The 112,307-nt window shown below is 73.7% G+C and carries 101 protein-coding genes, 4 pseudogenes and 1 riboswitch (1 of these 106 running past the window's edge); of the genes and pseudogenes, 53 read left to right on the top strand and 52 right to left on the bottom strand.

Annotated features, from left to right (window positions below):
• Positions 1–213 carry the start of a response regulator transcription factor gene (locus AB0C17_RS08235; RefSeq protein WP_357388929.1) on the bottom strand. 444 nt of this gene lie to the left of the window's left edge, so only the first 213 of its 657 coding nucleotides appear in the window; its start codon is at positions 211–213; the stop codon falls past the left edge of the window.
• 84 nt (positions 214–297) lie between these two features.
• Between AB0C17_RS08235 and AB0C17_RS08230 the strand changes: the two genes are divergently transcribed.
• Positions 298–636: a DUF952 domain-containing protein gene (locus tag AB0C17_RS08230; protein WP_357388927.1), complete on the top strand. Its 339-nt coding sequence runs from the start codon at positions 298–300 to the stop codon at positions 634–636.
• 64 nt (positions 637–700) lie between these two features.
• Positions 701–1,243, top strand: a complete 543-nt coding sequence (locus tag AB0C17_RS08225) for an acyltransferase (RefSeq protein ID WP_357388925.1) — start codon at positions 701–703, stop codon at positions 1,241–1,243.
• 52 nt (positions 1,244–1,295) lie between these two features.
• On the opposite strand, the gene AB0C17_RS08220 is transcribed toward AB0C17_RS08225, so the two are convergent.
• The 4 genes from AB0C17_RS08220 to AB0C17_RS08205 form a co-directional block, all read right to left on the bottom strand.
• Positions 1,296–3,044: a CDP-glycerol glycerophosphotransferase family protein gene (locus AB0C17_RS08220; protein WP_357477400.1), complete on the bottom strand. Its 1,749-nt coding sequence runs from the start codon at positions 3,042–3,044 to the stop codon at positions 1,296–1,298.
• 189 nt (positions 3,045–3,233) lie between these two features.
• The gene (locus AB0C17_RS08215; protein ID WP_357477398.1) at positions 3,234–4,517 is read right to left on the bottom strand and encodes a nucleotide sugar dehydrogenase; all 1,284 of its coding nucleotides are present in this window, start codon (positions 4,515–4,517) and stop codon (positions 3,234–3,236) included.
• A 3-nt stretch (positions 4,518–4,520) separates the two neighbouring features.
• Positions 4,521–6,089: a glycosyltransferase gene (locus AB0C17_RS08210; protein WP_357477395.1), complete on the bottom strand. Its 1,569-nt coding sequence runs from the start codon at positions 6,087–6,089 to the stop codon at positions 4,521–4,523.
• Complete coding sequence (locus AB0C17_RS08205; RefSeq protein WP_357472257.1) at positions 6,086–7,654, bottom strand: glycosyltransferase family 4 protein; 1,569 nt, start codon at positions 7,652–7,654, stop codon at positions 6,086–6,088. Before AB0C17_RS08205 ends, AB0C17_RS08210 begins: the two co-directional genes overlap by 4 nt.
• 280 nt (positions 7,655–7,934) lie before the next feature.
• Here AB0C17_RS08205 and AB0C17_RS08200 point away from each other — a divergent pair, with 280 nt between their 5' ends.
• On the top strand, positions 7,935–9,125 hold the full coding sequence (locus tag AB0C17_RS08200) for a hypothetical protein (RefSeq protein ID WP_357472207.1): 1,191 nt from the start codon (positions 7,935–7,937) through the stop codon (positions 9,123–9,125).
• A 4-nt stretch (positions 9,126–9,129) separates the two neighbouring features.
• Here AB0C17_RS08200 and AB0C17_RS08195 read toward each other — a convergent pair whose 3' ends face one another.
• Entirely contained in the window at positions 9,130–11,031 is a 1,902-nt protein-coding gene (locus tag AB0C17_RS08195; RefSeq protein ID WP_357477394.1) for a hypothetical protein, read from the bottom strand.
• 277 nt (positions 11,032–11,308) lie between these two features.
• Here AB0C17_RS08195 and AB0C17_RS08190 point away from each other — a divergent pair, with 277 nt between their 5' ends.
• Both AB0C17_RS08190 and AB0C17_RS08185 read left to right on the top strand, forming a co-directional pair.
• A complete protein-coding gene (locus AB0C17_RS08190; RefSeq protein WP_357472201.1) occupies positions 11,309–12,751 on the top strand; it encodes a glycosyl transferase in 1,443 nt (480 codons plus the stop codon).
• Positions 12,748–14,898: a glycosyltransferase family 1 protein gene (locus AB0C17_RS08185; protein ID WP_357477392.1), complete on the top strand. Its 2,151-nt coding sequence runs from the start codon at positions 12,748–12,750 to the stop codon at positions 14,896–14,898. Before AB0C17_RS08190 ends, AB0C17_RS08185 begins: the two co-directional genes overlap by 4 nt.
• A gap of 69 nt (positions 14,899–14,967) precedes the next feature.
• Here the strand turns inward: AB0C17_RS08185 and AB0C17_RS08180 are convergent, their stop codons facing one another.
• From AB0C17_RS08180 to AB0C17_RS08160, 5 genes are all read right to left on the bottom strand, one after another.
• Complete coding sequence (locus tag AB0C17_RS08180) at positions 14,968–16,584, bottom strand: glycosyltransferase family 4 protein (protein ID WP_357477390.1); 1,617 nt, start codon at positions 16,582–16,584, stop codon at positions 14,968–14,970.
• Positions 16,585–16,634: 50 nt separating this feature from the next.
• Complete coding sequence (locus tag AB0C17_RS08175; RefSeq protein WP_357388907.1) at positions 16,635–18,308, bottom strand: glycosyltransferase; 1,674 nt, start codon at positions 18,306–18,308, stop codon at positions 16,635–16,637.
• Positions 18,305–19,339 (bottom strand): Gfo/Idh/MocA family oxidoreductase, encoded by a 1,035-nt coding sequence (locus tag AB0C17_RS08170; protein WP_357388905.1) that lies wholly within the window; start codon positions 19,337–19,339, stop codon positions 18,305–18,307. The genes AB0C17_RS08175 and AB0C17_RS08170 overlap by 4 nt, the downstream gene beginning before the upstream one ends.
• Entirely contained in the window at positions 19,336–20,445 is a 1,110-nt protein-coding gene (locus AB0C17_RS08165) for a DegT/DnrJ/EryC1/StrS family aminotransferase (RefSeq protein ID WP_357477387.1), read from the bottom strand. The genes AB0C17_RS08170 and AB0C17_RS08165 overlap by 4 nt, the downstream gene beginning before the upstream one ends.
• A 151-nt stretch (positions 20,446–20,596) precedes the next feature.
• Positions 20,597–21,229 (bottom strand): TetR/AcrR family transcriptional regulator, encoded by a 633-nt coding sequence (locus AB0C17_RS08160; RefSeq protein WP_357388901.1) that lies wholly within the window; start codon positions 21,227–21,229, stop codon positions 20,597–20,599.
• Positions 21,230–21,383: 154 nt separating this feature from the next.
• Here AB0C17_RS08160 and AB0C17_RS08155 point away from each other — a divergent pair, with 154 nt between their 5' ends.
• From AB0C17_RS08155 to AB0C17_RS08140, 4 genes are all read left to right on the top strand, one after another.
• Positions 21,384–22,286, top strand: a complete 903-nt coding sequence (locus AB0C17_RS08155; protein WP_357388899.1) for an ABC transporter permease — start codon at positions 21,384–21,386, stop codon at positions 22,284–22,286.
• Positions 22,279–23,079 (top strand): ABC transporter ATP-binding protein, encoded by an 801-nt coding sequence (locus tag AB0C17_RS08150; protein ID WP_013285259.1) that lies wholly within the window; start codon positions 22,279–22,281, stop codon positions 23,077–23,079. The genes AB0C17_RS08155 and AB0C17_RS08150 overlap by 8 nt, the downstream gene beginning before the upstream one ends.
• 104 nt (positions 23,080–23,183) lie before the next feature.
• Positions 23,184–24,686 (top strand): bifunctional cytidylyltransferase/SDR family oxidoreductase, encoded by a 1,503-nt coding sequence (locus AB0C17_RS08145; RefSeq protein ID WP_357477385.1) that lies wholly within the window; start codon positions 23,184–23,186, stop codon positions 24,684–24,686.
• Positions 24,687–24,705: 19 nt separating this feature from the next.
• Positions 24,706–26,382 (top strand): CDP-glycerol glycerophosphotransferase family protein, encoded by a 1,677-nt coding sequence (locus AB0C17_RS08140; protein ID WP_357477381.1) that lies wholly within the window; start codon positions 24,706–24,708, stop codon positions 26,380–26,382.
• Positions 26,383–26,388: 6 nt separating this feature from the next.
• On the opposite strand, the gene AB0C17_RS08135 is transcribed toward AB0C17_RS08140, so the two are convergent.
• The 5 genes from AB0C17_RS08135 to AB0C17_RS08115 form a co-directional block, all read right to left on the bottom strand.
• Positions 26,389–27,135 (bottom strand): alpha/beta hydrolase, encoded by a 747-nt coding sequence (locus AB0C17_RS08135; RefSeq protein WP_357388893.1) that lies wholly within the window; start codon positions 27,133–27,135, stop codon positions 26,389–26,391.
• Positions 27,136–27,361: 226 nt separating this feature from the next.
• A complete protein-coding gene (locus AB0C17_RS08130; RefSeq protein WP_357472189.1) occupies positions 27,362–28,219 on the bottom strand; it encodes a C39 family peptidase in 858 nt (285 codons plus the stop codon).
• 194 nt (positions 28,220–28,413) lie between these two features.
• A riboswitch (cyclic di-AMP (ydaO/yuaA leader) is annotated at positions 28,414–28,556 on the bottom strand.
• A 309-nt stretch (positions 28,557–28,865) separates the two neighbouring features.
• Positions 28,866–29,624, bottom strand: a complete 759-nt coding sequence (locus AB0C17_RS08125; protein ID WP_357390856.1) for a hypothetical protein — start codon at positions 29,622–29,624, stop codon at positions 28,866–28,868.
• 129 nt (positions 29,625–29,753) lie between these two features.
• Positions 29,754–30,095 carry a hypothetical protein gene (locus AB0C17_RS08120; RefSeq protein ID WP_357390854.1) on the bottom strand — a complete coding sequence of 114 codons (342 nt, stop codon included), beginning with the start codon at positions 30,093–30,095 and terminating at the stop codon, positions 29,754–29,756.
• Positions 30,096–30,175: 80 nt separating this feature from the next.
• Complete coding sequence (locus AB0C17_RS08115; protein WP_357390852.1) at positions 30,176–31,384, bottom strand: acyltransferase; 1,209 nt, start codon at positions 31,382–31,384, stop codon at positions 30,176–30,178.
• A gap of 154 nt (positions 31,385–31,538) precedes the next feature.
• Here AB0C17_RS08115 and AB0C17_RS08110 point away from each other — a divergent pair, with 154 nt between their 5' ends.
• From AB0C17_RS08110 to AB0C17_RS08100, 3 genes are all read left to right on the top strand, one after another.
• A complete protein-coding gene (locus tag AB0C17_RS08110; protein WP_357390850.1) occupies positions 31,539–32,864 on the top strand; it encodes a polysaccharide pyruvyl transferase family protein in 1,326 nt (441 codons plus the stop codon).
• A 40-nt stretch (positions 32,865–32,904) separates the two neighbouring features.
• The gene (locus AB0C17_RS08105; protein ID WP_357472183.1) at positions 32,905–33,540 is read left to right on the top strand and encodes an alpha-ketoglutarate-dependent dioxygenase AlkB; all 636 of its coding nucleotides are present in this window, start codon (positions 32,905–32,907) and stop codon (positions 33,538–33,540) included.
• Between the two features lie 95 nt (positions 33,541–33,635).
• Complete coding sequence (locus AB0C17_RS08100) at positions 33,636–34,973, top strand: solute carrier family 23 protein (protein ID WP_357390846.1); 1,338 nt, start codon at positions 33,636–33,638, stop codon at positions 34,971–34,973.
• A 376-nt stretch (positions 34,974–35,349) separates the two neighbouring features.
• On the opposite strand, the gene AB0C17_RS08095 is transcribed toward AB0C17_RS08100, so the two are convergent.
• The 4 genes and pseudogenes from AB0C17_RS08095 to AB0C17_RS08080 all read right to left on the bottom strand — a co-directional run bounded on the left by AB0C17_RS08095 (position 35,350) and on the right by AB0C17_RS08080 (position 41,286).
• Positions 35,350–37,674 (bottom strand): DNA topoisomerase (ATP-hydrolyzing), encoded by a 2,325-nt coding sequence (locus tag AB0C17_RS08095; RefSeq protein WP_357390861.1) that lies wholly within the window; start codon positions 37,672–37,674, stop codon positions 35,350–35,352.
• 441 nt (positions 37,675–38,115) lie between these two features.
• Positions 38,116–38,889: pseudogene (locus AB0C17_RS08090) on the bottom strand (LAGLIDADG family homing endonuclease); the annotation flags it as partial.
• Positions 38,878–39,138: pseudogene (locus AB0C17_RS08085) on the bottom strand (DNA gyrase subunit A); the annotation flags it as partial. The pseudogenes AB0C17_RS08085 and AB0C17_RS08090, both read right to left, overlap by 12 nt.
• Positions 39,139–39,171: 33 nt before the next feature.
• Positions 39,172–41,286 carry a DNA topoisomerase IV subunit B gene (locus AB0C17_RS08080; protein WP_357390844.1) on the bottom strand — a complete coding sequence of 705 codons (2,115 nt, stop codon included), beginning with the start codon at positions 41,284–41,286 and terminating at the stop codon, positions 39,172–39,174.
• Between the two features lie 290 nt (positions 41,287–41,576).
• Here AB0C17_RS08080 and AB0C17_RS08075 point away from each other — a divergent pair, with 290 nt between their 5' ends.
• Positions 41,577–42,848 carry a hypothetical protein gene (locus AB0C17_RS08075; protein WP_357477378.1) on the top strand — a complete coding sequence of 424 codons (1,272 nt, stop codon included), beginning with the start codon at positions 41,577–41,579 and terminating at the stop codon, positions 42,846–42,848.
• 43 nt (positions 42,849–42,891) lie between these two features.
• Here the strand turns inward: AB0C17_RS08075 and AB0C17_RS08070 are convergent, their stop codons facing one another.
• Both AB0C17_RS08070 and AB0C17_RS08065 read right to left on the bottom strand, forming a co-directional pair.
• A complete protein-coding gene (locus AB0C17_RS08070) occupies positions 42,892–43,524 on the bottom strand; it encodes a methyltransferase domain-containing protein (protein WP_357390840.1) in 633 nt (210 codons plus the stop codon).
• A complete protein-coding gene (locus AB0C17_RS08065; RefSeq protein ID WP_357477376.1) occupies positions 43,524–43,961 on the bottom strand; it encodes an Rrf2 family transcriptional regulator in 438 nt (145 codons plus the stop codon). Before AB0C17_RS08065 ends, AB0C17_RS08070 begins: the two co-directional genes overlap by 1 nt.
• 154 nt (positions 43,962–44,115) lie before the next feature.
• Here AB0C17_RS08065 and AB0C17_RS08060 point away from each other — a divergent pair, with 154 nt between their 5' ends.
• The 5 genes and pseudogenes from AB0C17_RS08060 to AB0C17_RS08040 all read left to right on the top strand — a co-directional run bounded on the left by AB0C17_RS08060 (position 44,116) and on the right by AB0C17_RS08040 (position 47,819).
• Positions 44,116–45,327, top strand: a complete 1,212-nt coding sequence (locus AB0C17_RS08060) for a globin domain-containing protein (protein WP_357477373.1) — start codon at positions 44,116–44,118, stop codon at positions 45,325–45,327.
• A 132-nt stretch (positions 45,328–45,459) separates the two neighbouring features.
• A pseudogene (locus AB0C17_RS08055) lies at positions 45,460–45,669 on the top strand (carbamoyltransferase N-terminal domain-containing protein); the annotation flags it as partial.
• Between the two features lie 62 nt (positions 45,670–45,731).
• Positions 45,732–46,589: an alpha/beta fold hydrolase gene (locus tag AB0C17_RS08050; protein WP_357390834.1), complete on the top strand. Its 858-nt coding sequence runs from the start codon at positions 45,732–45,734 to the stop codon at positions 46,587–46,589.
• Positions 46,590–46,688: 99 nt separating this feature from the next.
• Positions 46,689–47,318 carry a hypothetical protein gene (locus AB0C17_RS08045; RefSeq protein ID WP_357390832.1) on the top strand — a complete coding sequence of 210 codons (630 nt, stop codon included), beginning with the start codon at positions 46,689–46,691 and terminating at the stop codon, positions 47,316–47,318.
• A gap of 117 nt (positions 47,319–47,435) precedes the next feature.
• Positions 47,436–47,819: a hypothetical protein gene (locus AB0C17_RS08040; RefSeq protein WP_357477370.1), complete on the top strand. Its 384-nt coding sequence runs from the start codon at positions 47,436–47,438 to the stop codon at positions 47,817–47,819.
• Between the two features lie 4 nt (positions 47,820–47,823).
• Here the strand turns inward: AB0C17_RS08040 and AB0C17_RS08035 are convergent, their stop codons facing one another.
• Positions 47,824–48,033: a GTPase activator gene (locus tag AB0C17_RS08035; RefSeq protein ID WP_357390828.1), complete on the bottom strand. Its 210-nt coding sequence runs from the start codon at positions 48,031–48,033 to the stop codon at positions 47,824–47,826.
• 36 nt (positions 48,034–48,069) lie between these two features.
• Complete coding sequence (locus tag AB0C17_RS08030; RefSeq protein ID WP_357477844.1) at positions 48,070–48,960, bottom strand: DUF72 domain-containing protein; 891 nt, start codon at positions 48,958–48,960, stop codon at positions 48,070–48,072.
• Positions 48,961–49,103: 143 nt separating this feature from the next.
• On the opposite strand from AB0C17_RS08030, the gene AB0C17_RS08025 reads away from it, so the two are divergent.
• Both AB0C17_RS08025 and AB0C17_RS08020 read left to right on the top strand, forming a co-directional pair.
• On the top strand, positions 49,104–49,784 hold the full coding sequence (locus tag AB0C17_RS08025) for a hypothetical protein (protein WP_357477367.1): 681 nt from the start codon (positions 49,104–49,106) through the stop codon (positions 49,782–49,784).
• 23 nt (positions 49,785–49,807) lie between these two features.
• Positions 49,808–50,497, top strand: a complete 690-nt coding sequence (locus AB0C17_RS08020; protein WP_357477364.1) for a Pr6Pr family membrane protein — start codon at positions 49,808–49,810, stop codon at positions 50,495–50,497.
• 12 nt (positions 50,498–50,509) lie between these two features.
• On the opposite strand, the gene AB0C17_RS08015 is transcribed toward AB0C17_RS08020, so the two are convergent.
• The 3 genes from AB0C17_RS08015 to AB0C17_RS08005 all read right to left on the bottom strand — a co-directional run bounded on the left by AB0C17_RS08015 (position 50,510) and on the right by AB0C17_RS08005 (position 53,569).
• Positions 50,510–52,579 carry a glycogen debranching N-terminal domain-containing protein gene (locus tag AB0C17_RS08015; RefSeq protein ID WP_357477361.1) on the bottom strand — a complete coding sequence of 690 codons (2,070 nt, stop codon included), beginning with the start codon at positions 52,577–52,579 and terminating at the stop codon, positions 50,510–50,512.
• Complete coding sequence (locus AB0C17_RS08010; RefSeq protein WP_357390451.1) at positions 52,576–52,953, bottom strand: SCP2 sterol-binding domain-containing protein; 378 nt, start codon at positions 52,951–52,953, stop codon at positions 52,576–52,578. Before AB0C17_RS08010 ends, AB0C17_RS08015 begins: the two co-directional genes overlap by 4 nt.
• Positions 52,954–53,062: 109 nt before the next feature.
• The gene (locus AB0C17_RS08005; RefSeq protein ID WP_357390449.1) at positions 53,063–53,569 is read right to left on the bottom strand and encodes a DinB family protein; all 507 of its coding nucleotides are present in this window, start codon (positions 53,567–53,569) and stop codon (positions 53,063–53,065) included.
• 99 nt (positions 53,570–53,668) lie between these two features.
• On the opposite strand from AB0C17_RS08005, the gene AB0C17_RS08000 reads away from it, so the two are divergent.
• The 9 genes from AB0C17_RS08000 to AB0C17_RS07960 all read left to right on the top strand — a co-directional run bounded on the left by AB0C17_RS08000 (position 53,669) and on the right by AB0C17_RS07960 (position 63,042).
• The gene (locus AB0C17_RS08000; protein WP_357390447.1) at positions 53,669–54,184 is read left to right on the top strand and encodes a 2'-5' RNA ligase family protein; all 516 of its coding nucleotides are present in this window, start codon (positions 53,669–53,671) and stop codon (positions 54,182–54,184) included.
• An 80-nt stretch (positions 54,185–54,264) separates the two neighbouring features.
• Complete coding sequence (locus AB0C17_RS07995; protein WP_357390445.1) at positions 54,265–55,092, top strand: MEDS domain-containing protein; 828 nt, start codon at positions 54,265–54,267, stop codon at positions 55,090–55,092.
• Positions 55,089–56,051 carry an anti-sigma factor RsbA family regulatory protein gene (locus tag AB0C17_RS07990; RefSeq protein WP_357477358.1) on the top strand — a complete coding sequence of 321 codons (963 nt, stop codon included), beginning with the start codon at positions 55,089–55,091 and terminating at the stop codon, positions 56,049–56,051. The genes AB0C17_RS07995 and AB0C17_RS07990 overlap by 4 nt, the downstream gene beginning before the upstream one ends.
• A gap of 135 nt (positions 56,052–56,186) precedes the next feature.
• On the top strand, positions 56,187–57,656 hold the full coding sequence (locus AB0C17_RS07985; RefSeq protein ID WP_357390441.1) for a hypothetical protein: 1,470 nt from the start codon (positions 56,187–56,189) through the stop codon (positions 57,654–57,656).
• A 125-nt stretch (positions 57,657–57,781) separates the two neighbouring features.
• On the top strand, positions 57,782–58,156 hold the full coding sequence (locus AB0C17_RS07980) for a hypothetical protein (protein ID WP_357390439.1): 375 nt from the start codon (positions 57,782–57,784) through the stop codon (positions 58,154–58,156).
• 43 nt (positions 58,157–58,199) lie between these two features.
• Positions 58,200–59,150 carry a prolyl aminopeptidase gene (gene pip, locus AB0C17_RS07975; protein ID WP_357477355.1) on the top strand — a complete coding sequence of 317 codons (951 nt, stop codon included), beginning with the start codon at positions 58,200–58,202 and terminating at the stop codon, positions 59,148–59,150.
• Between the two features lie 54 nt (positions 59,151–59,204).
• Positions 59,205–60,029 (top strand): metallophosphoesterase, encoded by an 825-nt coding sequence (locus AB0C17_RS07970; RefSeq protein WP_357390435.1) that lies wholly within the window; start codon positions 59,205–59,207, stop codon positions 60,027–60,029.
• Positions 60,026–60,688 (top strand): 4'-phosphopantetheinyl transferase superfamily protein, encoded by a 663-nt coding sequence (locus AB0C17_RS07965; RefSeq protein ID WP_357390433.1) that lies wholly within the window; start codon positions 60,026–60,028, stop codon positions 60,686–60,688. Before AB0C17_RS07970 ends, AB0C17_RS07965 begins: the two co-directional genes overlap by 4 nt.
• Before the next feature lie 92 nt (positions 60,689–60,780).
• Positions 60,781–63,042: a catalase gene (locus AB0C17_RS07960; RefSeq protein ID WP_357390431.1), complete on the top strand. Its 2,262-nt coding sequence runs from the start codon at positions 60,781–60,783 to the stop codon at positions 63,040–63,042.
• Positions 63,043–63,108: 66 nt separating this feature from the next.
• Here the strand turns inward: AB0C17_RS07960 and AB0C17_RS07955 are convergent, their stop codons facing one another.
• Together AB0C17_RS07955 and AB0C17_RS07950 are read right to left on the bottom strand one after the other, a co-directional pair.
• Positions 63,109–64,086, bottom strand: a complete 978-nt coding sequence (locus AB0C17_RS07955; RefSeq protein WP_357390429.1) for a DUF2804 domain-containing protein — start codon at positions 64,084–64,086, stop codon at positions 63,109–63,111.
• A gap of 70 nt (positions 64,087–64,156) precedes the next feature.
• Positions 64,157–64,915 carry a peptidylprolyl isomerase gene (locus AB0C17_RS07950; RefSeq protein WP_194800849.1) on the bottom strand — a complete coding sequence of 253 codons (759 nt, stop codon included), beginning with the start codon at positions 64,913–64,915 and terminating at the stop codon, positions 64,157–64,159.
• Between the two features lie 216 nt (positions 64,916–65,131).
• On the opposite strand from AB0C17_RS07950, the gene AB0C17_RS07945 reads away from it, so the two are divergent.
• The 5 genes from AB0C17_RS07945 to AB0C17_RS07925 all read left to right on the top strand — a co-directional run bounded on the left by AB0C17_RS07945 (position 65,132) and on the right by AB0C17_RS07925 (position 68,807).
• Positions 65,132–66,286 carry an RNA ligase RtcB family protein gene (locus tag AB0C17_RS07945; protein ID WP_357390426.1) on the top strand — a complete coding sequence of 385 codons (1,155 nt, stop codon included), beginning with the start codon at positions 65,132–65,134 and terminating at the stop codon, positions 66,284–66,286.
• Positions 66,283–66,888 (top strand): peptide chain release factor H, encoded by a 606-nt coding sequence (gene prfH, locus AB0C17_RS07940; protein WP_357477352.1) that lies wholly within the window; start codon positions 66,283–66,285, stop codon positions 66,886–66,888. The genes AB0C17_RS07945 and prfH overlap by 4 nt, the downstream gene beginning before the upstream one ends.
• 97 nt (positions 66,889–66,985) lie before the next feature.
• The gene (locus tag AB0C17_RS07935; protein ID WP_357390422.1) at positions 66,986–67,324 is read left to right on the top strand and encodes a hypothetical protein; all 339 of its coding nucleotides are present in this window, start codon (positions 66,986–66,988) and stop codon (positions 67,322–67,324) included.
• On the top strand, positions 67,321–67,950 hold the full coding sequence (locus AB0C17_RS07930) for a hypothetical protein (RefSeq protein ID WP_357477350.1): 630 nt from the start codon (positions 67,321–67,323) through the stop codon (positions 67,948–67,950). The genes AB0C17_RS07935 and AB0C17_RS07930 overlap by 4 nt, the downstream gene beginning before the upstream one ends.
• A gap of 29 nt (positions 67,951–67,979) precedes the next feature.
• Entirely contained in the window at positions 67,980–68,807 is an 828-nt protein-coding gene (locus tag AB0C17_RS07925) for a DUF72 domain-containing protein (RefSeq protein ID WP_357477841.1), read from the top strand.
• 77 nt (positions 68,808–68,884) lie between these two features.
• Here AB0C17_RS07925 and AB0C17_RS07920 read toward each other — a convergent pair whose 3' ends face one another.
• Positions 68,885–69,673, bottom strand: coding sequence for a DUF3152 domain-containing protein (locus tag AB0C17_RS07920; protein WP_357477348.1), 789 nt, complete (start codon positions 69,671–69,673; stop codon positions 68,885–68,887).
• A gap of 136 nt (positions 69,674–69,809) precedes the next feature.
• Here AB0C17_RS07920 and AB0C17_RS07915 point away from each other — a divergent pair, with 136 nt between their 5' ends.
• The 3 genes from AB0C17_RS07915 (at position 69,810) to AB0C17_RS07905 (ending at position 72,554) form a co-directional block, all read left to right on the top strand.
• Complete coding sequence (locus tag AB0C17_RS07915; RefSeq protein WP_357390416.1) at positions 69,810–70,313, top strand: SigE family RNA polymerase sigma factor; 504 nt, start codon at positions 69,810–69,812, stop codon at positions 70,311–70,313.
• 5 nt (positions 70,314–70,318) lie between these two features.
• Positions 70,319–71,038, top strand: a complete 720-nt coding sequence (locus tag AB0C17_RS07910; RefSeq protein WP_357390457.1) for a hypothetical protein — start codon at positions 70,319–70,321, stop codon at positions 71,036–71,038.
• Positions 71,039–71,507: 469 nt separating this feature from the next.
• Complete coding sequence (locus AB0C17_RS07905) at positions 71,508–72,554, top strand: zinc-dependent alcohol dehydrogenase family protein (protein ID WP_357477346.1); 1,047 nt, start codon at positions 71,508–71,510, stop codon at positions 72,552–72,554.
• Positions 72,555–72,616: 62 nt separating this feature from the next.
• On the opposite strand, the gene AB0C17_RS07900 is transcribed toward AB0C17_RS07905, so the two are convergent.
• Positions 72,617–75,847 carry an Ig-like domain-containing protein gene (locus AB0C17_RS07900; RefSeq protein ID WP_357477343.1) on the bottom strand — a complete coding sequence of 1,077 codons (3,231 nt, stop codon included), beginning with the start codon at positions 75,845–75,847 and terminating at the stop codon, positions 72,617–72,619.
• A gap of 265 nt (positions 75,848–76,112) precedes the next feature.
• Entirely contained in the window at positions 76,113–76,667 is a 555-nt protein-coding gene (locus AB0C17_RS07895) for a winged helix-turn-helix domain-containing protein (RefSeq protein ID WP_357472118.1), read from the bottom strand.
• A gap of 260 nt (positions 76,668–76,927) precedes the next feature.
• Here AB0C17_RS07895 and AB0C17_RS07890 point away from each other — a divergent pair, with 260 nt between their 5' ends.
• Positions 76,928–81,325 carry a S8 family serine peptidase gene (locus AB0C17_RS07890; RefSeq protein WP_357477340.1) on the top strand — a complete coding sequence of 1,466 codons (4,398 nt, stop codon included), beginning with the start codon at positions 76,928–76,930 and terminating at the stop codon, positions 81,323–81,325.
• A 153-nt stretch (positions 81,326–81,478) separates the two neighbouring features.
• Here the strand turns inward: AB0C17_RS07890 and AB0C17_RS07885 are convergent, their stop codons facing one another.
• Entirely contained in the window at positions 81,479–81,970 is a 492-nt protein-coding gene (locus AB0C17_RS07885; protein WP_357390519.1) for a winged helix-turn-helix domain-containing protein, read from the bottom strand.
• Here AB0C17_RS07885 and AB0C17_RS07880 point away from each other — a divergent pair.
• Positions 81,857–82,444 (top strand): annotated as a pseudogene (locus AB0C17_RS07880) (hypothetical protein); the annotation flags it as partial. The gene AB0C17_RS07885 and the pseudogene AB0C17_RS07880 overlap by 114 nt on opposite strands.
• A 30-nt stretch (positions 82,445–82,474) precedes the next feature.
• On the opposite strand, the gene AB0C17_RS07875 reads toward AB0C17_RS07880, so the two are convergent.
• Positions 82,475–83,509, bottom strand: coding sequence for a sigma-70 family RNA polymerase sigma factor (locus tag AB0C17_RS07875; protein ID WP_357472112.1), 1,035 nt, complete (start codon positions 83,507–83,509; stop codon positions 82,475–82,477).
• Positions 83,510–83,605: 96 nt separating this feature from the next.
• Here AB0C17_RS07875 and AB0C17_RS07870 point away from each other — a divergent pair, with 96 nt between their 5' ends.
• Positions 83,606–84,433 carry an alpha/beta fold hydrolase gene (locus AB0C17_RS07870; RefSeq protein WP_357472109.1) on the top strand — a complete coding sequence of 276 codons (828 nt, stop codon included), beginning with the start codon at positions 83,606–83,608 and terminating at the stop codon, positions 84,431–84,433.
• Between the two features lie 67 nt (positions 84,434–84,500).
• The gene (locus tag AB0C17_RS07865; protein WP_357390513.1) at positions 84,501–84,728 is read left to right on the top strand and encodes a hypothetical protein; all 228 of its coding nucleotides are present in this window, start codon (positions 84,501–84,503) and stop codon (positions 84,726–84,728) included.
• A 48-nt stretch (positions 84,729–84,776) separates the two neighbouring features.
• Here the strand turns inward: AB0C17_RS07865 and AB0C17_RS07860 are convergent, their stop codons facing one another.
• The 4 genes from AB0C17_RS07860 to AB0C17_RS07845 form a co-directional block, all read right to left on the bottom strand.
• Complete coding sequence (locus AB0C17_RS07860; RefSeq protein ID WP_357477337.1) at positions 84,777–85,607, bottom strand: 5'/3'-nucleotidase SurE; 831 nt, start codon at positions 85,605–85,607, stop codon at positions 84,777–84,779.
• A complete protein-coding gene (locus AB0C17_RS07855) occupies positions 85,597–86,538 on the bottom strand; it encodes a PfkB family carbohydrate kinase (protein WP_357472100.1) in 942 nt (313 codons plus the stop codon). Before AB0C17_RS07855 ends, AB0C17_RS07860 begins: the two co-directional genes overlap by 11 nt.
• Positions 86,539–86,580: 42 nt before the next feature.
• On the bottom strand, positions 86,581–86,793 hold the full coding sequence (locus AB0C17_RS07850; protein WP_357477334.1) for a hypothetical protein: 213 nt from the start codon (positions 86,791–86,793) through the stop codon (positions 86,581–86,583).
• Between the two features lie 149 nt (positions 86,794–86,942).
• Positions 86,943–87,890 (bottom strand): FAD-dependent oxidoreductase, encoded by a 948-nt coding sequence (locus tag AB0C17_RS07845; protein ID WP_357477331.1) that lies wholly within the window; start codon positions 87,888–87,890, stop codon positions 86,943–86,945.
• A gap of 106 nt (positions 87,891–87,996) precedes the next feature.
• On the opposite strand from AB0C17_RS07845, the gene AB0C17_RS07840 reads away from it, so the two are divergent.
• Positions 87,997–88,590: an SUKH-4 family immunity protein gene (locus AB0C17_RS07840; protein ID WP_357477838.1), complete on the top strand. Its 594-nt coding sequence runs from the start codon at positions 87,997–87,999 to the stop codon at positions 88,588–88,590.
• A gap of 40 nt (positions 88,591–88,630) precedes the next feature.
• Here AB0C17_RS07840 and AB0C17_RS07835 read toward each other — a convergent pair whose 3' ends face one another.
• A complete protein-coding gene (locus AB0C17_RS07835) occupies positions 88,631–89,515 on the bottom strand; it encodes a hypothetical protein (protein ID WP_357477328.1) in 885 nt (294 codons plus the stop codon).
• A 47-nt stretch (positions 89,516–89,562) separates the two neighbouring features.
• Entirely contained in the window at positions 89,563–90,177 is a 615-nt protein-coding gene (locus AB0C17_RS07830; RefSeq protein ID WP_357477326.1) for a dihydrofolate reductase family protein, read from the bottom strand.
• A 159-nt stretch (positions 90,178–90,336) separates the two neighbouring features.
• Here AB0C17_RS07830 and AB0C17_RS07825 point away from each other — a divergent pair, with 159 nt between their 5' ends.
• Positions 90,337–90,696 carry an ADP-ribosylation/crystallin J1 gene (locus AB0C17_RS07825; RefSeq protein WP_357477323.1) on the top strand — a complete coding sequence of 120 codons (360 nt, stop codon included), beginning with the start codon at positions 90,337–90,339 and terminating at the stop codon, positions 90,694–90,696.
• Between the two features lie 49 nt (positions 90,697–90,745).
• Here the strand turns inward: AB0C17_RS07825 and AB0C17_RS07820 are convergent, their stop codons facing one another.
• Entirely contained in the window at positions 90,746–91,483 is a 738-nt protein-coding gene (locus AB0C17_RS07820) for a VOC family protein (protein WP_357477321.1), read from the bottom strand.
• Between the two features lie 144 nt (positions 91,484–91,627).
• Here AB0C17_RS07820 and AB0C17_RS07815 point away from each other — a divergent pair, with 144 nt between their 5' ends.
• A complete protein-coding gene (locus AB0C17_RS07815) occupies positions 91,628–92,053 on the top strand; it encodes a hypothetical protein (protein WP_357477319.1) in 426 nt (141 codons plus the stop codon).
• A gap of 93 nt (positions 92,054–92,146) precedes the next feature.
• On the opposite strand, the gene AB0C17_RS07810 is transcribed toward AB0C17_RS07815, so the two are convergent.
• Positions 92,147–92,863 carry a hypothetical protein gene (locus tag AB0C17_RS07810; protein ID WP_357477317.1) on the bottom strand — a complete coding sequence of 239 codons (717 nt, stop codon included), beginning with the start codon at positions 92,861–92,863 and terminating at the stop codon, positions 92,147–92,149.
• Positions 92,864–93,116: 253 nt separating this feature from the next.
• Between AB0C17_RS07810 and AB0C17_RS07805 the strand changes: the two genes are divergently transcribed.
• Genes AB0C17_RS07805 through AB0C17_RS07795 form a run of 3 tightly spaced genes read left to right on the top strand, consistent with a single transcriptional unit; the run spans position 93,117 to position 94,262 of the window.
• Complete coding sequence (locus AB0C17_RS07805; protein ID WP_357477314.1) at positions 93,117–93,449, top strand: metalloregulator ArsR/SmtB family transcription factor; 333 nt, start codon at positions 93,117–93,119, stop codon at positions 93,447–93,449.
• The gene (locus AB0C17_RS07800) at positions 93,446–93,922 is read left to right on the top strand and encodes an SRPBCC domain-containing protein (RefSeq protein WP_357390495.1); all 477 of its coding nucleotides are present in this window, start codon (positions 93,446–93,448) and stop codon (positions 93,920–93,922) included. Before AB0C17_RS07805 ends, AB0C17_RS07800 begins: the two co-directional genes overlap by 4 nt.
• The gene (locus AB0C17_RS07795; RefSeq protein ID WP_357390493.1) at positions 93,900–94,262 is read left to right on the top strand and encodes a nuclear transport factor 2 family protein; all 363 of its coding nucleotides are present in this window, start codon (positions 93,900–93,902) and stop codon (positions 94,260–94,262) included. Before AB0C17_RS07800 ends, AB0C17_RS07795 begins: the two co-directional genes overlap by 23 nt.
• Here the strand turns inward: AB0C17_RS07795 and ftrA are convergent.
• Positions 94,235–95,224 carry a transcriptional regulator FtrA gene (ftrA, locus tag AB0C17_RS07790; RefSeq protein ID WP_357477312.1) on the bottom strand — a complete coding sequence of 330 codons (990 nt, stop codon included), beginning with the start codon at positions 95,222–95,224 and terminating at the stop codon, positions 94,235–94,237. The two genes, AB0C17_RS07795 and ftrA, sit on opposite strands and share 28 nt — an antisense overlap.
• Positions 95,225–95,286: 62 nt before the next feature.
• On the opposite strand from ftrA, the gene AB0C17_RS07785 reads away from it, so the two are divergent.
• Positions 95,287–95,751 (top strand): rhodanese-like domain-containing protein, encoded by a 465-nt coding sequence (locus tag AB0C17_RS07785; RefSeq protein WP_357477309.1) that lies wholly within the window; start codon positions 95,287–95,289, stop codon positions 95,749–95,751.
• Between the two features lie 54 nt (positions 95,752–95,805).
• Entirely contained in the window at positions 95,806–96,384 is a 579-nt protein-coding gene (locus AB0C17_RS07780; RefSeq protein ID WP_357390487.1) for a dihydrofolate reductase family protein, read from the top strand.
• Here AB0C17_RS07780 and AB0C17_RS07775 read toward each other — a convergent pair.
• Both AB0C17_RS07775 and AB0C17_RS07770 read right to left on the bottom strand, forming a co-directional pair.
• Positions 96,366–97,076, bottom strand: coding sequence for a helix-turn-helix domain-containing protein (locus AB0C17_RS07775; RefSeq protein WP_357477306.1), 711 nt, complete (start codon positions 97,074–97,076; stop codon positions 96,366–96,368). The genes AB0C17_RS07780 and AB0C17_RS07775 overlap by 19 nt on opposite strands.
• A 21-nt stretch (positions 97,077–97,097) precedes the next feature.
• Complete coding sequence (locus AB0C17_RS07770) at positions 97,098–97,973, bottom strand: sulfotransferase domain-containing protein (protein ID WP_357477304.1); 876 nt, start codon at positions 97,971–97,973, stop codon at positions 97,098–97,100.
• Between the two features lie 242 nt (positions 97,974–98,215).
• Between AB0C17_RS07770 and AB0C17_RS07765 the strand changes: the two genes are divergently transcribed.
• The gene (locus tag AB0C17_RS07765; protein ID WP_357390481.1) at positions 98,216–101,488 is read left to right on the top strand and encodes a hypothetical protein; all 3,273 of its coding nucleotides are present in this window, start codon (positions 98,216–98,218) and stop codon (positions 101,486–101,488) included.
• 3 nt (positions 101,489–101,491) lie between these two features.
• Here the strand turns inward: AB0C17_RS07765 and AB0C17_RS07760 are convergent, their stop codons facing one another.
• From AB0C17_RS07760 to AB0C17_RS07750, 3 genes are all read right to left on the bottom strand, one after another.
• Complete coding sequence (locus tag AB0C17_RS07760; protein WP_357390479.1) at positions 101,492–102,481, bottom strand: BtrH N-terminal domain-containing protein; 990 nt, start codon at positions 102,479–102,481, stop codon at positions 101,492–101,494.
• Entirely contained in the window at positions 102,478–103,512 is a 1,035-nt protein-coding gene (locus tag AB0C17_RS07755; RefSeq protein WP_357390477.1) for a DUF3800 domain-containing protein, read from the bottom strand. The genes AB0C17_RS07760 and AB0C17_RS07755 overlap by 4 nt, the downstream gene beginning before the upstream one ends.
• A gap of 76 nt (positions 103,513–103,588) precedes the next feature.
• Positions 103,589–104,158 carry a DUF4240 domain-containing protein gene (locus tag AB0C17_RS07750; protein WP_357390475.1) on the bottom strand — a complete coding sequence of 190 codons (570 nt, stop codon included), beginning with the start codon at positions 104,156–104,158 and terminating at the stop codon, positions 103,589–103,591.
• A 93-nt stretch (positions 104,159–104,251) separates the two neighbouring features.
• On the opposite strand from AB0C17_RS07750, the gene AB0C17_RS07745 reads away from it, so the two are divergent.
• Together AB0C17_RS07745 and AB0C17_RS07740 are read left to right on the top strand one after the other, a co-directional pair.
• On the top strand, positions 104,252–105,193 hold the full coding sequence (locus AB0C17_RS07745) for an ATP-binding cassette domain-containing protein (protein ID WP_357390473.1): 942 nt from the start codon (positions 104,252–104,254) through the stop codon (positions 105,191–105,193).
• Positions 105,190–105,936 carry an ABC transporter permease gene (locus AB0C17_RS07740; protein WP_357390471.1) on the top strand — a complete coding sequence of 249 codons (747 nt, stop codon included), beginning with the start codon at positions 105,190–105,192 and terminating at the stop codon, positions 105,934–105,936. The genes AB0C17_RS07745 and AB0C17_RS07740 overlap by 4 nt, the downstream gene beginning before the upstream one ends.
• On the opposite strand, the gene AB0C17_RS07735 is transcribed toward AB0C17_RS07740, so the two are convergent.
• The 4 genes from AB0C17_RS07735 to AB0C17_RS07720 are packed head-to-tail and all read right to left on the bottom strand — an operon-like array spanning position 105,920 to position 110,952.
• Positions 105,920–109,060: a BTAD domain-containing putative transcriptional regulator gene (locus AB0C17_RS07735; protein ID WP_357390469.1), complete on the bottom strand. Its 3,141-nt coding sequence runs from the start codon at positions 109,058–109,060 to the stop codon at positions 105,920–105,922. The genes AB0C17_RS07740 and AB0C17_RS07735 overlap by 17 nt on opposite strands.
• A 52-nt stretch (positions 109,061–109,112) precedes the next feature.
• Positions 109,113–109,799, bottom strand: a complete 687-nt coding sequence (locus AB0C17_RS07730) for a hypothetical protein (RefSeq protein WP_357390467.1) — start codon at positions 109,797–109,799, stop codon at positions 109,113–109,115.
• Positions 109,796–110,617 (bottom strand): ATP-binding cassette domain-containing protein, encoded by an 822-nt coding sequence (locus tag AB0C17_RS07725; RefSeq protein ID WP_357390465.1) that lies wholly within the window; start codon positions 110,615–110,617, stop codon positions 109,796–109,798. The genes AB0C17_RS07730 and AB0C17_RS07725 overlap by 4 nt, the downstream gene beginning before the upstream one ends.
• Positions 110,614–110,952, bottom strand: coding sequence for a PadR family transcriptional regulator (locus AB0C17_RS07720; RefSeq protein ID WP_357390463.1), 339 nt, complete (start codon positions 110,950–110,952; stop codon positions 110,614–110,616). Before AB0C17_RS07720 ends, AB0C17_RS07725 begins: the two co-directional genes overlap by 4 nt.
• Positions 110,953–111,300: 348 nt before the next feature.
• On the opposite strand from AB0C17_RS07720, the gene AB0C17_RS07715 reads away from it, so the two are divergent.
• Entirely contained in the window at positions 111,301–112,098 is a 798-nt protein-coding gene (locus AB0C17_RS07715) for a hypothetical protein (RefSeq protein ID WP_357390461.1), read from the top strand.
• Positions 112,099–112,307: the final 209 nt, after the last annotated feature.

The raw sequence follows: 112,307 nt of genomic DNA, 5'->3' as shown, positions 1-112,307 counted from the left end.
GCCGAGCCGGCTGCTGCGCCGCCGCAGCTCGCGGCACAGTTCGGTGCCGTCGCCGTCGGGCAGACCCAGGTCGAGCAGCACCAGGTCGCAGGGGGCGGCGGAGAGCGCGGCGGCCACCGTGGCGGCGTGTTCCACCTGGTAGCCGCGCCGGGTCAGCGCCGACGACAACGCCGCGGCGACCCGGCGGTCGTCCTCGACCAGGAGGATCCGCACCCGTGCCTCCCTCCGCTCGACGTGTTGCCCTGCGAATGGTGGCAGACGCGCCGCCGGGACGCGAGGCCGCTCTAGGCTGCGGTGGTGATCTACAAGATTCTCACCGACGACGAGTGGGCGCGGGCACGGGCCGACGGGCGGTTCGCCGGCACCGCGATGGACCGGCAGGACGGCTACGTGCACCTGTCCGCCGCCGACCAGGTGGTGGAGACCGCGCGGAGGTTCTTCGCCGGGGTCACCGGCCTGACCGTGCTCGCGGTGGACGAGTCCCGGCTCGGCGACGCGCTGCGCTGGGAGGTGTCCCGAGGCGGCGCGCGGTTCCCGCACCTGTACGCCGCGCTGCCGGTGGACGCGGTGGTCGCCGCGCACCCGCTGCCGGCCGACCGGCCGGCCGCCGACGCGGTGGCCGAACTGCTCGGGTGAGCGCTCGTTATGCTGCGTCGAGCCCGCCCGTCGGCGCGACGCGCCCTGCATGATGCGAGTTGAGATGACTGACAGCAACGACCGGTCCGCCTCCGTCTTCGTCCACCCGACGGCCGACGTGGAGGACGGCGCCCAGGTCGGCGACGGCACGAAGGTCTGGCACCTGGCGCACATCCGATCCAGCGCCCAGGTCGGCGCCGGCTGCGTGATCGGCCGCAACGTCTACGTCGACGCGGGCGTCACCGTCGGCGACCTGGTGAAGATCCAGAACAACGTCTCGGTCTACCAGGGCGTGACCATCGAGGACGAGGTGTTCGTGGGCCCGTGCGCGGTGTTCACGAACGACTTCCGCCCCCGCGCGCAGAACCCGGACTGGACGATCACCCCGACGCTGGTCCGCCGGGGCGCGTCGATCGGCGCGAACGCCACGCTCGTGTGCGGCATCGAGGTCGGCGAGTACGCGATGATCGCCGCCGGCTCGGTGGTGACCCGCGACGTCAAGCCGTACCAGCTGGTGGCCGGCAACCCGGCCCGCCCGAAGGGCTGGGTCGACGCCAAGGGCGAGGTCGTCTCCCGCGACGTCGACAACCCGCCGCACCAGGGCTGAACGCGGTACGGGGCGGCGACCGCGCCGGTCGTCGCCCCGTAGCCGGTACGCCTCAGCCGCAGAGCCGGCCGATCTCGTCCCGGAACCGGTCCATCGGGTTCGACCCGGCCGGGCCGAGCAGGTACTCCTTCAGCTCCCGCCGCGCCCCGGTCATCGGGTCGTCGCCGGCCCGGGTCACGTCGAGGATCTTCGTCAGCTCGCCGCAGTCCGCCGAGAGCAGGTACGCCGCCCGCGCGGTCGGGAACTGCCGCCGGAACTCGTCCTCGGGCAGGCCGGCCGGGTTGGCCACCACGTACGGCCGCTCGCTCTGCACGAAGTCGGAGACCACGCTGGACACGTCACTGACCAGCAGGTCGGTGACGTTGAAGCAGTCGAACAGCCCCGGCGTGCGGCCGGTGACCACCAGGTGCGCGGCGCCGTCCAGTGCGGACGGCTCGGTCTCGCCGCCGGCCGCGCTGATCCGGGACACGATCCGCTCGTGCGCGGCGCGGGCCTTCGGCGAGCGCGTCCCGGTCAGCGGGTGCGGCTTGTAGATCACCCGCACGTCCCCGGCGGCGAGCAGGCCGGACACGATCCGCTCCCCCATCAGCACCAGCGAGGTGTGGTACGGGTCGTCGTCGAGCCAGCCCTCCCAGGTCGGCGCGTACAGCACAGTGAAACGGTGGTCGGCGGCGCCGGAGCCGAACGTGTGCACCCCGGCCAGCTGCGGCCGGCCGATCTCCACGATGTCGCGGTCCAGCACGCCGATGTCGGCCCGCGCGTACCGTTCCCGCCCGGCCGGACCGGCCACCCAGACCTCGTCGTACACCTTGCTGTACGGGTTCACACTGGCCTGCTTGTCGCTGTCGCCGTGGCCGACGAAGACGTGCTTCACGCCCGGCTCCCGCAGCAGGTGGATGTTGGCGCCGACGTTCGCGGCGTACAGCGCCACGCGCAGCGAGCTCAGGTCCAGGTTCATGAAGTCGACGCCGGCCGGCACGCAGATCACCGGCAGCCGGGTGTCGGCGAGCTGCCCGAACGCGTCCGCGGCGCGCAGCAGCACGACCGCGCGGCGGCCGGTCGCCTCCACCGGCGCGAGCCACATGTTGGCCTGGTAGACGTCCTTGGCCGGGCCGGCGAAGTAGAGCGCCACCTCGGGCCGTTCCCGGGCCATCCAGTCGTGCACGGCGGGCAGCACACCCGGGGCCTTGCCCCGGCCGCGCAGCGCGGTGAGCGCCAGCACCGCGGCGGTGACCAGGCCGGCGGCGAGCGTGACCAGGCCGGTGACCACGACCGGGGCGACCCGGTCCAGCGCGGCGGCGAGCACCGCGGCCGGCACCAGCAGCACGTTCAGCAGCGGCATCTGCAACCCGGCCAGCCGCCGCGCCCAGGCCGGCGGCACCGGGACCCGCCGCAGCGCGCCGAGGTCGATGTTGCGGGTGTACGCCGGCGGGTCGACCCGGCCGTCGATCACCTTGGTCACCGCGCCGGTGGCGACCGCGACCGTCCACAGCGCGGCGGGCAGCAGCAGGACGGCGACGGTGCCGGCCACGCCGGGGCGCACCGCGGCGACCACCAGCAGGACCACCGACAGATCCCGGACCAGCCGCCGGAAGGTGGTGCCGAGACCGGCCTTGTCGAGCAGCGTGGCGGTCCCGGTGTGCCGCCCGGCCAGGGCCAGCTCACCGGCGACGGCGACCACCGCGGCCACCGCGTACGGGACCACCAGGCCGAGGACTCCGGCGAGGACCATGACCGCGTAGCCGAGAAGCGTCGCGCCGACCGCGGCGAGACCCTGCTGGCTGCGTACTCTGCTGAACAACGACGCTCCCTGTCTGCCCCACCGATGTCGGTCCGGGTCGATTTCCGACGGCTGCGACCCTAAACGGATCACATGACACAAGTATTGCCGGGGTGTCCGGCAGATGAACTCCGCACGGCGTGATTGCGACGGCGGCACGCGACGGGCCCCGGCCGTCCGCGACGGCCGGGGCCCGTGGAGCCTCTGGGGTCAGCCCCCGATGACCACCCGGCGCACGCCGGTCCAGCGCGCCGGGTCGGTGACCCGGCGGCCGTCGACGAGCACCGTCACGCCCGGCAGGTCGGCCGGGGCGAGGGTGCGGTACTCCGCGTGGTCGGCCTGGATGACGGCGGCGCCGAGCGGCTCGCCGTCGTAGCCGGGCAGGCCGTGCGCGACCAGTTCCTCGTTCGTGTACATCGGGTCGGAGACGTACGGCACCGCACCCCGGCGGCGCAGCGCCTCCACGGTCGGGAAGACACCGGAGAACGCGGTCTCCTTCACGCCACCCCGGTAGGCGGCGCCCAGCACCAGCACGCCCACCTCGGTCAGGTCGCCGTACGCGGCGGCGAGCAGGTCGACCGCGTACTCCGGCATGGCCGCGTTTGCCTCGCGGGCCGAGCGGACCACTGTCGCGGCCGGGTCGTTCCACAGGTACATCCGCGGGTAGATCGGGATGCAGTGGCCACCGACCGCGATGCCGGGCGAGTGGATGTGGCTGTACGGCTGCGTGTTGCACGCCTCGATGACCTTGGTGACGTCCACGCCGACGGTGTCGGCGAAGCGGGCGAACTGGTTCGCCAGGCCGATGTTCACGTCCCGGTAGGTCGTCTCGGCGAGCTTGGCCAGCTCGGACGCCTCGGCCGAGCCGAGGTCCCAGACGCCGTTGGGGCGGTCCAGGTCGGGCCGCTCGTCGAAGTCGAGCACCGCCTCGTAGAACCGGACGCCGTGCGCGGCCGACGCCTCGTCGATGCCGCCGACCAGCTTCGGGTAGCGGCGCAGGTCGGCGAAGACCCGGCCGGTGAGCACCCGCTCCGGGCTGAACACCAGGTGGAAGTCGGCGCCGGGGGTCAGGCCGGAGCCCTCGGCGAGCATCGACGCCCACCGGTTACGGGTGGTGCCGACCGGCAGCGTGGTCTCGTAGCTGACCAGCGTGCCCGGCTTCAGCCCACGGGCGATGGCCCGGGTGGCGTCGTCCATCCAGCCGAAGTCCGGCACGCCCTCGGCGTCCACGAACAGCGGCACGACCACGACGACCGCCTCCGACTCGGCGACCGCGGCGGCGGTGTCGGTGGTGGCCGACAGCAGGCCGGCGGCCACCGTCTCCTTGAGCTTGACGTCCAGGTCGGCCTCGCCCGGGAAGGGCACGGCACCGTCGTTGACCAGCTGGACGACCCGCTCGGAGACGTCGGCGCCGATCACCCGGTGCCCCTTCGACGCGAACTGCACGGCCAGCGGCAGACCGATCTTGCCGAGCGCGACGACGCAGATGTTCATGAACTACTTTCCTCCAGAGGGCCAGATTCGGCGCAGGCGGGCAAGGAACCGACCGGGGGTCACCGGCGTGATCGCGACGATCACCTGGCCCTTGTGGTTCGTGGTGGGTGTGACGAGGTGCCAGCGGACACCGCGCCGGGCCACCAGCCGGGGTGCGGCGACGGGGCGGTCGGTGCGCAACGGCGCCGAGCCCGTCCCGCCCAGGGCGGAGACCTCGGCGCGTACGATACGACGCTCGCCGGCCGCCGCGACGACCGCCAGCAACCGGTCCACCGCGAAATCCGTCCGTACGACGGTACCGGGCCCGGCGGACTCCACCGACGTGACACCCGTCAGATCGCCCACACTGACGCGCAGCGCGTCTGCGCTCAGCTCGGCCAGCTCGGCCCGGCGGCTGCGCGCGGTGATCACCAGGGCCCGAGCACCGGCGGCGTCGCGCCCCCAGGCCAGCCCGGTCGCGGTCAGCCTGGCCAGCAGCGCGGCGACCCGGCCGGTCACGTCGTACCAGTCGTCCGGATAGCCGAACGCCGGGTCGCGGAAGCCGACGTGGTCCGCGTACCAGCTGTCACCCTCGACGACGACATCGGGCAGGGACCGGTCCGACTGCTGCTCGATCAACGTGCGCAGGGCGTCGAGGTCGCCGTCGCGCGCCACCGCCACCCGCAGCCGCTCCTCCGGCGCCATCCGGGCGGTCACGCCGTCGGTCAGGTACGCCTCGGCGAGCTTGCGTACCCGGTCGTGGACGTGCCGCTGCTCCTGCGGGTCGAGGGTGAGGAACTCCTCGCGCAGCAGCTTCGCCACCTCCCAGGTGAAGTGGCGCACCAGCACCGCGTCGCGCCGCGCGCCGGGCTCGACCAGGCCGGCGACGAAACCGACGAGCTCCTCGGCGCAGCGCAGCCGCTCGGAGAACCGGCTGGCGTAGGTGATGTTCTGGGCGTTGTCCCGCTTGACCGCGTAGTAGTACTCGTAGTCGCCGAGAACCGACACCTTCTTCGCCCGGAAGCACGCCTCCAGCGTGAACGGCTGGTCGCTGCCCATCGGCATGTCCGTGCGGAACCGCAGGCCGTACCGCTCGACCAGCTCCCGCCGGAACAGCTTGGTGTTCGACAGCGACCACGGCAGGTCGCTGTCGAACAGGTCGAGCCGCTCCTGGGTGGTGGCGTAGACGGCCTGGTGCACGTACCGCTTGTTGGTGCCGACCATCCGGCCCAGCACCACGTCGGAGTCCCACCGGTCGGCGGCGTCGACGAGGCGCTCCAGCGCCTCCGGGCCGAGGTGGTCGTCCGAGCCGATGAAGAAGACGTACCGGCCGCGGGCGTGGTCGAGCGCCAGGTTGCTCGGCGCCGCCGGACCGCCGGAGTTGGCCTGGTGCAGCACCCGGACCGTGCCCGGGTACCGCTCGGCGTAGCGGTCCAGTTCCGCGCCGCTGCCGTCGGTGGAGCCGTCGTCGACGGCGACGACCTCCAGCCGGTCCAGGCCGATGGTCTGCCCGACGAGCGAGTCGAGGCAGGCGGTCAGGTAGGGCATGGTGTTGTAGACCGCCACCACCACTGTCACGTCCGGCCCGCTCACGCCCCCACCTCCACCTGTGCCGGTCGCACCGGGGCGGGCGACGGTGACGCCGGACGGGGTGGCGCCCCGGGCAGCAGCCGGGCGTAGACCTCGTCGAGCACCCGCGCCTGCGCCTCCCAGGTCCAGCCGGCCAGCAGGCCCGGCCGGTCGTACGCGGCACGGTAGCGCTGCGGGTCGGCGAGCACCGCGGTGACCGCGCGGACGAAGTCGGCCACGTCCTCGGCGCGGAACACCTCGCCCTGACCGGTCTCCCGGACAGTCTCGGCCATGGTGCGCACGTCGGAGACGACAAGCGGCAGGCGGGCGTGTGAATACTCGAAGAACTTGGTGATCAGCGCGATCTCGTGGTTCGGCCAGTGCTGGATCGGGATGACGCCGACCTGGGCGCCGCTGAGGTAGCGGACCACCTGGTGGTGCGGCACGTAGGGCAGCACGTGCAGCCGGTCCGCCGCGTCCAGCTCGCCGGCCCGGGTGACCAGGCCCCGGACGTACGCCGAGTCGGGCTTGTTCACCACGAGCGCGACGTGCGCTCCGGGCAGCCGGGGCAGCGCCTCGACCATCACCCCGAGGCCGCGCTTGGCGGCGGCCACCCCGCTGTAGACCAGTAGCGGGGTGTCCGGGCCGAGCCCGCAGCGGGCGCGGATGTCCGGCGCCGGCTCGGCCGCGTCGGCGGGCAGCTCGTCCACCGCCGGGGCGTTCAGCACGACCGCCGGCCGTTCGGCCAGCCCGTGCTCGGTGCGCAGCAGGTCGGCCAGGCCGCCGGAGACGGTCATGGTGGCGTCTGCGTACGGCACGTACTCCCGCTCGTGCGCCACGTTGCCGGGCAGCCAGCGGGCGTTGTCGCGCCACGGCTGCACGCCGGGCAGGTACTCGTGGGCGTCCCAGAGCAGCGCGATCCGCCGGCCCTTCGCGGCGGCCCGGACCTTCGCGCGGGCGCCGACGCCGAGCATCCGGAAGTCGTTGGCGTGGATCAGGTCCGGTGCCAGCTCGTCGACGACCGGGCCGTAGGCCAGCTCGTAGTCCCACAGGCCCGGCTCCAGGCGCCGCCACGCGCCGTCGCCGCGCAGCCTCCGCCAGAACAGCGTGTACGCGCGGTCCCAGGGACCGTCCAGCTTGCGGCCCTTGCGGGCCCGGGTCAGCTGACGGTTGCGGAACCCGACCCACTTGCGGGTCAGCCCGGACAGCTTCTCCTCGGCGCGCAACGCGGCCCAGGGCAGCCCGCCGGGCCGGCCCGCGCCGGACTCGCGGGCCGCGACGGTGAGCGCCGCCCGGCGTACCGCCAGGTCCGCGCGCCAGGCCTTGACCGCCTGGGTACGGTGCGCCGCGATGCCGCTGGGCGGATAGGCGAGCGGGTGCCGCAGCCAGGCCCGGCGGAACTCGTGCCGGCGGCGGGCCAGCGGCTCGGGCATCGGCACGAGGCGTACCTCGGCGGCGCCGAGCCGCCAGCTCTGCGGCTGACCGGCCGGCGCCCGGCCGAGCAGCACGACGTCCCAGCCCGCGTCGGCGGCGGAGCGGGCCGCCTTCTGCACCCGGGAGTCCCCGATGACCCCGTTGTCCACCAGCATCACGACCCGTCCCCGGGTGCCCGCCGCTGCGGTCGTGCCGTCAGATCCCATTCCTGCTCGTTTCGTCGTCGCCAGCACCGCGCCCGCGGACCCGAGCGAGTCTACGACAGCGGTCGCGACGCGAACGCCCACCGCCGCCGGTACCCCACGATCTGCCGGACCGGTTGCTACCCTCCATCCTGTTCAACGGCCGGCGCCCGCTGCGGGTCGTTCGCCGGGTCGCCGGCCGCGCCACGCGGGCCCTCGGACAACCCCAGCTCAGCGCGAACGGGACCGCACAATGGACGTGGTGACCACCGAGGAACCCAGCCGGCCCGCGCCAGCCCCGCCGACCGGGCCGGCCACAGCCGAACGCGTCCGGCCCGGCCCCGTCCGGCGGCTGCGTGACGCCGCCCGGGACGCGGCACCCGCGCTGGCGGTGTTCGCGGTGATCCGGCTGATCGGCCTGCTCGTCGTCTACCTGTGGGCCCGCAACCTGGGCGAGTCCCCGGTCGAGCGGCTCACCCGGGCCGACGGCAACTGGTACGCGGGGATCGTCCAGCACGGCTACGACGCGTACGAGAAGACCCAGAGCAACATGGCGTTCTTCCCGCTCTACCCGGGCCTGACCGCGGCCCTGGAGCGGGTCTCCCCGTTCAGCCCGCGCGAGTCGGCCCTGATCGTGGCGTGGCTGGCCGCGCTGGCCGCCGCCTGGGGGCTGTACGCGATCGGCGCGCACCTGCACGACCGGCGTACCGGCATCCTGCTCGCCGCGCTCTGGGGCGCCGTGCCGCACGCCGTCGTGGAGTCGATGGGCTACAGCGAGAGCCTGTTCACCGCGCTGGCCGCGTGGACGCTGTACGCGCTGCTGCGCCGGCACTGGGTCACCGCCGGGGTGGTGTGCCTGTTCGCCGGCCTGACCCGGCCCACCGCCTCGTCGCTGATCCCGGTGGTGGGGCTGGCCGCGCTGCTGGCGATCGTCAGGCGGCGCGACGGCTGGCGGCCGTGGGCGGCGCTGCTGCTCGCCCCGGCCGGCTGGCTGGGCTACCTGGCCTGGGTGGGCGACCGGACCGGCCGGCTGGACGGCTGGTTCCACATCCAGTCCGCCGGCTGGGGCACCACGTTCGACTTCGGCGTCTACACGGTCGACCGCGGGCAGCAGGCGCTGGTCCAGGTGGCGGCGCTGCCGCTGCTGGTGGTCACCGTGGTGGCGCTGCTGTCGATCATGTTCTTCGTGCTGAGCGCGATCGACCGGCAGCCGTGGCACCTGCTGCTCTACAGCGGCCTGATGCTCGTCACCACGCTCGGCGCGGCCGGCTACTACCACTCCAAGGCGCGGTTCCTGCTGCCGGCGTTCCCGTTGCTGCTGCCCGCCGCCGCGGGCCTGGCCCGGGCCGGATGGGCCCGGGCCGCCACGGTGCTGGCGACACTCGTCGCGTTCTCCGCCTACTTCGGCGGCTACCTGCTGATGATCTGGACGAAGTCGCCCTGACCGGTCAGCGGGTGAACGGCCGGACGTCCCACACCCAGACGTCCGCGACCCGCTCCCCCGGTCCGTACAGCGCGTCCAGCACGGTCTTCAGGTTGTCGTGGCGGCGGGCGCCCCGGTCCGGCAGCACCACCGCGTCGGCCTTCCAGTAGCGGACGTCGGCGCGCGCCTGGTCGACGTCGGCCGGGCCGACTGTGGTGTCCCGCTCGCCGAGCGAGACGGCGGTGAGCAGCTTCGCCGTGGGCTGCGGGTCCACGCCCCAGCGGCCGGTGTTGTCGGTGGCGGAGACCGGGGCGAGGAAGTAGCCCTCGGGGACGGCGAAGCCGGCCACCGCCGCGGAACTCCAGTACAGCGACGTCATGCCGTTCACCGGCACGGGGACCAGCGTGCGGCCGGGGGCCACATGGTCCCGCCAGGTGCCGGCGGTGACGAAGTCCGGCACCGGAGTGCGGCCCTTGGCATCGAGCGGCATCGGCATGATCGGCAGCAGCGCGGCGGCCACCGCGACGGCCCCGACGCGGGCGGCCAGCCGGCCGGCGGGTTCGGTGCGGCGGGCGGCGAGCCGGTCACCGGCGACCGCGAGCAGCACGCCGAGCGCCACCGTGGTGATCAGCGCGAACCGGGACACCACCACGGAGTCGAACACGGGCAGGTCCTGCACCAGGGCGAACGGTGCGGGGACGTCGGTGCGGCGGGTGCCGACGGTCCAGGTGGTGCCGACGGAGAACAGCGCCGAGACCACTGCGACGGCGCCGAGCACCCGGACCGTGGTCTCCCGGCGCAGCCACCAGAGCACACCGGCCGCGAGCACCACCAGGGACCAGCCGTAGAAGCTGGCCTGCTCGGTGGTGTTCGGCGCCCAGCCGATCGCGCTGGTCGGGCCACCGGCGAGCGACTTGGTGGCGAACTGGACGAACGAGCCGAGCTTCAGGGCGTAGATGTCCGGGGTGCCGGGGTGGCCCACCCGGTGCTGCGGACCGGCGAACTGCATCCACAGCGGGTACGCCGCCGCGGCCGACACCAGCACGCCGGTGATCGCCAGGCCGGACAGCAGCGGGCGCAGCCGGCGCACCGCGTCGCGGGGCCGGAACGCGAGGTAGGCCAGGACCAGCATCAGGCAGCCGAGCGCGGTCAGGAAGAGGATCTCCAGGCTGATGAAGAACTGGGCGACCACCAGCCCGCCCAGGATCAGGCCGTCGCGGATCACCCGCTCGCCCCGCGACAGCGCGACCACCCGCCAGACGATGAACGGCACCAGCCACTGCGCGGTGATGTGCGGGTGGCCGTTGCTGTGCGAGATCAGCGCGGGCGCGAAGGCGCAGAACAGCCCGCCGACGAACGCGGCCGCCCGGGAGCCGACGACGTGCCGGGACAACACGTGGTACCAGGCGTACCCGGTGCCGGCCAGGTTCAGCGTGATGAACAGCAGATAGGAGAAGGACGCGCCGAACAGCAGGGTGAACGGGGTGAGCACCAGGCCGGGCAGTTGCATCCCGACGTTCGTCATCAGGTTCACGCCGGCCGGGGCGTTCTGCAGCGTGGTGAAGAACGGGTTCTCCAGGTTGGTGACAGCGTGCGCCGCGTACGCCAGCATCCACTCGTTGAAGCCCTGGTCGTTCGGGCGGCTGCCGAGCAGCCGGCCGTCGTAGTCGCGCCAGCCCCGGGCGGTGACCCAGAACGCCCCGGCGAGGTAGACCAGCGCCACGAGCGCGTCGGCCCGCCGCCACCGGCCGCCGCGCCGCTTTTCGGCCGTCGCGTCCGGCTCCGGCTGCTCCGGCTGCTCCGGGGCCGTGGTCGTCGTCGGGCGCGGGGTGGACGACCCCGGATCGGACGAGTCGTCGGCCGCGGACCCGTCGCCGCCGGTGGGGGCGGGCTCACGGTCACGGGTGTCGGGCGCAGGCGCGGTCATGGCTGAGGAGTCTACGAAAGCGGAGGCCGCGGTCGAGGACCGGCCGAGACGGCGTGTCCGGCCGGCCGGGCCACCCGGCGGAGGTGCGGTGATCCGGGGCACGGCGCCCGGGGTGGCGGCCGAGCGGCGGCGGGCCCGGCGCACGCGACGGCGTTATTGTAGTGTCCGCAGGCGCTCCGGCGGTCGTTACCGGCCACCGGGCACAGCAGGCGCCGCGTCCGGCCGAACCGTCCAGGCCGTGACACGGCATCTCCCCACCTCCCCAGGATCGGAATCGATGAACAACGGGCGAACTCTCTGGGACTCGTTGAAACTCCCCCGGCCGCGACGGTCCGGGTCCCGGCCGCACATGGTCTACCTCGCGATCGGCTTCCCACCGGCGGCCAAGAGCTGCGCCTACCGGATGCGGGAGACCGCCAACCAGTTCGCCGCCGCGGGCTGGGACGTGACCGCGGTCACCATCGCCGACGAGGCCTGGGAACGGGAGTACGGACTCGACCACACCCTCTCCCAGGGCGTGGACCCCAACGTGCGCGTGGTGAAGCTGCCGCTGTTCCGCGACGACCTCGAGACCGACATCCGCTCGTTCACCGAGCAGCGTGCCCTGGCGCACCTGGACTACCTGGCCGAGCTGCGCAAGCAGAACCTGAAGATCTTCCCCGAGCCGGTCTTCGGCGGCTGGCGTCCGGCGCTGGAGAAGGCCCTGCTCCGCATCCACAAGGAGCGGCACGTCGACCTGCTGGTGACCACCTGCGCGCCGTACGTCAACCTCTCCGCGACCTGGAAGCTGTGGGAGACGCACCGGGTGCCGTACGTCGTGGACTTCCGCGACGGCTGGTCGGTCGACGTGATCAACAACGGTGAGGCGTTCACCCGCGAGTCGGTCTCCGGGCAGTGGGAGATCAAGCTGCTCACCAACGCCGTCGCCATCTGGAACGTCAACGAGCCGATCTCCCGCTGGTACCGCGAGCGCTATCCGGAGCTGGCGCACAAGATGCGCGTCGTGCGCAACGGCTACGACGCGGCGAGCATCCCGGCCCAGGTCCGCCCCGCCCCGCCGGACCGGCCGCTGACCTTCGGCTACCTCGGCGCGCTGAACCTTCCCGTACCGCTGCTGAGCGCCGTGCTGGAGGGCTGGCGCACGGCGCGCGCGGAGGACCCGGCGCTGGCCGACGCCCGCTTCGAGGTACGGGGCCACATCGGCGCCGCCTGGGCGCGCGGCGACAACGCGCACGCGGAGCTGCTCAGGGCCGCCGCCGTCGACGGCGTGCTGGTCGGCGGCTCGGTGCCCAAGGCCGAGGTGGTCGACCTCTACTCCCGCTGGGACGCGGTGGTGCTGATGGTGACCGGCGGCCGGTACATGACGTCCGGCAAGGTGTACGAGTACATGGCCACCGGCCTGCCGGTGGTCTCCGCCCACGAGGCCGACCACGACGCCTCCACCGTGCTGTCCACCTACCCGCTGTGGACCGGCGCGGTCGGGCTGGACCCGGCCGAGCTGGCCGGCGCCTTCCGGCGGGCCGCCGCGATGGCCCGTACCGCGGACGGGGCCGAACGGGAGAAGGCCCGCGCCGAGGCGCGGCAGTACGCCCGCGAGGAGCAGCTCATCCCCGCCGTCCGGGAGGTGACCGACCTGGTGCTGGGCGCCGGCGGTCCGGCCGGCGCCGCACAGCCCGCCCCCGCCGGCGCGCGCGTCCTGGCCCGAGAAGGTAGGTCATGATCGAGGTCCTGATGGTTATGGGCACCGTCCCCGGACGGGTGGCGGTCCTGACCGACGCGCTCCAGCAGTTCCGCGACAAGGGCGTCACCGTACGGGTGGCCACCACCTTCGACCCGGTGGAGAAGATCCCGGCGGCCACCGAGCTGGCCGAGGTGCACCTGCTGCCCACCGCCAAGGAGCTGGGCCCCCGGTTCGGCCGGATGGTCAAGCGGGCGGCCCCGGCCCGGCGCCCGTGGCTGCGCGCCCAGCGCGACCCGTGGGTACGCCGGCACGCCAAGCGGGCCGACGTCCTGGTCGCGCTGGACGCGCAGGCACTGCACACCGTCTGGCAGCTCGCGCAGCGGTACCGGCGGGCCGACGCCGTCTACGGCATCGCGCCGGCGCTGCGCGCGGTGGAGAAGCGGTCCGCCGACCCGGCCCGCTACCGCCGTCCTCGGCTGAACACCGTCGGCCCGGCCCCGAGCGTGCTGGCGAGCGCCACCCGCAGCCAGACCGTCGACCTGGCGAAGCGGGTGTTCGAGATCAGCACCGGCAAGCGGGCCATGAAGCTCGGCCCGGTGCGCTGGTTCTGGCAGGGCGCCGTCACCGCGCCCGGCCTGCCGGAACGGCACCGTGGCAAGATCGCCCGGCGGGTCACCGGCACCATGCTCAAGACCGGGCACGGCGCCAGCGCCAAGCGGCTGGCGCTGGCGGCGCAGGGCCGGCTCACGAGCCCGGCGACGAAGGGCCAGCTCCTCGGCCCGATCGTGGACGCGGAACTGAGCCAGGGCAAGGTGCCCGAGCACCTGATGACAGTGGTGCGGGGGCAGCTCAAGCTGGCCGACGGCTTCCTCAAGAAGCGCAACCCGGGCAAGGCCGCACCGCACGTGCTGCGCGCGTTCAACCTGATGTTCCACCGGATCGTGCAGTTCGACGGCACCACCTCGCCGCTGGCCGAGGATCCGGAGAAGTTCCTCGCGCCGCTGCACAACAGCGAGGCCGGGAAGGCGATGGCGACGCCGCGCGGCCGGCAGAGCCCGGCGGCGTTCCCGCCGGCCGGCCGGCCGCACCGGATGCTCTTCTTCACCGGGCTGAACGACAACTTCCTCGGGCCGATCCTGGAGCGCTACGAGGCGATGCCCGGGGTGGAGGTCCGCCGGCTGAACCTGATGGAGGAGTCCATCCTCCCGGTGCTCAGCAACGGCCGCACCAACGTGACGCTCCACATGCTCGCCGGGGCCTCGAAGCGGGCCGGCGAGGTCCAGGAGGCGTGGGGCCCTCACCTGGAGTGGGCGGACACGGTCTTCGTGGACTGGTGCAACCTCGGCGCCGCCATGCTGACGATGATCGACCCGGGCACCACCCGGGTGATCGTCCGGCTGCACAGCTTCGAGGCGTTCAGCTGGTGGCCGCACCTGACCGACTGGTCGCGTGTGGACGACGTGGTGTTCGTCTCCGAGCACCTGCGCGACCTGGCACTGGCCGCCGTGCCTCGGCTGCGCGCCCCGCAGGGGCCCCGGACGCACATGATCAGCAACGCGATGGACCTGCACCGGTACGTGGCGCCGAAGGTCTCCGCGGACAGCCGGTTCACCCTCGGGCTGGTCGGGCTCAGCTCGCTGGCGAAGGACCCGCGCTGGGCCCTGGCGGTGCTGCGCGAGCTGCGCCGCCGCGACGAGCGGTACCGCCTCAAGCTGGTCGGCGACGACCTCAACCCGGAACTCAGCCCGGCGATCGCCGACTACGTGCGGGAACTCGACGCCGAACTGGCCGAGCTGGAGCCGTCCGGCGCGGTGGTGCGGACCGGCCGCACCTCGGACGTGCCGGGCGCGCTCACCGACGTCGGGGTCATCCTCAGCACCTCGCTGCGGGAGAGTTTCCACTGTGCGCTCGTCGAGGGCGCGGCCAGCGGCGCGGTGCCGGTGGTGCGGGACTGGCCGTTCTTCGCCGGCCGTCCGCACAGCGCCCGGAGCCTGTTCCCCAGCGACTGGGTGGTGGGCACGCCGCAGGAGGCCGCCGAGCGGATCCTGGCCCTCACCGCCACCGAGGAGGTCTGGCGGGAGGCGGGCCGGGCCGCGGCGTCGCACGTGCTGAGCACCTGGGACTGGTCGGTGACGCAGAAGGACTTCGACCGGCTGCTGCTGGAGCCGCCGGCCACCGCCGGCTGAACCGGCTTACGACGGAGATCGGCCGGCTCCCCCACCGTGGGGGGCCGGCCGAACCGTTTGTGCCGGGGGTCAGCGCGTCGTGGCGGCGTACTCCCGCTCGTCCTCGGGGCGCCGGGACGACGGCGGACGCGTCCCGCCCGTCGACGCGCCCAGCAGCGAGGCGTACACCTCGTCGAGGATCCGGGCCTGCGCCTCCCACGTCCAGCCCTCCAGCAGGCCGGGCTTGTCGTAGGCGGCCCGGTAGCGCTCCGGGTCGTCGAGCACGGCCCGGACCGCGCGGACGTAGTCGGCCCGGTCCTCGGCGGTGAACACCTCACCCTGCCCGGTGGCCCGCGCGGTCTGCGCCATGGTCTTCACGTCACTGACCACGATCGGCAGCCGGGCGTGCGAGTACTCCAGGAACTTGGTGATCAGCGCCAGCTCGTGGTTGGGCTTGTGGTGGATCGGGATGACACCGGCGTCCGCGCCGGACAGGAACGGCACCACCTGCCAGTGCGCCACGTACGGCAGCAGGTGCACGCGGTCCGCGACGCCGAGTTCGGCGGCACGCTCCCGCAGCGCCTCGGAGAACTGGTTGTCGCCGTTCGGGTTCATGGTCACGAACGCGACGTGCACGCCGGGCAGCTCCGGCAGCGCCTCCACCATGATCTGGCAGCCCCGGCTCGGGTTCACCGCACCGGAGTAGACGAGCACCGGCGTACGGGCGTCCACGCCGCACAGGGCCCGCAGGTCCGGCACGTCGCCGTCGGCCTCGGCCGGCGGCGCCATCGGCGCGTTGAGCACCACGGCCGGCCGGTCGGGCAGGCGGTGGGTCTCCTGGAGCAGGTCGGCAAGCGTGTCGGAGACGGTCACCACCGCGTCCGGGTAGGCGGCGTACTCGGCCGTGTAGGCGATCTGGGCCGGCAGCCAGCGCGGGTTGTCGGCCCGGCCGGTGATGCCGCCGACGAACTCGTGGGCGTCCCAGACCAGCTTGGTCCGCCGCCCGGCGGCCCGGGCCCGCAGGGTCGCGCGCGCGCCGATGCCGAGCATCCGGAAGTCGTTGGCGTGGATGATGTCCGGCTTGAGCTCGTCGAGCGTCTTGCGGAAGGCGATCTCGAAGTCCCACAGGCCCGGGTCCAGCCGGCGCCAGGACCGGTCGCCCATCAGCCCCTGCCAGAACCGCACGGGCAGGCGGCTGAACAGCGCCTCCGGATCGGCCTGCGACTTGCGCAGCCGGCGGGTCTCGCCGCTGCGGAACCGCACCCAGCGGGCGAGCGCGGTGGCGGCGGCGCGGGCCGGCAGCTGGGCCGCCCGGCCCACGGTGGCCGGCAGCCCGCCGCCCAGCGCCTGGGCCCGGACGCGGCGCTCGTACAGGTCGGCCTGCCAGGCCTTGATCTCCTGGACCCGGTAGGCGGCCTTGGTGGTGTTCGCGTACGCCAGCGGCCGGCGCAGCGACCGGCTGTACTCGCGGGGCAGCCGGTGCAGCGGCTTGGGCACGCGCAGCAGCCGCACCTCGGCGTCGCCGATGCGCCAGGTGTCGACGTCGGAGCGGGCGTTACGGATGCCGAGGAGGAAGACCTCCCAGCCGGCGTCGGCGGCCGACCGCGCCGCCTTCTGCACCCGGGAGTCGCCGTGGACGCCGTTGTCGACCAGCATCACCACCCGGCCCCGGGTCGGTCGGGCATCGCTGTGAGCGCCAGCTTGCATCGGGTGTTTCTCCTCGTTGACGGGGCGGGCGTGGGGTGGTGGGTGGGCGGTCACCGCAGGAACGCGTCGAAGACCTCGGCGGTGCGTCGCCCGTCGTGGTGGTCACGGACATAACGTGCGCCCTCCGCGGCCAGGGCGACCGCGGCGGGCCTGTCGTCGAGCAGCGACTCGATGGTCTTGACGAGCGTGGCGGGCGTGGCGTTGGCGATCGGCGGCGCGACTCCCGCGGCCCGGTGCGGGCCCTCGCTGAGGTACGCCACCACTACCTTGCCGGCAGCCATCCCCTCACAGGAGAAGGTGCCGTAGCTGCCCATCACCAGCTGGTCGACCACGATGTCGCACTCCTGCACCTGGCGACGCATCTCGTGGTGCGGTAGCCCTTCCACCAGGCGCAGTTCGATGATCCGTCGGTCGTGCAGCTCCCGCAACCGGGGCAGGAGCCGGTCGGTGCCCTTTGTCCACCGTTTCGACGGCGCGTGCAGCACCACCGGCCGGGCGCGTTCCAGCACCGGGCGGTCGCAGGCCCAGGCGTCCACGTCGACGATCAGCGGCGCCCAGGTGGCGAACGGCACGTCGTCCAGCAGGTCGGGGGTGGTCACGAAGAACGGCAGGCCGCTCTCCTCGGCGGTGCGCCGGTTCCGTTCGGTCACCGTGGTGAGCTGCCCGATCAGGTCCTCCGGCGCGTCCCGGAACGCGGACTCGGGGTGCCGTTCCAGGTGCGCGCCGGGGTGGCGGATCTCACTGCCGTGCGCCAGCAGCGCGACCTTGAGCCGGGCCCGGCGCAGCGCGGGCAGGTCCGCCGAGATGTCGTCGCCGTTGGCCCGGCCGAGCACCGGGCGGAACGCGTCCACGATCAGGTGGGTGTACCAGCCGAGCACCCGCTCGGCCTGCGCGGCCTGTACGTCGAGCCGGTGCTCGCCGGGGTAGTTCAGGTAGCGGTCGGCCGGGTAGCGGTAGGTGGCCGGCGGCTTGGCCATCACCAGTTCGACGCCGACGTCGGCGCGCGCGGTGGTGATCGCCACCGCCAGGGCGGAGAGCTGCCCGGCATAGTTCGCCGTGCCCAGCCCCAACCGGATCGGCCCGGCGCCGAGCGGACGCCACGGGCCGGGCGTGCCGGCCTCGATCGGCGCGACCGGCGGCTCCGGCGGCTCATCGCCGCCGCGCTGCCGGGCCCGTTCCACCGCCTTGGTGAAGGAGGGCAGCGAGCCGGGGGCGAAGAGATCGCCGATGCCGTGCCGGGCCAGGTGCTCGCGGACCGCCCGGCTGTCGGCCGCTACCACTGGTAGCCCGGCGGTGCGGAAGGTGTCCAGCAGGCCGAGGCCGGCGTCCGGGTCGAACCCGAACACCGCCACGTCCGCGGAGGCGAGGAACGCGGCCGTCACGGTGCGCGGACGCGGCACCACGTGGACCCGGCGCCGGGCCTTGCCGGCCCGGCTGATCAGGTCCTGTGCCGCCGCCCGCTCCGCCCCGTCACAGGCCAGCGCCAGGTGGACCTCGGGCAACCGGGCCAGGGCGCGCAGCACGCCGTCCAGCGCCCGGTCGCGTGTGATCCCGCCGGCGTGCACCAGCAGCGGCGTGCCGGCGGGAAGCTCACACAGTTCGCGTACCGAAGGGGTCTGCCAGGGCCGCGTGCCGGCGGCGGCCCGGCGGAGCGCGATGCGCCACCGCCGGGGGATCCGCCGCCGTACCGCCGAGACCGTCCGCCGCACCGGCGCCGGGCTCATCGCAGTGCCGGCTCCGCGTCGCTGCCGCTGGCCGCGACGGACACGACCTTGCCGTCGGCGGAGGACTCCAGCAGGGCGGCGGCGACCTGCACGGTACGCAGGCCCTGCCGCAGCGTGACGATGTCGCTCTGCTTGCCCTCCACCGCGTCCCGGAAGCGCTCGTGCTCGACCAGCAGCGGCTCCCGCTTCGGGATGGCGAAGCGGACCATGTCGCCCTCTGCCACACCGCGGAAGGCGCGCAGCGCCTCCCACTCGGTGTCGATGGCGGCGTTGGCGTAGAACGTCAGGTCGGCGGTGAGCGTGTCGGCCACGAAGCAGCCCTTGTCACCGGTGACCACAGTGGACCGCTCCTTGAGCGGGCTGAGCCAGTTCACCAGGTGGTTGACCATCGTGCCGTCGGCGAGCTGGCCGACCACGGCGACCATGTCCTCGTGCAGCCGGCCGCTGCGCGAGACGGTGCGGGCGGCGACCGAGCTGTACTGCTGGCCGGTCACCCAGGCGGTCAGGTCGATGTCGTGGGTGGCCAGGTCCATCACCACGCCGACGTCGGCGATCCGGTGCGGGAACGGGCCCTGGCGCCGGGTCACGACCTGGAACACCTCGCCCAGCTCACCGGCCTCCAGGCGGGTGCGCAGGCTCTGCAGCGCCGGGTTGTAGCGCTCGATGTGCCCGACGCCCGCGACCAGGCCGGCGTTCTCGAACGCCTCGACCAGCCGGGTGGCGGCCTCGACGGACTGGGCCAGCGGCTTCTCGATCAGCGCGCAGACGCCGTTGGCGGCCAGCTCCATGCCGATCGGCTCGTGCAGCGCCGTCGGGCAGGCCACCACGGCGTAGTCGACACCGAGGGCGAGCAGGTCGCTCAGCTCGGGTACGACCGGAGCGCGCAGCGTGCCGGTCACGTCGCCGGCCGGGTCGACCACGCCGACCAGCTCGACACCGTCCAGGTTGGACAGCACGCGGGCGTGGTTGCGGCCCATCGCGCCGAGGCCGATCAGGCCGGCCCGCAGCTTGCGACCTTCACCTTCACTCATCGGGCACCGCCGGCCAGGTTCGCGCCCTCGGCGATCCGCTCCAGGTCGGCCTGGCTCAGCGACGGGTGCACCGGCAGCGAGACCACCTCGGCGGCGGCCCGCTCGGTCTCCGGCAGGTCCCACGGGCCGGGCTTGCCGTCGGCGCCGAGGTACGGCTTGAGCCGGTGGATCGGGGTCGGGTAGTAGACCGCGTTGCCGATGCCCAGCTCGGTGAGGCGGGCCTGGGCGGCGTCGCGGTTGCCCCGCACCCGCACCGTGTACTGGTGGTAGACGTGCTTGGCGCCGTCGGCGACCGGCGGGGTGATCATGCCGGTGATCGCCGAGTCGAGGAACTTGGCGTTGGCGCGGCGCTGCTCGGTCCACTCGGCGAGCTGGGTGAGCTGCACCCGGCCGATGGCGGCGGCCACGTCCGTCATGCGCATGTTGGCGCCGACGATCTCGTTTGCGTACCGCTGCTCCATGCCCTGGTTGCGCAGCAGCCGCAGGGTACGGGCCAGCTCGGCGTCGGCGGTGCTGATCATGCCGCCCTCGAGGGAGTGCATGTTCTTCGTCGGGTAGAAGCTGAAGCAGCCGGCGGTGCCGAACGCGCCGACCGGGGTGCCGTTGAGCTCGGCGCCGTGCGCCTGGGCGGCGTCCTCGACCACTGCGAGGCCGTGCTGCTGCGCGATCGCCATGATCCGGTCCATCGCGGCCGGGTGGCCGTAGAGGTGCACCGGCATGATCGCGACGGTCTTCGGCGTGACCGCGGCGGCGACCGCCTCCGGGTCCACACAGAAGCTGCCCGGCTCGATGTCCACGAAGACCGGCTCGGCGCCGACCAGCCGGACCGCGTTGCCGCTGGCGGCGAACGAGAACGAGGGGACGATGATCTCGTCGCCCGGGCCGAAGCCGAGTGCCATCAGCGTGAGCTGGAGCGCGGAGGTGCCGGAGTTGACGGCGATGCAGTGCCGGCCGCCGACCAGGTCGCCGAACTCCTCCTCGAACGCCGCGACCTCGGGCCCCTGCACGACCCGGCCGCTCCGCAGCACCCGGACGGCCGCCTCGATCTCGGCTTCGCCGATGATCGGCCGTGCGGGGGGAATGAACTCTGGATGCGGCCCGGCCATGGGGCTTCCTCCTGTCGACGCGTGGTTCATGGGAGACATTTCGGGGGATGGTACCGCTCTGTCGGGGAAACCAGCCGTTCGCACTGATTGTCCGACTGGTTGTGACCTTCTGTTCATGATCGGCGACGGACCTCCGGGGGCGGCCCGGGGCTCACACTTCCACCTCGTCGCGCGCAGGCTCCACGCATGCTACCCGCAGGGCGGCGACGATCGCGGCCGCCATCCGGGGCACCTCGACCGGCTCCAGCGGGGCCCGGGAGATCGCCATCCGCCAGTAGACCGGACCGACGATCAGATCGACAGCGGCGCGACGGTCGGTGGCCGGGGACAGCTCGCCGCGCTCGACCGCCCGGCCGATCAGGATCCGGCCCACCGCCTGCTGGTAGTCGTCCAGGGCGGCCTGCAACTTCTCCGCGATCTGCGGGTTGCGGGCGGCCTCGGCCAGCAGGTCCGGGATGATCTGCGCGGCCAGCCGGTGGCGCAACGCGCGCGCCATCACGTGCAGCAGGATCTCCAGGTCACCGAGGAGGCTGCCGGTGTCCAGCAGCGGGATGTTCCGGCCCGCCACCGCCGAGACCATGTCCAGCACCAGATCGAGCTTGGAACGCCAGCGGCGGTAGATAGCGGTCTTGCTCACACCGGCGCGGCGGGCCACCGCCTCGATGGAGAGGCGACCGTAGCCGACCTCGGCCAACTCCTGCATCACCGCCGCGCGGATGGCGCTGGTGATCTCGCCACGCAGCACCGCCGCGCCGGCCGGGGCACGCCTCTTCTCGGTCGTCACGTGGAACAATGTAGCGCAACGACGGTACGGTTGCGTCCCGACGTTCGGTGGACTACCTTCCATGCAGCAGCGAGGCGGCTCCTCCCGCCCGGCCACGCTGGATCTCTTTCACCGCACTGCTCCCCATCAGCACGAAAGATCGGAGCGCCTGAACATGGCCAACACCGCGGTGGCCGACCCCGAATCCGGACTGACCCGGGCCCAACTGGCCCAGCGGTACGGACTACGGGTGGCCGGGGAACGACCAGCCCTGGGCGAGTACGCCCGGCGGCTGTGGGCGTACCGGCACTTCATGACCGCGTACTCGCGGGCGAAGGTCGCCTCCTCGCTGAGCAACACCCAGCTCGGCCAGCTCTGGCAGGTGCTGACACCGCTCACCAACGCGGCCGTCTACTTCCTGATCTTCGGCGTGATCCTGGCCCAGCACCGGAACGTGCCGAACTTCATCGCGTACCTGTGCACGGGCATCTTCATCTTCATCTTCACCCAGACGGCGGCGACGAACGGCGTCAGCGCGATCACCGGCAACCTGGGCCTGATCCGGGCGCTGCAGTTCCCCCGGGCGGCGCTGCCGATCACGGTGACCCTGGTGCAGCTCCAGCAGCTGCTCATGTCGATGGTGGTGCTCGCCGTCATCGTGCTGATCACCGGCGAGCCGATCACCCTGCGCTGGGTGCTGATCGCGCCGATGCTGCTGCTCCAGACGATCTTCAACGTCGGGCTGAGCATGGTCATGGCCCGCCTCGGCTCCAAGGCCACCGACCTCAAGCAGATCATGCCGTTCGTGATGCGCACCTGGCTGTACGCCTCCGGCGTGCTCTACCCGGTGTCGCTCATCCGCCAGCACCTGCCGGGCTGGGCGGCGAACGTCCTGGAGTGGAACCCGCCGCTGGTCTTCATCGAGCTGGCCCGTTACGCGCTGCTCGACTCGCACCAGGCGAACCTGATCAGCTCGCCGCTGAAGCTGTGGGCGCTCGGCCTGTTCTGGGCGGTCGTGATGGGCGCCGGCGGATTCGTCTACTTCTGGCGCGGAGAGAAGGAGTACGGCCGTGGCTGAGCAGACCCTGCCGCTGAACGCCGGCCCGGTGACCGACTCGGGCCGCGTCCCCACTGTGGTGGTGGACGACGTGCACGTGATCTACCGGATCCACAAGGGCGCGAGCGGCGGCACCACCCCGGTCTCCGCACTCAAGCGGATCGTCTCCCGCACCAAGGCGCCGAACATCCGCGAGGTGCACGCGGTCAAGGGCGTGAGCTTCACCGCGTACGAGGGTGAGGCGATCGGCCTGATCGGCAGCAACGGCTCCGGCAAGTCCACCCTGCTGCGGGCCATCGCCGGGCTGCTCCCGCCGGCCCGCGGCGCGGTCTACACGAAGGGCCAGCCCTCGCTGCTCGGCGTGAACGCCGCGCTGCTCAACGACCTGTCCGGCGAGCGCAACGTGGTGCTCGGCTGCCTGGCCATGGGCATGCCGCCGGAGGAGGTCAAGCGGATCGCCCCGGAGATCATCGAGTTCTCCGGGATCAACGAGCGCGGCGACTTCGCCTCGCTGCCGATGCGCACCTACTCCTCCGGCATGGGCGCGCGGCTGCGCTTCGCGATCTCCTCGGCGAAGAAGCACGACGTGCTGCTCATCGACGAGGCGCTGGCCACCGGCGACCGCAAGTTCCGGGTCCGCAGCGAGCAACGGGTCCGCGAGCTGCGCGACAGCGCCGGCACGGTCTTCCTGGTCAGCCACTCGATCGGCTCGATCCGGGACACCTGTGAGCGGACCATCTGGCTGGAGAGCGGCGTCCTGAAGATGGACGGTCCCACCAAGGAGGTCTGCGACGCGTACGAGAACCAGAAGTAGCGCCCCGGAGCGCACCGCACCGGGTTCCGCCCGCGGCGGTGCGCTCCGGCGTCCGCGTTAAGGTTCTCGGATCCATCCCCTTTCACCCAGAGTGAGGTACGGCAATGACGCAGGACCACACCACCGCACCGGACGCCACGCCGGCGAGCCCGGCACCCTGGCGCCCCGCACGTACGGTGGCCGTGATCCTCGCCGGGGGGACCGGCACGCGCCTCGGGCTGGGCATCCCGAAGCAGCTCCTCAAGATCGCCGGTAAGCCGATCATCGAGCACACCCTGGCCGTCTTCGAGGCCGCGCCGGAGATCGACGAGATCATCGTGCTGATGGCCACCGGGCACGTCGACGACGCGCGGCGCATCGTCGCCGACGCCGGCTTCCGCAAGGTCACCAAGGTGATCGAGGGCGGCGAGACCCGCAACGACACCACCCGGATCGCGCTCGACGCGGTCGGCGAGGGCGACGTCAACATCCTCTTCCACGACGCGGTCCGCCCGCTGGTCAGCGCCCGGATCGTGCGCGAGTGCGTGAACGCGCTCTGGACGTACTCGGCCGTCGACGTGGCCATCCCGTCCGCCGACACGATCATCCAGGTCGACGCGGACGAGTGCATCACCGACATTCCGGTCCGCTCCCGGCTGCGCCGCGGCCAGACCCCGCAGGCGTTCCGCTCCGGCACCATCCGCGAGGCGTACCGCCGCGCCGAGGGCGACCCCGACTTCGCCGCCACCGACGACTGCGGGGTGGTGCTGCGCTACCTGCCCGGCACACCGATCAAGGTGATCGACGGCTCGGACGAGAACATCAAGGTCACCCACCCGGTCGACGTGCACCTGGCCGACAAGCTGTTCCAGCTCGCCGCCGCCCAGGCGCCCCGGCTGACCGACCACCGCAGCTACGCCGAGGAGCTGACCGGCCGGACCATCGTGGTCTTCGGCGGCAGCTACGGCATCGGCCACGACCTGGCCGAGCTGGCCCGGGGCTACGGCGCCCAGGTCTTCCCGTTCAGCCGCTCCACCACCGGCACGCACGTCGAGCGCGCCGAGGACGTGGCCGCCGCGCTGAAGACCGCGTTCGAGGCGACCGGCCGGATCGACCACGTGGTGGTCACCGCCGGCATCCTGGAAAAGGGCGCACTGGCCGAGATGGATGAGGAGACGATGGACCGTCTCCTGCACGTCAACTTCGTCGGCCCGGTCACCATCGCACGCCAGTCGCTACCGTACCTGCAGCAGACAAAGGGCCAGCTGCTGCTCTACACGTCCAGCTCGTACACCCGGGGCCGGGCCCGCTACGCGCTCTACTCGGCCACCAAGGCCGCGCTGGTCAACCTGACCCAGGCGCTCGCCGACGAGTGGGCCGAGTTCGGCGTACGGGTCAACTGCGTCAACCCGGAGCGCACCGCCACCCCGATGCGGACGCGGGCGTTCGGCGAGGAGCCGGAGCACACCCTGCTCTCCTCCGAGGCGGTCGCGCAGGCGTCCCTGGACGTGCTGATCTCCGACCTGACCGGCCAGGTGGTCGACGTGCGCCGGGCCCCGGGCGAGCAGGCCGCCGCGGTACCGGCCCAGCCGGGCCCGGAGCGGTCCGAGCTGTCCGCCGACGCCTGAATCCGACGGGACGTACCAGATGCGTGGTGACCTGGTCCGCAAGCTGCTCGCCCGGGTGCTGACCACCGGGCTGGCGGTGCTGGCCTTCCTCGTCGTGGCACTCACCGGGGCCACCGGCTGGGGCCTGGCCCTGGCCGTCGCGGCGCTCGCCGCGACCGCGTGGGAGCGCCGGGTCCGGCCGTCGGCCGACGGCCTCGCCGAGACGGTGCTCGTCGCCGCCGGCATCCTGGTCGGCTACGCCCGCCGTCTCGACGACGGTTTCGACCCGGTGCTGGCCGCCACCGCGCTGGTGCTGCTCGGGCTGGTGCTGCTGGTCGGGCCGCTGCGGCAGGCCGGCGCGCTGGAGCTCCGCGCGGCCAACCTCCCGGTCCGCACCTGGACACCTGTGGTCGCGGCCCGGCTCGGCGACGCGCTGCTGGTGCTGCTCGCCGTGGTGGCGCTCGCCGCCGTCCTGGCGCTGCCGGCCTGGACGGCGCTGGCCGCCGCACTGCTGGTGGGTGCCGGGTGCGGGGCGGTCGCGCTGGACCTCGCCCGGCGGCGGTTCCGGCCGCCCGCCGGCGGTGGCCCGGTCGGCCGGGCGCTGCGCCGCCACCAGCCCGAGTTCGTGCTGCACTTCTCCGCGCCGCCCGGCTCGGAATATCAGGTCACCATGTGGCTGCCGTACCTGGAACGGATCGGGCGCCCGTTCGTGGTGGTGCTGCGCGAGCCGGAGCTCCTGCCCGCGGTGGCCGCCGCCACCCGCGCCCCGGTGGTCCTCTGCCCCACGCTGAAGGCGCTGGACGAGGCGCTGGTGCCGAGCCTGCGCGTGGCGTTCTACGTCAACCACGGCGCGAAGAACGCCCACCTGATCCGGTTCAACCAGCTCACCCACGTGCAGCTGCACCACGGCGACAGCGACAAGGCCCCCAGCGCCAACCCGGTCTCGGCCATCTTCGACAAGATCTTCGTGGCCGGGCAGGCGGCTGTCGACAGGTACGCCCGCGCCGGCGTGGAGATCCCCGCCGACAAGTTCGTCGTGGTCGGCCGTCCCCAGGTCGAGGCGATCGAGGTACGCCGGGAGCCGGTCACCCCGTCGGCGCACCCCACTGTGCTCTACACCCCGACCTGGACCGGGCACCACGCCGACGCCAACTACTGCTCGCTGCCGGTGGCCGAGACGTTGATCCGCCGGCTGATCGACCGCGAGGTGGCGGTGATCCTGCGCGCCCACCCGTACACCGGCAAGAACCCGGCCTCGGCCCGTCAGCTCGCCCGGCTCACCGAACTGCTCGCCGCCGACCGGGCGAAGACCGGCCGGCCGCACCTGTGGGGTGCCGCAGCGGCCCGCGAGCTGACGCTGACCGAGTGCGTCAACCGCGCCGACGCGCTGGTCTCCGACGTCTCCGGGGTCATCTCCGACTGGCTCTACTCCGGCAAGCCGTACGCGGTCACCGACACCGGCGCCGACGGCGAGCACTTCGTCGAGCGGTTCCCGCTCGCGGCGTCCGGCTACGTGCTGCGGCGGGACATGTCGAACGTGGACGAGGTGCTCACCGACCTGCTCGACGCCGACCCGAAGGCCGCGCAGCGCTGGGCCGCGCGGACGCGCTACCTGGGCGACTTCCCCGCCGACGCCTACGCCGAGGCGTTCCTCGCCGCCGCCCGCCGGGAGCTGGAACCCGGCTGGGCGGTCCCGGCGCCGCGCGCCGTGGTGTAGGCCAGGTCAGAGGTACGGGTCGAGCAGGGCGAGCACCGCCGCCGGGTCCTCGACGTGCGCGTTGTGGCCCAGCCCCGGCAGCGTGGCAACCGGCACGCCCAGTTCCTTGAGCTGCGCGTCGGTCACCATCGGGTCCAGCTCGCCCCGGGCCAGCAGCACCGGCACGTCGGTGGCGGCCAGCAGCGCCGGCAGCCGGGGCTCCCCGACCGCGAACGCGGCCGGGTCCATGGCGAGCCGCCAGCGGCCGTCCTCCCGCCGCAGCCCCGCCTCCACCACGGGATGGTCCGGGGCGAACAGTCCGGCCAGCCCTGATACCCGCAGGTAGCGCCGGGCCGCCTCGTCGCGGGTGGCGAACCAGGTGACCGGCCGGGCGGCCAGCTCCGCCGACTTCGCCAGCTCGGCCGGGGACCAGACCGCCTTGATGCCGAGGCCCACCACCGCGTCGATCGGAAGACCCCGCTGCCGGGCGGCGAGCGCCAGCGCCACCACCCCGCCGAGCGAGTGCCCCAGCAGCACGAGCCGGTCGTCGGGGCCGAGCCGGACCGGGCCGAGCCCGTCGGCCACGCGTTGGGCCAGGGCCTCGAACGAGTAGCCGTGCAGCGGCGGCGACCAGCCGTGACCGGCCAGATCGCTGGCGAGCCAGCGGCCGGGCCAGCGGCGCTCCAGCAGCGGCGCCCAGGGCAGCCACACCTCACCGGTGGCGCCCATGCCGTGCAGGAGAACCAGATGCCGGTCACCCGTCGTATCGCCCATTGGCGCAGTCTGCCACCGCCCGCCCCGCCCCCGCGACACCGAACCCACCCCACCTCGGTCCCGCCCCGCCCTCACCCCCGCCCGTCGATCTTGCAGTTGCGGCCCCGCCGATGCCCGTGTTGCCCCGCTATGGAAGGGCCGAAAGTGCAAGATCAACGAGGGCGGTGGTGGGACGGGGAAGGCCGGCACCCCCCGGGGGGTGCCGGCCTTCGGGTTTGCGGACGGGTCAGGCGGAGTAGCCGCGGCTGGCGATCCAGTGCGCCAGGTCGATCGTGGTGACCCAGTACGACGGCAGCGACGGGTCGGCCGAGTCGGCGATCCGCACCATCCGGCCGTCGTTCTTGTAGCCCACCACCGCGACGTAGTGGCCACCGGGGAACGAGTGCCAGCCGCCGTTGGTGTCGGTGACGGTGCCGGCGACGTTCGCCACGACCGCGCGGCCGTTGCTGATCGCCTCGACCACGTCGGCCTGGAGCCGGTCCATCTGAGCCGGGCTGGCGGAGCCGGCGGGAATCATGCGGGTCCGGTACGGGTTGCCCTTGACCTGCTGGTTGAGCACCCGGGTGGTGTCCTCGGCCGAGTTGGTGCCCATCTCGGTGGTGCCGAGCGGACCGGCGAGCGCGTCCTGGCTGCGCTCGATGCCGGCGGCGCTGAGCGCGTTGCGCACGGCGGCCGGGCCGCAGTAGAAGTAGTTGATCTGCGCCTGGTAGTCGTAGTCGAGCGACCTGCTCGACGGCGGCTTCGGCTTCGCCTTCGCCGTGGTGTCCGGGTCCGCCGCCGCCTTCGCCGACGCCGACGCGCTGGGCGACGCGCTCGGCGCGGCCGAGGCACTGGGCGACGCCTGCGGGACGGCGATCCGGGCCTCGCCGCGGCTGGCGGGCTGCTCGCCGAGGCGGGCGGCGCCGAGTTCGGCGACCGATGCGGTGTTCTCCTGGACCGGCGCGTCGTCACCGGCGGTGGCGACGGTGCCGGCACCGGCGGCCAGCACGAGCGCGGCGGCCGATCCGGCGATGATCTGGTACGGGCGTTCGGTGACGATCCGTCGTAGCTGACGCTTCAGGTGGTGCTTCACGAAATCCTCCACGGGGCGTGAGCGGCGCACGCCGGCCCGGCACGCGGAGGAACTCACGCGTGCTGGCGGGGCCGGATGGCCGGGGGATCGGGAACGCCCGTGACGCCGGGCGCCCAGGGGGGCGGTTGCGGTCGCGCGTCAGGCGAGCGCGGGCACCGCGTTGCCGTGGAGGCGGGGGGACGATCGGGGGGTGGGCACGAGGTCGGTACTCCTTCCGTGACCGCCGACCGGGTTAGCTGACGGATTCGGGCGGGAAGTACGCCCTACCACGGGCCGTGGGCCCGCGGATTCACCCCGATGTTGCTTATGGGTCCCCGGTTCGTGAGACACGATTAGGCGGGTCGGTGCGGCGTCGCCGTCGGCGATCGGTTACCGCATCGACGCGCCGACACTACCGGCCGGTATTGCCCCCTGCCAAACGTCCCGACCTGCGTAAACGTGATCTGCGGTAACGGATTTCGGAACAGCCGGTTACTGACTTCACTCGATGGGACAAGCGGTTTTCACGTCACCCGGCGGCGGAAAGCGGACAGACTGCGAGCAGCCGGCCCGCAGTCGCGTGACTCGATGGCCCGTTCTGCGCCCGGCGCCCGATTCGACGGCCCGGGTCCCCGGGCCCGCAAACATCGCGGGTAACGATTCGGTCGAGACGCCCGTCTCAGCCCACCCGGGCCGGACGCCACCTGGCACGCCGCACCGGCGCGGGCACCGGCAGCGGGTTCGTCGCGGCGCTCCGGTACGCCGGGGCGGGCCACAGCGCCGCGGTGGCCGCGTACGCCTCGGCGGCGAGCGTACGGGCGGCCTCGGCGGCCAGTTCCGCGTCCCGCCAGGACTGCCGCTCCCGCGCGGCGGCGCTCTCCCACCCGGCCCGGCGCCCGTCCCGGACGATGCGGGCCAGCACGATCTCCTGGTCGGCCGGGTGCCGGCGCGGATCCCAGCCGTTGCGGCGGGCCAGCACGTCGGCGAGCTGGCGGGCGCTCAGGTCGCCCCGCCAGTGCGCCGTCATGGCGGCGTGGCGCAGCCAGCGCTCCCGGGTCGCGTACTCCGCGGGGGTTCGGGGTGTGCGCGGGGCGGCCAGCGCGGCGGTGCCGGCCAGGCGTCGGGCGGCGGCGTCCGCCTCGTCGTACGCGGTCCACGCCCGGTCCGCCTCGTCCTGCGCGGCCAGCCACTGCTCCCGGCGGCGCCGGGCGGTCTGGGCGGCCCCGGCGGCGGCCACCGCCACCTCCTCGGCGTACCGGATCAGGTCGTCGCGGCGGGCGGCGTCGGCCGGTTCGGCGGCGGCCTCCGGCGCGGCGTCGCGGTCGGGCCGGGCCACGAGCGCGGCGAGCAGGCCGAGGGCGAGCAGCAGCAGGAAGGACCAGATGGCGGCGGCCTCGGGCACGGAGGTGAGGAAGTGGTACAGAGCGGTCTGCGACATGGTCGGCACCTCACGGGAAGGACCTGGCGGGAGGACCCGCACGACCTCGCCGGGCGCCGTTGGGCCGCCGTGGCGGGTGCGGGGATGACGTGCGGTGGGTGCGGTGAACGGGCGCGGCCCGTGGGTGGATCAGCGGGCGGGCGGTGCCCGCGGGCCGGCCGGCGCGGCGGTCCGGCCGGCCGGGACCGGCTGCGGGTCACCCGGGACCGCCACCCGGGCGGCGGGTGCCGGGCCACCGGCGGGACGGGCGTGCCACTCGGCCACGCGGTCGGCCTCCGGCCGTGCGGCAGCCGAGGCGCCCACGGCCGGGTACGCCGGGACGGCGACCGCCGGAGCCGGAGCGGCGGCGACACCGGACGGCAGCGCGGCGGCGCCGAACGAGCAGGCGACGACCACGGCGAGACTGGCGAACATCCGGGCGGCCCAGCGCGCCACCCACCACACGGGGCAGGTGAGCGCGATCGGAAGCACGGGTACAAATTACCGCCGATCCCCCACCAACGCACCGCCGCACGGCGTGTCGCGGATCAACCGGCCGACGTGTGCGCGTGTCAGTCCGGGCGACGCCGCCCGGCGTACTCGACGCCCTCGGCCGGACCGGTCCCGGACGTCGCGCCGCCGTCGGCGGCCGGGGTGGCGGCGGGCCCGCGCGGAGCCGGCACGGCCGGTGCGCGCGACGCCGCGCGGGCCCGGCGGGACGGGCCGAGCAGGCGCATCATCGGCACCTCCACCCAGCGGTGCAGCGCGGCGGCCAGCGCGAGCGTGACCACCAGGAAACCGAGCACCGCGAGCGGGCCGCGCCAGCCGGGCAGCCCGGTCCCCCAGTGCCCGGTCAGCCGCAGCACGGTGACCATGACCAGCACGTGGACCAGGTAGAAGGCGAACGAGACCTCACCGAGCCAGACCATCGCCCGGGACCGCCACGGGGTGGACCGGCCGCGCACGTCGGCGTCCGCCGCGGCGGCGATGACCAGCAGGTACGCCACGGCGAGCAGGGCGGCCCAGAACTCGGCCGGGATCCACATCGCGGCGACCACCCAGGTGGCGACGAAGATGCCGGTGGCGGCGGCGAGGTTGGGTCCGCGCCAGCGGTGCCGGCGCATCAGCTCGGCGGCGGCCACCCCCATCCAGAACTCCAGCGACCGGGTCACCGGGAAGATCTGGGTGAACCACCACCGCTGCTCCTCCGGCACCAGGTGCTGGCCGGGCCACAGCGCCAGGATGAGCAGCGGCGCCGCGACCAGCACGGTCCGCAGCGCCCCGGTACGGGCCCGGCGCAGCCACGGCACCACGAGCGGCAGGCACAGGTAGAACGCCAGCTCACAGGAGAGCGACCAGCTCACGTTGTTGACGCTGTAGAAGTAGCCGCCCAGCGGGATCCACGCCTGGACCAGGAAGAAGTTGCCGATCGCCGCCCAGGGCACGACCGGGTCGGCGAACCAGGCCGCGATCGCCAGCGCCGCCACGAACGTCACCACGTGGTTCGGGTAGATCTTGGCGAGCCGCCGGCGCAGGAACGTCCACGCGCGTTCCCCGTCCCGGTACGACCAGACCAGCACGAACCCGCTGAGGATGAAGAAGAACTCCACACCGGAGAGGCCGAGGCTGAACGCCTTGTCCATCACCGGCTTCAGGTGCGGCTCGGCGATGATCCCCATGGTGCCGGCGTGGAAGGCGAAGACCAGCAGCGCGGCTACCCACCGCAATCCGGTCAGCGACGGCAGTCGTGGGGCACGGGTGACGGTCGGCGCGCTGGTCATTCCGGGCACCCTACCCCGGGGAACCGGGACGTTCCCGGCGAGCCGACGTCCAGCCGGTCGCCCAGGGGCGGCGGATAGGATTTCCCCTCCTGCACGCGCGGGCGCCCACCCGGCTCCCGCCGCACGCCGTGCCGTACGGAAGGTGGCGAACCGGATGCACCAGCGGATCCTGCTCCGCGCCCGCAAGGGCGCGTTCGACGTCCTCACACCGGAGGAGACGTTCGCCGGCAACTGGATCGGGGACAACAGCGGCAACCTGGTCTTCAGCCACGCCGCGCACAAGCTGCTCGCCACCTCCACGGCCGAGATCACGCCGACCCGCAACCCGGCCGACCCGCGCCTGGCCGACGAGATCAACGAGCGGTACGACGTCTTCGTGGTTCCGCTGGCGAACGCGTTCCGCCGCAGCTTCGTGCACCGCCTGACGCCACTGACCCGGCTGATCGAGCGACTGAAGATCCCGGTGGTGGTGCTCGGCGTCGGCGTGCAGACGAACGTCGACGGCGACCGCGAGTACCTGCGGCCGATCGACGAGCCGGTGCGCGCGTTCTGCAAGGCCGTGCTGGACCGGTCGCACAGCATCGGCGTGCGCGGCGAGGTGACCGAGAGCTACCTCAACGCGCTGGGCTTCTCCGCGGTGGAGCAGATCGGCTGCCCGTCGATGTTCCTGCACGGCGACTCGTTCCACCTGGAGAAGACCCGCCCGGAGCTGACCGCCGAGTCGAAGATCGCGCTCAACATCTCCCCGTACGTCCGGTCGATGGCCCCGGTGGTCCGCCGCCACCAGGAGCGCTACCCGAACCTCTGCTACGTGCCGCAGGACCTGCGGACACTCGGCACCCTGCTCTACGGCGACGCGCCCGAGCACCGGGGCCAGAGCAGCGACATCCCGCTGCACACCTCGCACCCGCTGTTCGCCGAGGACAAGGTGCGCATGTTCGTCGACCCGTGGACCTGGTTCTCGCACCTGTCCGGCTACGACTTCGCGTTCGGCACCCGCATCCACGGCACCATCAGCGCGCTCGTCGCCGGCACGCCCGGCTACCTGTTCGCCCACGACTCGCGCACCCTGGAACTGGCCCGCTACTTCGGCATCCCGCACCGGATCATGCGGGACGTGCCGGCCGACGTCGACGCCGCCGACCTCTACGCGGAGGCCGACTACAGCGCGCTCAACGACGGCCACAAGGCCCGCTTCGAGACGATCACCGCGTTCCTGCGCAAGCACGACCTCGGCACCTCGTTCGCCGACGGCGACAGCGCCGCGCGCTTCGACCGCCAGGTCAGCGAGACGGTGTTCCCCCCGGCCGTCCGGCCCGCCGCCACCACCCCGCCGGCCGAGCTGCTGACCCGCATCGAGCGGCTGCGCGACGAGAACGCCAAGCTCACCGGCACCATCGACGCGCTGCGGTCGCAGCAGCTCCGGGAGCGGATCAAGCAGGCCGTCCCGGGCAAGGTCCGCCGGATGCTGCGGCGCTGACCGTCGTACGCCTGTTCGAGGGCACGGTACGATCGGCTGCGTGTCCGACGCGTACCAGCCCTCGATGCTCGACCTGGCCGAGCAGGGCCCGGCTCTGGGCCCGCTCGCCGGGGCGCTGCGCCGGCACGAGCTGAGCCGGGGCGCCTGGGTCGACCACCTGCCCGGCTGGGTGCGCGGCTCCGACGCGGTGCTCGACACGCTGCGCCACGACGTGCCCTGGCGGGCCGAACGCCGCACGATGTACGACACCGAGGTCGACGTGCCCCGGCTGCTCTGCTGGTACGCCGCCGGCCGGCCGCTGCCGCACCCGGTGCTCACCGCCGCCCGCGACGCGCTCACCCGGCACTACGCGCCCGAGCTGGGCGAGCCGTTCGTCACCGCCGGCATGTGCCTCTACCGCGACGGGCGCGACAGCGTGGCCTGGCACGGCGACACCCTCGGCCGCTCCGCGCACACCGACACCATGGTGGCGATCGTCTCGTTCGGCTCCCCCCGCGCGCTGCTGCTGCGCCCGCGCGGCGGAGGCGGCGGCAGCCTGCGGTTCCCGCTCGGCCACGGCGACCTCGTGGTCATGGGCGGCTCCTGCCAGCGCACCTGGGAACACGCGGTGCCGAAGACCACCCGCCCGGTCGGCCCCCGGGTCAGCGTCCAGTTCCGTCCCACCGGCGTCGCCTGAGCCCGGGCCGGGCCCACGACCCCGCAGGGCACCTGCTAGAAACAACTCTCAGGGTCGATCACGCCCCCGTCACCCGATGACGCGAAGGGCGCGCGATGACCCAGTCCCCCACTTCCCGCTGGTCCCCGTGGACACTGCACGGCGACGGCCGCCAGGTACGCCCCGGCGACGTGGTCCAGCCCGACGAACGGCTCTCCTGGCCGCGCACCGTCGGCGTCGGCGTGCAGCACGTGGTCGCCATGTTCGGCGCCACCTTCACCGTCCCGCTGATCACCGGCTTCCCGCCCGCCACCACGCTGCTCTTCTCCGGCATCGGCACGCTGCTGTTCCTGCTGATCACCGGCAACCGGCTGCCGTCGTACCTCGGTTCGTCGTTCGCGTTCATCGCGCCGGTGCTGGCGGCGAAGACCGACGGCGGCATCGGCGCGGCCCTCGGCGGCATCGTGGTCGCCGGCGTCGCGCTGGCGATCGTCGGCGTGGTGGTGCAGGTGGCCGGCTCCCGCTGGATCGACGCCCTCATGCCGCCTGTCGTCACCGGCGCGATCGTCATGCTGATCGGCCTCAACCTCGCGCCGGTGGCCTGGGACGGCGGCGGCTCCGGCACCGGCGTGAAGGCGCAGCCGCTGATCGCCGTGGTGACGCTCGTCGCGATCCTGCTCACCACGGTGCTGTTCCGCGGCTTCGTGGCGCGGCTGTCGATCCTCATCGGCGTGGTGGTCGGCTGGGTGCTCGCCGCGCTGACCGGCAACCTCGACCAGCAGGCGGTCAGCGGCCTGCGCCAGGCGGCCTGGATCGGTTTCCCCGAGTTCCACACGCCGAGCTTCGACGTACGCGCCGTCGTGCTGGTCATCCCGGTGATCCTGGTGCTGATCGCGGAGAACGCCGGGCACGTCAAGGCGGTCGCCGCGATGACCGGGCGCAACCTGGACCGGGACATGGGCCGGGCGCTGCTCGGCGACGGCGTCGCCACGGTGCTGGCCGGCTCCGGTGGTGGTTCCGGCACCACCACGTACGCGGAGAACATCGGCGTGATGGCGGCGACCCGCGTCTACTCCACCGCCGCGTACTGGGTGGCCGGCGGCACGGCGATCCTGCTCGGGCTCTGCCCGAAGTTCGGCGCGCTGATCCTGACCGTGCCGGCGGGCGTGCTCGGTGGCGCCACCACCGCCCTGTACGGCCTGATCGCCATCCTGGGCGCCCGCATCTGGATCGAGAGCCGGACCGACTTCCACGACCCGATCAACCTGTTCACCGCCGCGGTAGCGGTGATCATCGGTGCCGCCAACTACACGCTGACAGCGGGCGACCTGTCGTTCAACGGCATCGCGCTGGGCACCGCCGCCGCCCTGGTCGTCTACCACGGCATGCGCCTGATCGCCCGTCTGCGCGGCACCACCCCCGAGTCCCGCCAGTCCCCCGAACCCGAACTCTGACCCGCCCCCTCGCCCCGTTGATCATGAAGTTGACGGCACCCGGTATCCGTTTTGTCGCCGCCAACTTCATGATCGACCGGGCGGGCGGGCGCCCGCCCGCCAGAACGCCCTCGGACGCCCCACTCCGGTGATCAAGGAGTTTGCGGACGTCAAGAGGCGGCGGAAGACCCACAAACTCCTTGATCAACGGGCGGGGAGAGGGCGACCGGGTTGCCGGAGCGCCCCGAAATTCGCCAGCGCCCGGAGAGCTGCCACCGGGCCGCCCGCTCCGGTGATCAGGAGTTTGGGGACGAACGGAAGCGGAAGAAGGCCGCAAACTCCTTGATCAACCGAGGCTAGGCGAGAGGCGGGCGGGGTGCGCCGCCCGCCGCTGCCGTCAGTCTCGGTCGAGGTGGTGGCCGACGACCGTCGGGCCCAGCATCACGGCGAAACCGGAACCGTCGCGGCGCGGGTCGGCCGGGGGCAGTTCCACCGGGTCGCCGGTGGCTGTCGCACCCACCGGCCGCGGACCGATCCAGGCCACCGACAGGTCCTCCTCACCCTTGAGGAACCGCTGCGCTCGCACGCCGCCGGTCGCCCTTCCCTTCGCCGGGTACGCCTTGAACGGCGTCACCTTCACCGTCGCGCCGGTCGAGGTGACCACCATCGGCTCACCGTGCGCCGCGTCGTCGGTGCGAATCGCGCCGAAGAAGACCACCCGCGCGTCGCCTGGCAGGTTGATGCCGGCCATGCCGCCGCCCTTGAGCCCCTGCGGGCGTACCACAGATGCGGCGAAGCGCAGCAGCGACGCCTCCGAGGAGACGAACGCCAGCGTCTCGGCGCCGTCGGTCAGCCAGGTCGCGCCGACCACCTCGTCGCCGTCGCGCAGCGAGATCACCTCGAACTCGTCGGAGCGGACCGGCCAGTCCGGGGCGCACACCTTCACCACCCCCGCCCGGGTGCCGAGCGCCAGACCGGGCGAGCCCTGCGCGGACGGCCCCAGCGGGGCGAGCCCGACGACCGTCTCGCCCGGCTCCAGCGGCACCAGTTCCGCCGCCGACATGCCGCCGCGCAGCGACACCGTGCCGGACTGCTCCGGCAGCACCGGCAACGGCAACACGTCGATCTTGAACGCGCGCCCGGCGCTGGTCACCAGCAGCACGCGGCCCCGGGCGGTGGAGTGCACGATCGCGCGTACCGCGTCGTGCTTGACCCGGCCGCTGCGCCGGCGCGCCTCGGCGGCCTCCTCCGACTCGGCCGCGGTCCGTGCCACCAGCCCGGTGGCGGAGAGGATGACCTGGCACGGGTCGTCGGCGACCTCCAGCGGACCGGCGGGCACCGAGGCGGCGAGCACCTCCTTGAGGTCGCCGTCGACCAGCGTGGTGCGCCGCGGCGCGCCGAACTGCTTCACCACGGCGGCCAGCTCGTCGGAGACCACCTTCCGCAGCACCTTCGGGTCGTCCAGGATCTTCGACAACTCGGCGATCTCGCCGCGCAGCTTCTCCTGCTCGGCCTCCAGCTCCAGCCGGTCGTACTTCGTCAGCCGGCGCAGCGGAGTGTCCAGGATGTAGCTCGCCTGGATCTCGGAGAGCTTGAACTTCTGCATCAGGCCGTCCTTGGCGGCCTGGGCGTCCTCGCTGGCGCGGATCAGCTTGACCACCCGGTCGATGTCGAGCAGGGCGATCAGCAGACCGTCGACCAGGTGCAGGCGCTCCTCCCGCTTGCGCTTGCGGTACGCGCTGCGCCGGGTCACCACCTCGTAGCGGTGCGCCAGGAACACGTCGAGCAGCTCCTTGAGCCCGAGCGTGCGGGGCTGGCCGTCGACGAGGACCAGGTTGTTCACGCCGAAGGACTGCTCCAGCGGGGTGAGCCGATAGAGGTCGGCCAGCAGCGCCTGCGGGTTCACGCCGACCTTGCACTCCACCACGAGCCGGGTGCCGTTCTCCCGGTCGGTGAGGTCCTTGACGTCGGCGATGCCGGTCAGCCGCTTGGTCTTGTTCACCTCGTTGGTGATGGCCGCAATGACCTTCTCGGCGCCGACGCCGTACGGCAGCTCGGTAACGGTGATGGCCTGCCGGCCGCGGCTGCCCTCCAGCGGGCCGATCTCCACCCGCCCGCGCATGCGCACCACACCGCGCCCGGTCTCGTACGCGCGGCGCACCTCGTCCAGGCCGAGCAGCAGCCCGCCGGTCGGCAGGTCGGGGCCGGGCACGAACTCCATGAGCTTGTCGAGTGTGGCGTCCGGGTGGTTGATCAGCCAGCGGGCGGCCTGGACCACCTCGCCGAGGTTGTGCGGGATCATGTTCGTCGCCATGCCGACCGCGATGCCGGACGCGCCGTTGACGAGCAGGTTCGGGAACGCCGCCGGCAGCACCGTGGGCTGGGTCAGCGAGCCGTCGTAGTTCGGCTCGACGTCGACGGTGTCCTCACCCAGCTCGCCGACGAGCAGCATCGCCTCCCGGGACATCCGGGCCTCGGTGTATCGCGCCGCGGCCGGGCCGTCGTCCGGGCTGCCGAAGTTGCCGTGCCCGTCGATGAGCGGGACGTTGAGCGAGAAGTCCTGGGCCAACCGCACCATCGCGTCGTAGATGGCGGTGTCGCCGTGCGGGTGGTACTTGCCCATACAGTTGTGCACCACGCGGCCCTCCGCGACGAACGCGTGTTCGTCGGAGCCGACCTGGATATCGTACGTGGTGTCGGCAGGAATCCGCTCGACCGACATCACCCGTAGGAAGGATCGGCCCGAAAGTGCCTCGAGCCTTCTCGCGAGCGGAGACCCGATGCGCCGGAGTTTTCGGATCCATCCATCCCGCTCGGCACGCCAGAGCGGGAATGAACGCTCCGACAGCGGCACGCCGTTACGGTCCTTGCCGTAACGGATCTGGCTACCCGCGCCCGAAAGTGATGATCGGAACGCCTTGCCGGCCTCGTCCCGGAACCAACCGCCCCCCTGGTGGGCGTCGGCGAATTCCTTGATCACCCGCGCGTACGGCAGCCGGTCGTTGCCCTGCTTGCCGCCGTACTGATAGGTCAGGTCCACCACCTTTTCCAGACCTGCGATCTTGTAACCGATCCGCACCCAGGGCAGCAGCATCTCGGCCAGAGCGGCGGCATCACGCCCGCTGAAGGACAGGCCGAGAAGGCGTTGAAAGCCGTCTCGTGCGCTGGTCCAGTAGTGCCCGTGCAAGCCCAGGTCGGCCAGCATGGAGTTGATCTGCCGCACGAGCGTCTCGCTGGTACTGACGAAGACGATCTCCCGGAAGCGCTTGCGGACATAACCGTCACCGTCGAAGAATCCGGCAAGGAAGGGGGCCCATGCCGAGCGGTTCTCGAGGACATCGCTCGGCACACGCTTGGCACTGCTCAGCGGTCCCCCCGCTTCGAGCAGGCCCTCGTGCCTCGCGAACGTGACGATGTGCTGATCGCGGTGCCGCGGATCAGTCGCCGTCCTCTTGCCTCGGCTGACGTTGAGCCCGTTGGCGATCGCCCAACCATGTGCGACGTCGAGCGGTTCGACGTCACACATGCGCACTCGCACACGACCGTCAGCCGAGCGAGCCCGGTCGACGGCGAAGCCCTCCGCCACCACCAGCCCACGGACGTAGTCGTAGGGAGTGCCGCCGGGGGCGGCGGCTTTCCTGCGGGCACCGCCGTACGCGAGCGTGAGGTGCCCGGTGAGTTCGGACGCCTCCACCCAACGAACGGACAGGTCCTCGTCGACCACGCGAAAACGCTGACCCGGCGTGACCGACATGGTGTGCCCGTTGTCCCAGGTGACCCGAACCAGCTCCGACTGCGGGTTTCGGTAGGCCGCCACGACCGGAGTGGCGACTCCGTCGCCGTCGAGCACCGTGTCGCCGACCTCGATCGACTCGATCGGCCGAAGACCGGTCGGTGTCGACACGAGCGTCCCCGCGACGAAGCAGTCGCCGACGATCCGGGCGCTCTTGACGTGGCTGCGGTCCGGCCGGTGGCCCTGCTCGTACATCGACCACAGGATGCGCCGGTGCACCGGCTTGAGCCCGTCGCGCGCGTCGGGCAGGGCGCGGGAGTGGATGACCGAGAACGCGTACTCCAGGTAGGAGTCCGAGACCTCGGTGACCAGCGGGTTGTCGAAGACGCGGGCGCCGGCCTGGTCGAAGGCGGCCAGGTCCGCCTTCGCGCGGTCGTCCTTGCGGCGTGCCATGGTGTGCGTTTCCTTCCGAGACGAACCCGTTGGTCAGGCGTCGATGGCGTCGCGGTCGACGCGGTCGGCGGAGTCGATCAGCCAGTTGCGGCGGGGCTCGACCTTCTCCCCCATCAGCAGTTCGAGGATCCGCTCGGCGGCCTCGACGTCGTCCAGCGTGATCCGGCGGACCGCCCGGGTGGCCGGATTCATCGTGGTCTCCCACAACTCGTCGGCGTCCATCTCACCGAGGCCCTTGAAGCGCGGGATCGGCGTGACGATCTGCTTGCCGGCCTTCTCCAGCTTGCGGACCGTCGCCTCCATCTCGGCCTGGGTATAGGTGTAGACGGTCTGCGGGTTGCGCCCCTTGGTGGTGATCTTGTGCAGGGGCGGCATCGCCGCGTAGAGCCGCCCGGCCTCGATCAGCGGCCGCATGTAGCGGGCGAACAGCGTGATCAGCAGGGTACGGATGTGCGCGCCGTCGACGTCCGCGTCGGCCATGATGAGGACCCGGCCGTACCGCAGGGTGGACAGGTCGAACGTCCGGCCGGAGCCGGCGCCGAGCACCTGCACGATCGCGGCACACTCGGCGTTGTCCAGCACCTGCTGGAGGCTGGCCTTCTGCACGTTGAGGATCTTGCCGCGGATCGGTAGCAGCGCCTGGTATTCGGAGGACCGCGCGAGGCGCCCCGTCCCGAGGGCGCTGTCGCCCTCCACGATGAACAGTTCACTTCTCTCGATGCCCGCGGCCCGGCAGTCGACGAGCTTGGCCGGCATGGCCGCGCCCTCCAGCGCGGTCTTGCGGCGGGCGGCGTCCTTCTGCTGCTTCTGGGTGAGCCGGACCCGGGCCGCGTCGACGATCTTCTGGAGCACCGTCCGGGCCTCGGCCTTGGTGCGGCGGTCGTCCAGCCAGCTCTTGAGGTGCGCCTCGACCAGGCCCTGGAGCACCTTGGTGATCCCGGCGGTGGACAGCTCGTCCTTGGTCTGCGAGGTGAACTGCGGCTCCGGGATGCGCACGTGCACCACGGCGGTCATGCCCTCCAGGACGTCGTCCAGCGTGGGCGCGTCCTCCTTGGGCTTGAGCAGGCCGCGGGCGTTGCGGGCGGCCTCGGCGAGGGTACGGGCCAGCGCCCGCTCGAAGCCCTTGCGGTGGGTGCCGCCGTGGGCGTTGCGGATGGTGTTCGTGAAGCACTCGACGGTGCGCTCGTAGCCGGTGCCCCAGCGGAACGCCACCTCGACCTCGGCGCGGCGCTGCACGTTGGACTGCATGACGCCGTTGGCGTCGGCGGCGTTCTCCCGGTAGGTGCCCTCGCCGGTGACCAGCAGCGTGCCGGAGACCGGCCGGTCGCCGGCCGGGGCGAGGTATTCCACCATGTCGGTGAGCCCGTCGGGGAAGTGGAAGCGCTCCTCGACGGGTTCCTCGCCGGTCTCGTCGCGCAGCCGGTAGGCCACGCCGGGGACGAGGAAGGCGGTGTTGCGCAGCTTGAGCCGGACCGCCTCGGTGTCGAGCGCGGCGCCGGTCTCGAAGTAGCGGGGGTCGTGCCACCAGCGGATCGAGGTGCCGGTGCGCTGGCCGCGCTTCATCGCGCCGACGATCTGGAGGCCGGGGCCGGGTGTGAACGGCGCGTCCGGGCCGTCGCCGTCGAAGACGCCCGGCACGCCGTGGCGGAACGACATGGCGTGGACCTTGCCGCCGCGCCGGACGGTGACGTCGAAGCGGCGGGACAGCGCGTTTACCGCCGACGCGCCGACGCCGTGCAGGCCGCCGGAGGTCTTGTAGCCGGAGCCGCCGAACTTGCCGCCCGCGTGCAGGCGGGTGAGCACCAGCTCGACGCCGGAGATGCCGGACTTGGCGTGCACGTCGGTGGGGATGCCACGGCCGTCGTCGTCGACCTGGACCGAGCCGTCGGCGTGCAGGATCACGTCGACCTTCGTGGCGTGACCGGCGACACCCTCGTCGGTGGAGTTGTCGAGGATCTCGTTGACGAGGTGACCCACGCCACGGCTGTCGGTCGAGCCGATGTACATGCCGGGGCGCTTCCGGACGGCGTCGAGGCCCTCCAGATGCGTCAGGTCGTCGGCCCCGTAGAGGGTCTCAGGCTGTGCGGTCAACTGGTCGTACTCCCAGGTCTCGGCGGTGTGGTGCCGTTCACCGTGTGATCCCCCCACGATGATCGCCGGGCGCGGCGCGCCGCAGCGAGCCTAGCCGGGTGCCCCGACAGGTCGGCGGCACCGGGGCGGTGCGTTGCGCGATCGGCCTCGCCGCCGGGTCCGCGCCGGGGCCGCGTAGGGCGGCCCGGTGGGACGGGCGGAGCGTCCAGGCGGCACAACGACCCGGGCGCCGGATGTCTTCCCGACGAGGGGCGGCGGATGTCGGGGCATTGACGTCCGTCACACGCGCGTGATCTGATCGCCACCCCAAAGAATCTTTCACATTTCGATGTTCTGGGAGGTCGGGCATGTCCGTGTTCCGTCGTTCCGTGCTCGCGGCGGCGCTGGCGCTCGCCACGGTGGCGTCACCCGCCGCCGCGGCGCCCGCCCGGCAGGCCACCGCCGCGCTGCCCACCGCCGCGCTGCCCACCGCCGCGGTGGCGCTGGGTGACAGCTTCATCAGCGGTGAGGGTGCCGGGGCGTACGCGCCGGTGGTGGACGTCAACGGGGTGGCCCAGGGCTTCCCCGGCTGGTCCGCCGCCAACGCCAACGCCTACTTCTGCCACCGCTCGCCGAACGCCTCGCTGTTCCAGGCCGACCTGCCCGGCATCTCCGCGCGGTTCAACCTGGCCTGCTCGGGCGGCCAGCCGTACGACATCGCGAACGCCTCCGCCACCCGGACCAAGGGACGGCAGGTGGCCGCCCAGCTCGACCAGCTCCGGTCGGTGGCGCGGACCCACGACATCGACCTGGTGCTGGTCGGCCTCGGCTCGAACAACAGCTCGTTCACCTTCGGCAGCGTGGCGGAGAAGTGCGCCAACCGGTTCATCGCCGACGCGTGGACCGGCTGGTGGGAGTTCTGGGCGTACCTGGGCGGGCCGGTGGAGCAGAAGCCGTGCACGGACGCCGACCTGGGCACCGCCGCGCAGTTCGCCGCCGCTACCGCGGAGACCACCACGGCGCTGCGGCAACTGCTCACCACGCTGGACCAGATCGACGCCGACGGGCAGCACCGGGTGGTGTTCCAGGACTACACGAACCCGCTGCCGTTCGAGCTGGACCAGAGCTACTGGACCGAGGACAGCCGCGACGACACCCGGGACAAGTTCCGCGCGCTGGGCGCCGAGCGGTACGCGGCCGGCTGCCCGATCCACCGGGCCAGCCTGGCGCCCGGACACCGCTTCTCCCAGGGGCTCGGCACGCTCGTCAGCTCGGTACGCGGCACGCTCGCCGCCGAGTTCCCGCAGGACGACCTGGTCTACCTGAACGTGCAGCGCGCCTTCGACGGCGCCCGGCTCTGCGAGTCGACCGGTAGCCCGGGCAACGCCCTGGCCACGCCGATCCGGCTGATGGACGGCCCGACCGGCACGTTCGTCACCAGCCTGTCCGGCTACGACAAGCTGGACATCCAGCGCATCGCCAACGCCTGCGGCACGTACTTCCAGACCTGCCAGGAGTCGTGGCACCCGAACGCCGCCGGGCACAAGGTGCTCGGCCGGTGCCTGGCCGGTGCGGCGGCGACCGGCGCCCGTACCGTCGCCTGCGTCCGCGCCCCGGACGGCACGGTGAGTGTGAGCTGAGAAGCGTCGGCCGGCGTTCCGCGGCGCGGGACGCCGGCCGGCCTCAGGCCCGGATCGCGGCGCCGAGGACGTGCGGCGACGCCGGTGCGGGCAGCCCGGTCGGCGGGAAACGGAAGCGGTCCAGCTCGGTCACCGTGAACCCGGCGGCCCGGATCGCGGCCACCGTGTCCCGGGCGGTGTGGCAGCCGGCGCAGAACAGCGGCCACAGTGTCGCGTCGGCCAGGCGCTGGGCCCGGCGCAGGCCCGGTGTCTGCGCCACCACATGTTCGTAGAAGCGCAGCTCGCCCCCGGGCCGCAGCACCCGGCGCGCCTCGGCCAACGCGACCGCCTGGTCCGGCACCGAGCAGAGCACGAGCGACAGCACCACCGCGTCGGCGGCGCCGTCGGCGACCGGCAACGCCTCGGCCAGCCCGGCGGCCACCGTCACCGGCACCGGGGCGCCGGGGGCGGCGGCGCGGGCCAGGGCACGCAGGCGCGGTTCCGGCTCGACGGCGAGCACCCGGGTCACCCGGGACGGGTAGTGCGCGAGGTTGCGCCCGTTGCCGGCGCCGACCTCGACCACGCGGCCGTGCAGCCCGGCGACGAGGCGGGCCCGGTGCCGGGCCATACCGGCCTGGTCCATGGCGACGCTGGCGCGGGCGAACAGCCGGGAGAAGATCGGATGGGAGACGGCCATCAGCGGACCACCGGTGGGGTGCCGAGGCTGAGCAGGATCGGGCCGGCGGCGCCGTCGACCAGGGCGCCGAGGCGTACCCCGTCGAGCACGGCGAGGAAGGCGGCCTGCGCGCGGCGCAGCTCGCCGCGCAGCCGGCACTCCGCGACCAGCGGGCAGACCGGCTGTGCGCAGTCGACCACCTCGCCGTCGCCCTCTAAGGCGCGGACGACCTGGCCGACGGTGAGGTCGCCAGCGTGCTCGGCGAAGGCCACTCCGCCGGAGCGGCCCCGGATGGTCACCAGGACGCCGATGCGTTGCAGCCGCTGCACCACCTTGGCGACGTGGCTGCGGGGCAGCTCGAGCCGGGTGGCGAGCTCGTCGACGGTGGCCCGGACCGGGGACGCGGCGGTGAGCATGGCGATCCGCAACGCCATGTCGGTCGACCGGTTGAGCCTCACGCACCGACCCTAGCCATTCGGTGCCGTCAGCGACACAAGCAGATTCACGGTGACCCATGCCACCACGCTCCCGGGACCTTCGACCCTAAAGAGGACTTCCAGATACCTGTTTCGTGGGGATCGACCTGTTTGAGTCCCGGAAGGAGATTCGGTAGTGCTCTCGGAATCCTCAGCGGCTGTCGTGACCGCCACCCTGCCCGTCGTGCGGGCGCACGGCGAGGCCATCACCGGCCGCTTCTACCAGCGGATGTTCGACGCCCACCCGGAACTGCTGAACCTGTTCAACCGGGGCAACCAGGCCACCGGGGCGCAGAAGGCCGCCCTCGCCTCGGCAGTGGTCGCGTACGCGGCGCACCTGACCGGCGAGGCCGGCCTGCCGTGGGGGCCGGTCCTGGACCGGATCGCGCACAAGCACGCCTCGCTCGGCATCACCGCCACCCAGTACCCGATCGTCGGCCGGCACCTGCTCGCCGCCGTCGGCGAGGTGCTCGGCGACGCCGTCACCGCGGAGGTGGCCGCCGCCTGGGACGAGGTCTACTGGCTGCTGGCCTGCGAGCTGATCGCCCGCGAGGCGCGGCTCTACGCCGGCGCCGGCGTGCCCGAGGCCGCGCCGGTGTGGCGGGAGTGGCGGGTGACCGGCCGGACCCGGGAGAGCGCCGACGTCGTCTCGCTCACCCTCGCGCCGGCCGGCGGCGGCGCCGCGCCCGGCTTCACCCCCGGGCGGTACGTCTCGGTCGCCGTCGACCTGGACGGCGGCCGGGGACAGCAGATCCGCCAGTACAGCCTCTCCGGCCGCCCCGGCGCCGAGACGTGGCGGATCACCGTGAAGCGGGTACGCGGTGAGGCCGGCGCTCCCGACGGCATGGTCTCCGGTCACCTGCACGACCGGGTGGCCGTCGGCGACACGCTGCGGCTCAGCCCGGCGTTCGGTGAGGTCGACGCCACCGCCGGCGACGGGCCGCTGCTGCTGGTCAGCGCCGGTATCGGGCTCACCCCGGCGATGGCGGCGCTGGCCCACCTGGCGGACCGGAACCCCGGGCGCCGGGTGACGCTGGCGCACGCCGACCGGCACGCCGAGGCGCACGCGCTGCGCGCGGAACTGCCGGCGCTCCAGCGGCGGCTGCCGAACCTGGCCGTCCACCTCTGGTATCTCGACGCCGCCGGGGCAGAGCTGCCCGGGCTGAAGGCGGAGGTGTCCAGCGGGCTGATCGACCCGGACCGGCTCCCGCTGCCCGCCGGGGTGGCCGTGCACCTCTGCGGTCCGATCGCGTTCATGAACCTGGTCCGGGGCAACCTCCTGCGCCGGGGCGTGCCGGCCGAGCGGATCGCGTACGAGGTGTTCGGCCCCGGGATGCTGCCGGGCTGACCGTTTCTCGGTCCGGGGACCCGCGTCGACGCCCCGGCCAGGGCATCGAGCCTCCACAGCGGAGGCGGCGGGCTGGCGGAGAAGTCGATGATCTACTGGTGAGGGGCGGATCCCGAGGATACGGGTCCACCCATGCGTGTCCTCGGCATCAACGCGATCTTTCACGACCCGGCCGCGGCCCTGGTGGTCGACGGCCGGGTCGTGGCCGCCGCCGAAGAGGAACGGTTCAGCCGCCGCAAGCACGGCAGACGACCGGTGCCGTTCTCCGCGTGGGAGCAGCCCGAGCTGGGGCTGGCCGACCCGTGGGACGGGCTGCGGGTCGACTACGCGCGGCGCGCGCCGGTGCAACGGCTCCGGCCACCCCTTCCTACCCGGCGGTAGGTTCGGGCCGTACGCTTGTCCGGGTGAGCGGGGACTACACCCAGGAGTACGTGGACGTCGACGGCGCGCGCATCGGTGTGCAGGTCTATCCGGAGCCGGCCGGTCCGCCCGGCGCCCCGGTGGTGCTGATCTGGCCCGCCATGGGCGTGCGCGCCCGCTACTACCGGCCGTTCGCCGCCGCGCTGCGCGACGCCGGGCTCGCGGTGATCGTGGCCGACCTGCGCGGCACCGGCGAGAGCACGCCCGCGCCGTCGCGCGCCTGCCGCTACGGCTACCAGGAGATGTCCACCGACATCGGTGCCGTGCTCGACGCGCTCAAGCCCCGGCTCGACGGCCGGACCCGGGTGCTGCTCGGGCACTCCCTCGGCGGCCAGGTCGCGGTGCTGCACCAGGCGCTGCACGACGCCGAGCGGGTGGACGGGCTGGCCCTGGTGGCGGTGGGGCTGCCGTGGTGGCGGCGGTACCCGGGCCTGCGCGGGTGGGGCGTGCTGCCGTACACCCAGGCGATCGCGGCGACGGCCCGGCTGCTCGGCGTCTGGCCGGGCTGGGGCTTCGGCGGCCGGCAGGCCGCCGGCGTGATCCGGGACTGGGCGCACACCGCCCGCACCGGCCGGTTCCCGGCGCTGGACGGGGTGGACTCGGAGGCCGCCGTGCGGCGGATCCGCACGCCGGTGCTCGCGGTGAGCGTCGACGACGACCAGTACACGCCGCACGAGACGCTCGACCACCTGTGCGAGAAGCTGACCGGCGCGCCGGTGACGCGGCACCGCTACACGGTGGCCGAGGCGGGCGCGCCGCTGGACCACTTCACCTGGGTACGCGCGTCGGCGCCGCTGGCCGCCCGGATCGCCGCGTTCGCGGACACACTCCCCCGGCGCTGAGCCACGCCGGCACGCTTCCCCGCCGGTGAGCCACGCCCGGGCGTGAGTCGCCCGATCGTGGGTATGCCGCACCGCCCGAACACGGCGGAGGGGGATCTGATGTCAGAACGGCACACCACGCTGCGCTCGATGCACGACCTGGGCCTGGCGGCCTGGTTCGGCGGTTCCCTGATGGGGGCGCTCGGCGTCAACGGCGCGGCGGCGCGGATCAACGACACGACCGAGCGGCTGCCGGTGGCCTCGGCCGGGTGGGCGCGGTGGACACCTGTCAACGCGGCGGCGATCGGCGCGCACCTGGCCGGCGCGGTCGGCGAACTGGTCACCGAGAGCCCGCGGATGGCCCGCCAGGCGGGCGTGGGGAAGATGAGCGCGGTCAAGACCGCGCTGACCGTCGGCGCGCTGGCGGTGACCGGCTACAGCCGGCTGGTCGGCATGCGGCTGGAGAAGGCCGGCGGGCCGCCGGTCGAGGGGACCACCGAACCCAGCCACCACACCCCGGCGAACGTCGCCGCCAGTCAGCGGCAGATGAAGCTGCTCCAGTGGGCGGTGCCGGCGCTGACCGGCGCGCTCGTCGTGGTGTCGGCGTACATGGGCGAACAGCAGAAACCGGGCCAGGTGTTCCGGGGCATGCTGGACCGCGCGGGCGGGCTGATGGCCGCGCCGAAGAACATCGGCAAGGTGGCCGCCGTGGGCGCGGCCGGACGTCATCTGGTCGGGGCGGCCCGTTGACCACCGCGCGGCCGGTGACCCACATCGGGGTGGGTCACCGGCCGCGCGGTGTACCGGCGCGGGACAGGGCCGTCCCCGGGCGGACGGCGCGGACATCAGCAGCCAGGTGAGGTGACCATGACCAGCAGGGACCGGCCGGGTGGTGGCGACGGGCGCGGACCGGAGTCGGCCGCGCCGTGGGGCACCACCGACGGCTTCGACGCCGACCCTCCGTGGGGCGCCGGCGACAACGACCCGATGGACGAGGGCAGCGAGGAGACCGCGGTGCCCGAGGGGCGGCTCGGTGAACGACGGGCGGCGGGGGTCCGGCCGGGCGGGCCGAGGGCCGGCCGGCACGGGCTCGGCTCAGTGGAACCGACCCGGACGCCCGAGGCCGGACCGGGCGCGCCGCCGGATCCGGCCCCGTCCGGGCGGACGTTCCCGGACGACAGCGCGGACGGCGACCTCGGCGACAACGCGCTGGAGGAGGCGACCGGGATGCGCCCGGAGACGCGCCCCTGAGAGTTCAGGAGCCGGTGCCGTCCTCACCCGGCCGGCCCGGCGCCGACGGCTCGTTGTCCGGCACCGGTGACTCGGCCACCGGGTGCCCGGTGTCGTCGACAAGGCCCGGCGCCATGCTGCCGCCGTGCGCCTCCTCGGCCTCCCGGGTCGCTCGCGGGTCCCGCTCGTCCTCGCCGTGCCGCTTCTCCACAGATCCCCCCTCGCGGTCGTCCATGCCCCCGGCGGTACCCGGACGACGGCCGGGGAAACGTCAGGCGCGCGCGGCGGCGGGCGCGACGCCGAGCAGGTCGGCCAGGCGGGCGGCGTCGCGCTGGGCCTGGTCGCCGCAGCAGTTGTTCATCAGAACGTGCAGCTCGGCGCACTGGTCGGCCAGCTCGCGCAGCAGCACCGACCAGTGCCGCAGCTCCCGCTCGCCGTAGGCGTAGCGGAACCGCTCCTGCTTGTCCCCGCTCTCCCAGGCGGTGCTGTGCCCGTGGAACCGGATCACGGCCAGGTCGGTGGTGGCGACCAGGACCGGCGGCACCGAGGAGACGTGCCCCTGCGGCATGTCCACGCAGGCGTACCCGAGGTCGTGTTCGCGCAGGAACGTCACGGTGTCGGCCATCGCGTCCCCGTCGAACCACGACGAGTGCCGCAGCTCGACGGTGACCGGCCAGGGACGGCAGCGCCGCGCGGCGTCCAGGATCCGCCGCCGGGCCGCCTCGCTCCGCGCCAGCCACGGCGGGAACTGCAACAGCACGGCGCCGAGCCGGTCGGCCGCCGCGAGCGGCGCCAGCGCCGCGTGGAACCGGTCCCACAACTCGTCGTACGCCCCGGCGGGCAGGTCGCGCCAGCGGATCCGGCTCGGGCCGCCCGCCGGACGCAGGTCGCGGGGCAGCGCGTCGACCGGCGTGTGGTGGCCGGTGAAAAGGCGGAACGCCTTGACGTCGAAGGTGAACCCGTCCGGGGTGGCGGCCGCCCACCCCGCCGTGGTCTCCGGCACCGGCACCGCGTAGTACGACGTGTCCACCTCGACCAGTCCGAACCGCTCGGCATACCAGCCCAGCCGGCCGGCGGGGGTGTTGACCCCGCGCGGATACCAGCCGGAGCGGATCAGCATCTGGTCCGCCCACGAGGACGTGCCCACCTTGATGACACCCATGTAGTTCAGTTCACCGCTACCGTCGGACATCGGCAACCGGAGATGCCTGACCCGCCGTGACCGGGGGCGGGTGAACGGCCTCACCGCGTCCGCGGCGTACGGAGTGTGACACCCGGCCGGGTGACGGCGCTGAGGGTGACGAGATGGACGCATCCGGTCTGGACCAGGAAACCGTCGAGCGGTTGCTCGCCGGCCGTTCCGGCGACGCGCCGTCCGCTCCCCCGGGCCTGGTCGCCGTGCTGGCCGCGGTCCGGGCCGCGCCCGGCGCGGGCGAACTCGACGGCGAGGCGGCAGCGGTCGCGGCGTTCCACGCGGCCCGTCGGGTGCGTCGCCGCCGCGTCCGGCTCGCCGCCCGGGTGGCCGTGTCCGCGCTCGCCGCGTGCCTCACCAGCGGCGTCGCGATCGCCGCGACCGGTGACCCGCGGCCCGCCGCACGCCCGCCGGTGCCGCCGGGCGTGCCCGCGCCGCCCACGCCGCCGGCCCGTCCGGGCCCACCGGCCGGCACGCCGGCGCCCCGGACCCCGCAGCCGTCCGCACCGTCCGGCCTGTGCGTCGCGTACCGGGCCCTGGCCGAGAAGGAACGGGGCCGCGCCCTGGCCGCGCCCGCCTTCACCGACCTCGTCGCCGCCGCCGGGGGCCGCGACCGCGTGCCGGACTACTGCGCCGGGCTGCTCGCCGGCGACGATCCGCCGGGCCGGGCCGGCACACGGGGCGGCGGCAGGTTCGCGCCTGCGGGGCATCCGTCCGGCGGGCCGCCGCGGATGGACGTCCCCGAGCACGCCGGCCCGCCCGCCGGCACCCGGCCCGGGCGGCGTACCGGCTGACGACCGGCTGATAACTTGCCCCGGTGACCCCCCGGCGTCGCCTACCGGCGATCCTCCTCCGCCTCGCAGTGGTGCTCGCCGTGCTGGCCGGCGTCGTGCTCACCGCCCTGGGCCCCGCCACGGTGACCGGGCTGCTGCCGTACTTCACCATCCAGAGCAACGTGGTGGCCGGCCTCCTCGCCGGGTACGCCGCCTGGCGTGCGCTGCGCGACCAGCCGGAGCCGCCGAGTGTCCTCAAGGCAGCGGTGACCCTCTACATCACCATCACCGGCACCGTCTACCACCTGGTGCTGGCGAATCCGGCCAGCCCGTTCGCCATGACCCAGCCGGACCGGCAACCGGGCGAGTGGTGGGGCAACCAGTTGCTGCACACGGTGGTGCCGCTGCTGGCGGTCGCCGACTGGGCGCTGTTCGACAGGCGCGGCCGGCTGCGCCCCCGGCACGCCGCCTGGTGGCTGGCGTTCCCGGTCGGGTACCTGGGGTTCGCGCTGGTACGCGGCCTGATCGTGGACAGCTACCCGTACCCGTTCATCGACGCGGGCGAGCTTGGCTACGACGGGGTGGCGGTCAGCGCGGCCGGGTTCGCCGCGGTGTTCTGGCTGCTGGGCCTGCTGTTGGTGGGCGTGGACCGGCTGCTCGCCCGGGCCGGCCGTGCCGAAGCGGCGGAGCCGGCGCCAGCGGTGACCGAGCGGGAGACCAGCGGCACGGGCTGAGCGGCACCCCGGTCAGGCGGCCGGCAGGCCCGCGCGCATCCGCCGCCCCGCGCCGCGTTCCCGGCCGTACGAGTCGGCCCGCCCCCAGCGGCCCGGCACGTCGAGCAACTCGATACGCCCGAAACCCGCCGGGACGGCCGGGTTCACCAGCAGGTTCTCCCCGCACGGGCGCAACCCCAGCATGGTCGACAACAGCATCAGCAGCGCGCCCGACGCCCACGACTGCGGCCGCCCGGCCTCCGGCAACTGGACCGGGTACTTGGTCACCGCACGGGGATAGCCGGCGATCGCCTCCGGGACCGAGCCGCCGAGCGTCTCCGCGATCGCGAACACACCCGCGGCGATGTCGGCCGCCTCCTCGTCGTAGCCGTACCGCCGCAGGCCCGCCGCGACCATCGCGTTGTCCCAGGGCCAGACGGCGCCGAGGTGCGCGCCGACCGGGTTGTACGGCCGCTGCCCCTGCGCGTAGGTGCGCACGCCCCAGCCGGAGAACAGGTCCGGCCCGCACAGGTGCCCGGCCACCGCGTCGGCCCGCTCCGGCGCCACGATGCCGCTCCACAGCAGGTGCCCCAGATGTGAGGTGAGCGCGTCGACCGGCTCGCCGTCCGGGGTCAGCGCCAGCGCGTAGTAGCCCCGCTGCGGCAGCCAGAAGTCGCGATCGAACCGCTCCCGCAGCCGCGCCGCGTCGGCCTCCAGGCGCTCGGCGTAGCCCGGGTCGCCCCAGAACTCCCGGGCCAGACGCGCGCCCCGGATCCGCGCGTCGTACGCGTACCCCTGGAGCTCAGATGTGGCGCGCGGGTACGGCGGCTCCACGCCGTGCCGGTCGACGACGGCTGAGGGCGTGTTGCGCCAGGTCTGGTTGGCGACCCCGCTGTCGGTGTTGCGCGGCCGGTAACGCAGGTAGCCGTCGCCGCACTGGTCGGCGTACCGGGTCAGCCAGTCCAGCGCCATCCGGGCCGGGTGCCGCAGCTCGTGCACCAGGTCGGTGTCGCCGGTCCAGCGCTCGTACTCGTCGAGCAGGATCACGAACAGCGGCGTGGTGTCGGCGGCGCCGTAGTAGACAGCGGTGGGCTGCTCGTCGAACGCGGCCGCCTCGCCGTACCGCAACTCGGCGACGATCTTCCCGGGCTCCTCCTCGTGCCGGTCGTCGAGCCGGCCACCCTGCAACATGGCCAGCAGGTGCAGGGTGCCCGGGGCGAGTTCGGGCGTGAACGGAAGCGTCTGCAGGCAGGTGATCAGCGCGTCGCGCCCGTACAGCGTCATCGCCCAGGGCATCCCGCCGACCGGCACCCGTTCGGTGTAGGCCAGCGGCATGTAGCGCAGGGCGGCCAGATCGGTCAGCGCCTGCCGGTACACGGCGGTGAGCGCGGGCCGGTCGGCGACCAGGTGCGGCGCCCGGTCCAGCCACCGCCCGAGGTCGTCACGCATGTCCTGCCGGACGTGCTGCCGGTGCGACTCGATGCCGGCCCGCAGGTCCCGCCCCCCGGCGCCCTGGATGACCATGGCGACGTGCAGGTCGACGTGCCACTTCCCCTGCGGCTCGACGCGGATCCGGAAGGTCATCCCGCGCGGGTCGACCTCCGCCGGGGCGGTGCTGGAGACGCACGTCTCCCGGGCGAACCGCCCGCGCTCGTACCGGATCCGCAGTCGCCGCCCGTCCGGGTCGGTGATGACTGTCGGGCGGCGCGGGCCGGGGCGCAGGATCTCGGAGGTGTCGGCGAAGTCGGCCGCCATCTCCATCCGCACCGTGTACTCGGCGGGTTCGGCCGAGTGGTTCAGCACCGTGAGGCTCTCGTGGTACGCCTCGTCGATCGAGCGGTGCCGGATCACCGAGACGTCGGCGTCCACGTAGTGGCTGGCCGCGCCGGGCACCAGCACGAAGCGGGTCTCGAAATAGGTCAGGTCGTCGCGGGAGAGCGCGTGCAGCCGTTCCCCGTCGACGGTGAGCACCCAGTGGGACAGGAACCGGGTGTCGAACGAGAACAGGCCGATCGGGGCACACGGGTCGCGTTCCATGTCACCCTGCGCGTCGCTCAACGCGAAGGCGTTACCGGCGAGGATGTGGACCAGCTCCTGCCTCATCGGACCGCCGTCCGCCCGCCGTCCGCGGCGCCGGGATCCCGGGCGTCCGGCGGGCCGGGGAAGATCCGGCGCAGCGTCATCAGCAGCTTGAATTCGCCCCGCGCGACGAGGTCGTTGCGCAGCATCGCGGCGAACGGGTGCAGGCGGCCCGCCGCGAGCTGGTCGAACACCTCCCGGTCCGCGCCGACCACCAGGTCCGCCTCCTCGGCCAGGCGGTCCACCCGGACGTCCTGCCGGTCGACGGTCAGGTACCAGTGCTCGGTGGTGCCGTCGTCGCGCAGGTCCAGGCGGATGGTGCCGGAGGTGGTCTCGGGCAGCTCCGGGTGCCGGCCGGCGGTCCCCCGGGTCAGGTGTTCCACGACCGAGACGCTCATCGGGCCCTCCTCGTCGGTGGTCGCGGCCGGCGCCGCCCGTCCCGCAGCCTCCCCGCTCTCCGGGTGAGGCGAACTCACCCGGACCGGGTGAGACGGGACAGCGCCGCGCTCAGCGCAGGATGAGCCCTCGCACGTACGCGGCCTGACCGACGTGCTGGAGATCGTCGTCGAGCACGCTCACCAGCCGCACCCCGAGCGTCACTGGCGGATCCCAGTTCTCGTCGACCACCCGGTCCAGGTCGGCCGGGCGCAGCCCGCGCAGGTATCCGAGGCTCCGGTCCACCACTGCCCGGTGGTAGCCCAGCAGCACGCCGCCGTCCTCCGGGCGTACCGCGGCGATCTGCTCCGGGCCGTGCCCGTAGCCGGTGTCGGCCGGGTCGGGCGGCAGGCCGCACCGCGCCGCCCAGTCGCCGGTGGCCCAGAGCTGCGGCTCACCCATCACGTCGGCGACGTGGTCGTCCTGGATTCGGGTCAGGTGCCACACCAGCCAGCCGACCGGGTTCGCCCCGTCGGCCGGCGCCCGCCGCAGCTGGGCCGCGTCGAGCCCGTCGAGCGCCCCGGCGACCAGATCGGGCAGCCGCCCGTACGCCTCGGTCAGCACGTCCGTCGCGTCCACGCGTCCCTCACTCCCCTGCCGTTCGCTGTCGTCCCCCGGGCAGTACCGCCCAGCGTGCCCGGCAAACCTCGGCGCGGGCCCCGCATCTAGGGTGAGCGCGTGGTCGCGGCGCTGGAGCTGTATCTGGACACCGACGCCACCCGGCGCATCCGGGTGCTGTGGGACCTGCTGGAGTCCGACGGGGTGCCGAGCATGCGGTCCCTGCTGGCGCAGCGGCACCGACCGCACGTCTCGCTGGCCGTCGCGCCCCGCCTGGACCCGCACCGCGTGGCCGAGGCGCTGTCCGGAACCGTGGTGGCCGCGCCGCTGCGGCTGGAGTTCCAGCACGCCGGGCAGTTCGTCGGGCGGGTGCTCTGGCTCGGGCCGGCGCCGACGGCCGAGCTGCTGGCGCACCACGCCGCCGTGCACGAGCGGCTGGCGCGGGCCGGCGTCGAGGTCGTGGAGCACTACCGGCCGGGCCGCTGGGTGCCGCACTGCACGCTGTCCATGCGCGTGCCGAACCCGCTGATGGGCGCGGCGGTGCGCCGGTGCCTGGAGGTGCTGCCGCTGACCGCGACGGTGGTCGGCGCGGCGGTGGCCGACCACGCCCGCGACATCTCCCACCCCCTGCCCTGACGCCGCCCCGGCCCAGCGGGCAACACCTGGCGCGGGCCCCCGCTGGGCTGGGCATAGACTGGGCCCATGGGGCGGAGTCGGTGACCAGCGGGGGCGTGTCGTACCCGGGCTACACCCACGGTTGCCTCGCCTACGACGACCCGGCCGCGCTACGCGCGCTGGCGGTCGAGCAGGTGAGCGCCGGTCTGGCCGCCGGTGAGCAGGTCTGGGTGGTCTGGCCGGAGGATCGCGCCACTGTCACCGGCTGGCTGGCCTCGGTGCCGGGGGTCGAGGCCGCGCGCCGGCGGGACGCGCTGCGGCTGGTCCCGGTCGGCGAGGCGTACCGGCACGACGAGATCGTCGACCCCGACCGGCAGGTCCGGGCGTACGTGCGGGCCACCAACGAGGCGCTGGCCGCCGGGCACACCGGCCTGCGGGTGCTGGCCGAGGCGACCAGCCTGGTCCGCACCCCCGCCCAGCGGGACGCCTTCGCCCGCTACGAGCACCGGATCGACCACTGGATGCGGCACCGGCCGATGTCGGCGGTCTGCGCCTACGACCGCCGGCAACTGGGCGCCTCGGCGATCGCCGAGCTGGCCTGTCTGCACCCGCAGACGAACGCCGACGTGCTGTTCCGGCTGCACGCAGGCGGCGGGGACTCGACGGTGGCGCTGGCCGGCGAGCTGGACCCGTCCAACCACGTGGACTTCGCCGCCGCGCTGGAGCGGGCCGACCCGCGCCCGGTGGCGGGCCGGGTCGTCTTCGACGCCGCCGACCTGCGCTTCGTCGACCACCGCAGCCTGCTGCACCTGCGCGACCACGCCCGCCGGCACGACGCCGTAGCGGTGCTGCGCACGCCGAGCCGGGCCCCCGCGCGGCTGGCCGACCTGCTCGGCCTGTCCGAGGTACGGGTGGAGGTGGTCCGATGAGGAGCGGCGCGGCCTCCGGCCACGTGGGCTACTTCCACGAGGCGTTCGTCTACGACTCCGACGAGGAGCTGCTGACGGTTGCGCTGCCGTTCCTGCTGGACGGGATCGCGGCCGGCGAGCCGACGGCGGTGAACCTGGACGAGCGCAACGCCGAGCTGGTGCGCCGGGCGCTGCCGCCGGGCGCCGAGGTCACGTTCCTGCCGGTCGGAGACCTCTACGCCCGGCCCAGCGTCGCGCTGCGCTCCTACCGGGAACTGCTCGCGTCGTACGTGGCGGCGGGGGCGGCGCAGATCCGGATGGTCGGCGAGCTGCCTCCGGTGCTGCTCGGCGCGACCTGGGACTGGTGGGCCCGCTACGAGTCGGCGATCAACCACGCCTACGACGACTTCCCGCTCTGGGGCATCTGCGCCTACGACCGCCGGAGCACGCCCGCGCACGTGCTCGCCGATGTGGCGCGTACCCATCCCCTGGTGGCGCGGCCGGACGGCGGGCACGAGGCGGCCGGCCTCTACACCGAGCCGACGAGTTACCTGACCGAGTTCCGTCCGGCGCCGGCGGATCCGGTGCAGCGGAGCGCGCCGCTGGTCGAGCTGACCGATCCGACGCCGGCCCGCGCCCGCGCCGAGGTGCGCGCGGCCGACCGTGGCCTGCTGCCGCCCGACGGTCTCGACGGCCTGGTCATCGCCGTCAGCGAGGTGGTGAGCAACGCGCTGCGCCACGGCGAGCCGCCGGTGTGCCTGCGGCTGTGGCGCGCGCCGGACCGGATCGTGGTGACCGTCCACGATCGAGGTACCGGCCCCAAGGACCCGTACGCCGGGCTGCTGCCGGCCGGCGACGGTTCCGACGGCGGGCTGGGGCTGTGGATCAGCCACCAGAGTTGCGACCACGTGACGTACCACAGGGACGCGGAGGGCTTCACCATCCGCCTGACGGCGGGGAACCCGCACTTCCCGGTCTGACCGCGCCGCCGGTCGGCGGGCAGGGGGCGGGGCGGGGCGAGCCCCGCGCGCGGACGCGGTACCGTAGCGCCTCATCGTGCCCTGCGGGGCGGTCATCCGCCGGCCTGGCGCTGGCGAACCGACGGAGGATGGCGCATGTCAAACGGTGCCGAGCCGTTCGCACCCCACGACGACCTGTCCGCGCGACCGCGATTCGATCCCGCGTTGCGCGGCTACGACAAACGTCAGGTGGACCGGTACGTCGAGCAGGTCGACGCCGAGGTGAGCGCGCTGACCGCCGCACGGGACCGGGCGTACGCGCAGGTGCGTGACCTGACCGCGCAGGTGCAGCGGGCGCAGGCCGAGGCGGGGGAGCTGCGCGACCGTCCGGCGCCGGTGGACCGGGCGTCCTTCCGCGACCTGGGCCCGATGGTGGACCAGATCCTGGACCTGGCGGAGAAGCAGGCCGGCCAGATCACCGAGGTGGCCACCCGGCGCGCGGAGGAGGTCCAGGGCCAGGCGGAGAAGCTGCTCGTCGCGGCGCAGGAGCAGGCCGCCCGGGAGCGGCGTGAGCTGGACGAGGAGCTGGCCGCCCGCCGGGCCGAGCAGGAGCGGGTGGACGAGGAACGGCGGACCGTCGCGCAGGCGGAGCTGACCGCGGTGCGGGAGCTGGCGGAGAAGCTGCGCGTCGAGGGCCAGGCCGTGCACGACCGGGCCCAGCAGGAGGCGAAGCGGATCAGCGAGCAGAGCGCCCAGCAGGTCGAGCAGGCGCGGTCGGCGTCCGAGGCGCTGGTGAAGGCCGCGCGGACGCAGATCCAGCAGGAGGTCCAGGCCAACCGCAGCAAGGCCCAGCAGGAGCTGGCCCAGTGGCAGGCCACCATGGCCAAGGAGCTGGACGAGCGGCGGGCCGCCGCCGAGCAGGAGCTGGCCGACCGGGCCGCCGCCGCGGAGAAGGACATCGCCGCGCTGGTCGCCGAGGCGCAGCAGTACGCCACCGAGGTCCGCGAGCGGGCCGACGAGGAGACCGCGGCGCACCAGGAGCAGCTCGCCGGTGTGCAGCGGGACATCCAGCAGCGTCAGGAGTCGCTGACCCAGCTCAAGGCGGAGCTGGAGACGGCCTCCCGGCAGTTGGAGGACACCCGCCGGGAGATCGCCGCCATCGAGCGCACCGGCGGGGAGCTGGAGGAGCGGCTGGTCGGCGTACGCCGGGAGCTGAGCGCGGAGAGCAAGCGGCTCGACGAGGCGCGGCGCGCGGCGGACCTGGCCGAGCAGCACGCCAAGGAGACCCGGGCCCGGGTGCAGCGGGAGGCCAAGCGGGTCGCCGATCTGGCCGCGGCGGCGGTCATGGCCGCCGCGGCGGGCGGCGGCGAGACCGCCGAGTACCCGCAGGTGCCGGCGCGGCCGGCGGCCCCGGTCCCGGCCGAGGCGGCGCCCCGGGCCTCGGACGGGCGGGCCGAGCCGGACGGGGTCGAGCGGGACCGGTCGGAGCCGCCGGTCGTGGAGCCGTTCGTCGAGCGGCTGGACGGCCCGAGCTTCGACGCGTTCGCGGTCCGCACGCCGGCTCCGCGCGGGGCGTCCGAGGCGGAGACCAGCGGTACGGACAACGGCGTACCGGCCACCGCCTGAGCGACGCGTGCCGCCGGTCCGGGTGCGGGCGCGGCGGCACGCACCTTGCTCATCGACCTTGCTCTATGCAAATATTTGGATCGATCCGCCGGTACATCTAGATCCTTCTGCGGGAGTTGACGGGTATGCGGAAAATCTCCTCCATCGGTGCCGCCGTCGTCCTTACCGTCACCTCGGCGTGCGCCGCGGTGGCCGGCACGGCCGCACCGGCGAGCGCCGGATGCAGCCACTCGCACTCCAACGTGGACAGCAAGTTCGGCCAGCTCTTCAACGCCACGAACGTCAACATCCGGACCGGCCCGCACACCACCTGCGCCTCCCTGGGTTACGGCCAGCTCAGCCACACCGTCGACTTCCACTGCTTCGCCAGCGGCGACCGGGTCAGCGCGAACGGCCACACCACCTACACGTGGACCTACCTGCGCGACGTCACCACAGGCGTCTCCGGCTGGGTCGCCGACGCGCTGCTGGACAACCTCGGCGGCAACGTCGCCTGCTGACCGGGGCCACCCGGGGCGCCCGCGACGGGCACAATGACCGGGCATGACCGGCCTGCACCCACCCGTCGAGCCGTACGCCACCCACCGCATACCGGTCGGTGACGGCCACGTCCTGTACGTGGAGGAGGTCGGGCGGCCGGACGGCGTACCCGTGGTGTTCCTGCACGGTGGCCCCGGCGGCGGCCTGGTGCCGGCGGCCCGCCGGTTCTTCGACCCCGCCCGTCACCGGGCCGTGCTGTTCGACCAGCGTGGCGCCGGCCGCAGCACCCCGCACGGCGAGGTGCGCGCCAACACCACCTGGCACCTGGTGGCCGACCTGGAGATCATCCGGCAACGGCTGGGCGTCGGCTCCTGGCTGGTGTTCGGCGGGTCGTGGGGCACCACGCTCGGCCTGGCGTACGCCCAGACGCACCCGGAGCGGGTGACCGGCCTGGTCCTGCGCGGCGTGCTGCTGCTGCGGCGCAGCGAACGCGACTGGTTCTACCAGGGCGGGCTGCGTCACCTCCAGCCCGAGGAGTGGGAGCGGTTCGTCGCGCCGATCCCGCCCGCCGAGCGCGGCGACGTGCTGGCCGCGTACCACGGGCGGTTGCACGGCCCGGACGAGACGCGGGCCCGGGAGTACGCGCGGGCCTGGGGGCGGTGGGAGGCGGTCAACTCCTCGCTGCGGCCCGACCCCGAGCTGCTCGCCCACTTCACCGCCGACGACCAGGCGCTGCCGGTGGCCCGGATCCTGTCGCACTACGCGGTGCACGGCGGCTTCCTCGCCGAGGGCCAGTTGCTCGACGGCGTGGACCGGATCCGGCACCTGCCCGCCGTGATCGTCAATGGCCGCTACGACCTGTGCTGCCCGCCGGTCACCGCGTACGACCTGGCCCGGCGCTGGCCGGAGGCGACACTGCGGATCGTGCCCGACGCCGGGCACTCCGCCGCCGAGCCGGGCGTGACCCGGGAGGTGCTGCGCGCACTCGACGAGGTGACCGCGAAGGTCGGCTGACACCTCGGCCGGCGAGCCTGGTCATCCGGCGGCGCCACTGGCAAGATCGGCCGGGTGACGGGTGCGCTGTACGCGGTCAGTGACCTCCACGTGTCGTACGCGGAGAACCGCGCGGTGGTGGACGGCCTGCGGCCGGAGACGGCGGACGACTGGCTGATCGTGGCCGGCGACGTCGGCGAGGTCTTCGCCGACATCGAGCGGACGCTGCGGCTGCTGCGCGACCGGTTCGCCACTGTGGTGTGGGCGCCGGGCAACCACGAGCTGTGGACCCACCCGAACGACCCGGTGACGTTGCGCGGCGTGGCCCGCTACGACGCGCTCGTGGCGATGTGTCGCGAGCTGGGCGTGCTGACCCCGGAGGACGACTACCCGGTCTGGCGGGGCGCGGACGGGCCGGTCACCGTGGCGCCGCTGTTCCTGCTCTACGACTACTCGTTCCGCGCCCCCGGCACCGGCACCAAGGAGGAGTCGCTGCGCAAGGCGTACGACGCGGGCGTGGTGTGCACCGACGAGATGCTGCTGCACCCCGACCCGTACCCGGACCGGGAGTCCTGGTGCTGGGCGCGGCTGGAGGCGACCCGGCGGCGGCTGGAGGCCACCGACCCGGCGCTGCCCACCGTGCTGGTCAGCCACTGGCCGCTGGTACGCCAGCCCACCGACGTGCTCTGGTTCCCCGAGTTCGCCCAGTGGTGCGGCACCGACCGCACCGCCGACTGGCACGTGCGCCACCGCGCCGCCGTCGCGGTCTACGGCCACCTGCACATCCCGCGCACCACGCACTACGACGGGGTGCGGTTCGAGGAGGTGTCGCTGGGCTACCCACGTGAGTGGCGGCGGCGCGGTGGCGAGCCGGCGCCGATGAAGCGGATCCTCGGATGATCGAGGCGTTGCTGCCGGCCGGGGCGCTGGCCGTCGAGGCGTTCACCGACGTGCCGGGCGAGGCGCCGTACCCGGGTGAGGAGGACCTGATCGCGCGCGCGGTGTCCGGCCGCCGCCAGGAGTTCGTCACGGCCCGCCGCTGCGCGCGGGAGGCGCTGGCCCGCCTGGGGTACGCCCCGGCGCCGATCCGTCCCGGTCCCCGGCGGGAGCCGGTGTGGCCGGCCGGGGTGGTGGGCAGCATCACCCACTGCTCCGGCTACCGGGCGGCGGCGGTGGCCCCGTCCGGCGCGCTGGCCGGGCTGGGCATCGACGCGGAACCGCACGAGCCGCTGCCCGACGGGGTGGCCGGCGCGGTCCTCACGGCGGGCGAGCCGGAGCGGCTGGCCGCGCTGCGCGCCGCCGACCCGGCGACGCACTGGGACCGGCTGCTGTTCAGCGCCAAGGAGTCGGTCTACAAGGCGTGGTATCCGCTGACCGGGCGCTGGCTCGGGTTCGAGGAGGCGGAGCTGACGTTCGACCGGTCCGGCCGGTTCACCGTCCGGATCCTGGTCGACGGCACCCGCGCCGACGGTGGGCCCCCGCTGGAGGTGCTGGACGGACGCTGGCTGGCCTCCGGCGGGCTGCTGCTCACCGCCGTGGCCGTGCCGCACCTACCCTGACCAGCGATCCTGCGATTGTTCCGGTTTGCCCGCCCTGACCTGGGGTACGGCGGAAGGGGCCTGGACATTTAGCCGTAGGAGGACAGGTCCTGATGGAATCCAGCAAGCCCGCCCAGATCGTCAAGGGTGTCGTCGAAGCCGCCGTCGAGAAGGTCGGCGACGCGCTGACTCCGGACGTGCCGGGCGCCCCCGGCAGCGCGCCACCACCGCTGGAGGAGCCGACCACCCCGCACGGGCCGCTGCCGCCCAAGGCCGAGCAGGGCGCGCCGGACACCCGGACCCCGACCGGCGCCGAGACCGGCGTGCCGAAGATCGCCAAGGGGCAGCAGGGCGCGTACCTCACCACGGCCAACGGGGCCCGGCTGCGGGACACCGACCACTCGCTCAAGGCCGGTCCGCGCGGTCCGGTCCTGCTCCAGGACCACCACCTGCGGGAGAAGATCACCCACTTCGACCACGAGCGGATCCCGGAGCGGGTGGTGCACGCCCGGGGCGCGGGCGCGCACGGCACGTTCGTCGCCAACGGCGCCGCCGAGAAGGTCACCCGCGCCGGGTTCCTGAAGAAGGGCCGCGAGACGCCGGTCTTCGTCCGCTTCTCCACAGTGCTGGGTTCGCGCGGCTCGGCGGACACGGTCCGCGACACCCGCGGCTTCGCCACCAAGTTCTACACCGACGAGGGCACGTTCGACCTGGTCGGCAACAACATCCCGGTGTTCTTCATCCAGGACGCGATCAAGTTTCCGGACGTCATCCACGCCGGCAAGCCGCACCCGGACCGGGAAATCCCGCAGGCGCAGAGCGCGCACGACACGTTCTGGGACTTCGTCTCGCTGCACACCGAGGCGCAGCACCACACCATCTGGAACATGTCCGACCGGGGCATCCCGCGGTCCTACCGGACCATGGAGGGCTTCGGCGTGCACACGTTCCGCATGGTCGACGAGGCCGGCGCGACGGTGCTGGTCAAGTTCCACTGGAAGCCGAAGCTGGGCGTGCACTCCCTGGAGTGGGAGGAGGCCCAGCTGATCAGCGGCATGGACCCGGACTTCCACCGCCGCGACCTGTACGACGCCATCGAGGCCGGCGCGTTCCCCGAGTGGGAGCTGGGCATCCAGGTCTTCCCGGACACGCCGGAGGAGACGTTCGCCGGGATCGACCTGCTCGACCCGACGAAGATCGTGCCGGAGGAGCTGGCGCCGGTACAGGCGATCGGCACCCTCACCCTCAACAAGACGCCGCGCAACTTCTTCGCCGAGACCGAGCAGGTGGCGTTCCACGTCGGGCACCTGCCGCCCGGCATCGACGTCACGAACGACCCGCTGATGCAGGGCCGCCTCTTCTCGTACGTGGACACGCAGCTCACCCGCCTGGGCGGCCCGAACTTCACCCAGATCCCGATCAACCGGCCGCACGCCGACGTCAACGACATGCTGCGTGACGGCTTCCACCAGCACGCGGTGCACGCCGGTGTGGCGCCGTACCGGCCGAACTCGCTCGACGGCGGCAACCCGTTCCCGGCCGGCGACCGCGAGCACGCGTTCGTGGACACGCCGGTGACTGTGGCCGAGGCGCCGAAGGTACGCGCCGCGCCGGCCTCCTTCGACGACCACTACAGCCAGGTACGCCTGTTCTGGCAGAGCATGTCGCCGGTGGAGAAGGAGCACATCATCCGGGCGTACACGTTCGAGCTGGGCAAGTGCTACCACCAGGCGATCAAGGAGCGGCAGCTCCAGTGCCTGGCAAACGTCGACCCGGTTCTGTGCGAGCAGGTCGCGACCGGCCTGGGCCTGCCCGTACCGCAGCCCACGGTGCCGCTCGCGGAGGTGCAGCCCAGCCCGGCGCTGTCCCAGGTGGGCCGGGAGTGGCCGGCCGACGGCCGGATGGTCGGCATCGTCGTCGACGCCCAGGCCGACCTGGGCGACGTGCACGAGGTACGCCGGGAGGTGTTCGCCGCCGGCATGGTGCCGCTGCTGATCGCCGCGCACGGCGGCACCGTCGACGGGCTGCCGGTGCAGCGCACGTTCGCCACCGGCCGCTCGGTCGAGTTCGACGCGGTGCTGCTGGCCGGCGCACCGGCCCCGGCGCCGGACGCGCTGCCGGCCCGCGACGCCAAGGCCGGCGCTTCGGGCTCCCTGACCGTCGACCCGCGGGTGTTGCTGCTGGTCGAGGAGGCCTGGCGGCACGCCAAGGTGATCGGCGCCTGGGGCGCGGGCGCAGAGGTGCTGAACCAGGCCGGTGTCACCGGCACGCCCGGCGTGGTCACCGGCGGCTCCGGCGCCGAGGTGCTCGCCGAGGTGCAGCGGCTGATGGCGGCGCACCGGGTCTGGGAGCGGTTCCCGGCCTCGGTGGCCTGATCCCGAGTCGTGCGTGGGGCGGTCCCGGACGGGACCGCCCCACCTCGCTGTCCGCCCCGGGTGACGTCACCAGCGGTTGCGGGCCTCCTCGGCCCAGCCGACCAGGCCGTCGAGGTCCACGCGCTCGCCGTCGTCGGTCGCCGCCCAGCCGGTGAAGTGCCCGAAACACTGGTGCGTCTCCCCGGCCAGCACGAGCAGATTGGTACGCGCCACCCGCTCGTGGAACGGGTGGAACGTGACGTCGACCCGGTCGCCGGCGATCCGCCACGGCCGCAGCCAGTCGGCCCTGTCGTACGCCCAGGTCAGGTCCGCGCCGATCTTGTGCAGCCGCCCGTCCACGAAGACCGCGTTCTCGGTCGAGCCGGTGCCGTCGGTCCACTTCCCGCCGAGCTGGATCGCCCGGCCCGGGCCGCTGCCTGCCGCCCAGTTCCACCGCACCGCGTACCGCCACTTGCCCCGGCCGTGGTCGAGCGCCGCGTACGACCCCTCCCCCACCGGGTACGCGGTGCCGTCCACGGTGATCGTGCCGTGCACCGGCCGGCCGATGTCCTTGACCGTGTACTGGAAGCGCCGGCTGCTCCACGGCACCACCACGCCCAGTGACTCGTGTCCCGCCGGCAGCGGCACTGTCAGGTCCACCTCGACGCCGGGCGCGGTGGCCCGCAGCGTACTGCCGTCCGGGCCCTGGTCGACGGCGATGGTGAGCTTCCCGCCCCGGGCCCGGACCGGTCCGGCGCCGCTGACCGGCGGCAACGCGGTGCCCCGGGCCAGCGGCACCACCGCCTCCGCAGTGGTCTCCCGCCCGGTGGCCCGGTCGAGCAGATAGAGGCTCTGCACCCCGGCATAGTCAAGCGACGACGCGACCAGGCCGAGGATGTGCGTCGGGGTGACCACGCCCCAGTGCTCCCACCGCTTGGCCCGGCCCCAGCCGCGCAGGTTCGCCCGGTGCAGCGGCCGGCGGCTCCAGCCGACCGCGTCCGGGTTCAGCCGCCCGTCCGGGCGGCACAGGTCGACCGGCTCGGTGATCTCCCGCTCATGCGTCATCGCCGCAGGTTACCGGCGACGGCGCGGGCCCGGCGGGGGGCCCGGACGGCCGTCCCGCCGGGCCGTCGCGTCAGCGCCCCTGCTTGGCGCGGCAGATCTCCACCGGCACCGCCGGGGCGCCGTCGACCGGAGCCGGGTCCTCCGGCGTGGGCGCGATGCCGCCGGCCGAGATCCGGTCCAGCGTGGCCAGCCCGGCCGCGTCGACCTGGCCGAACACGGTGTAGTTGGGGCGCAGCGCCGAGTCGGCCTGGACCAGGAAGAACTGGCTGCCGTTGGTGTCCGGGCCGGCGTTGGCCATGGCGAGGGTGCCCCGCGCGTACAGGCGGCGTACGCCCGTCGGGTCGGTCGGCGCGGGCGGCAGGTCGGTGGGCAGCTCGTCGCGGTACCGGTAGCCCGGGCCGCCCTCGCCGGTGCCGGACGGGTCGCCGCACTGGAGCACTGTCAGCGTCGGGTACGCGGTGAGCCGGTGGCAGGGCGTCCGGTCGTAGAAGCGCTTGCGGACCAGGTGCAGGAAGCTCTGCACGGTGCACGGCGCCTGTTCGCGGTCCAGCGTCAGCCCGATCGGCCCCTGGTTGGTGCGCAGCGTTACCCGCACGGTGCCCCGGTCCGGCGTCCGGCGCGGGTCCGGCGGCAGCGGCACCGGACGGGCGGCCGGCTCGTCCGGCGTGGGCGTGTACGCGCACGGCCCCTTCGTGGGCGCGGGATCGGCCGGCGGCGCGGCGGTCGCGGCGACACCTGCGGCGGCGACGATCGTCGCGGCGGCAACGCTCACCCCGGCGAGGCGGGCCAGCAGGGGTAAGGCAGCGTGCGTTCGGGTTTCGCTCGACACGGTGGTCCTCCCTGGACTCGTGGTACCAGAACGACCGGAGTCTATGGAGCGGGTGCGGCGATGTCGACGCGAACGCGTCGCGGGCCGAAAGTCGGTTGCCGCCCCGGTGCCGCCTCCGCGAGGCTGGGCGCATGACGTTCTGACGGACCGCACCCAGCTCGCAGGCCCTCGCCGCCTGCCGTTCCCGCCTCTCTTCTTCCGCAGAAACGAGCGTCTGTGTCCGCGTACCCCTCCGGGCGGGCCGTCGTGCCCGCCACCGTCTCCGTCTTCTCCTCCCCCGGCAGCTGGATCGAGTCCGCCGCGCTCGACCAGTGCCGTCAGGTCGCCGCCCTGGACGGCATGGCGCATGTCGCCGCCATGCCCGACCTGCACCCCGGCAAGGGCGCGCCGATCGGCGCCGCGATGTCCTCGACTGTGCTCTACCCGTTCCTGGTCGGCTCCGACATCGGGTGCGGCATCGCGGTGTTCCCGATCGCGCTGCGCCGGGCCGTGCCGGAACGGCTCGCGGCCCGGTTCCCCGACCTGGACCGGGCACTCGACCCGGACCGGGACGCCGACGACCCGGCCTGGTCGGTGCTGGACGATGACGTGCCGGCTGGTCACCTCGACGGGCTCGGCACTGTCGGGCGCGGCAACCACTTCGTCGAGCTGGCCCGCGTCGGGCCGATCCTCGCGGCGGAGCACGCCGCGCGGCTCGGGCTGGAGGCCGGTGACCTGGTGCTCGTGGTCCACTCCGGGTCACGCGGGCTGGGCGAGCGGATCCTGCGCGAGCACACCGAGGCGCACGGCGCCGGTCCCGCGCCCGACCCGGACGCCTACCTGGCCCGGCACGACGCCGCGGTGCGGTGGGGTTCGCTCAACCGGCGGCTGCTGGCCGCGCGGGTGGCGTACGCCCTCGGCGCGGAACCCACCGAGCCGGTCGTCGACCAGTGCCACAACCTCGTCGAGATCCGCGACGGGCGCTACCTGCACCGCAAAGGCGCGGCCCCGGGCGACGGCCGGGACGTGCTGATCGCCGGCACCCGGGGCACGCCCTCCTACCTGGTGGCCGCGCACGCCGGGGCGGACGCCGGCTACTCGGTGGCGCACGGCGCCGGGCGCAAGATGTCCCGCGCCGACGCGCTGCGCCGGGGCCGGGTCAAGCACACCGTCGAGGAACTGCGGCGTACGCCTGTGGGCTCGGTAGTGGTGTGCGGCGACCGGCAGTTGCTGTTCGAGGAGGCGCCCACCGCCTACAAGCGCATCGAGCAGGTGATCGGCGACCTGGTGGCGCACGACCTCGCCACGCCCGTCACCACGACGGTTCCGCTTGTCACCTACAAGACGCCGGACGTGGGCCGCCGCGACGAGCGCCGGAAGGGCCGCCGGTGACCGCGCTGCTGCTGTCCGCCGGGCGCGGGCCCGCCGAGTGCGCGTGGGCGCTGGCCCGGCTGCTGTCCCGCCTGGAGGGCGAGGCGGCCCGGCGGGGCCTGCGTAGCGAGCGGGTCGAGACGGTGCCCGGCGACCGGACGGGCACCTACCGGTCGGTGCTCCTGTTGATCACCGGCACCGGGGCGGAGGCGTTCGCGGCCGGGTGGACCGGCACGCTCTGCTGGCAGGCGCCCAGCCCGTACCGGACGGGTCACGGCCGCAAGAACTGGTACGTCACCGCGCAGTCCTGCCGGACCGACGTGGTGGTCACGCCGTTTCACGAGGCCGACGTCGAGTTCGTGCCGTGCCGCACCGGCGGGCCCGGCGGTCAGCACCGCAACAAGGCGAGCACCGCCGTACGGGCCACGCACCGCCCGTCGGGCCGGACCGTGGTGGTGGACACCGAACGGCACCTGCACCTCAACCGGCGCATCGCCGTCGAGCTGCTGCGGCAGCGGATCGCCGCCGCCGACGAGGCGGCCCGCCGGGCCGGCGCCGACGCCCGCTGGCGGGTCCACGACGACCTCGTGCGCGGCGACCCGGTACGGGTGGAGCGGCCCTGACCCGGCCCGATCCACCGTCGCTGACCGGTCCGGCTACCGTGGGGCGCGGCGACCGGGCGGCCCCGGCCCGCCGACGGCGCGAGCGCGAGGAGGACGGATGCGACGGAGAAGGACCGGCCCGGTGGCGGCGCTGGCGACACTGGCGCTCTCGGTCGCCTCCTGCGGCGGGGACGCCGGCACCGATCCCGAGACCTACCTCCGGGACGCGATGAGCGACGCCGTGTCGATCAAGCAGGACACCGGGCGGTTCCCCCGGGGCGTGAGCGATCTGCCGATCGGGGACTACGACGGCGTCGGCGTCGTCACGTTCGTCACGAACAACGACGCGTCGGCGCTCTGCGTGCAGCTGTCCGTGCCGGACGCCAAGTACAGCGCGTACTCCTCCGACCCCGGGCAGGTCGTCGACGGCGCCTGCGACATGGACCGCGTCCAGTGAACCCGCTCGTGCAGCGTTTCCGCGCCGTGGTCGCGATGTGGATCTTCGTCGGTGGAGGCGGCTTCCTGCTCGCCGGCCTCCTCGGTTTGGCGCTGCTGACCCAGACGGGCCCGTTCGCGGCCGCGTCGGCCTTCTCCGCCGACGCCGAGTTCGCTCCCGGCGCGGAGATCAAGGTCAGTGACACCGGCGTACGTCCCGGCGACATCCTGATCCTCGCCACCCCGGCCACAGTGGACCCGGCCTCCGTCCGGTGCACCACGAAGAGCCGGGTCTACTCCACCGGCGAGCAGCGGAGCAGGGAGCTGACCGGGGCCCGGCCCGAGGGGACCGCGGCGGTGATGCGCGACCGCGGTGACCCGCGCCGGTTCACGCCGGTGCTGGTCACCGGCGGGGTCACCTGGATGGACACCGACTTCGTGAGCTGCACCGGTGACGGTGCTGAGGCGTTCGCGCTGACCACCGCCAAGGGCATCAAGAGTGACGGTTTCCGGCTCGGTACCGGACTGCTGCTCATGCTGCTCGCGCCGGTGTTCGCCGGGCTCGGCTGCCTCGCGCTGTACCTCACCCGCAAGTGGAACCGGGAGGCACGGCTGCGCGGCGGATCGACGAACTGGCCCTACCGGTGACCGGGGCGCGCCTGCACGTCGGCTGCGCCATGTGGACACACAGGTCCTGGTCCGGCCGCTTCCTGCCGCACCCGCTGCCCGCGCACGAGCGGCTGCGCGCGTACGCCGGATGGTGCGACGCGGTGGAGGGCAACACCACGTTCTACGCGACCCCGGCCCGGGAGACGGTGGTGTCCTGGGCCGAGCAGACCGACCCGGGCTTCCGTTTCCTGCCGAAGCTGCCGAAGGTGGTCACCCACGAGCGCCGGCTCACCGGCGGCGAGGCGGAACTGCGGGCGTTCCTGCACGCGATCGAGCCGCTCGGCCCCCGGGCGGACACGCGCTGGATCCAGTTGCCCGGCTCGTTCGGCCCCGGCGACGTGCCCGACCTCGACCGGTTCCTGCGCACACTGCCCACCACCCACAGGTACGCCGTCGAGGTCCGCCACAGCGCCTTCTTCACCGAGCCCGGTGCGGTACGCGCGCTGGAGGCGACGCTGCACCGGGCCGGCGCCGAGTGGATCCCGTTCGACACCACGGCGTTCTTCCGCACGCCGCCGACGAGCGACGCGGAACGGGAGGCGTGGACGCGCAAACCGCGCCTCCCGCTGCGTACCCGGGCGCTGACCGACCGGCCGATCGTGCGCTACCTGGGTCGCGACGACCCGGCCCAGACCGTCGAGGGCTGGCAGCCGTGGCTGGACGTGGTCACCGGCTGGCTGCGCGAGGGCCGCTCACCGACCGTGTTCGTGCACACGCCGGACAACGCGGACGCCCCCGAGCTGGCCCGCCGCTTCCACGACCAGGTCCGCGCGCGGGTGCCCGGCCTCGCGCCGCTGCCGGAACCGGAGCCGGTCGGCCCGGCCACGCTGTTTTGAGCCCCGAATGGGACCACCCCGCATCGCCCGGCCGCTGCCCGGCCCCCTGGCCGGGCGATGCGCGGGGCGCCCGCCGGTCAGCCCGGCCGGCCGCCCTCGGGCGGGGGCACCCGGTCGGCGTACGCGCCGGACGGTCCCGCGTACCGCTCGCCACGCAGGAACGGCAGCGGGTTCGGGGTGCACCCGTGCAGGCCGAGCGTCTGCTGCTGCATCACCGGCGCCGGACGGCCCCGCCCCGGGCAGCGTTCGTGCCCGTGGCCCAGGCGGTGACCGACCTCGTGGTTGACCACGTACCGCCGGTACGCGGCGAGGTCGCTGCCGTAGGCGGGTGCGCCACGCACCCAGCGGGCCACGTTCACCACCACCCGGCTCCCGTTACGGCAGGACGTGTACCCGTCCGGCCCGTCCCCGCACAGGTCGTCGCGCGTACCCGGGGTGGCGAGGTGGACGGTGAAGTCGGCGGGCCCGCGTGCGCCGACCCGGCGCAGGGTGAGCTGTCCGTCGGTGGTCCAGCCACCCGGGCCGGTGAGAATGGCGGTGACCTGCGAAGCGAACTCGGCCGCCGACAGGCCGGTCACGTCCCGCTCCACCGCCACCCGGTAGCGCAGCAGCCGGCCCGTACCCCCGGAGGTCGCCGGCTCGGCGGCGGCGAACCGCCACCCGCCGCCGCCGTGGGCGGGATAGCCGATCGGCGCCGGCCGGGGCCGGGCGGGCGCCGCCGTCGTCGTCACGGCCGGTGTGGCGGCGGACGGTCCGGGCGGCGCGGCGGCGGGCTGGTCGGCCGCCGCCGGCGCGCAGCCGGCCAGCGACACCGCCAGCACGATCACGGCGGCGCCGCCGCGCGTCCGTTCCACGGTCCTGGTCATCTCGTCTCCCCTCGGCGCCCGGTCTCGGGCGCAGCGATGAGGACGGGTGACCAGTCACCGAAGTTGGTCCGGCGGGGACTCAACCTTTTGCCCGTCCCGCCCGTCACTACCGGGGTGAGAGGCGCAGAGGGCCGGCATGGCCCGGGGTGACGCGGAGTTCGTCGAGTTCGCGCGGGCGTCGTCCGCGCGGCTGACGCACGCCGCCTTCCTCATGACCGGCAACCACCACCACGCCGAGGACGCCGCGCAGACCGCGCTGGTGCGCACGTACGCGTCCTGGTCCCGGATCCGCAACGGCGACCCGTACGGATACGCCCGGTCGGTGCTGGTGAACCACCTCATCGACAGCTGGCGACGGCCGATCCGCGAATATCCGAGCGACGACCTGCCGGAGCGGCGCGGCGGTGACCTGGCCGAGGAGGTGGCGACCCGGCGGTGGCTGGTCACCGCGCTCGCCACGCTCACCGCGCGCGAACGCGCCGTCGTCGTCCTACGTCACTACTTCGACCTGCCGGAGGCCCAGGTGGCAAACGAACTCGACGTATCGGTCGGCACCGTCAAGAGCACCGCGTCCCGGGCGCTGGAGAAGCTGCGTACCGCCGGTCTGTCCGCGCCGCGACCGCAGGAGACGTGCCGGTGACCGAGATGGACGAGCTGCGCCGCGCGATGCGGGCCACCGAGCGGGCCGACGGCCTGGACATCACGGACATCATGCGCCGGGGACGCCGGCTGCGCCGACGCCGCCGGATCGGCGCCGGGGTCGCGGCGACGGTGGCGGTGATCGCGGTGGCCGTCGGCGTCGACGTCGTGGCGCCGCGGCCCGGCCCGCCGCACGCCCCGGCCGGGGAGCCGGTCGCCACCGCGTCCGCCGGCACTCCCCCGCCCACGCCGGCCGCCGTGCCGGCACCGACCGAGGCCCCACCGCGACCGCTCGGAACCGTCGTCGGCAGCGGCATCCGGTACGGCGCCGACGAGCGCGTGTTCTTCATGGTCCCGGTCGAGTTGCCGCGAGTGCCCGGCGTGACGATCGGCCTGGTCGCCGGCCGGCGCACCCCGGACGGTCGCCTGACCTCCGACTTCCTGGTCAACGACGTGTCCGGCAGCGACCGCCGGCCGGGGTTCCACGAGATCGGGTACGACCAGCAGCGGGTGCCCGCCGACGCGCCGGTGCCGACGTTCGGCTACTTCGTCGGCCCGGCGGCGCGCATCGTCGGGACGGTCGACGGCCACCAGGTCGAGGCGAAGCTGGTCCGGTGGAGCGAGGACCCCCAGGTGGTGATCTTCTGGTTCGACCCGACGACCCTCACCCCCGGCACCCCCCTGGACGGCATCACCGCCCACACATCCCAGGGCCGCCGCCTATAGCCCACTCCCACTCCCCCTCCCTCCCCTCCCCCTCCCTCCCTCCCTCTCTCCCCCATCTCCCCCGTCTCCCCCGGTGATCAAGGAGTTTGCGGGCTGACCCCGCCGCCCTGACGAGGACACAAACTCCTTGATCACCAGCATGAGACCCATCCCGCACCGGCGACCCGAGCGACCGGTAGATCTTGGTACGAATCGGCCCCTATCGGGCCGATTCGAACCAAGATCTACGGCGCTCCCGGGATACGGACCAGGGTTCCCAGGTGATGGGAGAAGCGACAGGCGGGGACCGGCCCCTCTCCGGCGATCTTGCGCTTTCTGCCCGGGCAGACAGGACATTCACGACATCGGCGGGGCAGCAAGTGCAAGATCGCCGAGAGCAGGGGACCGGGAGCCGGGGCGAGGGCGGGAGGGGCGCGGAGGGCGGGAGGGGTGCGGAGGGCGGGAGGGGGCGGGTGTGAGGATCGGGGGTATGCGCGCTGTGGTGTTCGAGCGGTTCGGGGGGCGGCCGGAGGTCCGGGAGGTGGACGATCCGGCGCCGGCGCCGGACGGGGTGGTCGTCCGGGTCGGCGCGACCGGCCTGTGCCGCAGCGACTGGCACGGCTGGCAGGGCCACGACCCGGACATCCGCGTGCCACACGTGCCGGGGCACGAGTTCGCCGGCGTCGTCGTGGCCGTCGGCGCGGACGTACGCGGCTGGCGGCCCGGCGACCGGGTGACCGCGCCGTTCGTCTGCGCGTGCGGGCGGTGCCCCTCGTGCCTGGCCGGCGACCAGCAGGTCTGCGAGCGGCAGACCCAGCCGGGCTTCACCGGATGGGGCTCGTTCGCCGAGCTGGTCGCGGTGCGGCACGCCGACGTCAACCTGGTCCGGCTGCCGGACGAGCTGGACGAGGCCGCCGCCGCCGCGCTCGGCTGCCGGTTCGCCACCGCGTTCCGGGCCGTCGTCGCGCAGGGCCGGGTCGCGGCGGGCGAGTGGGTGGCGGTGCACGGCTGCGGCGGCGTCGGCCTGTCCGCCGTCATGGTCGCGGCGGCGAGCGGGGCGCGGGTGGTGGCGGTGGACGTATCACCCGGCGCGCTGGAGCTGGCCCGCCGCAGCGGTGCCGCGGTCTGCCTGGACGCGAGCGCGTTCGAGGGTCCGGGCGAGGTGGCCGCCGCGATCCGGGAGGCCACCGGCGGGGGCGCCCATCTCTCGCTGGACGCGCTGGGCAGTCACGCCACCTGCGTCGCGTCGATCGAAGGGCTGCGCCGGCGCGGCCGGCACGTGCAGGTCGGGCTGCTGCCCGCCGCGCAGGGCCGGCCCGCGCTGCCGATGGACCTGGTGATCGCGTACGAGCTGGAGCTGCGGGGCAGCCACGGCATGCCGGCGCACGCGTACCCGGAGATGTTGCGGCTGGTCACCGCCGGGGTGCTGCGCCCGGCCGAGCTGGTCACCCGCGTCATCGACCTGGCCGAGGCGCCGGATGCGCTGGCCACCATGGACCGGCCGGCCGCCGCCGGGATGTGCCTGATCCGTCCCTGAGACGGGCACGGGCCGGTCCGCGCCGGGAGTCCCGGCGCGGACCGGCCCGCGAGGCCGTCCGGTCAGTCGGTGACGGTCACCGTGACGGTACGGGGCGGCTGCTGGTACTGCCCCCTGTTGTCCATGCCACGGATCGTCACCGTGTACGTGCCGGCCGGGATCACCGGCGACGTGTACGCGAAGTTGGACCCCGGCGATCCCGGGCTGGTGAGGAACGTGGCGATCCACGGCCAGCTGGTCGGCGCGCCCGCGCGGCCGAACGTGCCGGCCGAGTTCATGCCCTGACCGGCGCTGTTGCCGATCTGCACCTCGACCTTCTGCATCCCGCCGTCGTCCACCGCCCGGCCGGTGATCACGATCCGGCCGCCGGTGTACGCCTGACCCTCGACCGGCGTGATGCTCGGCTCCAGCGTCGGGTCGGTGTCACCCGGGTAGACCAGGTAACGGGCGGTAGCGCCGCTTGTCGAGTTGTCCTGCTGGCCGGCCGTGTCCACGGCCCACGCCTCCACGCTGTACGTGCCCCGCGTGGGCAGGTCGATCGAGAGCGTGAACGGCGTGCTGGTCGCGCCCGGCGAGGCGAGCGTGGCGTCGACTGTGGCGAACGCGGCGGCCATGGTGCCGTTGGGCTGCACGTACCGGCCGGTGTCCAGGTCGCGCAGCGCGATCCGGACCGCCCGGACGCCCTTGTCGTCGGTCGCCGTGCCGGCCAGGTCCAGGTGCAGCTGGTCGATGTCCTGGTTGGTGCCGGTGAAGCTGAGCAGCCCGTTCGGGAAGGCGTCGCCGGGCACCTGCGCGGTGACGGTGAGCCGGCCCATGTTGGTGCTGGACGTGGTGAGGCCGAGCTTGTCCGTCGCCCGTACCCGGAAGTCGTAGACACCGGGGGTGAGCGGCACCGTGGTGAACGACCAGTCGAACGTCGCGGCGTCGAGGTTGGTCGGCGAGATCCGGTGGTAGCCGGCGACCGAGTCGGCGCCCCACGTGCCGTCGCTGGCGAGCGCCTCACGGGTGGTGTTGTTGCGCAGGTAGATCTCGACCGACTTCAGGTCGTCGTCGTCGCGCGCCGTGCCGGCGAACGTGACGGTGCCGCCGGGCGCGACGGTGAACGGCGCCGGGTTGCCCGGCGGGGTCATCGCCACAGGCGAGGTGATCGCCACTGTCGGCGGTACGCCGGTGGCCGAGACGGTCCAGTCGCGGGTGTCACCGCGCAGGTCGCTCTGCCCGCTCGTGTCGACGGCGGTGGCGGTCATCTTCCACTGACCCTCGGTCGGCAGCGTGACCTCGTACTGCCAGGTGGCGGACTTCGCGCCGATCACGTCCGGCTCGCCGCGGAAGGTGTTGTAGACGGCGGCGACGGTGCCGTCGTCCTGGAGGTACCTGTTGTCCGGGGTGCGGAACGAGTAGATCAGCGAGTTGACGCCCTTGTCGTCGGTGGCGGTGCCGGAGGCCACGAACGTCTGCGTGGCGACCAGGCCGGCCGACGGCGAGCTGATCCGGGTCGTCGGGGGCAGGTCGTCGAAGCGGAACGCCTCGATCTTCTTGACCGCCTTCGTGGTGTCGCCGGCGCCGTTGCGGTCGAACGTCTTGGCCTGCAACTGGTAGACCCCGGCGGGCAGCGTCACCGGCAGGCTCCACGTGGTGGAGGTGGCGTTCGGCGCGGCGACAGTCGTGTTGATCGCCTTGAACGCGCCCCAGGTGGTCAGGTCGGCCTGGAGGTACTTGCCGCTGGTGCGGTCCTGGATCTCCAGCTGGACGCGGGCCACGCCGGCCGGGGCGAGCGCCTGGCCGCTGATGGTGAACGACTCGCCGGCCGGCTTCACCGCGCCCTCGATCGGCGTGGTGACTGTGGTGTCCAGAGCCGCCGGCTTGGGCTCCTTGGAGAGGTCGAAGAAGGCCACCCGGCCGGTGGTCTTGCCGCCCTTGACGTTGCCGTCGCCGCCGACGAGCAGGCCGCGCGAGGTGGCGAGCATCGCCTTCTCGCCCTCGTACGAGTTGGAGCCGGGGTTCCACTCCAGCGCGGTGCCGGTGAGCGGGTCCAGCGCGCCGATGTGGTCGCGGCGGACCACCTGGTCGCCGAGACCGTAGCCGCTGAGCCCCTGGCCGGTGCCGTAGCCGACGTTGTCCAGGCCGGGCCACGGCACGTTCGAGGTGGGCGACTCCTGCCAGCTGAAGTGGCCGCCGACGTAGACGGCGGTGTCGGTGATCGCCACCGAGTAGATGCTGTCGAAGTGCCGGGAGATCCAGAGCGGTTCGACGTTGTCGTTTCCGGTCAGCGGGTACGCGATGGCGGTGTCGTTGATCGGCGGGCGGTCGCCGCCGGAGCCGCTGGTGACCACGAAGTACGAGTCGTCCGGCGCGATATCACCGGCGAAGACGCGCTGGATGCCGCCGACGAAGGAGAGGTTGTCCTCCCACAGCCGGGTACGCCACGGCAACAGCGCCTTGCTGGCCGTACCGATGAGCGCCACACCGTAGCGGTCCTGGCCGGCGATCTGGCGGCCGGTGTGCACGACGAGCAGCTTGGTGCGGTCGTGGGTGAGCTTGAGCTGCTGCACGGTGAGCATGCCGCCGACGCCGATGCCGCCGGTGAGCGGCAGGTTGAAGCCGGTGTCGACGGCGCCGGTGGTGGGGTTGAGCGCGGCCAGGCCGCTGCGGCTGACCCCGTTGACGGTGGCGAACTGGCCGCCGACGTAGACGGCGTTGCCGCTGACCGCGAGCGCGGTGGCCCGCGCGTTGGCGGTGGCGGTGAACGCGGCGACCGGCGCGCCGGTGGTCGGGTTCAGCCGGGCGATCTTGCGCTTGGTCACGCCGTTGATCGTGTTGAACGAGCCGGCGATGTAGAGCGACGAGCCGTCCGGCGACGCCTCCACGGCGGCGACCGCGCCGTCGATGACCGGCTTGAACCCGGTGTCCACCTTGCCGGTGTCCAGGTTGTACGACGCCAGCGACCGCTGCGCGATCGCGGACCCGCCGACGTTAGCGATCGAGGTGAACGTGCCGGCGATGAAGACGCGGTTGCCGATCACCTCGATGTCGGTGATCTCGCCGTTGGTGATCCGCGGCGTGTCGGTGCGGGGCGTGGTCGGCATCAGCCGGGTGTCCCCGGGGGTGACCAGCGCACGGGTCGCGGTGGTACGCGCGGCGCCGAGCGCGGCACTGCTGCCCGTCGCCTGGGCGCCGGCGTGGCCGGCCACGCCGGCGTCCCGCACGACGACGGTGCCGGCCAGCGCCGGTACTCCCGCCACCACGACCGCGCCGGCGGCGACCACCGCCACCGCGCGAAGCCAAACTCGCATCGAGTCAACTCTCCCTGTCCGCCGGGACGGCCCTCCCGGGTGATTCCCGGGTCCCCTCCGTCCGCGTGCCGGACGTCACCGTAGGAGGCAAAGACTTCTCGCGATACATGCCGCACCGGTAATCGACCGGTCGCCATCAATTCCGGCCACACCGGCGGGGCGCCTCCGCCGATCGGGTCACCGGCTGTCACCGTCCGGCCGTGCGCGCCGTCGGGTCCGCGACATCACCGTTGCGGCGGGCTCAGGGCGCCCCGTGGACGGACGGTCAGTCGCCCCGTACCCGGGGTTGGCGGTGGTCGGTCAGCCGCAGGCCGACGCCGCGTACCGCCGCGATGGTGACGCCGGTGCCCAGCCCGTCGAGCTTACGGCGCAACCGCTTCACCAGGGACTGCACGTCGGCGCGGCCATGCGTCGGCGCGTCGCGCCAGACCGCCCGGTGCAGCTCGGCGTAGCTCCACACCCGTACCGGCTCGGCGGTGAGGCAGGTCAGCAGGTCACGCTCCAGCCGGGTCAGGGCGGTCTCGCGGTCACCCCACCGGGCGGTCGAGAGGGCGGCGTCGATCACCAGCGCGCCGTCCGGCGCGGGCTCGTCCGGGGGTACGGGCCGAGCCGGCGCGTCGGGCGGGGCCGGCGCATCTGTCATGATCAACTCGCGTAGCTCGTCCAGATCGGTGACCATCAGAAGAGGCGCGACGCCGTCCAGCAGCTCGGTCAGCCGCAGCCGCTCGGCCGGCGACGACGTCACGCCGATGACGAGCGAGAAGGGCCGCTCCGGCGGGTCGGTGCCGGAGTCAGCCGCGTTCGTGCCGTCAGTCGTCACCGCGCCCCACCGTGACAGAAACTGTCAACAAGCCGCCCGACACGGGGGCCTGTTGGTGACATGTTGCTCACGTACGGTCATTGATCGTTCCTTACTGTCGATCATAGTGTCCACTCAGGCGTCCGGCGCAGACCCGCACGGCGCCTAGGGGGCCTGGGGGGTTCTTGCAACACCGGTGCGACCAGTCGGGAGAGTCCGTCTCCTGGCCCTTCTGCCATGGCTCGATCATCAGCGGGTCATCGGAGTAGGAGGCAGCACCGATGCTGAGACGTCCACACAGATGGGGCCCGGCCCGGCGGCTGGTGAGCGCGGGCGCCGCCCTGGTGCTCGCCGCCACCGCGCTGGCCGCCACCGGCACGGGGGCCCAGGCCGGCACCGGCGCCGGCGCGTCGGCCGGCGACAAGATCCGTCCCGAACTCACCCGTCAGCTCCAGGGCAAGAGCGAGGGCGACTTCTGGATCCACTTCGGCGCCAAGGCGGACCTGGGCAAGGCCGCCGCGATCAAGGACTGGAACGAGCGCGGGGCCGCCGTCGCGGCGGCGCTGAAGAAGACCGCCGCCGACAGCCAGTCGAAGATCCGCGCCGAGCTGGACCGCTCGGGCACGAAGTACCAGACCTTCTGGGCGACGAACGCCATCAAGGTCACCGACGGCTCGCTGACCATGGCACAGAACTTCGCCGCCCACTCCGAGGTGGACGGCCTGTACGCGCCGGTGGAGTACAAGCTGCCGGAGACCACCCCGGGCACCGACGAGAAGTCGGCGAACGCCCTGGAGTGGGGCATCGCCAACATCAACGCCGACGACGTCTGGTCCCAGTACGGCGTCAAGGGCGCCGGCATCACCGTGGCCAGCATCGACAGCGGCGTCCAGTTCAACCACCCGGCGCTGGTGAACGCCTACCGCGGCAACAACGGTGACGGCACCTTCGACCACGACTACAACTGGTTCGACGCGGCCGGCGAGTGCGCCACCGCGCCGTGCGACTCCGACGGCCACGGCACGCACACCATGGGCACCATGGCCGGCGCCGACGGGGCCAACCAGATCGGTGTCGCCCCCGAGGTCAAGTGGATCGCCGCGAACGGGTGCTGCCCGTCCGACGCCGCGCTGATCTCCTCCGGGCAGTGGATGCTGGAGCCCACCGACCTCAACGGGCAGAACCCGGACGCCAGCAAGCGGCCGAACATCATCAACAACTCGTGGGGCACCACGGCGCCGTCCAACCAGCCGTTCATGGAGGACGTCACGAACGCCTGGACCGCGTCCGGCATCTTCGGCGTCTGGTCAAACGGCAACAACGGCCCGTCCTGCCAGACCAGCGGCTCACCGGGCAGCCTGGCGAGCAACTACTCGGCCGGCGCGTACGACGTCAACAACAACATCGCCAGCTTCTCGTCCCGGGGCACCGGGCAGAACGGCGAGATCAAGCCGAACATCTCGGCCCCTGGTGTGAACGTGCGCTCCAGCGTGCCGACCAACTCGTACGCCAGCATCAGCGGCACCTCGATGGCGGCGCCGCACCTGGCCGGCGCGATCGCGCTGCTCTGGTCGGCGGCGCCCACGCTGGTCGGCGACGTCACCGCGACCCGCGCGCTGCTGAACGACACGGCGATCGACAAGGGCGACGCGCAGTGCGGCGGCACCACCGACGACAACAACGTCTACGGCGAGGGCCGCCTGGACGCGCTCGCGCTACTGGCCGCCGCCCCGATCGGCGACAACGGCACGCTGGCCGGCAAGGTCACCGACGCCGCCACCGGCGCCGGGATCGCCGGCGCGAGCGTCACCCTGACCGGCGCGGCGGACCGCACGCTGACCACCGGCGCGGACGGGACGTACTCCTCGCTCCTGCCGGCCGGCGACTACCAGGTGGTCGTCTCGGCGTTCGGGTACGCGACCCGCACGCTGTCGGCGACCGTCACCGCGAACACGACCACCACGCTGGACGTGGCGCTCACCGCGGTGGCGAGCGTCACGGTCAGCGGGCAGGTCACCGACGGTTCCGGGCACGGCTGGCCGCTGTACGCGAAGGTGAGCGTCGAGGGCACGCCGATCTCCGACTACACCACGCCGACGACCGGCCGCTACAGCCTGTCGCTGCCGGCCGGGACGACGTACCGGCTCAAGGTCGAGCCGCAGTACGCCGGCTACCTGACCACCACCAAGGAGGTCACCGTCGGGTCCGCCAACGTGACCGCGAACATCGCGGTGCAGGCGAACCCGGAGGCGTGCGCCACCGCCCCCGGCTACACGGTCAGCTCCGACGGCGTGTACGAGACCTTCGACGGCACCGGCACCCCGGACGGCTGGACCGTTGTGGACAACGCCGGCACCGGCCAGGTCTGGGAGTTCACCGACGCCGGTGAGCGCGGCAACCTGACCGGCGGCAGCGGCAACTTCGCCATCATCGACAGCGACAACTACGGCAGCGGCGGGCGGCAGGACACGTCGCTGGTCAGCCCGGTGGTCGACCTGACCGGCGTGACCACGCCGGTGATCCGGTTCAACCAGGACTACAACTGGCTCAACAGCGACCGCGCGGACGTCGACCTGAGCCTGGACGGCGGCACCACGTGGAGCAACGTGCTGCGGCAGGCCGCCGACGTGCGCGGGCCCCGGGTGACCGAGGTGCCGATCCCGCAGGCGGCCGGCCAGTCGCAGGTGCGGGTGCGCTTCCACTACTACGAGGCGAGCTGGGAGTGGTGGTGGCAGGTCGACAACGTCCTCATCGGCAGCAAGCTCGTCTGCAAGCCGGTCAAGGGCGGCCTGGTCCTCGGCCACGTCCGGGACAAGAACGACAACAGCTACGTCAACGGCGCCACGGTGACCAGCAAGGACCGCCCGGCGGAGAAGGCCACCACGGTGGCCACGCCGGACGACACCGAGCTGCCCGACGGCTTCTACTGGATGTTCTCGTCGCTGACCGGGACGCACCCGTTCACCGCCAGCGCCGGCAACTACGTGAGCCAGACCAAGCAGGTGGCGGTCGAGGAGGACTGGGCCACGGCGGCCAACTTCCAGCTCGCCGCCGGCCGGCTGTCGGTGAAGCCGACCTCGATTACCGGCACGGTCCGGATGCCGAGCGGGAAGGTCAGCAAGACCTTCACCGTGACGAACACCGGCGGGGCGCCGGTGACCGCCGAGTTCAGCGAGCGTGACGGCGGGTTCGTGCTGCAACGGGCCGACGGTTCCCAGTTGTCCCAGCAGGCGCTGCTCGGCTCGACCGGCGCGCCGGTCCAGCGGCTGACCGCCGCGACGTCGTTCGCCGCCCGCTCGTCCGGCAAGTCGTCCACCGCGATCGCGGCGGCGGCCCCGCAGGCGGACCCGTGGACCGCCATCCCGGGCTACCCGTCGAACGTGATGGACAACCGGGTCGTCAGCGTCGACGGCAAGGTCTACTCCATCGCCGGTGGCGACGGCACCGCGTCGAGCGCCAAGAACTACCGGTACGACCCGATCGCCCAGGCGTGGACCGGGGTCGCCGACCTGCCCGGCGCGCGTAACGCCATGACGGTCGGCGTGGTCGATGGCAAGATCATCGCCACCGGCGGCTGGGGCGCCGCCGGTCCGGACGCCGGAACCTTCTCGTACGACCCGGCGGCGAACACCTGGACCCGCAAGGCCGACAACCCGGCGCCGCGCTCGGCGTCCGGCCAGGCGGTCGCGGGAGGCAAGCTGTACGCGATCGGCGGCTGCACCACTGCCAGCTGCACGCCGATGTCCAACTCGGTGGTCCGCTACGACCCCGGCGCGGACAGCTGGGAGACGCTGCCCGCGTACCCGAAGTCGGTGGCGTTCCTGTCCTGCGGCGGGATCGACGGCACCGTCTACTGCACCGGCGGCAACGACGGCACCACGTCGCAGAAGGTCGGCTACGCCTTCGACCCGTCCGCGAACGCCTGGACCGCCATCCCGGACGCGCCGGCCGACAGCTGGGCCTCCTCGTACGCGGTGGCGAACGGCAAGCTCCTGGTCGTCGGCGGATCGCAGGGCGGCGCCATCACCAACGCCGGCTTCGCGTTCGACCCGGCGACCAACTCGTGGGCGAACCTGCCCAACGCCAACACCGCCCGCTACCGGGGCGGCGCGGCGTGCGGCTTCTACAAGATCGGCGGCTCGTCGGGCAGCTTCACGGCCACCAAGGACAGCGAGGTCCTGCCCGGCTTCTCCGAGTGCTCGGAGGCCGCCGCCGACGTGAGCTGGCTGACCGTCGACAAGTCGAAGGTCACGCTGGCGCCCGGTGAGAAGGTCACCGTCACCGTCACGATGACGGCGAACGTCGACCAGCCGGGCACGTACTCGGCGTCGGTGGCGATCAAGGAGGACACCCCGTACACGGTGGAGCCGGTGGCGGTGACGATGATCGCGCAGCCGCCGACCACCTGGGGCAAGCTGTCCGGCACGGTCTCCGGCAAGAGCTGCCAGGGCGCCACCGCACCGCTGGCGGGCGTGACGGTGCAGGTCGACTCCTGGGCGAGCTCGTACACCTTCACCACCGACGCGCAGGGCCGGTACGCCTACTGGATGGACCGGCGCAACAACCCGCTGACGCTGATCGTCGCCAAGGACGGCTGGAAGCCCCAGACGCGCCAGACGAAGATCAACAGCAGCACGCCCACGGTGGAGGACTTCACCCTCTCCCCCACCCGCTGCTGACCCCGCACCCGACAGGAACGGCCCGCCCGGCGCACGCGCCGGGCGGGCCGTTCCACACTCTCGTCGATCTTGCACTTTCCGCCCCGGCGAAGCACACGAAAGCCCCGCCCGAGGGGCCGCAAGTGCAAGATCGACGGCAAGGCCGGGCGGGGGTCAGGGAGTGAGGCGCAGACCTACGCCTCGCACGGCGTGGATCTCGGCGGGAGCGTCGAGGCGGCCCAGCTTGCGGCGGAGGCGGCGGACCACCGAGTGCATGTCCGAGCGCCGCCCGAGGTGGTCGTTGCCCCAGACCGCGCGGTGCAGCCGGGCGTACGTCCACACCTGGCCGGGTGTGCCGGTGAGGCAGACCAGCAGGTCGTGCTCCAGCGGCGTCAACCCGATCTCCCGCTCCCGCCAGCGCAGCACCCGCCGGTCGGAGTCGACAGCGAGCTCCCGCCGGGGCGGCTCGGCCGGCGCTTCGTCACCCACGGGCGGGTGCGGCACGACGGTGAGCGCGGGCCGGCGTACCAGGTCGAGGAAGCGGCGGGCCTGATGGGCGCTGGACACGATCAGGAACGACTCGGTGCCGCCGAGCAGTTGGGCGAGCTGCCGGCGCTCGGCCGACGAGGTCGCGATGCCGATGACCAAGGACGGAAGCCCTGTCATCCGTTCCCACCTTTCCGGCAGGCTGAACCGCAACGCCGGGCGGTCGCCAGGCAGACGTCGCGGGGGCACCTGGCTTGCGGAGTTCGACCCGAGGGGTGCGGGAGCTGCGGTTTCGTGAGGCTTCGGGGTGAACTACCGGGATCATATAGCCGAGCACCGATGATTGGTATAGCAGTTAACGTCTATGTAACTGCGTGCGACAAGGCGGTCGAGGCAAATCGCGCCGACGCGCGCGTACCGATGAGAGCGGGGACGTACGGCGGTCCAACGCCTGTGATCACCCACCTGCTCCGCCTGGCCGACGGGACGCCGACCCGCGCGGAGATCGCGGCCCGCTGCGCCGAACTGGCCGAGGCGCTGCGCGACCGCGACCGGGGCGTGGTGGTGTGCGACGTGTCCGCGGTGACCGCACCCGACCTGGTCACGGTCGAGGTGCTGGCGCGGCTGCGCCTGACCGCCCGGCGGCTCGGCTGGCGGCTCGAGGTACGCGGCGCGTGCGTGGGCCTACGCGAACTGGCCGGCCTGCTCGGGCTGGCCGGCGCCCTCCTCCAGCCGGGCGGGCAGCCCGAACAGCGGGAACAGCCGGTCGACGTCGTGGAAGTTGTTGAGCGACGTGATCCGCCCCCCGGAGACGCCGATCACGATCAACGCCCACGGCACGTGACCTGAGCCGTCGGGGTCGCACCGGTACTGGCCGAACGCGGGCATCCCGTTGGCGGCCGTCGGCACCAGTCGGGAACCGCGGCAGCCGCTGCCAGTGCCGGCCATCCACGCGGCGATGTGCGCGGAGCCGCGCAGCCACAGCGGCAGCGGCGGCATCGACAGCGTCGCGTCCTCGTGCAGCAACGCGGTGAGCGCCGCCAGGTCGTACGCCTCGAAGGCCCGCACGTAGCGGGCGAGCAGCGCCTGCTGCTCGCTGTCGAGCGGACGGCGCACCTCGGTCTCGGTGTCGGCCGAGGCGATCGTGGCGCGCGCCCGTTGCAGCGCGCTGTTGACGCTCGCCACCGACGTGTCCAGCAGTTCGGCGGTCTCCTGGGCCGACCAGGCCAGCACCTCGCGCAGGATCAGCACGGCCCGCTGCTTCGGCGGCAGGTGCTGCAACGCCGCGACGAACGCCAGCCGGACCGACTCCCGGCCGGCGACCACCTCGGCCGGGTCGGCGACCTCGGGCAGCACCCGGTCGTCGGGCGCCGGACCGAACCAGATCTGCTCCGGGCGCGGCTCGCCGGGATGGGTGGCGGTGCCGACGCCCGCTGGACCGAGGTCCATCGGCCGGATCCGGCGCTGCGCGCTCGTGGACATGGTGAGGCAGACGTTCGTGGCGATCCGGTAGAGCCAGGTCCGCAGGGCGGACCGCCCCTCGAACTTGTCGAAATTGCGCCAGGCCCGGACGAATGTGTCCTGCACCGCGTCCTCGGCCTCGAAGGCCGAACCCAGCATCCGGTAGCAGTAGCCGGTCAACTCCGACCGGTACGCCTCGAGTTGCGCCTCGACGGGAACGCTCGCCACCTCGCTCACCTCGCCGAACCTAGCCCACATGCAGCGTCGATGCGAGCACGTTCGATCCCGCACCGATGATTCCGTGCCGCCCTCCCGGTCCACCAGCCGTCAGGTCACCACATCCGAGGAGCACCGATGACAACAGCGCAGCGCGACGAGACCCACGCCCCCGGGCGGTACGCCGACGTCAACGGCGTCCACCTGTACTACGAGACGCACGGCGCCGGCCGGCCGATGATCCTGCTGCACGGCGGCCTCACCTCGGGTGAGATGTTCGCGCCGATCCTGCCCGCGCTCACCGCGCGGCACCAGGTGACCCTGGTGGACCTCCAGGGGCACGGCCGCACCGCCGACGTGGACCGCCCGCTCGACACGGCGCTGATGGCCGACGACGTCGCCGCGCTGATCGACCACCTCGGGCTGGACCGGCCGGACGTGGTCGGCTTCTCGCTCGGCGGCGGGGTCGCCCTGCACGTCGGTTTCCGGCACCCCGAGAAGGTCGGCCGGCTGGTCGCCGCGTCCGCGCACATCCGCCGCGACGCGGTGTATCCGGAGATGCTGGCGCAGCAGGGCCAGGTCGGCGCCGGGGCCGCCGAGTTCATGAAGGAGACCCCGATGTACGAGCTGTACCAGCGGGTCGCGCCGCGGCCGGCGGACTTCCCCCGGCTGCTCGACAAGATCGGCGAGGCGATGCGGCAGGACTTCGACCTCACCGAGCAGGTGCGGGCCCTGCGGGTGCCGACGCTCGTGGTGGCCGCCGACGCGGACATGGCCCCGCCGAGCCACTTCGTCGAGGTGTTCGGGCTGCTCGACGGCGGCCGGCGCGACGGCGGCTGGGCGGGCGAGGGACGCCCGGCGGGCGGGCACGCGCTGGCGATCCTGCCCGGCCTGACCCACTACGACATCGACCAGTCGCCGCTGTTCGCCGCCGTCACCCTGGACTTCCTCGACCGGGGACGCTGACGTCGCACGTGTGCTGCCCTCCGTCCCGGGGTACCGCTATTCAAGGAACACCGGTGAGGAGGACGAGATGACCGACCCCAGGTACGCACCGATCGGGCTGGCCACCGCCGGGCAGCTGGTCCCCGACGACGGGCAGGCCGACGGCGGCGAGGTCGTCGGCGCCGACGACGCGGCGGCGGACGCCGCCCGGGCCGGCGCCGACGTGGATCTGTCCCGGGCCGACCGGGACGGCGACGGCGTTCCCGTGGGCGCCGCCGACGCCGAGGCCGACCGCAGGCGCGCGGCCGGCGAGTGACGCTTCCCGCCCCGCCACCCGTACGACGGTGGCGGGGCGGACCCGTCCTCAGCCGTCGACCGGCAGCTCCACATCGGGCAGGTGGCCGAGCGCCCGGATCGCTGTCACCGCGGCGTACCCGTCGGCCAGCCAGGCGATGTCGGTGCCGGGGACCGCGCGGACGGCGTTCTCCTCCACCGCCGTACGCACGAAGCCCTCGCCGCGCTCGGCGACCGACACCTGCACCTGCCCGAACGGCGCCAGGGTCGCCTGGCGCAGCCCGGCCACCTGATCGGCCGGCAGGTCGGGCACGTTGAGGTTGAGCACCGTGCCCGGCTCCGCGCCGGCCAGCCAGGGCAGCAGCCTCCCGGCCAGCTCGGCGGCGCTCGACCAGTGGCGGGACTCGTCGTCCACGCTGTCCAGCACCGCGATCGCCGCGCCGCCGCTCCCGGCGCTCGCCGCCGCCGGGGTGAGCACGTCGAGCGACACGGCGAGCGCGCGGATGCCGTTGTTCCCGGCGGTCAGCGCCGCGCCGACGGTGCCGGAGTGCAGCACCGCGTGGCCCGCGTTGGCGCCCCGGTTGATGCCGGACAGCAGCAGGTCCGGCACCGGCCCGAACACGCCGAGCCCGGCCAGCACCGTGATGTACGCCGGGGAGGCGGCCACCGCGTACGCGGGCACGCCGGGCAGCCCGTCCAGCTCGGTCTCGCGGAACACCAGCCGTCCGTCCTCGGTCACCGCGGACAGCGCCGCGCTCATCCCGCTCGCCTCGTGCTGCGGCGCGGCGACCACCACGTCCAGCCCGCGTTCGTACGCGGACCGGGCCAGCGCGCGGATGCCGGGGGCGTGCACGCCGTCGTCGTTCGTCACCAGCACCCGGGGTCGCCGGTCAGCCGTCATCGTCGCCACCGTCCAGCGGGGTCAGCCGTACCCGGCCGGCCAGTTCGCGTACCGCCTCGGCCCGGCCGGTGCCGAGCCCGTGCCGGGTCACGTTGAGCGCGCCGGCGGCGGCGCCGACGTGCAGCGCCTCCCGCAGGTCACCGCCCCGGGCCAGCACCGCCGCCACCCCGGCGGTCATCGAGTCACCGGCGCCCCGGTGGTCGGCCAGTTCCAGCGGCGGCGCGTGCACCAGCAGCGGCTCGCCGTCCTCCGGCAGCGCCAGCGCGGGCTCCCCGGCCCGGCTGATCAGCACCGTCCGCGCGCCGCGTTCCTGGCACCGGCGGCCGGCGTCGCGCAGCGCGTCCACGCTGTCGTCCTTGGCCAGGCCGTCGTCGAGCAGTTCCTCGTGGCTGACCTTCAGCACCGTCACGCCGCCGTCGAGCACCGCCTCCAGGTACGGCCCGGACAGGTCCGCCACCACCGTCCCACCGTTGGCGCTCAGGTCGGCGGCGAGCCGGCGGTAGATGTCCGGGTCCACCACCTGCGGGTCGGCCGGCCCGCTGAGCACGCTGACCGGCGCGCGCAGCCCTTCGGTGAGCGTCACCGTGTACAGCTCGTCGATGTCGTGCCGCACCATGGGCGCGCCCGGGTGCTCGGCGATCTCGGTCCGCTCGCCGTCGCGCCGGTCGTGCACGTACCAGCCGGTGCCGGACTCCCGCCGCACCACCCGTACCGTGACGTCCTCGTCTTCGAGCAGCTTGCGGACCGCGTCGCCGACCTCGCCGCCGAGGCCCACACACATCGTGACCGGCACGCCGAGCGCGGCGATCATCCGGGTCTGCCACACCCCCTGCCCACCGGGGTGCAGATGCAGCTCGGGCGCGTCGCCCTGCTGCTCGATCGTCACCGTCAACAGCGGCGCCGGGGCGAACACCATCACCTTCTGATCCATCCGCCAGTGTTGCCCGCGGACCGGCCCCGGTAATCCCCCAGGTCAGCGCGTACGCGCGGCGGTACGGCGACGCCGCAGGTACGGCAGCGCGAACAGGTAGAGGCCGCTGGCCAGGAGCAGGGCGAGCGGCGCCAGCGGCACGTAGGAGACCCACACGATCGGGTCCTTCTGAGCCAGTGCCACGAAGGTGATCACAACGGTCACGGTGAAGACGACGGAGAACCAGCGGTGCAACTGGCGGATGCGCGTGTCCATGGGTGACGACCTCCCGGCGATGGCCTCCCCGGCGGGGTGGCCCGTGCCGGAAACGCTAGGTCAGGGCACCCGCCCAGGGCTTCTCGATTCCTGACCGGTCGACGCCGCGCCGTTGGAGCGCTGCTCGGGCGGCTCGGGCAGCTCCGGCGTCAGGCGGCGGCAAGGGCGAGATCGGCCGCCTCGGCGGCGCAGCCCCAGGACAGCGTCACCCCCGCACCGCCGTGCCCGTACGCGTGCACCAGCCGCCCGTCCGCCGGGTCCACCTCGACCCGGGGGCCGCCGCGCCGGACCGGCCGCAGACCGATCCGCTCCCCCAGCACCGGCGCCTCAGCGAGCTGCGGCACCAGCGCCACGCACCGGCGCCGGATCGCCGCCGCCTCCTCCGGGTCGGGGCCGGTGTGCGCGACCCCCTCGTCGTAGGTGCCGCCGAGCACCACGTCGTGCCGGCGCGGATGCACGTACGTGACACCGGCCGGGTCGTCCTCGTCGCGTACCGAGACGTCCAGGCCGGGGTTGGCCACCAGCAGGACGTGCCCGCGCGCCGGGTACACGGCCGGGTCGGCGGCGAGCCGTCCGGCGGCCAGGCCGGTCGCGTTCACCACCACCGGCGCGAACTCGTACGCCTCGGCGAGCGTGCCCAGCGCGCGGCGGACGACCCGGCCGCCGCCCGCCTCCAGGCGCTGCCGCAGCCAGGTGAGGTAGCTGGTCATCTCCACCGACGGGGCGGTGAACCGCAGCAGCGCGGTGTACGGCGGCTCCGCCGGCTCGGCCGTCAGGTCGCCGCAGGCGTCGGCCCACCAGGGCGGCCCGGTGTAGGGGTGGCGCAGCCACATCCGGGTGGGCCGGTCGACCACTCCCGGCACGCCGTCGGCCGCCTGGCGGCGCAGCTCGGCGTGGGTGTCGCGGGCCCAGCGCAGCACCCGGGGATCCTGCTGCGTGTGGCTCGGGTACCAGACCGCGGCGGCCACCGCCGACACCGTGTCGGCCGGGTCGTGGGCGGTCAGCACGGTGACCCGCGCGCCGCGCCCCTGGAGCGTCAGCGCTGTCGTCATCCCGATCACGCCACCGCCGGCCACCACCACGTCCGCCTTCGTCATGACGCCATGATGGCGCAGATCCCGTAAGCGCGGTCGGAGCGGGCACGGCGCCGGTACGGGCGGCGCCGGGTCGTTCGTCCGTCGTGATGGGTGCGGTAGCTGCTGCCTGGTACAACCGGCAGACCTCGATCCGAAGAGAGGTAGTGGAATGCCCTCCGAACTCGCGCGGCTTCTCGACGAACTCCGCGCCGACCTGGCCGCCGACGAGCCGGCCGGTCCGGCGTACGCGCGGATCGCCGCCCCGGCCGACGCCGGTGACGTGCCGGCGGAGCTGCCGGCGGGCCTGCGTGACCTGCTGCTCGCCGCCGACGGCCTGCGGGCCGGCGCGTTCGAGCTGGTCTCGGTCGACCGGCTCGCCGACGTGCAGTACTTCCTCGACCACGCGCCCGGCTTCTCCCCCATCCCCCGGGACAAGAATGACTGGCTGGTCGTCGCCACGTGCCGTGACGAGCCGATCTTCCTGGAGCGGGCGACCGGCTCGGTGTGGTACTTCCCGCCGACCGGCACCGAGTGGTTCATGGCCGACGCGTTCGAGGAGCTGGCACCCGGCCTCGACTCGTTCGTGCACTACTACGTGCTCGGTCCCGGCTACGCCGAGCTGGTCACCGACGACGACGGGTGGTACGCGTTCCTGCACCGGCAGGGCCTGCTCGACGACGCGGACGAGGAGGGCGAGGACGAGGACGAGGCGCAGCCGTGACCGGGGAGCCGCTGATCGAGCTGGTGTCGGCCGCCTGACGTCAGCCGGACTCCGCCCGCGCGGGCACCGCCGGTGCGGCGCGGTCCGCGCCGGTCAGGCCGGCGACGAGCAGCAGGTACGCGGCCAGCTCGACCACCGCCACGAGGGCCGGCACGGGTTGTGGCAGCGTCCGGGTGGGTGTGATGGCGTACCAGGCGAACAGGGCGGTGCCGTCGGCCGAACCGGGCAGGCGCAGGGCCTCGATGCCCGAGTCGAGCAGCGGCAACGCGAGCACCGCCAGCAGCGCCGCACCGGTCGCGGCGAGCCGCCGGCCCCGCCCGGCCAGCAGCACGGCGAGCCCCAGCGCGGCGAGCGCGAGCGCCAGCGGCGGCAGCACCGCGAGGAGGAGCGCGGGCACGACGTCGGCCTGGTCGTTGCCCGGCCCCTCCACCCGGGTCAGCGTGCTCCGGCTGCGGGTCTCCACGGCGGCGACGGCGACGCCGATGTCGGCGACCCGGACGGCCGCGTACCCGACGACGGGCACGGCGGCGACCACGGCGGCGATGAGGTGCCGGCGCCGCCCACGGCCCCGGAACGCGACCAGCAGCACCGCCGTCGCGACCAGCGCCGCCCAGCTGCCGGCGAACGTCGCGTCGAAGCCGGCCGTACTGTCGAAGACCCTGTCGCCGCCGTACACGATCCAGCCGGTGTCCCCGGCGCCCGGTTCGGCCGGCATGGTGCGGACCGCGTCCACGATCAGCGGCGCGAGCGCCACCGGCACCGCCCAGCGCGGGGCCGGCAGTCCGGCGGCGACGGCGTACGCGAGCAGCAGCGCCAGGCTCAGCACCTCCGCGCCGCGCCAGAGCGGTGCGGCCGTCAGGACGCCGACGGCGTGGGCGACGGCGCACACCGCCGCGAGGATCAACAGCAGCCGGGCGCGACGCACCGGCGGATCCTTTCACGACGGACCGACCGGCCGCCGTCCCGCGCTCGTCAGCTGCCGGCCGGCACCTGGTCCCTGATGTCGTCGTAGCCGACGGCGCCCGGCGCCGGGGCCGGGGTGTAGATCACCCGGAGCACGCCGGTCGGGTACGCCTCAGTCGCGGCCACCCGCAGGTGGTACGGCGCGTCGCCCTCGTCGAACAGCCGGCGGCCCTTGCGGGCGGCGACCGGGTGCACCAGCAGCCGCAGTTCGTCCACCAGGCCGGCGGCGAGCAGCTGCCGCACCACCGAGATCGACCCGGGGATGAGGATGCCCTTGATGCCGGCGTCGGCCTTGAGCGCGCGCACGGCGTCGACCAGGTCGCCCTGGATCACCTCGGAGTTGCGCCAGGAGAACTCCAGCGGCTGGCGCGACACGACGACCTTGCGCATGTCGCCGAGCTGCTTGGCGAACGGCGCGTCCTCACCGCCGGCGGCCTCGCGCTCCGGCCAGGCGCCGGCGAAGCTGTCGTACGTCTCGCGCCCGATCAGCAGCACGTCGGAGGTGTCGTAGTCCTCGGTGACGGCGCGGCCCATGTTGTCGTCGAAGTACGGGAAGTGCCAGTCGGGGTCGATCTCGGCGACGCCGTCGGCCGAGATGAACAGCGTGGAGATCACAGTGGCCATCGCGGTGCTCCTTGCCTGTCTGTCCAGGATGTCGACGGTTGGACCGCCGGGGCGGCGCGAACTCATCGCACCCGCTGTCGATTCTGCTGCCGAAACCCGATCGCCGGTCGCGGCACGCCGCCGGTACCGTGCCACGACCGGAGCAGAAGGGGGTACGCGTTGACGGAGACGACGACGATGTGGCGGCCGACCGGCCCACGGGAACTCGACCTCGTCCGCGCCTCCGGCTGGCGGGCCTGGCCGCCTCGGCTGCCGGACCAGCCGATCTTCTATCCGGTGCTCAACGAGCAGTACGCCGTGATGATCGCCCGGGACTGGAACGTGGCGGCCTCCGGCGTCGGCTACGTGACGCGCTTCCACGTCGACAGCGCGTTCGCCGCCCGCTACCCGGTGCGGCAGGCCGGCGGCCGGGACATCCTGGAGCTGTGGGTGCCGGCCGAGGAACTGGACGAGTTCAACCGGCACATCGTCGGGCCGATCGAGGTGGTGCACGAGTTCCGGCCGGAGCGGACGGCCTGACCGGCGCCCGGGCGGGCTGTCGCACCCGCCCGCCCGGTGCCGTGGCCGGTCAGCCCGGGGTGAGCACGCAGAACTCGTTGCCCTCCGGGTCGACGAGCACCCGCCAGTGGGGGTCGGCCCCGCCCAGGTCCGCGTCGGTGGCGCCGAGCGACCGCAGGCGCGCGGTCTCGGCGTCCAGGTCGTCCGACGGGTACGGGCGGACATCGAGGTGGACGCGGTTCCATCCGGTCTTCGCGTCGGCGGTGCGGACGAACCGCAGGTACGGTCCGACGCCCTTCGCCGAGCGCAGCACCGCCTCCCGGTCGGTCACCTCGTGCACCGTCCAGTCGGTGGCCCGGCCCCAGAAGCCGGCCATGGCTCGCGGGTCGGCGCAGTCGACCACCACCGCGCCGATCGGCCCGGTGCCGGCGTACCGCGCGTCCGGCTCCCGTACGCAGAACTCGTTGCCCTCCGGGTCGGCCAGGACCGTCCAGGGCACGTCACCCTGGCCCACGTCGGCGGGGGTGGCGCCGAGGGCGGCCAGGCGCGCGACCAGCTGGGCGTGGTGCGCGGCCGAGGTGGTCGCGAGGTCGACGTGGACACGGTTCTTCGCCGTCTTGGGCTCGGTGGAGACGACGAGGTCGACGTAGAGGACGCGGGGGTCCGGGTACGTGAGGCCCTCGGGTTCGAGGTTCGTCACGCCGGGGGCCTCGCTGGACGTCTCCCAGCCGAGCACCTTCGCCCAGAAGCCGCCGAGCGCCACCTCGTCGTGGGCCTTCATGTTGATCTGTACGAGCCGGGTCGCCATGGCGGCGATGGTAGGTGCCGTGCCCGGTCGCCGTGGTCCCGGCAGGTGATCAGGAATCGAGAAGCGCCCGGTCAGCGCCACGCCATAGCGTTGTCGTCAGGCGGTCGGCGCCACGCGGACCGCGAGCCACGAGGGGGAACCGAGATGTCCGACGGATTCAGCGCCGAGGAGCGCGCCGCGATGAAGGAGCGCGCCGCCGAGCTGCGTGCCGAGGGGAAGAAGGGCGCCAAGAAGGCCGATGACCTTCAGGCGGTGCTCGACCGCATCGCGCAGATGGCGCCGGAGGACCGCGAGCTGGCCGAGCGCGTGCACACGACGATCACGTCCGCCGCGCCGGAGCTGTCCCCGAAGACCTGGTACGGCATGCCCGCGTACGCGAACGCCGCCGGCAAGATCGTCGTGTTCTTCCAGGACGCGGGGAAGTTCAAGTACCGCTATTCGACAGTGGGCTTCCAGGAGGCGGCGAACCTCGACGACGGCGACATGTGGCCGGCGTCGTTCGCGCTGCTGCGGTGGAGCCCGGAGGTGGAGAAGAGGCTGACCGAGCTGGTGCGGGCCGCCGTGTCCTGATCGCGCCGGGCTGCTACTCGCCGCCGCCGCGCCCTGGCTGCTGTCCGGCGGCGTCGCGTACCCGCTCGTACGCCGGGTGGCACGCCGCCGTCGCTAGCGCTGCCAGGAGTCGAGGCCGCGGACCGCGGACCGGGCGATGTCGTCGGCCAGGCCGGGGTCGGCGCTGGTGCCCTCCCAGCCCTGGTCGTGCACGACAGTGACCGCGTCGGCGACCCGGATGACGACGATCTGGCTGGTGGCCCGGCCCTTGGCCGGGCTGCCGTCCGGGCCGGTCGCCGGCCGGCTCACGGTGACCAGCAAGGCCTCGTCCCCGGCCCCCGCCATCGGCCGGGACGTGACTGTGACGCTGCCGCCCGCGGCCGGGAACGACAGGCAGTCCGCCACCGCTCCCCGGACCCGGCGCAGGTAGTCGGCCGCGCCGGTGCCCTCGAAGGCGAAGACGGTCTGGTGCAGCGTGCCGTAGGGGACGTTCTCCGGCGGATCCTTGGGCTGCTTGTAGGTGCTCATCATCGCGGCGCTCGCGGTGACCGACCGCCCGCCGCTGCGGAACTCCTTGTCGCACAGCTCGGGCAGCGCGTCGGCGACCTCGGTCGGCTGCGCGGGGGTCTTGCGCAGCTCCGGCGGCAGGTCGGCGAACGCGGACGTCGGGATCGTCACGGGCCCGCCGCGCGACTGTGACGCCGACGGTGTGGCGGACGTCGGGCCCCCGGCCGGCGTCGAGGTCGTGCTCGCGCCGCCGCCGTCGTTCCCGCCGCCGTCGCCGCAGGCGCCGGCCAGCAGCGTGGCGACGAGCAGGGGTACGCCAAGCATCCGCCTCCGGCGACTCGGTGCCCTCACGTCGACCTCCGTCCCGTGCCCCGTCCCGACGACGTTCCCGATGCGGCGTCACCCGAAACAGCATCGCCACTCCCCCAACGCCCGGCCCCGCTGCCGGGTTCCGGCAGGTCGGCAGGTGTTCGGCGGGCCGGTTCGGCGGTCGGTGGAACGTCACGGGTGCCACCGGCCCCGTTGCTTTCCGCAAATGGGTGTTTGCGCAAAGGAGTGTTTGCGATAGCGTACGGGTATGCGCTCGGAACCGGACCTCGACCTCGCCTTCGCCGCTCTCGGCGACCCGGTCCGCCGGGCCCTGGTGACCCGTCTCGCCCGGGGTGAGGCCACAGTGGGCGAGCTGGCCCAGCCGTTCGACCTGACGCCGCAGGCCATCTCCCATCACGTCGGCGTGCTGCGCCGCTGCGGCCTGGTCGAGCAGCGGCGGGAGGGCACGCGGCGGCCGTGCCGGCTGCGCGTCGACCGGCTCACCCGGCTCGGCTCGTGGATCGACGAGCAGCGCCGCGCCTGGGACGACCGTCTCGACGCGCTGGAGGCGCACCTCTCCGGCCCGGAGGCGGCCCGGTGAGGGCCCGTACCGAACGGCACGGCGACGAGCTGATCGCCCGCCGCCATCTGCCCGCCGTGCCGGACCGGGTGTGGGAGGCGTTCACCTCGCCGGCCGGCATCGCGGCGTTCTGGGGCGGCTCGCACGCCACTGTGCCGGCGGCGTCGGTGGTCGTCGACCTGCGACCGGGCGGGGAGTTCGCGCTGGACACGCACGCGCCGGACGGCCGGACCGGACGGCTGCGGTTCGTCTACGTGAGCGTCGACAGGCCGCGCGAGCTGGTGTTCGACGAGCCGGTCACCGGCCTGCGCACCACAGTCACGCTGCGGCCCGCCGGGTACGGCACCGATCTCACCGTGCACCAGCGCGAACTCCCGCCCGAGTTGCGCACCGACCAGGCGGCCGACGGGCTCGCCTCGATCCTCGACGCCCTCGCCGCCCACCTCGCGCCCCACGACGAAGGAGACAGCAGTGACCCGAGCAAGCCAGCGTGACCTGGTCGCCGAATACTTCGACGGCTTCCGGGCGAGCGACCACGAGCGGATCCTCGCCACGCTCACCGAGGACGTCGAGTGGGTCATCCACGGCCACCGCACCACCCGGGGCCGGGCGGAGTTCGACGGCGAGATCGAGAACCCGGCGTTCAGCGGCAGCCCGCGCCTCGACGTCGAGCGCGTGCACGAGGACGGGCCGGTCGTCGTGGTCACCGGCGAGGGCCGGGGCGTCAGCGTCGAGCACGGGCCGTTCCGGTTCGCCTTCAACGACCTGTTCACGTTCCGGGACGGGCTCATCGCCCGCGTCGACTCCTACGTCGTCCCGCTGCCCGGGGCGTGAGCGCCGGACGTCCTGGTGAAGGTCCGGCGGTACGCAGACGGCGAGGTCCGCATCGCGGCGGCGAAGTGGTGCCGGAACGTCACCGCCGTCTCGAACCCCACAGTCGCCGCAACCTCCTCGATCGGCGCGTTTGTCGTCTCCAGCAGCGGCAGGCTGGCCTGGACGCGCCGCTCGACGAGCCACCGGATCGGGGTGGTGCCGGTGGCCCGCGCGAAGTGCCGCAGGTAGGTGCGGGACGACATGTGCGCCCGCCGCGCCAGCCGGTCCACGGTGATCGGGGTGTTCAGGTTCGCCAGTGCCCAGGACATGCTCGCGGCGAGCCGGTCGTCATCCGGGTCGCCGGGCACCGGCGCCTCGATGAACTGCGCCTGGCCGCCCTCGCGGTGCGGCGGTACGACAAGCCGGCGGGCGACCGCGTTGGCGATGGTCGGGCCGTGGTCGCGGCGCACCAGGTGGACGCAGAGGTCGAGACCGGCAGCGCTGCCAGCGCTGGTGAGGATGTCCCCGTCGTCGACGTAGAGCACGTCCGGGTCGACGCGTACCGCCGGGTGCCGCCGGGCGAGCAGGTCGGCGTACCGCCAGTGGGTCGTGGCCCGCCGGCCGTCGAGCAGGCCCGCGCCGGCCAGGGCGAACGCGCCCGAGCAGATCGACACGATCCGGGCGCCGCGCCGGTGGGCCGCCCGGAGCGCGCCGGTGAGGGCTGGCGACGGGTCGGCGTGCACGTCGGCGACGCCCGGCACGATCAGCGTGCCGGCGGCGGCGAACGCGTCGAGGCCGTGGCCGCTGCGCAGGGTGGCGCCGCCGACCAGCCGTACCGCGCCGGGGTCCTCCGCGCAGACGGTCAGCTCGTACCAGGGCACGTCGAACTCCGGGCGGGGCAGGCCGAAGACCTCCGTGACGATGCCGGTCTCGAACACCGACATGCCCTCGTACGCGAGCACCGACACGGTGGCGCGGTTCATGGCGGGATCTTAGCGAGCGGTGTCGCTCGCGCCACTGGAGCGGCCGGCCGGCGGCCACCACGATGAGTGCCATGTCGAACGTCCTGCGCATTCCCCCGGCCCGCCCCGCCGACGCCCTCGCCCACTTCACGGCCCGGCTCGCCTTCGAGGCCGACGTGAGCGACGTGCACGCCGATCTGGAGGCGGGCGTCCCCGGCCTGGTCGTGGTCGACTCGCGCGCCCTTCCGGCGTGGCGGCAGGGGCACATCCCCGGCGCGGTGCACCTGCCCACCGCGGAGATCGCCGGCCGGGCCGGCGAGCTGGTCCCGCCGGACGCCACAGTGGTCACCTACTGCTGGGGGCCGGGCTGCGACGGCGCCACCCGCGCGGCGCTGGAGTTCGCCCGGCTCGGCCGTCCGGTCAAGGAGATGATCGGCGGGTACGAGTACTGGGTGCGGGAGGGCTTCCCGGTACGCACCGAGGCGGGGCTCGTGCGGCGGCCCGCCGACGCCCTCACCGCCCCGGCCGGCGCGTCGTGCGGCTGCTGAGGCGTGTCGGTTCCGTACAAGACGGCAGGTGGCGGCCATTCCTAGCATTGCCCCATGCGTGATCTCGTCTACACCGGATTCATGTCGCTCGACGGCGTGGTGGACTCCCCCGGCGGCGGCCCGGGCGAGGACCACCGCAGCGGCGGCTGGGTCGTCAAGGACATCGAGTTCCTGCCGGAGGCGTTCTCACTCAAGGGCGAGGAGCTGGCGCAGACCACGGCGCTGATGTTCGGGCGACGCAGCTACGAGGCGTTCGCGCCGACCTGGCGCGACTCCGACGACCACGCCGCCTACCGGGACCTGCCGAAGTACGTGGTGTCGTCAAGCCTGCCCGAGGACGCGCTGATCGACGGCTGGGGACCGCTGACGATCCTGCGCGGCACCGCCGACGTGGCCGCGCTCAAGCAGGGCGACGGCGGCGACGTCTTCATCCACGGCAGCGCCGAACTCGCCCGCCGTCTCGCCGAGGCGGACCTGATCGACAGGTACCACCTGCTCGTCTTCCCGGTGCTGCTCGGCGCCGGCAAGGGCCTGTTCAGCCAGGCGGACCGGGACCGGCAGACGCTGCGGCTGAGCGACTCGGCCACCTACCCCAACGGCGTCGTCAAGCTGATCTACGACGTGACCCGCTGAGCCGGGTCCAGCGCGATCGCCCCACCGGCGCCCGCGCGCAGCTCACCGGCCGTCCGTCCGACGTACCGGCGCAGCGCGCGGGCCAGGTGCGGTTCGTCCACGTACCCGAAGGTGGTGACCGCGTCGGCGGGTGGGCCGCCGGCGGCCAGCAGCACGGCGGCCCGGCGCGCGCGGTCGATCTGCCGCACCGCGCCCCGGGTCAGCCCGGTCGCCGCCCGGAACCGGCGTTCGAGGGTACGCGGTGACGCCGGTGGACTGCCGCCGCGCAGCGTCTCGGTGACCAGCGGGTCGCGGACCACCACACCGGCGCGGACCAGCCGTGCCACGAGCGCCTCGGCGTCGTCCGGGCCGGGCGTGGCCCACCGGCCGCCGTCGAGCCGGAACGTCCGGCGGCTCACGTCGGGCAGCTCGGCGCCGCCGTCCACCAGCTCGGGCGTGGGTACGGTCCGTAGCGAGGTGCCCACCGCGAACTCGATGCCGACGAAGGTGGCGCCCTCGGGCACCGGCGCGGTGCCGGTAGCGGTCTCGGGGCCGGAGACGGCCGCGTAGGAGTGCCCGTCACGCTGCCAGAACACGAGCCCCCAGCACGGGGTCGCCACCGAGGTCATCTCGTCGACCCGATCGCTGGCGCAGGTCCACACGGTGTCGATCCAGGCCGAGTCGGACGCCCGCGTGGTGAACCGCAGCTCCACGGCAGGAGCATACGGCGCTGGTCAGCGGGCGGGGGTCTCGTCCCGGGCGGGGTAGCCGAGGATCTCCGCGAGGTCACCGGCCGCCTTCGTGTACGCGGCGTAGATGTCGTCGTCGAAGTGGTTGCGCCAGTCGCCGGACGCGCCCTTGCGGTAGTGGGAGATCCGCCCCGGGGTCTCCTTGGCCTTCTTCATCTTGCTGAAGCTGTAGCGGGCCAGCAGCGCCTCCAGCTCCGGGCGCGGCAGCGTGATCCCGCAGTGCCGCATGAGCTGGTCGACCTCGTCGGCCTGCCGCTCGCCGGTCAGATCCTCGTAGCGGAACAGCCGGAACGTCTCGGCGCTCGGCGCGACCGCCCAGGACCGCATCTGCCCGAACTGCTTCTTGTCGCGCAGCCGGTCGATGACGTAGAGCATGCCCTCCTTCTTCGGCAGGTCCTGGAGGGCCTTGCGCGCCTGCGGGATGTCGCCCATCGGGGCGTGCGAGTTGCGCAGCGAGAAGTAGCTGGACACGACCACGTCGCGGGGATCGCGGATCACGAAGAACGCGCGGTAGCCGCCGGCCTTGGGCACCGCCTCGAACCGCTTGTGGGAGAGGAAGATGGCCAGGCCGACGCGGCCGGCCGGCACCGGCGCGGTGGCCCCGCCGGCGTAGAAGCGCGGGTCGTACGGCAGCAGCCCGCAGTGGCGGTAGACGGCCGGGTCGCTGAACAACGCCTTGATCCACTGGCTGCCGGTCTTGCGGACGGTGCAGTGGAAGATGTTGGCGAATTCGCTGCGTTCCACCACCGGCACGGTGAGTCGCATGCGGGCGTTGCGCGCTTCCATCTGTGCCCGCCGGGCCGCGACGCGCATGGAATTCGGCGAATTGTGCTTGGCGAATTCGACGGCCCGTTTAATCATTGTCCAACCTCATCCGGACCCCGGCAGGGCAGGGGCAGCACGACAACTTTGCGCACGTCACGCAGGTGAAATCCGCAGACTCCGCCTGCTCGCCCCGCGCCCCGACGCGCCGCTAGGAATATCCCCGACGGTCCTTTTGATGTCAATCCCGGCCACCTGGGAGAACGCTGAAAATCTACAATTTCCATAGGAATTGCGGAATGGTGTGAGGGGGCACCCGCGCGCACCCGCCCACCGGCACAATGGGCGCCGTGCTCAAGGCCACCCGCGCTCTGCTGACGTCACTCGATCCGCTGTCCCACCGCGACCGGACGCGACGCCTCGTGGCGTGGGCACGCACCGCGCCCGACCGTGCGCAGGTCTGCGCCGACCTGCGCCGGCAGGGCCCCTACGAGCGGCGTCTCGCGCTGCTCGCCGCGCTGGCCACCCAGGACACCGAGGCTGTCCTGGCCGCGATGCACGACCCGGAGCCCTCGATCGGCGCCACCGCGCTCAACGCGACAGTGCGGGCCGGCGTGACACCCGTCGACCTGACCGACCGGCCGGCGAACGCGCGGCGCCGGGTCTACCGGGGGCTACGCCGCCGCCCGGCGCCGGCCGTCGCCGACGCGCTGATCACCGGGGTACGCGAACGCCTCGGTGACCAGGAGGCGGCCGCGCTGCTGCCCGCCTGCGGCCCGGAGACGGTACGGGCGCTGCTGCCCGACCTGGAACACGCGCTGAACCCGGAACGGCTGATGCGGTGGCACAGCGACATCGTGCTGGCGCGCACCGCTGAACGGCTGGCCGCGGCCCCGCCGGAGTCGCGCGGGCGGATCTGGACCGAGGTCGCCGGCGCGGTGCTGCGCGGCGATCCCGGCCGGGCGCTGGACCTGCTCGACGGATACGCGCCGGAGTACTCGCTGCCCGGCGCGCTCGTCGCGTACGGGCGGCTCGCCGCACACGACGCCCGTCGGGTCGTACGCCTGCTCACCTCGCCCGGCCGCGCGGCCTGGCTGGCCGGCACCGCGCTGCCCCGGGCGCTGCTGGGCCGCCTCGCCGCGCTGCCCACCGGCGAGCTGATCCCGCTGGCCGCCCGGCTGCGCGAGCACGACCGGGCGTTCGCCGCGTTGCTGCGCGCCGTCGCGCCGAGCCGCCGCGCCGACCTGTACGACGGCGCGCTGGCGGACACCGACACCACGGCACTGCGGCCCGGCGGCGAGGTGATGGAGGCGCTGCCGGCACCGGTGCGGGCACGCGAGGCGGCCCGGGTGCTGGCCCTGCCGTCGGTCCGCGAGCGGGAGGAGCAGGTGCGGTTCTGGAGCGCGTACCTGCCGTGGCCGCAGGCGTCCGCGTCGGCGAGCGCGGCGCTGCGCTCGGGCGACGCGGACGAACGGGCGGACGGCTGGCGGCTGCTGGTGGCGGCCGCGCGCCGTTCCCGTGACCCGCGGACGGTGGCCCAGGTGGTGGTCCGCCTCGGCCGGCTGCGCAACGAGCAGGACCCGGTACGCGCCGCCGCGCTCACCGCCCTGGCCACCGTGGCGCCGCTGCTCACCGCGATGAACGCGGGCGGGCTGACCGGGCTCACCACCGACGCGGTCGACGCGCGGGACACCTCGGCGACCACCACGACCGCGTTGAGCCGGCTCGCCGTCGACGTCCTCACGCTTCACGTGGACGTGCCGGAGCTTGCCGAGTGGGCGCTTCTCACCATCGACAAGGTGAGCAGCGACGCGAACGTGCCGGTGCTGCGCCGGCTCGACACGGTCCTGCGCCACGGCCAGGAGCAGGTGGTGTTCGACCGGCTGCGCGGCCGGATCGAGGACGGCATGGCGCGCGGCCGGTACGGACTGCTGTTCGCGCTCACCGAAGCGCTCGGCCGGCGGGCCTGGCGGCTGCCCGAGCTACAGGACCTGCTGCGCCGGGCGGTCGGGCCGGACACCCTGCCCCCGGTGGCCCGTGCGGCGGCCGGGCTCTGGCTCGCCGACCCGCGTACCCGCTCGCGGCGCGTCGCCGAGGTGCTCGCCGTGGACGCGTCGGCGGTGGCGCTGCACGAGGTGTGGACGATCGTCTGCGCGTCCCGCACCGACCTGCTCGACCGGGTGCTGGACCGCCCCCCGCGCGGCCGGTTCGTGGAACGCGGCCTGCGGTGGGTGCCCGACACCGCGCCGTACGCCCAGCGCTGGCTCCCCCGCCAGCAGGAGCGCTTCGTGGCGCTTCAGGCCCGCGTCGTCGCCGACTCCGGGCAACGGGTCTGGCGGCGGGCGGCGGCGATCCGGGCCGCCGCCGGGGCCGGTCCGGCCGGACGCGAGCTGGTGCTGCGCCACCTCGACGCGTCCGAGGTGCCGATCGCCGAGGCGGCGCTCGGCGCGCTGGTCCGGACCGACCGGCCGGACGATGCGTTCCCGGTGCTGCTGCGGTACGCCGACGGCGACCGGGCACGCGTCGCGCTGTACGCGGCCGGACGGGCCGCCCGGTACGTCCCGCCGGCTCGCCTGGCCGAGCTGCTGGGCGGGGTGCTGACCGGCGCCGCGAAGGTCACCAGCCGCAAGGAGGCCGCCCGGCTCCTGGCCCGCTACGCGCCGGTGGACGTGCTGGCGACGCTCGCCGAGACGTACGCCGATCCGGAGGCGCACCGCGACGTGCGCGTCGCGATCGTCTCCGCCGCGCGGCAGCGGCTCGGGCCCGAGGCGAGCTGGACCGTGCTGCGCACGGCGGTGCACGCCAGCCGCGAGGAGCGGCGGGCGGTGCTCGGCGCGTTCCCGTCCGGCATCTCGGAGCGCCACCGCCGCGCCTACGCCGACCTGATCGCGGCGGCGTGCCGGGCCGACGACCGGGAGGTCCGCAGCGCCGCGTTCGGCGTGCTCGGCGGGTGGTGGCCGTGGCTGACCGGCGTCACCGACCTGGTCGTGGATCGACTCACCGACCCGGACGAGACGACGCCGAGCATCGGGGTGGCGAACCTGCTACGGGCCGGCGGCGACGCGGCGTTCCGGGCCGCGCTGACCCGCCTGGTGGAGCGGGACGCGGCCGACGACGACCCGGGCGGCCCGGTGACCGACCGGCCGGCCCGGCGGCGCGTCGAGTCGCTCGCGGAGGGCGCGGCCCTGTGGTCCGCCAGCCGACCCGCCGGCGCCGACCGGGCCGGGCTGGTCGAGGCGGCGCGGTGGCTCGCCGGCCAGGACTCCTTCCTGGGTACGGCCACCGGGCTACTCGTCGGCCTCGGCCGCCTCGACGGCCTGGACGAGGTCGCCGCGCTCTGCGCGGGCCGCCCGCTGGTCGCGGTGCGCACCGCCGAGCGCGTGGGCGCGCGCCTGCTCGACCTGCGGCAGCGGCTGGAACCGGCGGTCCTGGCCGACACCGTCGTCCACCTCGCCGGGCGCGGCGACCTGGCCGGCGGACTGTTCGCGGTGGCGCTCGTCGGGCACGGCTCGGAGTTCGGCTGGAAGACGCCGTGGCGGGACCTACTGACCGGGTTGCGCCGTCACCCGGACGCCGACGTGCGGGAGGCCGCGTACACGCTCGACATGAGCTGACGCCTACCCGGCGTCGAGCGCGGCCAGCACCGTCATCGCCTCGCGCTCGCGGACGGCCAGGTCGGCGAGGACCGCCGACGCGCGGGTCAGGTGGACGGCGTCGCCGGTGCGCCCGGCGGTGGCGATGTGGTCGGCGACGGCGGCCCACAGCGGCGCGATGTCGGCGTACATCAGCTGTGCCCGCCGCAGGCGGGTGTCGCCGGTGACGGTGGCGGCCTCGGCGAGGAAGTCCCGGTACAGGGCGCGGAACAACGAACCGCCGGTGCCGCCGCGTTCCATCAGCGTCGCGGCCAGCGGCAGGTCGCGTGCCGGGTCGGCGGCGCGGTCCAGCCAGCGGGTCACCCGGGCGGCGGCGGTGGCGATCCCCCGGTGGCCGAGGTTGGCGATCGGCGGATCGAGGAACGCCCCGGCGTTGGCGCGTACCGCCGCGCGGACGGCGGCGGCCAGGTCCGGCGGGCCGCCGGGCGCGGTGAGCGTGTACGACAGGTGGCGCGCGGTCATCGGTCCACGCGCGGCGCGCGCCCGGGCGAGGCTGTCCAGCGTGGTGGTCACCGCGCCGCCCTGCTGCGCGGTGTCGACCAGGTGGGCGTGGGTGTCGTCGTAGCCGTACATGGCGACGGTGTGCCCGCCGAAGTGGACCCGGGTGGTGAAGTAGTCGAGGTGGTACGAGTCCAGTTGCAGGCCGACCGGCTGCCCGGCGTCCAGCGCCTCGGTGACGTCGCGCCACGCCCTGGCCGCGGACGTCGTCTCCCGTACCCGCAGGTCCAGACCGAGGCGGTCGGCGGCGGCCCGGGTCACGCACAGCGGCTTGGTACGCCCGCCGAGGAACGGCACGTCCATGCTCCTGGCGTCCCAGTAGACGAAGCCGAGCCCTTCGCCGAGGCCGAACAGCATCGGCTCGGACAGGTCCAGGCCCGCGTGCCGGGTCAGCACGCCGAGCGTGGTGGTCTCGCAGTGCAGTCCGGGGCGCGGCGTCACGCCGTCGAGGATCACGCGGGCTCCTGTTCTCTCGTCACGCCGACGGCGTTCGGGTCGGGCCCGGCGGGCGGGGACAGCAGCGGGCGCAGCGGCCCGTCGCCGGGGGTGCCGGGCATCCGGCGGGCCACCCCGGCGAGCAGGTCGGCGGCCTGGACGCGCGGGTCGTCGCGCGAGTCGGTCATCACCAGCCCGGCCAGCGGTGACGGGTGGGCCGGATCGCCGGCGGCCAGCGCCGCCTGGAGGCGGCGCAGCCGGTCCTCGGTGAGCGCGCTCTGCTCGTCGTGGATCACCAGCACCCGCCGCCGGCCGACGCTCCAGTGCAGGACGGTCTCGGCCAGCGCCGGCAGCAGCGGCTCCAGCGGCGGCGGGATCGTCCGGTCGCCCGCGTACAACCGGGCCCGCACGGCGGCTACCCGGGCCGGGTCGAGCGCGTCGAGGACCGCGCCGGCCTGCGCGTCGCCGACGTGGCGCCGCAGCGCGTCCCGGGCGGCGAAGAACCGCTCGACGCTCCGGTCGTCCGCGCGGTCCCGCCGCTTGGTGCGCAGCATCTCGACGACGGCGGCGAGGAAGGCCGCCCAGCCGGGCCCGGCCGCCCGCCCGGCCCGGTGCAGCGCCGCAGCGGCCGGACGCCGGTCACCGGTGAGGCGGGTGCCCGCCGTGTACGACGGCTCGGCCAGCAGCAGGTCGACGACCCGGGTGGCGAGGAAGAACTCCTTGTCGACCAGGTGCACGTACGCCCGGCCGCGCAGCGCCGACAGGAACCACCGCACCGCCTCGGCGGCTTCGCGGCGGCGCAGGAACTGCCGCGACTTGACCTCGTCGGGCGAGAACCGGAACCCGGACCGCAGCCCACTGATCAGCTCGGCCGCCTCGTCGCGGCTCAGGTCGACGCCGGCGTGGACGATCACCGGGGTGGCCGGGTCGAGCAGGTTGGTGCCGGAGAAACCGGACTCGTCGCAGGCGATCTCCAGCACCGCGCCGGTCAGCGCCGCGCCGGGTGGCAGCCCGCCCTGCAGCGGCAGCCTCGCACCCGTCGATCCGGCCATGCCGACCATGCTCGCCCACCCGGCCCGCGACGGACCAGCGGTTAAGCCGGATCGGGTCGGCGGCGGGTCGTGGACCTCATTCCACCGGCCGGTAGATCGCGGTCAGGCGCGGCAGGCGGGCGCGCATCTGCTCGTCGTCGTCGAAGTCGAAGTCCTCCCCGGCCGGGTCGGCCGGTGACGGGCCGGGAGCAGCCCGGTCGGCGGCGTCGAGCGCCTCCCAGAACGCGTCGGTGCCGGCGCCGGTCGCCTGGGCGTAGGCGTAGCGCGCCACGCTCAGCACCGCCTCACACTCGACCGCGTCGTCGTCCGGGTCGACGCCGGCCCCGGCGAGTGAGTCGGGATCGGCGACAGCCCGCTCCCAGACCGCCCGCCCCTGCGCGACCAGCCAGCCGCGGAAGTAGTCGAAACCGTCGTCCGAGCAGCCGCCGCGCATCAGGTAGGCGGCCGCCCACAGGTCCCAGCGCCACCCCTCCGAATTCACGTTGTCGTACGCCTGCTCGAAGCTCACAATTGCCGCCGGGCTCAGCACCGACAGCTCCGCGACCAGGTGCCGGGCCACCGCGTCGGCCCCCTCGGCGGTAGCCGTCTCACGCCCTGCGGCGCGACGTGCCCGCTCCACGATCTCCCAGAACGTCTCCCGATCCACGGCGGGACCGTACGCCGCCCCACCGACAAGCTGACAGCGGCCGTGTCAGCGCCGTGTCAGGGCGGTGGCGGTACGGCCGCCCATGGTGGTCGCATGACGAGTTCAGCGATAGCGGTCTCCGGGCTGCGTAAGGCGTACAAGGACAAGGTGGTGCTCGACGGCGTCGACCTGGACGTCCCGGCCGGCACGATCTTCTGCCTGCTCGGCCCGAACGGGGCCGGCAAGACGACCGCCGTCAACATCCTGACCACCCTGATCCGCGCCGACGCCGGGTCGGTGCGGGTCGCCGGGCACGACGTGGTCACCGAGGCCAGGGCGGTCCGCGCGGCGATCGGGGTCACCGGGCAGTTCGCGGCGGTGGACGAACTGCTCACCGGTCGGGAGAACCTGCAACTGATGGTCGACCTCGGCCCGCGCAACCGGGTGACCGGCAAACGGGTCGTCGCCGAGTTGCTGGAACGGTTCGACCTGGTCGAGGCCGCCGGGAAGCTGGTGTCGACGTACTCCGGGGGCATGCGCCGCAAGCTGGACCTGGCGATGACGCTGGTCGGCGAGCCGCGGATCATCTTCCTGGACGAGCCGACGACGGGGCTGGACCCACGCAGCCGCCGCACCATGTGGTCGATCATCAGGGAGCTGGTCGCAGGTGGCGTGACGGTCTTCCTCACCACCCAGTACCTGGACGAGGCCGACCGCCTCGCCGACCGGATCGCGGTGCTCGACCAGGGCCGGCTGGTCGCCCAGGGCACGCCGGAGGAGCTGAAGCGCCGGATCCCCGGCACGCACGTGCGGTTGCGGTTCGGCAGCGTCGCCGAACTCGACGCGGCGGCGCTGGTGCTGCCCGAGGCGGTACGCGACGAGGAGGCGCTGGCGCTGCGCGTGCCCACCGACGGCGGGACCACGGCGCTGCGCGCCCTGCTCGACCGGCTCGACGCGCACGCGATCAGCGCCGACGACCTGTCCGTGCAGACCCCCGACCTCGCCGACGTCTTCCTGGCCCTGACCGGCCGCACCCCGGAGGTGGCGGCCAAATGAGCAGGAACCACTCGGTCGTCATGCTGCGCCGCAACCTGACGCACCTGCGCCGCAACCCGACCTCGGTGTTCAACGCGGTGCTGATGCCGATCATCGTGATGCTGATGTTCGTGTACATGCTCGGCGACGCGTTCTCCGTCGGCGTCGACTACGTCGACTACGCGACGCCGGGCCTGATGCTGATGGCGGTCTGCTACGGCCTGGGCGGCACCGCGACGTCGGTGAACTCCGACATGACAAAGGGCATCATCAACCGGTTCAAGGTCATGCACGTCTCCCGGGGCGCGGTGCTGACCGGCCACGTCGTCGCCACCGTGCTGACGAACGTCCTCGCGGTCGCGGCCCTGGTCGGGGTGGCGTTCCTGCTCGGCTTCCGCCCGGCCGCCGGACCGCCGCACTGGCTCGGCGTGGCCGGCGTGGTGGTGCTGCTCAGCGTCGCGGTCAGCTGGTTCACCGTCGCGCTGGGCCTGTTCGCCAGGTCGCCGGAGTCGGCGGGCATGGCCTCCGTGCCGCTGGTCCTGCTGCCGTTCTTCAGCAGCGCGATCGTGCCCGCCGACAAGATGGGGCCGGGTCTGCGGCAGATCGCCGAGTACCAGCCGTTCACGCCGATCATCGAGACGCTGCGCGGCCTGCTCGATGGCGCGCCGTCGGCCGGCGACGTGATCCCCGCGCTCGCCTGGTGCGCCGGCATCGCGGTGGTCGGCTACCTGTGGGCGCGGTCCACGTTCACGAAGCGAGCGTGACCCCGGCCAGCCGCTCCCAGCCGGTCTCCCGGCCCTGTGCGACCGCCTCGGCGAACCCCACGTCGCCGAGGCGGTCGCGCGCCGCCGCCTCGATCCGGGGCACGTCGGGGTGGGCGCGGTCGGGCTGCCCGCGTACCTCGGTGGCGGCGCCGAGCAGCCGCGCCGCCTGGCCCGGCCGGTCCAGCCGCAACGCCAGGTCCGCGACACCGACGAGCACCTGCGCGGTCAGCGGCGCGTAGCCACCCTCGCGCGCCGCCCGGCACGCCGCCGCCCGATGGGTACGCGACTGCTCGACGTCCTCGGCCAGGTAGCCCAGCAGATCCTGGGTGCCCGCCCGGACGCTCGCCAGCTCCGCCTCGTCGCCGAGCAGCGCCGACACGGCCCGCAGTCGCGCGTACGCCTCGTCCGCGTCACCGTCGTGGCGGGCCAGGTACGCCTCGGCCAGCGCCAGTTCGGCCAGCGCGCCCGGCCAGGCGACCCCCGCAGCCAGCCGTCGCGCCTCGGCCACGGCGTCGGCGCTCGCCGCCTCGTCGCCGCCCAGCCGGTACAGCCAGGCCAGCCGCGCCCGCATCCGGATCACGTCCTCGACGGCGCCGACCTCGGTGACCGCCGCGACTGCCTGCTCGTAGTGGTCGCAGGCGGCGGCGACGTCACCGCGTACGGCGATCAGCTCGGCCAGCTCGCTGAGCGCGAACGAGATCCCGAAGCGTTCGCCGACCGCCCGGAACTCGGCGAGCGCCTGCCGCAGGCACGCCTCCGCCTGCGCCGCCTCGATGCCGAGGATGACCCGCAGCTTGCCCAGGTGCAGCCGGGCCAGCGCGCGTACCCACGGATCATCGTGGTCGAGCAGCGACTCCCAGGCGGGCAGCAGCGCGTCCGGCTCCCGCAGCATGCGCTCCATCGGCACGACCAGCGCCAGCTCCGGGTGACCGCGCCGGCCCTCCCCGCTCAACCGGTAGGCCTTGTGGATCCACTCGGCCGCGTGCTGCGCGTCGCCCGGCCCGGAACTGAGGAACAACACCACGAGTCCGTACACCACGGCGCGGACGTCGTCGGGCACCTCACCCGGCGCCTCGGTGGCCGCGGCGATCAGTTCCATGCCCTCGGTGCGGTGGCCGCCGAGCCACCAGTACCAGCCGGCGCCGGCCGAGAGCCGCATCGCCTCGGGCCCCTCACCGGCCGACAGCGCGCCGCGCATCGCGGCGGTGATGTTGTCGTGCTCGGCGTCGAGCCGGGCGAGCCAGGTGAGCTGGTCGGCGCGGCGCAGCCGCGGTTCGGCGGTCTCGGCCAGTTCGGTGAAGTACGCCAGGTGCGCGCGGCGCACGGCATCCGCCTCCCCCGCCTCGGCGAGCCGCTGCGCGGCGTACTCCTTGATCGTGCCGAGCATGCGGTAACGCGGCGCGACGTCGCCGGCGGCGGCGACCAGCAGCGACTTCTCGGTCAGCGCGGTGAGCAGGTCGAGCACGTCGCCCGGCGCGACGGCGCCACCGGCGCAGACCCGCTCGGCCGCGTCCGGGCTCGCCCCGCCGGAGAACACCGCCAGCCGGCGCAGGACCGCGCGTTCGGCGTCGCTGAGCAGCTCCCAGCTCCAGTCGACCATCGCGCGCAGCGTCCGGTGCCGGGGCAGCGCGGTCCGGCTGCCGCCGGTGAGCAGCCGGAACCGGTCGTCGAGCCGGGTGGCGAGCTGGTCGACGGACATGCCGCGCAGCCGTGCCGCGGCCAGCTCGATTGCCAGCGGCATGCCGTCGAGCGCGCGGCAGATCCGCGCCATCGTCGCCGACGTGTGTTCGTCGAACGCCAGGTCGCGGCGGACGGCGGCGGCTCGGTCCCGCAGCAGACGTACGGCGGGCGACGACTCGACCTCGGCGATCGGGGCGTCGCCGCCTGGCAGGCCCAGCGGCACGACCGGCCACAACGCCTCGCCGGTGATGCCGAGCGGTTCCCGGCTGGTGGCCAGGATCCGCAGCCGGCGGCACTCGCCGAGCAGCCGGTGGGCCAGCGCCGCCGCCTGCTCGACGACGTGTTCGCAGTTGTCCAGGATCAGCAGCATGTCCCGGTCCCGGATCGCCGCGACGAGCCGGTGGACCGGTTCCGCGCTCGCCGCGTCGCCGAGCAGCGCGTCCCGCAGGCCGAGCCCGGAGATCGCCGCCTGCACGACGTCCCCGTCGGCGCTGACGGCGGCGAACTCCACAAGCCACACCCCGTCCGGCAGGTCGCCCGTCAGCCGGCGCCCGGTCTCGGTGGCCAGCCGGGTCTTCCCGGAGCCGCCCGGACCGGTGAGCGTGGTGAGCCGGTGCTCGGTGACCAGCGCACCGACCGCGGCGAGGTCGGCGTCCCGGCCGACGAAGCTGGTCAGCTCGGCGCGCAGGTTGGTGCGGCGGGTGTCCTCCCGGCGTACCGTCTCGCCGCGCAGCAGGGCGACGTGCAGCGCCGACAGCTCCGGCGACGGGTCGGCGCCCAGCGCGTCGGCGAGCGCGTCGGCGGTGCGCCGGTAGACCAGCAGCGCCTCGGTGTCCCGGCCGGCCGCGACCAGCGCGCGCATCAGCGCCATGGCGAGCCGCTCGCGTACCGGATGGGCGGCCACCAGGTCGGCCAGCTCGGGGATCAGGTCCGCCTCCCGGCCGAGTCCGATCTCCGCGTCGTACCGGTCCTCGGTGGCGGCCAGGCGCAGCCGTTCCAGCCGGGTGGCCGCCGCGTCGAGCGCCGGGCTGCCGGGCAGCCCGACGTCGCGCAGCGCGTCGCCACGCCACAGGCCCAGCGCCTCACGCAGCAGCCGTACCCGCTGTGGCCCGTCGCCGTCGCGGGCCCGGCGGACGAGGCGTTCGAATCGCACGGCGTCGACCGCGTCGGGCTCGACGACGAGGCGGTAACCGTCCGGCAGCCCGTCGACGGCGCCCGCCGCAAGCGCCTTGCGTAGCCGCGACACCAGCCGTTGCAGCGCGTTCGCGGCGTCGGCGGGCGGCTGCTCGCCCCAGATCCAGTCGACCAGCGCCGGCTTCGGGACCACCCGGCCGGGATGGAGCGCGAGGGCGGCGAGCAGCGCGCGCAGCCGTGCGCCCGGCACGTCGGCCGGGACGCAGCCGTCCACGGTGACCTGGAACGGCCCGAGCAACCCGATCTGCACTCACCGATCCTGCCACGCCGGGCGGCCCGGTCCGGTCCGCCGCCCCCACCGGTCAGGTGGCCAGGCGCAGATGCCGGCGCTGCCGCAACCGCACCGCGGCGGCCACCACGACCAGCAGCGTGAGCGCGACACCGAAGGCCAGCCCGTGGATGAGGCCGCGGGTGAGGTAGCCGCCGTCGGTGTGGTCCACTGCGTACGTGGCGATCTCCCGGCTGAACCAGAACGGCAACGCCCGGGTGGCGCTGCCCTCGGGGTTCATCACCATCTGCAGACCGACCACTGTCAGCAGCACCAGCGTGCCCTCCAGCTCGCGCGGCAGCACGGCGCTCAGCAGCAGGCCGAACGGCACCGACACGAACACGGTCAGCGCCATGATCAGGGCGATCGCACCGTACCGGACGTCGCGCTGGTCGGCCAGGACGAGCAGGAAGTACGGGGTGGAGAGCAGCACGCCGACCGTCCAGAGGGCGAGCAGCCGGCCGAGCACCAGGTGCCGGCTGCCGTAGCCGGACAGCCGCAGGCGCGGTTCGATGCCGCGCGCCGCGCTGCCCGCGAACAGCGCGGCGGTGCTGAGCGCCCAGGCCAGGCCGAGACAGACGAAGCGGATCGACTGCCCGAGAAAGTCGCCGCGGCGGCTCAGGTAGAAGGCCAGCGGCATCAGCAGCAGGATGACCAGCACGGTACGGCGGCGCAGCAGCTCGCGCAGGGCGGCCTCAGCCACCACGAGAGTCCGGCTCACGCGTCCCGCCCTCCGGTCAGGTCGAGGACGATGTCGACCCGGTCGAGCTGGTTGAGCAGGTGGGTGACGACCACGACGGCCTTGCCCGCGTCGCGCCAGCGCCACACCTCGTGCCAGAAGTCGAGGTACGTCCCCCTGTCGAAGCCCTGGTAGGGCTCGTCGAGCAGCAGCACCTCCGGCTCGCCGAGCCGGGCCAGCACCAGGTTGAGCTTCTGCCGCGTGCCGCCGGAGAGGTGCCGCGCCTGGGTGCGTCGCGGCGGCGTCCACTCCAGCCCGGCCGCCTCCGCGCGACCTGCCCGCCGGGCGGCCGTGCGGCCCAGCCCTCGGCCGGCGCCGATCAGCACGAAGTGCTCGTCGGAGCTGAGGAACTCGGCGGTGCCGCCGTCCTGCGGGCAGTAGCCGAGCGAGCCGTGCACCTCGACGGTGCCCTCGTCCGGGCTCAACAGGCCGGCGCAGATCCGCAGGAAGGTGCTCTTGCCGGCGCCGTTGGCACCGACCACCGCCGCGATCTGGCCCGCCCCGACGGTGAGGTCCACCCGGTCCAGGACGGTCCGTCCCCGGTAGCGCTTGGTGATGCCCCGGGCGGCGAGCCGCACCGGTCCGGGCCGGCGGCGCGGCGGCCGCACGTCGGGACCGCCGAGACTGTCGACGACCGCCCGGGCGTACGTCTCCGGCGCGCCGAAGACCCGCAGCGGCGACTCCCCGCTGTCGAGCAGATGGGTGGCCGCCTCGGCGACGACGTGGCCGGTCAGATCGGGCCCCACCCCGTGCCGGCGCAGCTCGCCAGTCAGGGCGGCGAGCCAGAGGTTGTGGTTCACCGCTTCGGCTCCTCCCTCAGTATCCCGCCCACGCTCGACGCGAAGGCGCTCCAGTCGGTCACGGCCTCGCGCAGGACCGCGCTGCCGGCCGGGCTGATCCGGTAGTACTTCCTCGCAGGGCCGGTCCCGCCCTCCCGCCAGTGCGCGGTGAGCAGGCCGGAGCGCTGCAACCGCAGCAGCACCGGGTAGAGGGTGCCGCCCTGCACGGCGCCCAGCCCGTGGGCCCGCAACGCCTGGGACAGTTCGTAGCCGTAGGACTCGCCCCGGCTCAGCAGCGCGAGCACGCAGAGGTCGAGCACGCCGCGCAGCCACTGCGCCCGCCGTTCCTGGTTCATCCCGCTCCGCAGTGTCCCGATGCGACGTTCACGGACGATGACGGTAGCGCCGCTATCTAGGTAGCGCAACCACCTAGCACGGGCATCTCCGGCGCGCCGATCCTGATAAGTTGCGCGATCCGCACGGGTTCGACGGGGGAATGCGCATATCCGGCACGGGGGCCGACCGGGATTCGACGACAGACGGGCAGCCGGGCGAGGAGCCTGCGTGGACGCCGCCGGACGGCGGTCCCACCGCCGGACCGCCGCCGGTCGCGGGCGCGCCGCCGCCCACGGCGGCCGTCCGGACCAGGCACGCCGACAGCGCCGTTCGGGCCGGCCACACCGGCAGCATCGTTCGGACCGGCCGTGCCGACGGCGCCGTTCGGGCAGGCGGCGCCGTTCGGGGCGTACCCGCCGGGGCCGTCGGCTCCCGGCGGCCGCAACCGCGGGCTGGTCGTCGCCGTCTCGGCGCTGAGCGTCCTGCTTCTCGTGCTCTGCTCGGGCCTGGTCGGCGGGGTCCTCCTGCTGCGGTCCACCGGGCGTCAGTCGGCCGAACGCGAGCCGGCCGAGCCGTTCGCGGACCCGTGGCGGTCACCCGGCGGCGCGACCCCCACGCCCGGGGCGACCGAGGACGCCGAGCCACCGGCGCGGGGACCGCAGCCCAGCGACTACCCGGCCGGGCAGATTTCCGACCTGAACAACGTGTGCGACGGCGTCCTCTACTACCCGCAGTCGCCGAAGCGCACCGGCGCCGCGCCGCATCCGGTGGCGCTGCTCGTCGGCACCGACCTGGGCACGGACCGCCGGCACGACCGGGTCTACTACTACGACGAGGGCCTGTCGAAGCGGGTGGAACGGACCTGGGCGTCGGAGGACCCGAAGACCGTGCAGATGGTCGCCTGCCTGGACCGCACGAGCATCGGCGCGACGATCCGCAAGTGCCGCTACGACGACCCGAAGCCGGACACGCTGACGCTGCTGAAGGCGACCTACCGCCTGCGGGTGTACGAGGTGGCGACCGGCCGGCGGCTGCTGGACAAGGCCATGGGTGGTGACGACCAGCAGTGTCCGTATGTGGTCCTGTACGGCCCGGACAAGAAGATCTACGCCGAGGTCAGCCACCGGTCGGTGCTCGCGGCGCTGCGCGGCCTGGTCAAGCGATAGGCCGCGCCCGGCCCGGATCGGACGATCACGGGCCGGGTACGCGGCGACCGGCGGTCCCGGCCGGTCAGCGGAAGGCCCCGAGCCGGGCCCGGCGTCGTCAGCGGTTGGACGGCTTCAGAGTGTGGTTTCGCCGGTGAGGCCGAAGTAGTCGTGCCATTTGGTGGAGGGGCTGAATGTGGTGCCGGTGGACAGGGCGACGTAGATGTCGT

The organism is Micromonospora sp. NPDC048887, assembly GCF_040649715.1.
Lineage (GTDB): Bacteria > Actinomycetota > Actinomycetes > Mycobacteriales > Micromonosporaceae > Micromonospora.
The sequence above is the reverse complement of the archived record's forward strand: the minus strand, read 5'-3'. Positions and strand labels throughout refer to the sequence as shown.

Excerpts from the sequence above, each read along its gene's own strand:
- AB0C17_RS08205 (WP_357472257.1), bottom strand. The coding sequence starts at position 7,654 with ATGCTGGTGGACAACGGGGTCATCGGGGACTCCCGGGTGCAGAAGGCG.
- AB0C17_RS07905 (WP_357477346.1), top strand. The coding sequence starts at position 71,508 with ATGCGCGCTGTGGTGTTCGAGCGGTTCGGGGGGCGGCCGGAGGTCCGG.
- AB0C17_RS07955 (WP_357390429.1), bottom strand. The coding sequence starts at position 64,086 with ATGACGCATGAGCGGGAGATCACCGAGCCGGTCGACCTGTGCCGCCCG.
- AB0C17_RS08225 (WP_357388925.1), top strand. The coding sequence starts at position 701 with ATGACTGACAGCAACGACCGGTCCGCCTCCGTCTTCGTCCACCCGACG.
- AB0C17_RS07980 (WP_357390439.1), top strand. The coding sequence starts at position 57,782 with ATGCGGAAAATCTCCTCCATCGGTGCCGCCGTCGTCCTTACCGTCACC.
- AB0C17_RS08155 (WP_357388899.1), top strand. The coding sequence starts at position 21,384 with ATGGCCAACACCGCGGTGGCCGACCCCGAATCCGGACTGACCCGGGCC.
- AB0C17_RS08125 (WP_357390856.1), bottom strand. The coding sequence starts at position 29,624 with ATGTCGCAGACCGCTCTGTACCACTTCCTCACCTCCGTGCCCGAGGCC.
- AB0C17_RS08070 (WP_357390840.1), bottom strand. The coding sequence starts at position 43,524 with ATGGCCGTCTCCCATCCGATCTTCTCCCGGCTGTTCGCCCGCGCCAGC.
- AB0C17_RS07900 (WP_357477343.1), bottom strand. The coding sequence starts at position 75,847 with ATGCGAGTTTGGCTTCGCGCGGTGGCGGTGGTCGCCGCCGGCGCGGTC.
- AB0C17_RS08045 (WP_357390832.1), top strand. The coding sequence starts at position 46,689 with ATGTCAGAACGGCACACCACGCTGCGCTCGATGCACGACCTGGGCCTG.
- AB0C17_RS08030 (WP_357477844.1), bottom strand. The coding sequence starts at position 48,960 with ATGGGTGTCATCAAGGTGGGCACGTCCTCGTGGGCGGACCAGATGCTG.
- AB0C17_RS07920 (WP_357477348.1), bottom strand. The coding sequence starts at position 69,673 with ATGACCAGGACCGTGGAACGGACGCGCGGCGGCGCCGCCGTGATCGTG.
- AB0C17_RS07990 (WP_357477358.1), top strand. The coding sequence starts at position 55,089 with ATGAGGAGCGGCGCGGCCTCCGGCCACGTGGGCTACTTCCACGAGGCG.
- AB0C17_RS07785 (WP_357477309.1), top strand. The coding sequence starts at position 95,287 with ATGAGTGCCATGTCGAACGTCCTGCGCATTCCCCCGGCCCGCCCCGCC.
- AB0C17_RS07815 (WP_357477319.1), top strand. The coding sequence starts at position 91,628 with ATGTCCGACGGATTCAGCGCCGAGGAGCGCGCCGCGATGAAGGAGCGC.
- AB0C17_RS08145 (WP_357477385.1), top strand. The coding sequence starts at position 23,184 with ATGACGCAGGACCACACCACCGCACCGGACGCCACGCCGGCGAGCCCG.
- AB0C17_RS08035 (WP_357390828.1), bottom strand. The coding sequence starts at position 48,033 with ATGGACGACCGCGAGGGGGGATCTGTGGAGAAGCGGCACGGCGAGGAC.
- AB0C17_RS08010 (WP_357390451.1), bottom strand. The coding sequence starts at position 52,953 with ATGAGCGTCTCGGTCGTGGAACACCTGACCCGGGGGACCGCCGGCCGG.
- AB0C17_RS08075 (WP_357477378.1), top strand. The coding sequence starts at position 41,577 with ATGTCCGTGTTCCGTCGTTCCGTGCTCGCGGCGGCGCTGGCGCTCGCC.
- AB0C17_RS07870 (WP_357472109.1), top strand. The coding sequence starts at position 83,606 with ATGACAACAGCGCAGCGCGACGAGACCCACGCCCCCGGGCGGTACGCC.
- AB0C17_RS07985 (WP_357390441.1), top strand. The coding sequence starts at position 56,187 with ATGTCAAACGGTGCCGAGCCGTTCGCACCCCACGACGACCTGTCCGCG.
- AB0C17_RS07865 (WP_357390513.1), top strand. The coding sequence starts at position 84,501 with ATGACCGACCCCAGGTACGCACCGATCGGGCTGGCCACCGCCGGGCAG.
- AB0C17_RS08190 (WP_357472201.1), top strand. The coding sequence starts at position 11,309 with ATGAACAACGGGCGAACTCTCTGGGACTCGTTGAAACTCCCCCGGCCG.
- AB0C17_RS07855 (WP_357472100.1), bottom strand. The coding sequence starts at position 86,538 with ATGGATCAGAAGGTGATGGTGTTCGCCCCGGCGCCGCTGTTGACGGTG.
- AB0C17_RS07935 (WP_357390422.1), top strand. The coding sequence starts at position 66,986 with ATGCGACGGAGAAGGACCGGCCCGGTGGCGGCGCTGGCGACACTGGCG.
- AB0C17_RS08175 (WP_357388907.1), bottom strand. The coding sequence starts at position 18,308 with ATGAGCCCGGCGCCGGTGCGGCGGACGGTCTCGGCGGTACGGCGGCGG.
- AB0C17_RS07805 (WP_357477314.1), top strand. The coding sequence starts at position 93,117 with ATGCGCTCGGAACCGGACCTCGACCTCGCCTTCGCCGCTCTCGGCGAC.
- AB0C17_RS07885 (WP_357390519.1), bottom strand. The coding sequence starts at position 81,970 with ATGACAGGGCTTCCGTCCTTGGTCATCGGCATCGCGACCTCGTCGGCC.
- AB0C17_RS07845 (WP_357477331.1), bottom strand. The coding sequence starts at position 87,890 with ATGACGAAGGCGGACGTGGTGGTGGCCGGCGGTGGCGTGATCGGGATG.
- AB0C17_RS07910 (WP_357390457.1), top strand. The coding sequence starts at position 70,319 with ATGGACGAGCTGCGCCGCGCGATGCGGGCCACCGAGCGGGCCGACGGC.
- AB0C17_RS08110 (WP_357390850.1), top strand. The coding sequence starts at position 31,539 with ATGCACCAGCGGATCCTGCTCCGCGCCCGCAAGGGCGCGTTCGACGTC.
- pip (WP_357477355.1), top strand. The coding sequence starts at position 58,200 with ATGACCGGCCTGCACCCACCCGTCGAGCCGTACGCCACCCACCGCATA.
- AB0C17_RS07860 (WP_357477337.1), bottom strand. The coding sequence starts at position 85,607 with ATGACGGCTGACCGGCGACCCCGGGTGCTGGTGACGAACGACGACGGC.
- AB0C17_RS08180 (WP_357477390.1), bottom strand. The coding sequence starts at position 16,584 with ATGCAAGCTGGCGCTCACAGCGATGCCCGACCGACCCGGGGCCGGGTG.
- AB0C17_RS07830 (WP_357477326.1), bottom strand. The coding sequence starts at position 90,177 with ATGGCCACTGTGATCTCCACGCTGTTCATCTCGGCCGACGGCGTCGCC.
- AB0C17_RS07915 (WP_357390416.1), top strand. The coding sequence starts at position 69,810 with ATGGCCCGGGGTGACGCGGAGTTCGTCGAGTTCGCGCGGGCGTCGTCC.
- AB0C17_RS08165 (WP_357477387.1), bottom strand. The coding sequence starts at position 20,445 with ATGGCCGGGCCGCATCCAGAGTTCATTCCCCCCGCACGGCCGATCATC.
- AB0C17_RS08215 (WP_357477398.1), bottom strand. The coding sequence starts at position 4,517 with ATGAACATCTGCGTCGTCGCGCTCGGCAAGATCGGTCTGCCGCTGGCC.
- AB0C17_RS07960 (WP_357390431.1), top strand. The coding sequence starts at position 60,781 with ATGGAATCCAGCAAGCCCGCCCAGATCGTCAAGGGTGTCGTCGAAGCC.
- AB0C17_RS08095 (WP_357390861.1), bottom strand. The coding sequence starts at position 37,674 with ATGTCGGTCGAGCGGATTCCTGCCGACACCACGTACGATATCCAGGTC.
- AB0C17_RS08015 (WP_357477361.1), bottom strand. The coding sequence starts at position 52,579 with ATGAGGCAGGAGCTGGTCCACATCCTCGCCGGTAACGCCTTCGCGTTG.
- AB0C17_RS07720 (WP_357390463.1), bottom strand. The coding sequence starts at position 110,952 with ATGAACCAGGAACGGCGGGCGCAGTGGCTGCGCGGCGTGCTCGACCTC.
- AB0C17_RS07850 (WP_357477334.1), bottom strand. The coding sequence starts at position 86,793 with ATGGACACGCGCATCCGCCAGTTGCACCGCTGGTTCTCCGTCGTCTTC.
- AB0C17_RS07780 (WP_357390487.1), top strand. The coding sequence starts at position 95,806 with ATGCGTGATCTCGTCTACACCGGATTCATGTCGCTCGACGGCGTGGTG.
- AB0C17_RS07810 (WP_357477317.1), bottom strand. The coding sequence starts at position 92,863 with ATGCTTGGCGTACCCCTGCTCGTCGCCACGCTGCTGGCCGGCGCCTGC.
- AB0C17_RS07875 (WP_357472112.1), bottom strand. The coding sequence starts at position 83,509 with ATGTGGGCTAGGTTCGGCGAGGTGAGCGAGGTGGCGAGCGTTCCCGTC.
- AB0C17_RS08200 (WP_357472207.1), top strand. The coding sequence starts at position 7,935 with ATGGACGTGGTGACCACCGAGGAACCCAGCCGGCCCGCGCCAGCCCCG.
- AB0C17_RS08115 (WP_357390852.1), bottom strand. The coding sequence starts at position 31,384 with ATGACCAGCGCGCCGACCGTCACCCGTGCCCCACGACTGCCGTCGCTG.
- AB0C17_RS08195 (WP_357477394.1), bottom strand. The coding sequence starts at position 11,031 with ATGACCGCGCCTGCGCCCGACACCCGTGACCGTGAGCCCGCCCCCACC.
- AB0C17_RS07765 (WP_357390481.1), top strand. The coding sequence starts at position 98,216 with ATGGGCGCCGTGCTCAAGGCCACCCGCGCTCTGCTGACGTCACTCGAT.
- AB0C17_RS08140 (WP_357477381.1), top strand. The coding sequence starts at position 24,706 with ATGCGTGGTGACCTGGTCCGCAAGCTGCTCGCCCGGGTGCTGACCACC.
- AB0C17_RS07890 (WP_357477340.1), top strand. The coding sequence starts at position 76,928 with ATGCTGAGACGTCCACACAGATGGGGCCCGGCCCGGCGGCTGGTGAGC.
- AB0C17_RS07740 (WP_357390471.1), top strand. The coding sequence starts at position 105,190 with ATGAGCAGGAACCACTCGGTCGTCATGCTGCGCCGCAACCTGACGCAC.
- AB0C17_RS08135 (WP_357388893.1), bottom strand. The coding sequence starts at position 27,135 with ATGGGCGATACGACGGGTGACCGGCATCTGGTTCTCCTGCACGGCATG.
- AB0C17_RS07925 (WP_357477841.1), top strand. The coding sequence starts at position 67,980 with ATGTGGACACACAGGTCCTGGTCCGGCCGCTTCCTGCCGCACCCGCTG.
- AB0C17_RS08040 (WP_357477370.1), top strand. The coding sequence starts at position 47,436 with ATGACCAGCAGGGACCGGCCGGGTGGTGGCGACGGGCGCGGACCGGAG.
- AB0C17_RS08100 (WP_357390846.1), top strand. The coding sequence starts at position 33,636 with ATGACCCAGTCCCCCACTTCCCGCTGGTCCCCGTGGACACTGCACGGC.
- AB0C17_RS07755 (WP_357390477.1), bottom strand. The coding sequence starts at position 103,512 with ATGGCCGGATCGACGGGTGCGAGGCTGCCGCTGCAGGGCGGGCTGCCA.
- AB0C17_RS07770 (WP_357477304.1), bottom strand. The coding sequence starts at position 97,973 with ATGATTAAACGGGCCGTCGAATTCGCCAAGCACAATTCGCCGAATTCC.
- AB0C17_RS08170 (WP_357388905.1), bottom strand. The coding sequence starts at position 19,339 with ATGAGTGAAGGTGAAGGTCGCAAGCTGCGGGCCGGCCTGATCGGCCTC.
- ftrA (WP_357477312.1), bottom strand. The coding sequence starts at position 95,224 with ATGAACCGCGCCACCGTGTCGGTGCTCGCGTACGAGGGCATGTCGGTG.
- AB0C17_RS08185 (WP_357477392.1), top strand. The coding sequence starts at position 12,748 with ATGATCGAGGTCCTGATGGTTATGGGCACCGTCCCCGGACGGGTGGCG.
- AB0C17_RS07745 (WP_357390473.1), top strand. The coding sequence starts at position 104,252 with ATGACGAGTTCAGCGATAGCGGTCTCCGGGCTGCGTAAGGCGTACAAG.
- AB0C17_RS07965 (WP_357390433.1), top strand. The coding sequence starts at position 60,026 with ATGATCGAGGCGTTGCTGCCGGCCGGGGCGCTGGCCGTCGAGGCGTTC.
- AB0C17_RS07820 (WP_357477321.1), bottom strand. The coding sequence starts at position 91,483 with ATGGCGACCCGGCTCGTACAGATCAACATGAAGGCCCACGACGAGGTG.
- AB0C17_RS08025 (WP_357477367.1), top strand. The coding sequence starts at position 49,104 with ATGGACGCATCCGGTCTGGACCAGGAAACCGTCGAGCGGTTGCTCGCC.